The 110,328-nt window shown below is 73.4% G+C and carries 106 protein-coding genes and 2 CRISPR repeat arrays (1 of these 108 only partly in view); of the genes, 52 read left to right on the top strand and 54 right to left on the bottom strand.

From position 1 onward, the window contains the following. The 4 genes from ACZ7L7_RS07025 to ACZ7L7_RS07010 form a co-directional block, all read right to left on the bottom strand. Window positions 1–189 carry the beginning of a sensor histidine kinase gene (locus ACZ7L7_RS07025; protein ID WP_285512122.1) on the bottom strand. 1,221 nt of this gene lie to the left of the window's left edge, so the window shows 189 of its 1,410 coding nt (coding positions 1–189); it begins with the start codon at window positions 187–189; its stop codon lies beyond the left edge, outside the window. A gap of 10 nt (window positions 190–199) precedes the next feature. After that, window positions 200–2,185 carry an APC family permease gene (locus ACZ7L7_RS07020; protein WP_471592237.1) on the bottom strand — a complete coding sequence of 662 codons (1,986 nt, stop codon included), beginning with the start codon at window positions 2,183–2,185 and terminating at the stop codon, window positions 200–202. A 198-nt stretch (window positions 2,186–2,383) separates the two neighbouring features. Beyond that, window positions 2,384–3,139 carry a ferredoxin reductase gene (locus ACZ7L7_RS07015; protein WP_453599588.1) on the bottom strand — a complete coding sequence of 252 codons (756 nt, stop codon included), beginning with the start codon at window positions 3,137–3,139 and terminating at the stop codon, window positions 2,384–2,386. Then, window positions 3,132–3,737, bottom strand: a complete 606-nt coding sequence (locus tag ACZ7L7_RS07010; RefSeq protein ID WP_472075180.1) for a sulfite oxidase-like oxidoreductase — start codon at window positions 3,735–3,737, stop codon at window positions 3,132–3,134. The genes ACZ7L7_RS07015 and ACZ7L7_RS07010 overlap by 8 nt, the downstream gene beginning before the upstream one ends. Before the next feature lie 157 nt (window positions 3,738–3,894). Between ACZ7L7_RS07010 and ACZ7L7_RS07005 the strand changes: the two genes are divergently transcribed. Continuing rightward, the gene (locus ACZ7L7_RS07005; protein ID WP_472075178.1) at window positions 3,895–4,605 is read left to right on the top strand and encodes a GNAT family N-acetyltransferase; all 711 of its coding nucleotides are present in this window, start codon (window positions 3,895–3,897) and stop codon (window positions 4,603–4,605) included. Here the strand turns inward: ACZ7L7_RS07005 and ACZ7L7_RS07000 are convergent. Continuing rightward, window positions 4,602–5,042 (bottom strand): MarR family winged helix-turn-helix transcriptional regulator, encoded by a 441-nt coding sequence (locus tag ACZ7L7_RS07000; RefSeq protein ID WP_285512118.1) that lies wholly within the window; start codon window positions 5,040–5,042, stop codon window positions 4,602–4,604. The genes ACZ7L7_RS07005 and ACZ7L7_RS07000 overlap by 4 nt on opposite strands. 199 nt (window positions 5,043–5,241) lie before the next feature. Between ACZ7L7_RS07000 and ACZ7L7_RS06995 the strand changes: the two genes are divergently transcribed. Further along, window positions 5,242–6,036 carry a putative protein N(5)-glutamine methyltransferase gene (locus tag ACZ7L7_RS06995; RefSeq protein ID WP_471592239.1) on the top strand — a complete coding sequence of 265 codons (795 nt, stop codon included), beginning with the start codon at window positions 5,242–5,244 and terminating at the stop codon, window positions 6,034–6,036. Window positions 6,037–6,060: 24 nt separating this feature from the next. Here the strand turns inward: ACZ7L7_RS06995 and ACZ7L7_RS06990 are convergent, their stop codons facing one another. Then, a complete protein-coding gene (locus ACZ7L7_RS06990) occupies window positions 6,061–6,729 on the bottom strand; it encodes a hypothetical protein (RefSeq protein ID WP_453599596.1) in 669 nt (222 codons plus the stop codon). A 92-nt stretch (window positions 6,730–6,821) separates the two neighbouring features. After that, entirely contained in the window at window positions 6,822–8,963 is a 2,142-nt protein-coding gene (locus ACZ7L7_RS06985) for a SpoIIE family protein phosphatase (RefSeq protein ID WP_471592240.1), read from the bottom strand. Window positions 8,964–9,232: 269 nt separating this feature from the next. On the opposite strand from ACZ7L7_RS06985, the gene ACZ7L7_RS06980 reads away from it, so the two are divergent. From ACZ7L7_RS06980 to ACZ7L7_RS06965, 4 genes are all read left to right on the top strand, one after another. Next, window positions 9,233–10,105, top strand: a complete 873-nt coding sequence (locus ACZ7L7_RS06980) for a hypothetical protein (protein WP_471592241.1) — start codon at window positions 9,233–9,235, stop codon at window positions 10,103–10,105. 165 nt (window positions 10,106–10,270) lie between these two features. Further along, the gene (locus ACZ7L7_RS06975) at window positions 10,271–10,642 is read left to right on the top strand and encodes a hypothetical protein (protein WP_285512113.1); all 372 of its coding nucleotides are present in this window, start codon (window positions 10,271–10,273) and stop codon (window positions 10,640–10,642) included. An 87-nt stretch (window positions 10,643–10,729) separates the two neighbouring features. After that, complete coding sequence (locus ACZ7L7_RS06970; RefSeq protein ID WP_471592242.1) at window positions 10,730–12,745, top strand: 2,4-dienoyl-CoA reductase FMN-binding domain-containing protein; 2,016 nt, start codon at window positions 10,730–10,732, stop codon at window positions 12,743–12,745. 32 nt (window positions 12,746–12,777) lie between these two features. Then, window positions 12,778–13,320 (top strand): PadR family transcriptional regulator, encoded by a 543-nt coding sequence (locus ACZ7L7_RS06965; RefSeq protein ID WP_285512111.1) that lies wholly within the window; start codon window positions 12,778–12,780, stop codon window positions 13,318–13,320. On the opposite strand, the gene ACZ7L7_RS06960 is transcribed toward ACZ7L7_RS06965, so the two are convergent. The 3 genes from ACZ7L7_RS06960 to ACZ7L7_RS06950 form a co-directional block, all read right to left on the bottom strand. Further along, on the bottom strand, window positions 13,298–13,900 hold the full coding sequence (locus ACZ7L7_RS06960; RefSeq protein ID WP_285512110.1) for a DJ-1/PfpI family protein: 603 nt from the start codon (window positions 13,898–13,900) through the stop codon (window positions 13,298–13,300). The genes ACZ7L7_RS06965 and ACZ7L7_RS06960 overlap by 23 nt on opposite strands. Window positions 13,901–14,023: 123 nt before the next feature. Beyond that, a complete protein-coding gene (locus ACZ7L7_RS06955) occupies window positions 14,024–14,566 on the bottom strand; it encodes a hypothetical protein (RefSeq protein ID WP_453599605.1) in 543 nt (180 codons plus the stop codon). A gap of 199 nt (window positions 14,567–14,765) precedes the next feature. After that, window positions 14,766–15,752 (bottom strand): fibronectin type III domain-containing protein, encoded by a 987-nt coding sequence (locus tag ACZ7L7_RS06950; protein WP_472075173.1) that lies wholly within the window; start codon window positions 15,750–15,752, stop codon window positions 14,766–14,768. 408 nt (window positions 15,753–16,160) lie between these two features. Between ACZ7L7_RS06950 and ACZ7L7_RS06945 the strand changes: the two genes are divergently transcribed. After that, complete coding sequence (locus ACZ7L7_RS06945; RefSeq protein WP_285512107.1) at window positions 16,161–16,856, top strand: glycoside hydrolase family 75 protein; 696 nt, start codon at window positions 16,161–16,163, stop codon at window positions 16,854–16,856. Window positions 16,857–16,886: 30 nt separating this feature from the next. Here the strand turns inward: ACZ7L7_RS06945 and ACZ7L7_RS06940 are convergent, their stop codons facing one another. The 11 genes from ACZ7L7_RS06940 to cas3 all read right to left on the bottom strand — a co-directional run bounded on the left by ACZ7L7_RS06940 (window position 16,887) and on the right by cas3 (window position 30,288). Beyond that, entirely contained in the window at window positions 16,887–17,297 is a 411-nt protein-coding gene (locus ACZ7L7_RS06940; RefSeq protein WP_471592243.1) for a PTS-dependent dihydroxyacetone kinase phosphotransferase subunit DhaM, read from the bottom strand. Beyond that, the gene (dhaL, locus tag ACZ7L7_RS06935) at window positions 17,290–17,889 is read right to left on the bottom strand and encodes a dihydroxyacetone kinase subunit DhaL (protein ID WP_285512105.1); all 600 of its coding nucleotides are present in this window, start codon (window positions 17,887–17,889) and stop codon (window positions 17,290–17,292) included. Before dhaL ends, ACZ7L7_RS06940 begins: the two co-directional genes overlap by 8 nt. A 48-nt stretch (window positions 17,890–17,937) precedes the next feature. Next, window positions 17,938–18,930, bottom strand: coding sequence for a dihydroxyacetone kinase subunit DhaK (gene dhaK, locus ACZ7L7_RS06930; protein WP_285512104.1), 993 nt, complete (start codon window positions 18,928–18,930; stop codon window positions 17,938–17,940). A 267-nt stretch (window positions 18,931–19,197) separates the two neighbouring features. Continuing rightward, window positions 19,198–20,507: a CRISPR direct-repeat array (repeat unit 29 nt; unit sequence CGGTTCACCTCCGCCTGCGCGGAGCGCAC). 18 nt (window positions 20,508–20,525) lie between these two features. Continuing rightward, window positions 20,526–20,843 carry a type I-E CRISPR-associated endoribonuclease Cas2e gene (cas2e, locus tag ACZ7L7_RS06925; protein WP_472075170.1) on the bottom strand — a complete coding sequence of 106 codons (318 nt, stop codon included), beginning with the start codon at window positions 20,841–20,843 and terminating at the stop codon, window positions 20,526–20,528. A 23-nt stretch (window positions 20,844–20,866) separates the two neighbouring features. Next, on the bottom strand, window positions 20,867–21,871 hold the full coding sequence (cas1e, locus tag ACZ7L7_RS06920) for a type I-E CRISPR-associated endonuclease Cas1e (RefSeq protein WP_453599615.1): 1,005 nt from the start codon (window positions 21,869–21,871) through the stop codon (window positions 20,867–20,869). Then, complete coding sequence (cas6e, locus tag ACZ7L7_RS06915; protein ID WP_453599618.1) at window positions 21,868–22,560, bottom strand: type I-E CRISPR-associated protein Cas6/Cse3/CasE; 693 nt, start codon at window positions 22,558–22,560, stop codon at window positions 21,868–21,870. Before cas6e ends, cas1e begins: the two co-directional genes overlap by 4 nt. Continuing rightward, window positions 22,557–23,435, bottom strand: coding sequence for a type I-E CRISPR-associated protein Cas5/CasD (gene cas5e, locus ACZ7L7_RS06910; RefSeq protein WP_471592245.1), 879 nt, complete (start codon window positions 23,433–23,435; stop codon window positions 22,557–22,559). Before cas5e ends, cas6e begins: the two co-directional genes overlap by 4 nt. After that, entirely contained in the window at window positions 23,432–24,628 is a 1,197-nt protein-coding gene (cas7e, locus tag ACZ7L7_RS06905) for a type I-E CRISPR-associated protein Cas7/Cse4/CasC (protein ID WP_472075167.1), read from the bottom strand. Before cas7e ends, cas5e begins: the two co-directional genes overlap by 4 nt. 68 nt (window positions 24,629–24,696) lie before the next feature. After that, the gene (gene casB / locus ACZ7L7_RS06900) at window positions 24,697–25,443 is read right to left on the bottom strand and encodes a type I-E CRISPR-associated protein Cse2/CasB (protein ID WP_472075165.1); all 747 of its coding nucleotides are present in this window, start codon (window positions 25,441–25,443) and stop codon (window positions 24,697–24,699) included. Window positions 25,444–25,526: 83 nt separating this feature from the next. After that, window positions 25,527–27,116 carry a type I-E CRISPR-associated protein Cse1/CasA gene (casA, locus tag ACZ7L7_RS06895; RefSeq protein ID WP_472075163.1) on the bottom strand — a complete coding sequence of 530 codons (1,590 nt, stop codon included), beginning with the start codon at window positions 27,114–27,116 and terminating at the stop codon, window positions 25,527–25,529. Window positions 27,117–27,351: 235 nt separating this feature from the next. Beyond that, window positions 27,352–30,288: a CRISPR-associated helicase Cas3' gene (gene cas3 / locus ACZ7L7_RS06890; protein ID WP_472075161.1), complete on the bottom strand. Its 2,937-nt coding sequence runs from the start codon at window positions 30,286–30,288 to the stop codon at window positions 27,352–27,354. A gap of 204 nt (window positions 30,289–30,492) precedes the next feature. Further along, window positions 30,493–32,902: direct repeats of the CRISPR family, unit length 29 nt; unit sequence GTCCGCTCCGCGCAGGCGGAGGTGAACCG. A gap of 160 nt (window positions 32,903–33,062) precedes the next feature. Between cas3 and ACZ7L7_RS06885 the strand changes: the two genes are divergently transcribed. Together ACZ7L7_RS06885 and ACZ7L7_RS06880 are read left to right on the top strand one after the other, a co-directional pair. Next, a complete protein-coding gene (locus ACZ7L7_RS06885; protein WP_472075159.1) occupies window positions 33,063–35,429 on the top strand; it encodes an ATP-binding SpoIIE family protein phosphatase in 2,367 nt (788 codons plus the stop codon). A 73-nt stretch (window positions 35,430–35,502) separates the two neighbouring features. Beyond that, on the top strand, window positions 35,503–35,970 hold the full coding sequence (locus ACZ7L7_RS06880) for a MarR family winged helix-turn-helix transcriptional regulator (protein ID WP_285515431.1): 468 nt from the start codon (window positions 35,503–35,505) through the stop codon (window positions 35,968–35,970). Window positions 35,971–35,982: 12 nt separating this feature from the next. Here ACZ7L7_RS06880 and ACZ7L7_RS06875 read toward each other — a convergent pair whose 3' ends face one another. After that, window positions 35,983–36,960, bottom strand: coding sequence for a quinone oxidoreductase family protein (locus ACZ7L7_RS06875; protein WP_472075157.1), 978 nt, complete (start codon window positions 36,958–36,960; stop codon window positions 35,983–35,985). A gap of 128 nt (window positions 36,961–37,088) precedes the next feature. Here ACZ7L7_RS06875 and ACZ7L7_RS06870 point away from each other — a divergent pair, with 128 nt between their 5' ends. The 3 genes from ACZ7L7_RS06870 (at window position 37,089) to ACZ7L7_RS06860 (ending at window position 38,726) form a co-directional block, all read left to right on the top strand. Next, a complete protein-coding gene (locus ACZ7L7_RS06870) occupies window positions 37,089–37,433 on the top strand; it encodes an ArsR/SmtB family transcription factor (protein ID WP_285515429.1) in 345 nt (114 codons plus the stop codon). 54 nt (window positions 37,434–37,487) lie between these two features. Continuing rightward, on the top strand, window positions 37,488–38,366 hold the full coding sequence (locus ACZ7L7_RS06865; protein WP_471430502.1) for an NAD(P)-dependent oxidoreductase: 879 nt from the start codon (window positions 37,488–37,490) through the stop codon (window positions 38,364–38,366). A 69-nt stretch (window positions 38,367–38,435) separates the two neighbouring features. After that, complete coding sequence (locus tag ACZ7L7_RS06860; protein ID WP_453599647.1) at window positions 38,436–38,726, top strand: DUF1876 domain-containing protein; 291 nt, start codon at window positions 38,436–38,438, stop codon at window positions 38,724–38,726. A gap of 16 nt (window positions 38,727–38,742) precedes the next feature. Here ACZ7L7_RS06860 and ACZ7L7_RS06855 read toward each other — a convergent pair whose 3' ends face one another. Further along, window positions 38,743–38,967: a DUF2180 family protein gene (locus ACZ7L7_RS06855; protein WP_285515426.1), complete on the bottom strand. Its 225-nt coding sequence runs from the start codon at window positions 38,965–38,967 to the stop codon at window positions 38,743–38,745. A 72-nt stretch (window positions 38,968–39,039) separates the two neighbouring features. Next, window positions 39,040–39,951 (bottom strand): EamA family transporter, encoded by a 912-nt coding sequence (locus ACZ7L7_RS06850; protein ID WP_285515425.1) that lies wholly within the window; start codon window positions 39,949–39,951, stop codon window positions 39,040–39,042. Between the two features lie 68 nt (window positions 39,952–40,019). On the opposite strand from ACZ7L7_RS06850, the gene ACZ7L7_RS06845 reads away from it, so the two are divergent. After that, window positions 40,020–40,874 carry a LysR family transcriptional regulator gene (locus ACZ7L7_RS06845; RefSeq protein ID WP_285515424.1) on the top strand — a complete coding sequence of 285 codons (855 nt, stop codon included), beginning with the start codon at window positions 40,020–40,022 and terminating at the stop codon, window positions 40,872–40,874. 130 nt (window positions 40,875–41,004) lie between these two features. Here the strand turns inward: ACZ7L7_RS06845 and ACZ7L7_RS06840 are convergent, their stop codons facing one another. Further along, the gene (locus ACZ7L7_RS06840) at window positions 41,005–41,586 is read right to left on the bottom strand and encodes an Rv1733c family protein (protein ID WP_471430499.1); all 582 of its coding nucleotides are present in this window, start codon (window positions 41,584–41,586) and stop codon (window positions 41,005–41,007) included. A gap of 437 nt (window positions 41,587–42,023) precedes the next feature. Here ACZ7L7_RS06840 and ACZ7L7_RS06835 point away from each other — a divergent pair, with 437 nt between their 5' ends. Continuing rightward, window positions 42,024–42,995, top strand: a complete 972-nt coding sequence (locus ACZ7L7_RS06835) for an Acg family FMN-binding oxidoreductase (RefSeq protein ID WP_471430497.1) — start codon at window positions 42,024–42,026, stop codon at window positions 42,993–42,995. Window positions 42,996–43,199: 204 nt separating this feature from the next. Here the strand turns inward: ACZ7L7_RS06835 and ACZ7L7_RS06830 are convergent, their stop codons facing one another. Continuing rightward, window positions 43,200–43,583: an STAS domain-containing protein gene (locus ACZ7L7_RS06830; RefSeq protein WP_285515421.1), complete on the bottom strand. Its 384-nt coding sequence runs from the start codon at window positions 43,581–43,583 to the stop codon at window positions 43,200–43,202. Between the two features lie 219 nt (window positions 43,584–43,802). Here ACZ7L7_RS06830 and ACZ7L7_RS06825 point away from each other — a divergent pair, with 219 nt between their 5' ends. The 3 genes from ACZ7L7_RS06825 to ACZ7L7_RS06815 all read left to right on the top strand — a co-directional run bounded on the left by ACZ7L7_RS06825 (window position 43,803) and on the right by ACZ7L7_RS06815 (window position 45,963). Continuing rightward, window positions 43,803–44,477, top strand: coding sequence for a helix-turn-helix domain-containing protein (locus tag ACZ7L7_RS06825; protein ID WP_471430495.1), 675 nt, complete (start codon window positions 43,803–43,805; stop codon window positions 44,475–44,477). Between the two features lie 117 nt (window positions 44,478–44,594). Next, entirely contained in the window at window positions 44,595–45,035 is a 441-nt protein-coding gene (locus tag ACZ7L7_RS06820) for a pyridoxamine 5'-phosphate oxidase family protein (protein WP_453599664.1), read from the top strand. Between the two features lie 115 nt (window positions 45,036–45,150). Further along, on the top strand, window positions 45,151–45,963 hold the full coding sequence (locus tag ACZ7L7_RS06815; RefSeq protein ID WP_285515418.1) for a universal stress protein: 813 nt from the start codon (window positions 45,151–45,153) through the stop codon (window positions 45,961–45,963). Window positions 45,964–45,979: 16 nt separating this feature from the next. Here ACZ7L7_RS06815 and ACZ7L7_RS06810 read toward each other — a convergent pair whose 3' ends face one another. After that, window positions 45,980–46,426 (bottom strand): pyridoxamine 5'-phosphate oxidase family protein, encoded by a 447-nt coding sequence (locus ACZ7L7_RS06810; protein ID WP_285515417.1) that lies wholly within the window; start codon window positions 46,424–46,426, stop codon window positions 45,980–45,982. A 312-nt stretch (window positions 46,427–46,738) separates the two neighbouring features. Between ACZ7L7_RS06810 and ACZ7L7_RS06805 the strand changes: the two genes are divergently transcribed. The 3 genes from ACZ7L7_RS06805 to ACZ7L7_RS06795 all read left to right on the top strand — a co-directional run bounded on the left by ACZ7L7_RS06805 (window position 46,739) and on the right by ACZ7L7_RS06795 (window position 50,417). Further along, window positions 46,739–47,434: a response regulator gene (locus ACZ7L7_RS06805; protein WP_285515416.1), complete on the top strand. Its 696-nt coding sequence runs from the start codon at window positions 46,739–46,741 to the stop codon at window positions 47,432–47,434. 104 nt (window positions 47,435–47,538) lie between these two features. Next, a complete protein-coding gene (gap, locus tag ACZ7L7_RS06800) occupies window positions 47,539–48,567 on the top strand; it encodes a type I glyceraldehyde-3-phosphate dehydrogenase (RefSeq protein WP_472075150.1) in 1,029 nt (342 codons plus the stop codon). Between the two features lie 122 nt (window positions 48,568–48,689). Further along, window positions 48,690–50,417: a sensor histidine kinase gene (locus tag ACZ7L7_RS06795; protein WP_453599670.1), complete on the top strand. Its 1,728-nt coding sequence runs from the start codon at window positions 48,690–48,692 to the stop codon at window positions 50,415–50,417. A 7-nt stretch (window positions 50,418–50,424) separates the two neighbouring features. On the opposite strand, the gene ACZ7L7_RS06790 is transcribed toward ACZ7L7_RS06795, so the two are convergent. The 5 genes from ACZ7L7_RS06790 to ACZ7L7_RS06770 form a co-directional block, all read right to left on the bottom strand. Beyond that, complete coding sequence (locus ACZ7L7_RS06790) at window positions 50,425–51,195, bottom strand: SCO2400 family protein (RefSeq protein WP_453599673.1); 771 nt, start codon at window positions 51,193–51,195, stop codon at window positions 50,425–50,427. A gap of 173 nt (window positions 51,196–51,368) precedes the next feature. Beyond that, window positions 51,369–52,262 carry a universal stress protein gene (locus tag ACZ7L7_RS06785; RefSeq protein WP_472075147.1) on the bottom strand — a complete coding sequence of 298 codons (894 nt, stop codon included), beginning with the start codon at window positions 52,260–52,262 and terminating at the stop codon, window positions 51,369–51,371. A 134-nt stretch (window positions 52,263–52,396) separates the two neighbouring features. Continuing rightward, the gene (locus tag ACZ7L7_RS06780) at window positions 52,397–53,647 is read right to left on the bottom strand and encodes an MFS transporter (protein WP_472075145.1); all 1,251 of its coding nucleotides are present in this window, start codon (window positions 53,645–53,647) and stop codon (window positions 52,397–52,399) included. 80 nt (window positions 53,648–53,727) lie between these two features. Beyond that, entirely contained in the window at window positions 53,728–55,311 is a 1,584-nt protein-coding gene (locus tag ACZ7L7_RS06775; RefSeq protein ID WP_472075143.1) for an ABC transporter permease, read from the bottom strand. Then, on the bottom strand, window positions 55,308–56,258 hold the full coding sequence (locus ACZ7L7_RS06770) for an ABC transporter ATP-binding protein (protein WP_471592255.1): 951 nt from the start codon (window positions 56,256–56,258) through the stop codon (window positions 55,308–55,310). The genes ACZ7L7_RS06775 and ACZ7L7_RS06770 overlap by 4 nt, the downstream gene beginning before the upstream one ends. A gap of 222 nt (window positions 56,259–56,480) precedes the next feature. Here ACZ7L7_RS06770 and ACZ7L7_RS06765 point away from each other — a divergent pair, with 222 nt between their 5' ends. The 4 genes from ACZ7L7_RS06765 (at window position 56,481) to ACZ7L7_RS06750 (ending at window position 58,815) form a co-directional block, all read left to right on the top strand. Next, window positions 56,481–56,945, top strand: coding sequence for a cyclic nucleotide-binding domain-containing protein (locus ACZ7L7_RS06765; protein WP_285515408.1), 465 nt, complete (start codon window positions 56,481–56,483; stop codon window positions 56,943–56,945). A gap of 14 nt (window positions 56,946–56,959) precedes the next feature. Continuing rightward, the gene (locus tag ACZ7L7_RS06760) at window positions 56,960–57,658 is read left to right on the top strand and encodes a CBS domain-containing protein (protein ID WP_453599688.1); all 699 of its coding nucleotides are present in this window, start codon (window positions 56,960–56,962) and stop codon (window positions 57,656–57,658) included. 26 nt (window positions 57,659–57,684) lie between these two features. After that, window positions 57,685–58,272: an Rv1733c family protein gene (locus ACZ7L7_RS06755; RefSeq protein ID WP_285515406.1), complete on the top strand. Its 588-nt coding sequence runs from the start codon at window positions 57,685–57,687 to the stop codon at window positions 58,270–58,272. 120 nt (window positions 58,273–58,392) lie between these two features. Next, window positions 58,393–58,815, top strand: coding sequence for an Hsp20/alpha crystallin family protein (locus ACZ7L7_RS06750; protein WP_285515405.1), 423 nt, complete (start codon window positions 58,393–58,395; stop codon window positions 58,813–58,815). Window positions 58,816–59,038: 223 nt separating this feature from the next. On the opposite strand, the gene ACZ7L7_RS06745 is transcribed toward ACZ7L7_RS06750, so the two are convergent. Then, a complete protein-coding gene (locus ACZ7L7_RS06745; protein WP_261717526.1) occupies window positions 59,039–59,710 on the bottom strand; it encodes a CBS domain-containing protein in 672 nt (223 codons plus the stop codon). Window positions 59,711–59,900: 190 nt separating this feature from the next. Here ACZ7L7_RS06745 and ACZ7L7_RS06740 point away from each other — a divergent pair, with 190 nt between their 5' ends. The 11 genes from ACZ7L7_RS06740 (at window position 59,901) to ACZ7L7_RS06690 (ending at window position 69,895) form a co-directional block, all read left to right on the top strand. After that, the gene (locus tag ACZ7L7_RS06740) at window positions 59,901–60,395 is read left to right on the top strand and encodes a hypothetical protein (protein WP_472075139.1); all 495 of its coding nucleotides are present in this window, start codon (window positions 59,901–59,903) and stop codon (window positions 60,393–60,395) included. Then, window positions 60,368–61,294: a hypothetical protein gene (locus ACZ7L7_RS06735; protein WP_285429613.1), complete on the top strand. Its 927-nt coding sequence runs from the start codon at window positions 60,368–60,370 to the stop codon at window positions 61,292–61,294. Before ACZ7L7_RS06740 ends, ACZ7L7_RS06735 begins: the two co-directional genes overlap by 28 nt. Next, window positions 61,278–62,738: a V-type ATPase 116kDa subunit family protein gene (locus tag ACZ7L7_RS06730; RefSeq protein WP_285515403.1), complete on the top strand. Its 1,461-nt coding sequence runs from the start codon at window positions 61,278–61,280 to the stop codon at window positions 62,736–62,738. Before ACZ7L7_RS06735 ends, ACZ7L7_RS06730 begins: the two co-directional genes overlap by 17 nt. Then, window positions 62,735–63,154 (top strand): ATP synthase subunit C, encoded by a 420-nt coding sequence (locus ACZ7L7_RS06725; RefSeq protein ID WP_093722888.1) that lies wholly within the window; start codon window positions 62,735–62,737, stop codon window positions 63,152–63,154. Before ACZ7L7_RS06730 ends, ACZ7L7_RS06725 begins: the two co-directional genes overlap by 4 nt. Window positions 63,155–63,156: 2 nt before the next feature. Continuing rightward, window positions 63,157–63,378, top strand: a complete 222-nt coding sequence (locus ACZ7L7_RS06720; RefSeq protein WP_093722887.1) for a V-type proton ATPase subunit F family protein — start codon at window positions 63,157–63,159, stop codon at window positions 63,376–63,378. 118 nt (window positions 63,379–63,496) lie between these two features. Continuing rightward, window positions 63,497–64,000: a hypothetical protein gene (locus ACZ7L7_RS06715; RefSeq protein WP_472075135.1), complete on the top strand. Its 504-nt coding sequence runs from the start codon at window positions 63,497–63,499 to the stop codon at window positions 63,998–64,000. Between the two features lie 65 nt (window positions 64,001–64,065). Next, on the top strand, window positions 64,066–65,814 hold the full coding sequence (locus ACZ7L7_RS06710) for a V-type ATP synthase subunit A (protein WP_471592259.1): 1,749 nt from the start codon (window positions 64,066–64,068) through the stop codon (window positions 65,812–65,814). Continuing rightward, complete coding sequence (locus tag ACZ7L7_RS06705) at window positions 65,811–67,190, top strand: V-type ATP synthase subunit B (RefSeq protein ID WP_453604529.1); 1,380 nt, start codon at window positions 65,811–65,813, stop codon at window positions 67,188–67,190. The genes ACZ7L7_RS06710 and ACZ7L7_RS06705 overlap by 4 nt, the downstream gene beginning before the upstream one ends. A 4-nt stretch (window positions 67,191–67,194) precedes the next feature. Further along, on the top strand, window positions 67,195–67,803 hold the full coding sequence (locus ACZ7L7_RS06700) for a V-type ATP synthase subunit D (RefSeq protein WP_472075133.1): 609 nt from the start codon (window positions 67,195–67,197) through the stop codon (window positions 67,801–67,803). 299 nt (window positions 67,804–68,102) lie between these two features. Continuing rightward, on the top strand, window positions 68,103–69,539 hold the full coding sequence (locus ACZ7L7_RS06695; protein WP_471592261.1) for an MBL fold metallo-hydrolase RNA specificity domain-containing protein: 1,437 nt from the start codon (window positions 68,103–68,105) through the stop codon (window positions 69,537–69,539). Between the two features lie 149 nt (window positions 69,540–69,688). Then, window positions 69,689–69,895, top strand: coding sequence for a hypothetical protein (locus ACZ7L7_RS06690; RefSeq protein ID WP_285515398.1), 207 nt, complete (start codon window positions 69,689–69,691; stop codon window positions 69,893–69,895). 81 nt (window positions 69,896–69,976) lie between these two features. Here the strand turns inward: ACZ7L7_RS06690 and ACZ7L7_RS06685 are convergent, their stop codons facing one another. From ACZ7L7_RS06685 to ACZ7L7_RS06675, 3 genes are read right to left on the bottom strand one after another with little or no spacing between them, the layout of a single operon-like run. Next, complete coding sequence (locus tag ACZ7L7_RS06685) at window positions 69,977–70,483, bottom strand: flavodoxin domain-containing protein (RefSeq protein ID WP_285515397.1); 507 nt, start codon at window positions 70,481–70,483, stop codon at window positions 69,977–69,979. A 22-nt stretch (window positions 70,484–70,505) separates the two neighbouring features. Continuing rightward, window positions 70,506–70,883 (bottom strand): hypothetical protein, encoded by a 378-nt coding sequence (locus ACZ7L7_RS06680; RefSeq protein ID WP_285515396.1) that lies wholly within the window; start codon window positions 70,881–70,883, stop codon window positions 70,506–70,508. Next, a complete protein-coding gene (locus tag ACZ7L7_RS06675; RefSeq protein WP_285515395.1) occupies window positions 70,880–71,542 on the bottom strand; it encodes a DUF4389 domain-containing protein in 663 nt (220 codons plus the stop codon). The genes ACZ7L7_RS06680 and ACZ7L7_RS06675 overlap by 4 nt, the downstream gene beginning before the upstream one ends. A 177-nt stretch (window positions 71,543–71,719) precedes the next feature. Between ACZ7L7_RS06675 and ACZ7L7_RS06670 the strand changes: the two genes are divergently transcribed. The 5 genes from ACZ7L7_RS06670 (at window position 71,720) to ACZ7L7_RS06650 (ending at window position 79,349) form a co-directional block, all read left to right on the top strand. Continuing rightward, the gene (locus tag ACZ7L7_RS06670; protein ID WP_285515394.1) at window positions 71,720–72,556 is read left to right on the top strand and encodes a universal stress protein; all 837 of its coding nucleotides are present in this window, start codon (window positions 71,720–71,722) and stop codon (window positions 72,554–72,556) included. A 2-nt stretch (window positions 72,557–72,558) separates the two neighbouring features. Beyond that, window positions 72,559–73,308, top strand: coding sequence for an HAD family hydrolase (locus tag ACZ7L7_RS06665; protein WP_285515393.1), 750 nt, complete (start codon window positions 72,559–72,561; stop codon window positions 73,306–73,308). Further along, window positions 73,305–75,674 (top strand): glycoside hydrolase family 65 protein, encoded by a 2,370-nt coding sequence (locus ACZ7L7_RS06660; RefSeq protein WP_472075129.1) that lies wholly within the window; start codon window positions 73,305–73,307, stop codon window positions 75,672–75,674. The genes ACZ7L7_RS06665 and ACZ7L7_RS06660 overlap by 4 nt, the downstream gene beginning before the upstream one ends. Window positions 75,675–75,807: 133 nt before the next feature. Beyond that, window positions 75,808–76,683: a universal stress protein gene (locus ACZ7L7_RS06655; RefSeq protein WP_471430470.1), complete on the top strand. Its 876-nt coding sequence runs from the start codon at window positions 75,808–75,810 to the stop codon at window positions 76,681–76,683. A 2-nt stretch (window positions 76,684–76,685) separates the two neighbouring features. Then, window positions 76,686–79,349, top strand: coding sequence for a cation-translocating P-type ATPase (locus ACZ7L7_RS06650; RefSeq protein WP_471430468.1), 2,664 nt, complete (start codon window positions 76,686–76,688; stop codon window positions 79,347–79,349). A 137-nt stretch (window positions 79,350–79,486) separates the two neighbouring features. Here ACZ7L7_RS06650 and ACZ7L7_RS06645 read toward each other — a convergent pair whose 3' ends face one another. From ACZ7L7_RS06645 to ACZ7L7_RS06635, 3 genes are all read right to left on the bottom strand, one after another. Beyond that, window positions 79,487–80,188 (bottom strand): response regulator, encoded by a 702-nt coding sequence (locus tag ACZ7L7_RS06645; protein ID WP_453609003.1) that lies wholly within the window; start codon window positions 80,186–80,188, stop codon window positions 79,487–79,489. A 247-nt stretch (window positions 80,189–80,435) separates the two neighbouring features. Further along, a complete protein-coding gene (locus ACZ7L7_RS06640; RefSeq protein ID WP_453603033.1) occupies window positions 80,436–81,092 on the bottom strand; it encodes a CBS domain-containing protein in 657 nt (218 codons plus the stop codon). Window positions 81,093–81,131: 39 nt separating this feature from the next. Continuing rightward, window positions 81,132–81,596, bottom strand: coding sequence for a cyclic nucleotide-binding domain-containing protein (locus ACZ7L7_RS06635; protein ID WP_285515388.1), 465 nt, complete (start codon window positions 81,594–81,596; stop codon window positions 81,132–81,134). Window positions 81,597–81,866: 270 nt separating this feature from the next. Here ACZ7L7_RS06635 and ACZ7L7_RS06630 point away from each other — a divergent pair, with 270 nt between their 5' ends. The 4 genes from ACZ7L7_RS06630 to ACZ7L7_RS06615 all read left to right on the top strand — a co-directional run bounded on the left by ACZ7L7_RS06630 (window position 81,867) and on the right by ACZ7L7_RS06615 (window position 85,454). Beyond that, entirely contained in the window at window positions 81,867–82,475 is a 609-nt protein-coding gene (locus tag ACZ7L7_RS06630; RefSeq protein WP_471430462.1) for a hypothetical protein, read from the top strand. Window positions 82,476–82,614: 139 nt separating this feature from the next. Further along, the gene (locus tag ACZ7L7_RS06625; protein ID WP_285515386.1) at window positions 82,615–83,520 is read left to right on the top strand and encodes a universal stress protein; all 906 of its coding nucleotides are present in this window, start codon (window positions 82,615–82,617) and stop codon (window positions 83,518–83,520) included. Window positions 83,521–83,553: 33 nt separating this feature from the next. Further along, window positions 83,554–84,576, top strand: coding sequence for an alcohol dehydrogenase AdhP (gene adhP, locus ACZ7L7_RS06620; protein ID WP_285515385.1), 1,023 nt, complete (start codon window positions 83,554–83,556; stop codon window positions 84,574–84,576). After that, window positions 84,573–85,454: a universal stress protein gene (locus tag ACZ7L7_RS06615; RefSeq protein WP_285515384.1), complete on the top strand. Its 882-nt coding sequence runs from the start codon at window positions 84,573–84,575 to the stop codon at window positions 85,452–85,454. Before adhP ends, ACZ7L7_RS06615 begins: the two co-directional genes overlap by 4 nt. 5 nt (window positions 85,455–85,459) lie before the next feature. Here the strand turns inward: ACZ7L7_RS06615 and ppk2 are convergent, their stop codons facing one another. Continuing rightward, entirely contained in the window at window positions 85,460–86,266 is an 807-nt protein-coding gene (ppk2, locus tag ACZ7L7_RS06610; RefSeq protein ID WP_453603024.1) for a polyphosphate kinase 2, read from the bottom strand. 49 nt (window positions 86,267–86,315) lie between these two features. Between ppk2 and ACZ7L7_RS06605 the strand changes: the two genes are divergently transcribed. From ACZ7L7_RS06605 to ACZ7L7_RS06585, 5 genes are all read left to right on the top strand, one after another. Continuing rightward, window positions 86,316–88,697 (top strand): phosphoketolase family protein, encoded by a 2,382-nt coding sequence (locus ACZ7L7_RS06605; RefSeq protein ID WP_285515382.1) that lies wholly within the window; start codon window positions 86,316–86,318, stop codon window positions 88,695–88,697. Between the two features lie 125 nt (window positions 88,698–88,822). Next, window positions 88,823–91,516 carry a bifunctional acetate--CoA ligase family protein/GNAT family N-acetyltransferase gene (locus ACZ7L7_RS06600; protein ID WP_471592267.1) on the top strand — a complete coding sequence of 898 codons (2,694 nt, stop codon included), beginning with the start codon at window positions 88,823–88,825 and terminating at the stop codon, window positions 91,514–91,516. 12 nt (window positions 91,517–91,528) lie between these two features. Then, window positions 91,529–92,260, top strand: a complete 732-nt coding sequence (locus tag ACZ7L7_RS06595; protein WP_285515380.1) for a CBS domain-containing protein — start codon at window positions 91,529–91,531, stop codon at window positions 92,258–92,260. Window positions 92,261–92,282: 22 nt separating this feature from the next. Then, the gene (locus ACZ7L7_RS06590) at window positions 92,283–92,780 is read left to right on the top strand and encodes a flavodoxin domain-containing protein (protein ID WP_285515379.1); all 498 of its coding nucleotides are present in this window, start codon (window positions 92,283–92,285) and stop codon (window positions 92,778–92,780) included. Then, window positions 92,773–93,852: an Acg family FMN-binding oxidoreductase gene (locus ACZ7L7_RS06585; protein ID WP_472075123.1), complete on the top strand. Its 1,080-nt coding sequence runs from the start codon at window positions 92,773–92,775 to the stop codon at window positions 93,850–93,852. Before ACZ7L7_RS06590 ends, ACZ7L7_RS06585 begins: the two co-directional genes overlap by 8 nt. Here ACZ7L7_RS06585 and hypE read toward each other — a convergent pair. From hypE to ACZ7L7_RS06525, 12 genes are all read right to left on the bottom strand, one after another. Then, entirely contained in the window at window positions 93,790–94,824 is a 1,035-nt protein-coding gene (gene hypE, locus ACZ7L7_RS06580; RefSeq protein ID WP_453603015.1) for a hydrogenase expression/formation protein HypE, read from the bottom strand. The genes ACZ7L7_RS06585 and hypE overlap by 63 nt on opposite strands. Then, complete coding sequence (gene hypD, locus ACZ7L7_RS06575) at window positions 94,821–95,924, bottom strand: hydrogenase formation protein HypD (protein ID WP_285515376.1); 1,104 nt, start codon at window positions 95,922–95,924, stop codon at window positions 94,821–94,823. Before hypD ends, hypE begins: the two co-directional genes overlap by 4 nt. Further along, window positions 95,921–96,541: a CBS domain-containing protein gene (locus ACZ7L7_RS06570; protein ID WP_285515375.1), complete on the bottom strand. Its 621-nt coding sequence runs from the start codon at window positions 96,539–96,541 to the stop codon at window positions 95,921–95,923. Before ACZ7L7_RS06570 ends, hypD begins: the two co-directional genes overlap by 4 nt. Next, window positions 96,534–97,895, bottom strand: coding sequence for a Ni/Fe hydrogenase subunit alpha (locus ACZ7L7_RS06565; RefSeq protein WP_472075121.1), 1,362 nt, complete (start codon window positions 97,893–97,895; stop codon window positions 96,534–96,536). Before ACZ7L7_RS06565 ends, ACZ7L7_RS06570 begins: the two co-directional genes overlap by 8 nt. Continuing rightward, window positions 97,892–98,644: an NADH-quinone oxidoreductase subunit B family protein gene (locus ACZ7L7_RS06560; RefSeq protein ID WP_285515373.1), complete on the bottom strand. Its 753-nt coding sequence runs from the start codon at window positions 98,642–98,644 to the stop codon at window positions 97,892–97,894. Before ACZ7L7_RS06560 ends, ACZ7L7_RS06565 begins: the two co-directional genes overlap by 4 nt. Then, window positions 98,644–99,450, bottom strand: a complete 807-nt coding sequence (locus ACZ7L7_RS06555; RefSeq protein ID WP_472075119.1) for an FAD/NAD(P)-binding protein — start codon at window positions 99,448–99,450, stop codon at window positions 98,644–98,646. Before ACZ7L7_RS06555 ends, ACZ7L7_RS06560 begins: the two co-directional genes overlap by 1 nt. Further along, complete coding sequence (locus ACZ7L7_RS06550; protein ID WP_093722856.1) at window positions 99,447–99,911, bottom strand: Crp/Fnr family transcriptional regulator; 465 nt, start codon at window positions 99,909–99,911, stop codon at window positions 99,447–99,449. The genes ACZ7L7_RS06555 and ACZ7L7_RS06550 overlap by 4 nt, the downstream gene beginning before the upstream one ends. A gap of 1 nt (window position 99,912) precedes the next feature. Continuing rightward, complete coding sequence (locus tag ACZ7L7_RS06545) at window positions 99,913–101,064, bottom strand: 4Fe-4S dicluster domain-containing protein (RefSeq protein ID WP_472075117.1); 1,152 nt, start codon at window positions 101,062–101,064, stop codon at window positions 99,913–99,915. Window positions 101,065–101,166: 102 nt separating this feature from the next. Continuing rightward, on the bottom strand, window positions 101,167–101,424 hold the full coding sequence (locus tag ACZ7L7_RS06540; RefSeq protein WP_285515369.1) for a HypC/HybG/HupF family hydrogenase formation chaperone: 258 nt from the start codon (window positions 101,422–101,424) through the stop codon (window positions 101,167–101,169). Window positions 101,425–101,430: 6 nt separating this feature from the next. Further along, window positions 101,431–103,722 (bottom strand): carbamoyltransferase HypF, encoded by a 2,292-nt coding sequence (gene hypF / locus ACZ7L7_RS06535; RefSeq protein ID WP_472075115.1) that lies wholly within the window; start codon window positions 103,720–103,722, stop codon window positions 101,431–101,433. After that, window positions 103,719–104,216 (bottom strand): hydrogenase maturation protease, encoded by a 498-nt coding sequence (locus ACZ7L7_RS06530; RefSeq protein ID WP_285515367.1) that lies wholly within the window; start codon window positions 104,214–104,216, stop codon window positions 103,719–103,721. The genes hypF and ACZ7L7_RS06530 overlap by 4 nt, the downstream gene beginning before the upstream one ends. A 73-nt stretch (window positions 104,217–104,289) precedes the next feature. Beyond that, entirely contained in the window at window positions 104,290–105,057 is a 768-nt protein-coding gene (locus tag ACZ7L7_RS06525; protein WP_472075113.1) for a universal stress protein, read from the bottom strand. A gap of 180 nt (window positions 105,058–105,237) precedes the next feature. On the opposite strand from ACZ7L7_RS06525, the gene ACZ7L7_RS06520 reads away from it, so the two are divergent. Both ACZ7L7_RS06520 and ppdK read left to right on the top strand, forming a co-directional pair. After that, complete coding sequence (locus tag ACZ7L7_RS06520) at window positions 105,238–106,146, top strand: universal stress protein (protein ID WP_453603002.1); 909 nt, start codon at window positions 105,238–105,240, stop codon at window positions 106,144–106,146. Between the two features lie 14 nt (window positions 106,147–106,160). Beyond that, window positions 106,161–108,848, top strand: coding sequence for a pyruvate, phosphate dikinase (ppdK, locus tag ACZ7L7_RS06515; RefSeq protein WP_285515364.1), 2,688 nt, complete (start codon window positions 106,161–106,163; stop codon window positions 108,846–108,848). Window positions 108,849–108,854: 6 nt separating this feature from the next. On the opposite strand, the gene ACZ7L7_RS06510 is transcribed toward ppdK, so the two are convergent. After that, window positions 108,855–109,211, bottom strand: coding sequence for a DUF8129 domain-containing protein (locus ACZ7L7_RS06510; RefSeq protein WP_285515363.1), 357 nt, complete (start codon window positions 109,209–109,211; stop codon window positions 108,855–108,857). A 150-nt stretch (window positions 109,212–109,361) separates the two neighbouring features. Continuing rightward, complete coding sequence (locus tag ACZ7L7_RS06505) at window positions 109,362–109,718, bottom strand: DUF6479 family protein (RefSeq protein WP_285515362.1); 357 nt, start codon at window positions 109,716–109,718, stop codon at window positions 109,362–109,364. Between the two features lie 150 nt (window positions 109,719–109,868). On the opposite strand from ACZ7L7_RS06505, the gene ACZ7L7_RS06500 reads away from it, so the two are divergent. After that, window positions 109,869–110,240 carry a four-helix bundle copper-binding protein gene (locus ACZ7L7_RS06500; protein WP_285515361.1) on the top strand — a complete coding sequence of 124 codons (372 nt, stop codon included), beginning with the start codon at window positions 109,869–109,871 and terminating at the stop codon, window positions 110,238–110,240. The last annotated feature ends 88 nt before the right edge of the window (window positions 110,241–110,328 follow it).

Here is a 110,328-nt window from a genome sequence, read left to right as displayed (position 1 = left end):
GGTGGCGGCCACGACGACCACCGCGGTGAGGTAGAGCAGCACCACGCTCGCCAGCGACAGCGAGCCCTTCACGGGCACCAAGACGGCGGTGAGCACCGTCAGCCCCACCGCGGCCCCGCCGGCCGCCGCCAGCCGGCGGGTGACGCCCCCGCGCCGCCCGCCGTCACGCGACGGTTCCAAGCCCTGCATGATCGAAACGCTAGCCGAGCCCGGCCCCGCCGCGCGGCGGGCCCTGCCGCAGCCGCTGCGCGGCCACCCGGTGGCTGGAGTCCAGCTGCCACGGCACGCTGGTCACCATCACCCCGCGCTGGAACAGCAGCCGGGCCTTCAGCCGCAGCGCGGACTGGTTGTGCAGCAGGTGCTCCCACCAGTGGCCGACCACGTACTCGGGGATGTACACGGCGATCAGGTCCTCGGGATGGGTTCGGTGCAGACGGGCGATGTACTCCAGCACCGACCCGGTGATGTCCCGGTACGGCGACGACATCACCGTCAGCGGGACCGGGATCCCCCGTTCCTCCCACTCCGCGCGCAGCCCCTCGATCTCCTCCTCGCTGATCCTCACCGTGAGCGCGGTGAGGGTGTCCGGACGGGTCGCCTTGGCGTAGCCCAGCGCACGCAGGGTCGGCTGGTGCAACTGCGAGACCAGGACCACCGCGTGGGTGCGGCCGGGCAGGACGATGCCGCCCGGCTGCGGACGCAGTTGCCGGGCCACCTGGTCGTAGTGGCGGCGGATGCCGCGCATCATCACGAACAGCACCGGCACCGCGATCACCACCAGGTACGCGCCGTGCGTGAACTTGGTGAACAGGACGACGACCAGCACCAGCGCGGTCAGACAGGCGCCCAGGGCGTTGATGAGCCGGGAGCGGTGGACGCCCCGGCGCAGCACCGGGTCGGTCATCCCGGCAAGTTCCTGGTTCCAGTGCCGGACCATGCCCGCCTGGGAGAGCGTGAAGGAGGTGAACACGCCCAGGATGTAGAGCTGGATCAGCCGGGTCACCGAACCGTCGAAGGCGTAGATCAGGGCGCCCGCGACCAGCGACAGGATGACGATGCCGTTGGAGAACGCCAGCCGGTCGCCGCGCGTGTGCAGCTGGCGGGGCAGATAGCGGTGCTCGGCCAGGATCGCCGCCAGCAGCGGGAAGCCGTTGAAGGCGGTGTTCGCGGCCAGGATCAGGATCAGCGCGGTCGCGGCCTGGATGTAGAAGAACATCACGCTGTCGGGGCCGCCGAACACCGCGGCGGCGAGCTGCGCGATCACCGTGCGCTGGGTCCCGGTCCCGCAGTCCCCGGGGAAGCCCGCCAGCTGACAGGCGTCCTCCACGTAGCGCACGTCCGCGATCAGCGCGAGCGCCGTGATGCCCGCGAACATGGTGATCGACAGCCCGCCCATCAGCGCCATGGTGGAAGCGGCGTTCCGCTCCTTGGGCGGCCGGAACGCCGGCACCCCGTTGGAGATGGCCTCCACCCCGGTCAGCGCGGTACAGCCGGAGGAGAACGCCCGCAGCGCCAGCAGCACCAGCGCCATGCCGGTCAGCCCCGCATGACCGGGCTCCGCGTGCACCTCCCACCCGGCGCTCTCGGCGACCGGCGCGTGCCCGAACGCGGTCTGCAACAGGCCGATGACCACCATCGCCAGCACACCCGCGATGAACAGATAGGTCGGCACCGCGAACAGCCGCCCCGACTCCCGGACCCCGCGCAGGTTCATCGCGGTCAGCAGCGCCACGAAGCCCAGGTTCACCGCCACCCGGTACGGCGCCAGGTCCGGCACCGCGGAGATGATGTTGTCCACGCCCGCCGCGACCGACACGGCCACCGTCATCACGTAGTCGACCATCAGCGCCGACGCCACGACCAGCCCCGCGGAGGGGCCCAGGTTGCGCGAGGCCACCTCGTACGAGCCGCCGCCGGAGGGGTAGGCCCGCACCACCTGCCGGTACGACAGCACCACCACCGCCAGCAGGACCACCACACCGGCCGCCACCCACGGCGCCAGATACAGATAGGCCAGTCCGCCCAGCGTCAGTACCAGCAGGATCTCCTGCGTGGCGTACGCCACCGACGACAGCGGGTCACTGGCGAACACCGGCAGGGCGATGCGCTTGGGCAGCATCTGGTCACCCAGGCGCTCACTGCTCAGCGGGCGGCCCACGATCAGCCGCTTCAAGGAATGCGTCACGACCAGCAGCCAACGCGCCCGGCCGGGAGCGCCCCGATTCTTGGCGCGTTCTTAACGCCGCCGCCGACGATCTTTACGCCGTCTTGCGCCGCACCGGATCGCGCGGTGCCCTCGGCCGAACGCGCCGAACGCGCCGAACGCTCCGAACGCGCCGAACGCGCCGAACGCGCCGCGCGGGACCGCGAGGGCCCCGTGCCCTCAGCCGAACCGTTCGATCCGGATCCGGTCCACCGGCTGCCCCGCAGCGACCAGCAGCCGCGAGGCGTGCTCGGCGAAGCCGTTGGAGCCGCAGACGTACGCCTCCCAGCCGCCGGACGGCCGCTCGGCCAGCAGGGGCGCGACATGGGCTGCCGACAGTCGCCCCACCGGCATGCCCGCCGGGGCGCTGCGGGTGAACACGGGGGTCGTCTCCGCGCCGTACTCCCGCGCGTAGATCAGCTCCTCGGGGCTGCGTGCGGAGACCAGGAGGCGCAGCGGCACGTCCAGGCCGCGGGCCCGGTGGTGGCGGACCATCGACATCAGCGGGACCACGCCCGACCCCGCGCCGATCAGCAGCGCGGGCCGGTCGCCGGGCCAGGCGAAGAAGCCGCTCAGCGGGCCGCGCACCTCCACCCGGTCGCCGGGCCGGGCCACCGTGTGGAACCAGCCGGAGACCTCGCCGCCCTCCACGTGGTCGAGGGTCAGCTCGATGTGCCCGGAGTCGTCGGGCGCGGACGCGATCGAGTAGTGCCGCTGGGCCGCGTAGCCGTCCTCGGCGGTCAGCCGCAGCATCAGGTGCTGGCCGGGCACATGTCCAGCCCAGGCGGGCACCGCCAGCCGGACGGTGGCCGCGCGCGGGGTCTCCGGGCGGATCCCGGCGACGGTGGCGGTCTGCCACGCCGTCGCGGCCTGTGCGCTGACCTCGATGCGGCCGGGTACGGCGAAGCGGGTCGGGGGGGTGAAGGTCTCAGTCACCGGAGTACCGCTGCTCCTCCCAGGGGTTGCCCCGGTCGTGATAGCCGTTGCGCTCCCAGAACCCCGGCTCGTCGTGGTCGAGGACGCGCAGGCCGGCGATCCACTTCGCGCTCTTCCAGAAGTACAGGTGCGGCACCAGCAGCCGCGCGGGGCCGCCGTGCTCCGGCGTGAGCGGCCGGCCGTCGTACTCCCAGGCGATCCACGCCCGCCCGCCGGTCAGGTCCGCGAGCGGCAGGTTCGTGGTGTAGCCGGTGTGCGCGTACGCCACGACATGGGTGGCCGACTCCAGCGGCCGGACCGCGTCCCAGAAGGCGTCCAGCGAGACACCGCCGAACCGCACCCCGAACTTCGACCAGCTGGTCACGCAGTGGATGTCGCCCTCGTACGCCGAGGCGGGCAGCGCGTGCGCCTCGTCCCAGGTCCAGGAGCGGGGCTCGGCGACCAGGCCGTCGACGCGGAACGTCCACTCCTCCGGCGCCAGGTCGGGTGTGACCTCGGCGGACAGGACGGGCCAGTCCTCGCCCGCGTCGTACTGGCCCGGTGGCAGGCCGGGGTTGTGGACGCGCGGGCGCCCGGTGAAGCCTCGGGTGACATGCATGCCGGTGGTGCCTCCAGACCGCCGTGCGCGACGGCCGTGCTCAGTACGTTGCCGCTTCAACCGTACTGGTCCGGTCGCCGGGGAATAGCCGCGGGCCGATCCCGCTTGATCTTCTACGGCAGCACGGCTTCTGCGACGGCTACGAGAGAGGGAGCACATGTCCGAGGCGGACGACCGGGTCCTCGACAACCCGGCCCTGGCGGCGCTCACCGGCCCGCACGCCCATTTCGCCGAGCGGCGCGGCCGGGTGCTGCGCTACCCGGTGGAGGTGTCGCCCTGGGTGGCTCTGCCCGACGAGCCGGACGCGTCGGACTGGGCGGATGTCGCCGCGCTGGCCGGTCCCGGCAACGAGGCGCTGATGATGGGGTTCCGGGGCCGGACACCCGAGGGCTGGGGAACCGTCTTCCGCGTCGACGGCGTGCAGCTCGTCGGCCCGGACGTGGCCGGTGCCCCGGACGAGGAGGCCGTGCTGCTCGGCCCGGCCGACGTGCCCGAGATGCTCGATCTGGTCGCCCGGACCCGCCCCGGACCGTTCCTGCCCCGCACCCTGGAAATGGGCACCTACCTGGGCATCCGCCGGGGCGGCGACCTCGTCGCCATGGCGGGGGAGCGGGTGCGCCCGCCGGGCTGGACCGAGATCAGCGCGGTCTGCACCGACCCCTCCGTACGCGGCCAGGGCCTCGCCCGACGCCTCGTGCTGGCCGTCGCCCACGGCATCCAGGAACGCGGCGAGCGGCCCTTCCTGCACACCGGCGCCGACAACACGGGCGCGATCAAGCTCTACGAGTCCCTCGGCTTCCGGCACCGGCGCGAGATCCTCTTCCTCGGCACACGAGTGCCGGACGACCTGATGGAGCCCGTGGGCTAAAGGGAGGGCCGGCGGGCGTTGTAGCGGACCAGGTATCCGGCGAAACGCTCCAGGTCCTCCTCCGGCCAGTCCGCGAGCCGTTGCCCTACGACCTCCCGGCGCCGCTCGGTGACCCGGGCGAGCAGCCGCCGCCCAGCGTCCGTGAGCCGCAGGACCTGCACCCGGTGATCGTGCGGGTCCGGCTCCCGTCCGATCAGCCCGTCGCGCTCCAGCGCCGCCACCTGACGGCTGACCGTGGACTTGTCCAGGGCGTAGTGCTCGGCGAGGTCGGTGGCCCGGCACCCGCCGCTCTCCTCCAGATGCCCGAGGAGGGTGTACGACACCAGCGACAGCTCCGGGTGCATCCGGCCCGCCGAGGCGCGGGCGCGGCGGGCGAAGGCGGTCATCTCGCGCTGGATGGTCTCCACAGCGGTGTCCGAAACGTCCCTCGCGCTCATGGTTGCAGAGTACAACTCGGCGCGCGGCGTGATCGCTGGGGTACTCTGGCGGCCCGTCCGCGGAGCGTCCCGGACGTGGTGAGCCGAGGGGGTGAGACCCATCACCGCAGTGTCGGGTCGGGTGCTCTCCCCGCGTATCGGTGCGGTCGCCGGTTGCCGGTGACCGCGGGAGTGCCCTTCGGATCGCGAAAGGCTCCCTTTGTCCTCCCCTTCTGTTCCTGAGAGTCCAGCTCCCGCGGGCGTCGTCGCCGCGCTGCGCGCCGCGGGCTGCGTCTTCGCCGAGGAGGAAGCCCGGCTGCTCACGGCCACGGCTTCAGGACCGGCGGAACTGGCCGCCATGGTGGACCGGCGCACGGCCGGCCAACCCCTCGAACTCGTCCTCGGCTGGGCCGAGTTCAGCGGCCTGCGCATCACCGTCGAACCCGGCGTCTTCGTACCCCGCCGCCGCACCGAGTTCCTCGTCGAACAGGCCCTCGCCCAGGTCCCCGACGCCCGCGTCGTGGTCGATCTGTGCTGCGGCTCGGGCGCGGTGGGCGCCGCCCTCGCCGCCGCGCTGGGCCGTGTCGAACTGCACGCCGCCGACATGGACCCGGCCGCCGTGCGCTGCGCCCGCCGCAACGTCGCGCCGTACGGCGGCCGGGTGTACACCGGTGACCTCTTCCGGGCCCTGCCCGCCGAACTGCGGGGCCGCGTCGACATCCTCGCCGCCAACGTCCCCTACGTCCCCAGCGGCGAGGTCCCCTTGCTCCCCGCCGAGGCCCGCGACCACGAACCCCTCACCGCTCTGGACGGCGGCCCCGACGGACTCGCCCTCCTGCGCCGTGTCACGGCGGAGGCCGTCCACTGGCTGGCCCCGGGCGGCTGCCTGGTGGTGGAGACGAGCGAGCAGCAGACCCCGGCGGCGGTCGAGGCGTTCCGCCGGGGCGGCCTGACACCGCGCCCGGTGGTCTGCGAGGAACGGTATGCGCAGGTGGTGGTGGGGACGGTGGTGTAGCGGACGGGACCGGGCGGGGGAGGCTCAGGCCGCTCCCCGCCATGGCATCATCCGGCCCGGTCCGTCGTCGTCACCGTCACCGTCGTCGTGCCACGGCATCTCGTGCCGCCGCTCCCCGGCGTCCCGTTCCTCCCAGTCCCCGGCGAAGACCCGGTCCGCCGTCCGGTCGCCGCCGTCGGAGCGGGTGCCGGACAGGTACACGTCGTCGCCGTCCTTCAGGGCCCCGGAGTCGCCCCGCTTGCGGACGGCCGTGTCGGAGTCGACCCTCCAGGCCCACTCGGTGCCGTCCTCGCTGCGGACGGTGACCTGGTCGCCGTCCACCTCCTCGACCGTGCCGCGCTGCCAGACGCGGACGATCCACTCGTCGCCGTTCTCCGGGTCCTTGACGGTGGCTTCGCCGTGCACCCCGCCGCCGTGCAGGCCGAACCACGGGCCGTGGCGGTGCCGTTCGCCGGGGCGGTCGGAGGGGTCCGAGGACGCGGAGGGGGTGACGGAGCCCTCTGAGCCGTCCGAGGTGGCGGCGTAGGCGACGGTGCCACCGAGCGCGAGGACCGCGACGGCGGTCGCCGCGGTGACGGTACGCGCGCGGGCGGAGCGCTGGCGCCACAGGCCGCGCGGCCGGTCGTCGGACGGCCCGTGCGCGAGGACCTCGCCGGGCGCGGTGGTGGGTTCCTGGTCCGGATCGTGTGTCATGGCTCGCTCCCTCGGCCACAGCGGCCCGGCCGTCGTCCGGTACCGCGCCTGGCTGTGATTGTGCGAGGGGAGCGATAAGAGGCCCGTAATCGTCAGCTGTGAATCGGCCCGCCCGGTGGTACGGCCCGCGCGATGAGCAGCGCGACGTCGTCGGAGTTGTCGGGCTGGTGCAGGGTGCGCAGCAGCAGGTCGCAGACCTCCTCCAGCGGCCGGTCGGGGCCTTCGAGCAGGTTCAGGAGCGCGTCCAGGCGTTCATCCAGAGGGTGTTGGCGGGTCTCGACCAGGCCGTCGGTGTAGAACACCAGCCTGTCGCCGGGCTCCAGCGTCACGGTGGTGGTGGAGAAGGCGACCCCGCCCACACCGAGCGGTGCCCCGGTGGGCAGGTCCAGCAGCTCCGGCGGGTGCCCCTCGCGGACCCGGACCGGTGGCAGGTGCCCGGCGTTGGCGATCCGGCACGCGTGCTCGTGCGGGTCGTGGACGGCGAACACACAGGTGGCGATGGGGTGGTCCAGGCCTTCGGTCGTACGGTCCAGGTGCTCCAGCAGCCGCGCCGGTTCGAGGTCGAGGGAGGCCAGGGTGTTGCTGGCGGTCCGCAGCCGGCCCATGGTCGCGGCGGCGTTCACCCCGCTGCCCATCACATCACCGACGACCAGCGCGGTCTTCCCGCCCTCCAGCGGGATCACGTCGAACCAGTCGCCGCCGACCTCCGCCGTGGCCCCCGCGGGCTGGTAGCGGGAGGCGACCTCCAGGCCGCCCGTCACCGACGGATGACTGGGCAGCAGACTGCGCTGCAGGGTCAGCGCGGTGTCGCGGGCGTTCTGGTACCAGCGGGCGTTGTCGATCTGCACCGCGGCCCGCGCCGCCAGCTCCCGGGCGAGCAGCAGGTCGTCGGGGCCGAAGGGCAGCGGGTTGGTGGTCCGTTTCAGATCGAGGGCGCCCAGCACCTCGCCACGCGCGATGAGCGGCACCGCGAGATACGAGTGCACCCCGGCCCTGCCCAGCTGCTCCGCCGCCTCCGGGGAGCGGGCGATGAGGGGCAGGTCCGGTGCCTGTACCTCCGCCAGCATGACCGGGCTGCCGGTGCGCACGCACCGCGTGACCAGCCGGTCGGGCGCGTACCGGGCGATCTGGCCGGGCGGGTCGGCGGCGTCCAGCGCCTCCGAGGGCCCGTCGGCCTGCACCGCCAGCGCGCGGATCACGGCATGCTCGGCGGGGCCGAGGCTGGTGCGCCGGCCCTCCACCACCGCGTCCAGCAGGTCGACGGCCGCGATGTCGGCAAGTTCGGGCACCGCCACGTCGGCGAGTTCGTGCGCGGTGCGGCCCAGTTCCAGGGTGGTGCCGATACGCGCGGAGGCGTCCGCGATCACGGCCAGGCGCCGGCGCGCGGCCTCCGCCTCGATATGGGCCCGGTGCTGCTCGGTGATGTCCACGACCGAGACGGCCACGCCGAGCACGGTCCCGATGGCGTCCTCCAGCCGGTACATCGACACCGACCAGGCGTGGTCCGCGTCCGGGTCGGCCGGGGTGCGTCCGACGGTCGACTTGTCGATGAAGGGCTCCCCGGTCTGCAGCACCCGCCGCATCGCGGACTCCAGAGCGGCGCTGTCCAGGCCCGGCAGGACCTCGGCGACGGTGCGGTCCAGGTGTTCCTTGGCAGGGACGCCGTTGATCCGCTCCATCGTCGGGTTGACGGAGACATAGCGCAGCTCGGTGTCGAGGACCGCGAGTCCGATGGGCGACTGCGCGACCACCCGCGTGGCCAGTGCCACGTCCCGTTCCAGGCGCCGCACGGTCGACTGGTCGGCGGCCAGGCCGAGCGCGTAGACGTTCCCCTCGGCGTCCAGCAGCCGCTGGTTGCGGAACTCCACCAGCCGGGTGCTGCCGTCCTTGTGGCGGATCGGGAAGGCCCCGGCCCAGCTCTCGCCGGTCTCCATGACATCGGCGAACAGCTGCACCACCAGATCGAGGTGCTCCTCGTGGATCATCAGCCGGACGGCGGAGCGGCCCAGCGCCTCCTTGGCGGTGTAGCCGAAGAGCTCCTCCGCCTGCGGGCTCCACAGCATGATCTTGCCCTCGGTGTCCAGCACCACCGAGGCCACGCCCAGCACGTCCAGCAGTCCGCTGGGGCTCACGGGACCGCGTACCGGCTCCGGGCCCGGCGCGTTCGCGCGCACCGGCCCGTCTCCCGGCAGCGGTCCTTCGCCCCGGGCCACGGGAGATCCGGTTGAAGCCATCCCACGCACCGCCTTCGCCCTTTTCCTCGCGCGGCACGCCGTCCCCCGTGCCGACTCCCCTTGTTCTACCGCGTTCAACCGTCTCCGTGACCTCTCGCGGCGCTCACCTCCACCATCCCTCAACACGGGGCCGGGCGTCCGGGGAAGCGCCGGGAAGCCGCCCGGGGTGTTTCCCTACAGGTCAGGGATTGGTCTGTACATGACCACGTGATCGCGTCACACTGTCCGCCGAATACGCGCACCCACCCCCCAATCAGAGGAGTCGGTTCATGCCCCTGCGCGCCCGGCGGCGCCGTCGTGCCGTCCTGTCCGGCCTCGTCGCCCTCGCCAGTGCCGCCGTCCTGTCCGCCGCCCCGCCCGCCTCCGCCGCGGACCCCTGGAACGAGGTCGGCTCCGACCGTGCCGACCCGCTCACCGAGAGCCAGGGCCTGGCCTCCGTCGAGGTCCCGGCGAACAGCCCCAACCGCTACACCGGTATCGGCACCATCCCCTTCGGTCTGCTTACCCGAGGCTGGAACCACGTCGGCGACCCGGACGCCTCGTACAACGGCTACTACATCGAGCCCTACCAGGCCGACTCCGGCACCGCGAAGATGTTCCGGGTGCAGGCACCGGGCGGCGCCTGGTCGGAGTACGTGCACACGCTGAGCAGCGGTGAGGCGCTGAACAACTCCTGGGTCGCCATTACTGCGAACGGTCAGTGGATGCTGGCGGGGGAGTGGGGCACCATGAACCGCCTGCTGGTCTTCCCCACCCCGGGCGTCAACTCCAGCACGTCCCCCTCGGCGAACCTGCCGCAGGCGTCCACCGTCCACCTCGACCGCCCGGTGCGGGACGTGCAGGGCTGCGACTTCTCCGGCCCGACCACCCTGCTGTGCTCCTCCGACGACCCCGCCGGAACCCTGTTCGGCATGACCAAGCCGCTGCTGCAGATCGACCTGTCGGCCGAACCCGGCTCCTCGGACGTCAACGGGCGGGTCACCGCGCTGCGCCAGCTCCCCCTGCGCAGCGGCTGCTCCGGCAATTTCGAGGCGGAGGGCGTCGACTACGACCGCCGTACCGGGACCCTGCGGGTGATCGTGGTCTCGCCGGGCTTCTGCGTGCTGACTGACAGCAAGACCTACCGCTTCGTCCGGGGCTGAGCCCGCGCTCCCTCCGGGGCCGAGCCGGCGAACAGCTCGGGCCTGACCCGGCGCCCCTCTCGGGGCTGTACATCCCGGAATGTAGTGGTTTTCTGGGAGTGCGACACGGTGTCGCGGGGGAACCCGTCGCGATGCCGCGGCGCGGCCCCGAGAGGAGCGATCACGATGGACAAGGAACATCTGCACCCGGAATCCGTCTCCGTGGAGATCAGCGGATGCAGCAAGGAGGACGCCCGGATCGTGTTCGACGCCCTGTGCGCGTCCTTCACCTCCGACCGGTGCTCCGACGACGTCCCCGAGGACTGGCACGAGACCCGGCCGACGGTGTGGCTGGGCACCTTCGACGTCTCCCACCCGCACCAGGGCAGCCAACCCGCCGGACGGCTGTCGGCCTCCGTCGAGGCCGATGTGCAGGGCGGGTACTGGGCCATCGACCGCTTCCGCACGACGCTGCACGACCTGTTCCGGGTGCACGACCTGGCCACCACCTCCGGTGACCAGGAGCGTGAACTGCACGTACGGCTGGAAAGCCGGTGACCTGGGTCTCTCCGTTGTGCAACTAGTTGCATAAACCGTGCGCGGTCCTCTACAACAAGGAGGACGACACCGCGCACGGAGGGGCCCATGAGCCGTTACCCGAACCTGCTGAACCCGCTCGACCTGGGCTTCACCACCCTGCCCAACCGCGTCCTGATGGGTTCCATGCACGTGGGCCTGGAGGAGGCCGAGCGCGGCTTCGAGCGCATGGCCGCCTTCTACGCCGAACGCGCGCGCGGCGGCGTCGGCCTCATCGTCACCGGCGGCATCGCCCCCAACGACGAGGGACGCCCCTACGAGGGCGGCGCCAAGCTCACCACCGAGGAGGAGGCCGAGCAGCACCGCGTCATCACCGACGCCGTGCACGCCGAGGGCGGCCGGATCGCCCTGCAGATCCTGCACTTCGGCCGGTACGCCTACCACCAGGACCTGGTCGCGCCGAGCCCGATCCAGGCCCCGATCAGCCCCTTCCCGCCCCGCGAACTCAGCGACGCCGACGTCGAGCGGACCGTCGAGGACTACGCCCGCGCCGCCCGCCTCGCCCGGCAGGCCGGCTACGACGGCGTGGAGATCATGGGCTCCGAGGGCTACCTCATCAACGAGTTCATCGCCGCCCGCACCAACCAGCGCACCGACCGCTGGGGCGGCTCGTACGAGAACCGGATGCGCTTCCCGGTGGAGATCGTGCGCCGGGTGCGCGAGGCCGTCGGCGAGGACTTCATCATCGTCTACCGGCTGTCCATGCTGGACCTGGTGCCGGGCGGCTCCACCCTGGACGAGGTGATCACCCTCGCCAAGGCGATCGAGGCCGCCGGGGCGACCATCATCAACACCGGCATCGGCTGGCACGAGGCGCGGATCCCCACCATCGCCACCTCCGTGCCGCGCGGCGCCTACACCTGGGTCACCAAGCGGCTCATGGGCGAGGTGTCCGTGCCGCTGGTGACCACCAACCGCATCAACACCCCCGAAGTCGCCGAGGAACTCCTCGCCGGCGGCTACGCGGACATGGTCTCCATGGCCCGCCCGATGCTCGCCGACCCCGACTTCGTCAACAAGGCCGCCGAGGGCCGCCCCGAGGCCATCAACACCTGCATCGGCTGCAACCAGGCCTGCCTCGACCACACCTTCAGCGGCAAGATCACCTCCTGCCTGGTCAACCCGCGCGCCTGCCACGAGACCGAACTGGTGCTCTCCCCGACCCGGCTGCGCAAGCGCGTCGCCGTCGTCGGCGCGGGCCCGGCGGGACTCGCCTGCGCGGTCACCGCCGCCGAACGCGGCCACGCCGTCACCCTCTTCGACGCCGCCGCCGAGATCGGCGGCCAGCTCAACGTCGCCCGCCAGGTCCCCGGCAAGCAGGAGTTCGACGAGACCCTGCGCTACTTCCGCCACAAGCTCGACGAGCAGGGCGTGGACGTACGGCTCAACACCCCCGTCGAGGCCGCCGACCTGGCCGACTACGACGAGGTCGTCGTCGCCACCGGCGTCGCCCCGCGCACCCCGGACATCCCCGGCGTCGACCACCCCAGCGTCGTCGGCTACCTCGACGTCCTGCGCGACAAGGTGGAGGTGGGGAAGCGGGTCGCGATTCTCGGCGCCGGAGGCATCGGCTTCGACGTCGCCGAGTACCTCACCGACGCCGGCGACAAGGCCAACGAGGACCCCGAGACGTACTTCCGCCACTGGGGCGTGGACACCTCCTACGAGGGCCCCGGCGGACTCGGCACCCCCGAGCGGCCCGAGCCGCCGCGCACCGTCCACCTGCTCCAGCGCAAGACCACCAAGGTCGGCGCGGGCCTGGGCAAGACCACCGGCTGGATCCACCGCACCGAGCTCAAGCACCGCGGCGTCACCATGGTCCCCGGCGTGCGCTACGACCGCATCGACGACGCCGGACTGCACCTCACCGTCGGTGAGGAGAGCACGGTCCTGCCCGTCGACACGATCGTGCTGTGCACCGGCCAGGAGCCGCGCCGCGACCTGTACGAGGAACTGGTGGCCGCGGGCCGCGGCGCGCACCTGATCGGCGGCGCCGACGTGGCCGCCGAACTGGACGCCAAGCGCGCCATCAAGCAGGGCACGGAGGTCGCGGCGGCGCTCTGAGCGGCGGCGGTGGGGGTCCCTAGGATGACGTCATGTCACTCCCGCACGCGATCCTCACCGCCCTGCTCGAAAAGCCGTCCTCGGGCCTGGAGCTGACCCGCCGCTTCGACAGGTCGATCGGGTACTTCTGGTCCGCGACGCACCAGCAGATCTATCGCGAGCTGGGAAAGCTGGAGGCCGACGGACTGATCCGCACCCTCCCGTCCGAGCAGCCGGCCCGCGGGCAGAAGAAGAGCTACGAGGTCCTGCCCGCGGGCCGCGCCGAACTGGCCCGCTGGACGGCCGCCTCCCAGGACCCCAAACCGCACCGCGACAGCCTGCTGCTGCGGCTGCGCGCGGCGGCCGTGGTCGGCACCGAGGGCATCGAGGACGACCTGCGCCGCCATCTCGACCTGCACCAGAAGCAGTTGGCGGAGTACCGGCGGATCGAGGAGCGCGACTTCCCGCCCGGAAAGGACGACCCCGAGGACCGGCTGCGGCACCTGGTGCTGCGGGCGGGCATCGACCTGGAGACCTTCTGGACGCAGTGGCTCAGCCACGCACTGGAGGAGTTCAGCGCACTGCCGCGGGCATGACCGCGCGCAGGGCACGCTCCACGGTCTCCTCGTTCTCCCCGACCGGCGCCACGTAGTCGAGCACCCCGCGCGCCGCCTGGGTACCGAGGAACCGGGTGATCACCCACGTGCCGAGGTACTGCGAGGCCAGACAGCCGCCCGCCGTGGCGATGTTGCCCTCGGCGTGGAACGGGGCGTCGAGCACGGTGACGCCCTCGGCCTCGACGTACGGCCTGGACTTGCCGTCCGTGCAGGCGGGCATGGACTCCAGCAGCCCGAGCCGGGCCAGCACCAGCGCCCCGGAGCACTGCGCGCCGATCAGCTGCCGCTCCGGGTCGAGCGGCAGCCGGGCGAGCAGCCGGTCGTCGGCGACCACGTCCCGGGTCCGCACCCCGCTGCCGATCAGCACCGCGTCGGCCTCGGGCACGAACTCCATCGGGCGCTGCCCGGTCACCTCTACGCCGTTCATCGACGTGACCACCGGCGTCGGCGTGGTGATGAACGCCTCCAGGCCGTCCTTGCGGCACCGGTTGACCAGCGCGGCGGCGATGAAGCTGTCGAGCTCGTTGAACCCGTCGAAGGTGACCACGGCTACCTGCATCACGACTCCTCGCGCGGACGGCACGGACCGGGTCAGTCTTCCCGGCCCGCCGTCGGGCGGTCGAGGGCCAATCGGCGACCGGTGGCACGCCGGGCGGCCGGAGGCCGTGCATGGGGCCCGGGGTCAGAGGCGGTACGGCTTCGAACGGCGGCGCAGGAACCACACCGTCGCCCCGGCCCCGGCGAGCACCAGAGCGCCGCCTCCGACCAGGGTGACCGTGCCGTAGTCCCGGGCGGCGCCGCCGAGACCGCCCATGACGCCGCGTGAGGGCGAGGCCGTGGCGGAGATGCTGGGCGAGGCCGGCGCGGAGACGACGACCGCCTGCGTGCCCGCGGTCTGGTTGTTGAACGCGCACTGCACGATGACGTTGTACGTGCCCGGGCTGACCCCGGTCCAGGCGGCGGACTGCTGGCTGGTCGTGCCGGACAGCGCGACTTGGCGGCCCTGGGCGAAGTTCGCCTGGCTGCTGGTGAGCAGCGAGGCGGTGCCCCAACTGCCGTTGGAGCTGGTCTGGCTGCACGCGGTGGTGACGACCGAGACCGTCGAGCCGCTGGTGCTCACCGAGATCCCGGACTGCGCGGCGGCGGTCGGGGCGGCCAGGGCGAGCGGCAGCGCGGCGGCGGCCACGGTCAGCCCCGAGCGGAGGAGTGGCGAAGAGTTGCGCATGTGGACTGCCCTCCGGCGGCACGGTTGGCGGAACATCCCTAGCGCCGCCGGGGGTGGGGAAACGCCCGTGCTGCCTCAGGGGCAGCCAACGTGCCCCCGGCTCCGCCCGCACGCGGACCGCCCCCGGGCAGGTGACGTATTCCATCGTCCGGCCCAGGAGGCGCGGCCAGGGCTGGCGCCGCTCACCGGCCTGTGCCGCTCAGCCTCCGGTCGTCACTGTCCGCTGCTCGGAGAACCCGCCCCAGGTTCCGTCCGGCAGCAGCGCCCGCACCCGCACCCGGTGCCTCGCCCCCGCCTCGGTGCCCGCGTAGAAGCTGTACTCGGCCCGCTCGCGCGGCGCGTCCCCGCCGAACACCACCGAGGTGGCCGCCCGTCCGTCGAGGTGGACCTCGTACTCCGTGACCACGCCGTCCGTGCGCGGCGGGACCCAGCTCAGGTCGATGTAGTACGCCCCGTCCGAGGCGTCGCGGTGGGTCGTGGCCCGGAACCCGGTCGGCGCGGTGCCGCGCCCGTCGTCCCGGCCCGGCGTGGTGAGCCGGAGCGCCGGGCTCGCCGGGGAGACGTTGTCGGCGGCGTCCCGGGCGCGCACGGTGAAGGAGTACCGCGTCCCCGGCCGCAGCCCGGTGACCACGGTCGCCGTCTGGTTCCCGCCCACACTGTGGATCTTCGAGCCGCCCTGATGGATGTCGTACGACACCACACCCCGGTCGTCCTTCGCCGCCGACCAGGACAGTTGCACCGCCCGGCTGCCCACCGCGCGCCCCCGCAGGCCGCCCGGCGCGGCCGGCGCGGCGCGGTCCGCAGGGCCCGCGGCGGGGGTGGTGGCACGGACCGGCCGGCTGGGCGGCCCGAGGCGGCCGTCCGTGTCACGGGCCCGGACGGTGAAGACGTAGGCCGTGGCGGGCCTGAGCCGGACGACGTCGACCATGTGCTCGGCGGCCGGGACCTCCTGGACCTTCCTGGAGCCGCGGTAGACCTCATAGCCCTCGATGTCCTCGCCCGGTACCGCGTTCCACATCACGTGCACGCTGGTCGCGCTGCCCGCCTCGGCCGTGACACCGCGCGGCGCGCCCGGCAGCGGGCCGTCGTCGGCCCCGCTCTGCCAGCCGCAGGAGGCGAGGAGGAGGAGCGCGCCGCAGAGCGCGGCGAGCCGGTAGGGACGGGCGGGGACGGGAACGGGTCGCACGACTCGGCCTCCCGGGGGACGGCGCCGCGTAGGCCGGGACACCGGCACGGCAATGGTCCGGACCAATATGACGCGACTGACGCGATCACATCAAGAGGGTGGTGTTGGTGACCTTTCGGGAGGGTTACGTATGCTGGCCGTCTCATGGCTGAACTTCCCTTGAGGGTGTGGGAGTTCATGCAGTTGGCGCGGACCGCTGTCGTCGCTGTTCCCGCGCCGGCCGTGCGCGGCCGGGAGGCCGGGCCGACACCGGATCGGCCTCCCGGCCGTCGCCGTTCCCCCCTGCTCCGTGCCGCCGCACGGGCGGCCTTTGTGCACCGTCTGGCCCCCGAATTGTGGCCGCGTGATCCACCAGCCACCAGATTGGGCTGAGTGTCCGTCAGCGCCCCACCGGAGAGGCCTCCTATCGTGCGTGTCAAGTCGATCGCGCTGGTCGCGGCCAGCGCCGCCCTGCTCGCCCCGACCGCCCTGCCTTCCCCGGAGCCCGGCACCGGGGCATGGCCCGCGGTCCGGCCGCAGGGCGAGGTCCGCGCCGCCGACCTGCTGGACAAGGTGCGCGACTGCACCCGGATCTCACGCGGGCTGTACCGCACGGACACCGGAAGACCCCCGACCGTCCCGATCTGCGGCACGCGGGACGCCGTGTTCTGGCAGGCCGACCTCGACATCGACTGCGACGGGCAGCCCGGACGCCGCTGCAACAGCGAGACCGACCCGTACTTCCACGACGCCACCGCCTTCCAGCAGTCCGACGGCCGCTATCTGAACGCCGAACACCTTCCGTACGTCGTCGTCCCCGCCCCCAGCCGCGTGTGGGACTACCGGGACCACGGCATCCGCGGCGGTTCGGTGGTCGCCCTCGTTCACCAGGACCGGGTGCGGTACGCCGTCGTCGGCGACGTCGGGCCGCAGGACATCATCGGCGAGGCCTCCTACGCGGCCGCCGAAGCGCTCGGCATCCACCCCGACCCGCACGGCGGCGGCACGCAGTCCGGCGTCACCTACATCGTCTTCAAGGACACCCGGGTGGAGCCGATCGAGGACCAGGAGGGCGCCGGGCTGGTGGGGGAGCGGCTGGCGCGCAAGTTCCTCAGCACGGACTGAGGGCCGCACCTCGCGGCAACCGGCTGACGGCTACACCTTGCGGTAGGTGTACGCCTCCTCCGCCGCCGCCCGTACGGCGGCGAGGTCCGCGCCCGTGGAGGCCGTGACGACCGCCGCCACCGCGCCCTCCACGAACGGGGCGTCCACCAGCTCGGTGTGCCCGGGGAGTTCGTCGCCCTCGGCCAGCAGCGCCTTCACGGTGAGGACCGCGCTGCCGAGGTCCGTGAGCACGGCCACGCCCGCGCCCCGGTCCACGGACGCGGCCGCCGCGGCGATCAGCTCGGAACTGGTGCCCAGACCGCCGCCCTCGGTACCGCCCGCCGGAGCGACCGGCACCGAAGTCGCGCCTCCTGCCAGCCCCTTCGCCAACTCGGCGACCGAGGAGGCCACTTCCGCGCTGTGCGACACCAGCACGACCCCGACGAGCCTGTCCTCACTCACCGTTCGCCTCCGCCAGCGCCGCGATCAGCAGGGCCGACGAGGTCGCCCCCGGGTCCTGATGCCCGATGCTGCGCTCACCGAGATAACTCGCCCGCCCCTTGCGGGCCTGCAGCGGAACCGTGGCCAGCGCCCCCTCCTCGGCGGCGGCCCGCGCCGCCCCGAACCCGGCGTCCAGCGCGTCCACGGCGGGCGACAACGCGTCGATCATGGTCTTGTCCCCGGGGGCCGCGCCCCCGAGCGTCATCACCGCCTCGACGCCCGTGCGCAACGCCGCCGTCAACTGCGCCTCGTCCACCTCGGTGGCATCCCCGAGCGCCTTGCCGGTCCGCCGCAGCAGCGTCCCGTACAACGGCCCCGAGGCCCCGCCGACGGTGGAGATCAACTGCCGCCCGGCGAGGACGAGAACAGCCCCCGGAGTGGCCGGCTCCTCCTTCTCCAGGGCCGCGCCCACGGCACGGAAGCCGCGCAGCAGATTGCTGCCGTGGTCGGCGTCGCCGATCGGTGAGTCCAGGGCGGTGAGCCGTTCCGCCTCACGTTCCACGGACGCGGCCGTCGCGGCCATCCAGCGGCGGAAGAAATCGGCGTCGAACACGGAATCTCCTTGCGTGGTAGGTACGTTGACTCCAGGGGCGCCGCCCCCTCACACGCCCCAGCGCAGCCCCGCCGTCCGCACCGGCGCGTTCCACAGCCGCAGCAGCTCCTCGTCGACCTGGCACAGCGTGACGGAGGCGCCGGCCATGTCCAGGGAGGTCACATAGTTCCCGACGAGCGTATGGGCGACGGCCACACCCCGCTCGCCGAGCACGCGCTGCACCTCGGCGTTGAAGCCGTACAGCTCCAGCAGCGGGGTCGCGCCCATGCCGTTGACTAGGACCAGCACGGGGTTGCGCGGCGTCATGTCCTCCAGGATCGCGTTCACCGCGAAGTCCGCGATCTCACCCGAGGTCATCATCGGCCGCCGCTCCCGCCCCGGCTCCCCGTGAATCCCGATGCCCAACTCCAGCTCACCGGAGGGCAGATCGAAGGTGGGACTGCCCTTGGCGTACGTGGTGCACGCGCTCAGCGCCACCCCGAAGCTCCGCGCACTCTCGTTCACCTGACGGGCGACGGCCTCCACTCGCTCCAGCGGCTGCCCCTCCTCGGCGGCGGCCCCAGCGATCTTCTCCACGAACAGCGTCGCGCCCGTGCCGCGCCGCCCGGCGGTGTACAGACTGTCGGTGACCGCGACATCGTCATTGACGAGCACCTTCGCCACCTGGATGCCCTCGTCCTCGGCGAGTTCCGCGGCCATGTCGAAGTTCAGCACGTCCCCGGTGTAGTTCTTCACGATGAACAGCACACCCGCGCCACTGTCCACGGCCGCCGCGGCCCGCACCATCTGATCCGGCACCGGCGAGGTGAACACCTCCCCCGGACAGGCGGCCGACAGCATCCCGGGCCCCACGAACCCGCCGTGCAGCGGCTCATGCCCCGACCCACCACCGGACACCAGCGCGACCTTCCCGTCGACCGGCGCGTCCCGCCGCACGATCACTCGGTTCTCCACGTCCACGACCAACTCGGGATGAGCGGCCGCGAGGCCCCGCAGCGCGTCCGCGACTACGGTCTCCGGGACGTTGATCAGCATCTTCATAGGTGTCTCCTAGGGAGCCCAGCAGGCGGCTTGCCTGCATATTCGCTGGTCAGAGTAGATGTCGACAGATATCGATCTTGGGTGGTCCGTAGCGCTCGTATGCGGTCTCGCGGTGCTAAGGCTGGCTCAATGCTGGCGTTGATGACGGTCTATCAGCTCCTTGTGCATGCTTGGCCGGGCTACCGCAGGAACTCCATAAGGGCAGTATCGGCCTTGCGATCGGGAAGGTCACGTGGGCCGCCGCGTCGAAGGGCTGGGGAGTATCTGCGGTTCACCTCCGCCTGCGCGGAGCGCACCGCGCCGTGCATCTCTGGCCATGGGTTCTCCGCGGTTCACCTCCGCCTGCGCGGAGCGCACGACCGCAGCCAGCGAGACAGCTCCAGGACGGCCGGTTCACCTCCGCCTGCGCGGAGCGCACACGGTGAACGCCCCGCCGCGGCCGGCTAGCGACGGTTCACCTCCGCCTGCGCGGAGCGCACGCGCTGGTGCATGGCGTCGAGCAGGTCGGTGGCGGTTCACCTCCGCCTGCGCGGAGCGCACTCCAGCCGCCACTCGCGGGCAAGCTCGTTCTCCGGTTCACCTCCGCCTGCGCGGAGCGCACGTGACCGTGACCTATGGGCCGGGCCGCTACGCCGGTTCACCTCCGCCTGCGCGGAGCGCACCCCCGGGGCCGGTTTTGGGCTGCCGGTTCCGCCGGTTCACCTCCGCCTGCGCGGAGCGCACTGGTACAAGAAGAAGCGGACCTGGGTCGGGGCCGGTTCACCTCCGCCTGCGCGGAGCGCACCCGTACCAGCCGAACCGGTCGCCCCACCGGTTCGGTTCACCTCCGCCTGCGCGGAGCGCACTTGAGGAGCGGAAGCCGGTCCAGCAGGGACGGCGGTTCACCTCCGCCTGCGCGGAGCGCACGCTGGTGGTCGGCTCGGATCACAGGTCGTCGCCGGTTCACCTCCGCCTGCGCGGAGCGCACAAGCGCGTGTACAGCCTCTCCGACGACCACGGCGGTTCACCTCCGCCTGCGCGGAGCGCACGGCACCCAGATGGACCGGCCCTTCGACGACATCGGTTCACCTCCGCCTGCGCGGAGCGCACGACCGAACGCAACCGCGGCCGCCGCAAGGTTGCGGTTCACCTCCGCCTGCGCGGAGCGCACAACCGCCCGGTGCGGATGCGGTACGCGGACTGCGGTTCACCTCCGCCTGCGCGGAGCGCACGGCACCCATGCGCCGTGCTCGCTGCGGGATGCCGGTTCACCTCCGCCTGCGCGGAGCGCACATGAACTCAGAGCCTGCGAACATCTCGTACGGCGGTTCACCTCCGCCTGCGCGGAGCGCACTCCGGGGAGAACGGGTCCGGGTCCGGCGCCGGCGGTTCACCTCCGCCTGCGCGGAGCGCACTCCAGGGCCCGCGTCTTGCCGCTGCTGATGTCCGGTTCACCTCCGCCTGCGCGGAGCGCACCAGCGTAAACAGGTCCCCGCCTGCAACTCCAGCGGTTCACCTCCGCCTGCGCGGAGCGCACAGGTGCCCGAGCCGGGAGCCGTTCCACCCGGCCGGTTCACCTCCGCCTGCGCGGAGCGCACCCTTTCCGACCTGCAGTTCTATTGGGGCTTTGCCTCTTCTTGACCTGTGGGTAGGCGTTGGAAGGCGATGAGGGTGAGGCCGTCGAAGTCGAGGGGGTTGCGGCGTTGGGGGCCGGCTGTGTGGAGGGTGAAGCCTTGTTCGTTGGCTGCGGGGTAGGCCAGGACGGCGCTGCCTTCGGTGAGGCAGGCGGTGAGGTTGTTCCAGAGTTCTGTGCGGACGCGGGCGGAGATGGTGCCGATGTAGAGGGTGGGCGTGACTTCGAGGAGCCAGCGGGTGAGGGCGCCGCGGAGGTGGTCGGGGACGGCGGTGGCGGAGAGGACGGTCATGGTCGGCATGAGGCGCGGCACTCCTCGCGCAGTCAGGGGGTGGGATCGGGGGCGTGGTTGGTGCCGCCCGGGATGGGGCCGGTGACGGGGTCCCAGAGGTCGATGAGTTGTTCGCCGAGGGTTTCGTCGGGGTCGGGTGGTGCGGTGTCGGGGGCGAGGAGGGTCTGGACGTCGCGGACGATGCGGGGCATGAGGCGGAAGAGGCGGAGGCCGTCGCGGAAGGAGCGGCGGGCTTCTGACTCGGGCTGGGTGGAGGCGTTCAGGGAGAAGGCCAGGGGGATGGTGAGTTCGGCCTTGTAGAGGTCGGCGATGTCGTAGACGAAGGCCTGCTGGTTGCCGCTGTGGACGAACCCGAGGGCGGGGGAGCAGCCGAGGGCGACGACGGCGGCGTGGACGATGCCGTACAGGCAGGTGTTGGCCGCGGACAGGGCGAGGTTGACGGGGTCCTGGGTGTCCCAGGAGTCGGGGTCGTAGGAGCGGCGGAAGCGTCCGATGCGGTGTTGTTGGGCGAGGAGTTTGTAGAGGGCCTTGACGCGTTGGCCTTCGAGTCCGCGGAGCTGTTGGAGGGTTGCTCCGGGTGGGGACTGGCCGGGGCCGAAGCGGTGTTCGTACATGGCGGTGGCGACGGCGAGGCGGCGGGTGTCGTCGGCCCAGGCGCGGGCTTGGTGTTCGAGCCAGGTGGTGGTGAGGGAGCCGGGGACGGTGGCGGCGTAGCAGCGCACGCCGCCCATTCCGGTGACGAGGACGGTGGTGCCGTGGCGGGCGAAGGTGGCCAGTGCGGGGGCGGTGATGGAGGTGCCGGGGCCCAGCAGGACGCAGGCGAGGGAGGCGGTGGGGAGGTACACGGTTTCGCTGCCGCGTTGCTGAGTGGTGACCTCCGCGCAGACGCCGGTGTCGTCCTGGTGGACACGGACGATGTCGAGGTAGAGGAAGGACAGGCTGTCGACGACGCGGGGCAGCATGGCGACCGTGGGGGCGGCGAGACGACGACGGCCCCCGCTGTTGCGGTCGGGTGCCGTGGTGGTGGGGCCGGTCATGCGGGGGCCGGGGCTGGGGCGATGCTGAGGAGACCGCAGCCGTATGCCTTGCCGCGCCCGATGCCGTTGCGGATGGCGGTGCGCAGCAGGTCGGGATCGATGACGGCGGCGGTTCCGTCGAAGCGGACGCGGTGGTGGTGGATGCGGTTGCTGTTCCTGGCGCGGTCGGCCGGGGCGGTGCCGGCGGGGTACTGCCGGTCGCGTGCGGCGTCGACGGGCCGGGAGTGCAGGGTGAGGACCTTGAGCCCCGCGTTGTCGGCCTGGCGCTGCCACCAGTCGTCCGCGGCGGCACCGTTGAGGGGGACGACGGCGGGGAGGTTGTAGTGGGCGCGAGTGGTGTGACCGGGCTTGCGCACCGGGGAGGCGGTGCAGCGGAAGTGCAGGGTGAGTCCGGGTTCCAGGGCGTCGAGGAGGTCGGCGAGGGGGCGGGTGGTGAGGGTGCCGTACTGGGCGGGGAGGCGGCGGGGGTCGGGGGGCTGGTTGGACTGCATGAGCAGATGGCTGCCGCGGGGGGTGTCCTCGACACGGAACAGGATGCCGAAGTGGGCGCGGGCCTGCTCGGCGACGCCGTCGGGAAAGAGGGACATCACACGGCGGTGCAGGGAGCCGTGGTGGGTTCCGGCGCCCAGCTCCTGCTGGGCCTGGCGGGAAGCCGGGTGAGGAGTGAGACGGGTGAGGTAGAGGGTCACTGGACGCTTCCTTCCGGAGCGGGGCCGACGGCAGGGGCGTAGGTGGGTGAGGTGTAGGCGGCCAGACCGGTGAGCTGGCCGGCGCCGTATCCCGCGCAGTGCGAGACAGGCAGGGCCAAGGTGCGGCGGTAGAGGGGGCGGGCGCGATAGCGGCGGTGTCGCGAGGTGAAGTCGACGGGGTCGTCCAGCACGGTGGAGTGCTCCTGGCCGGCGTCGTCGTTGCCGAGCGGACTGGCGGGTGCGGGTAGTTCGGACAGCGGCCTGTCCGACAGGAACAGCACCGGGACCGTGGGTTCGTCGCTGTCGCCGTCGCCGTCGTCGCTGGTGCGGGGGGCCGGGAGGGCGAGGGGGAGGTGGACGAGGTCGTGGAAGGCGTCGGCACTGCGGCCGAGGAAGAGAGGACCAGCTGGGGGACAGGCACGGCGGCCCAGGTAGAGCGGCCAGCGGGGGGACTGCAGAGCGTCGGCCCAGGCGGTGGGGGGCTCGCTGTCGTCGGGCAGGGTGAGGGCGACGGTGAAGGCCGCGTCCTCCAGATACCAGCGGGTGCTGGTGAGGGTGGAGGTGTCGCTGCTGCGCCGCTTTCCCTCGGCGGTGACGACCGTGCGGTCTGCGGACAGGCCGCCGCCGATGGTGTGGAAGTCCCGCAGCCGACTGCCCGGGCGGTCGACGCGGACGGTGACGGACAGGGCGAGGTCGTCCAGGTCGTGGTGGCGCGGTCGGCCCAGGGCTGCGGCCAGGAGGCCGGTCAGGGCGGACCGGGTGGGGAAGGCCAGAGTGTCGCGGTCGTTGAAATGGCTGTGCTCGCCCCAGGACTGGAGCGGTCCTGCCAACCGCAGCAGCAGGCCTGGCACGTGGGTCCGGTACGACGTGGTCACGCGGCGCTGTCCTCGTGGTCGGCGGTCACCGTGTAGCTGACGGCGTCGGAAATGAGCGCGTCGAGGCTGTCGAACCGGGTGCCCAGGCTGTCGGGCAGGTCCTTGACCTCCGGGCTGGTCCAGCCGCGGGAGATGAGGTGGCGCGTGCCGAGGAACGAACCGGTTGCGGCGGCGTACTCGGCGAGGGCGTCGACGGCGGGGGCGGCGTTGCCGCCGTGGGAGCCGGGTCGTACGGGCTGTTCGAAGGCGGCGGCGAAGGAGACGGGACGGTCACCGCGCACGGCGAAATGCACCAGGTGAGGCAGAGTGTGCGGGGCGGTGGAGTTCTTCTTGGCCGCCGGAACGGCCAGGGTGAACGCGGTCAGGAAGCCGGTGAGGACTTCCTCGACGTCGGAGGGGGAGCCGTGGGCGGCGAGGTTGCGGGTCAGCTCGTCGAGGTCGACGGTGGCGTAGCGGTAGAACGTGCCCGCGCTGAACTCCGCGTGGCCCATGTGCGCGCTGCCGGTCGCATCCTGCCATGCGGTGGTGAGGTCGTCCACGGCGGTGAAGTAGTCGAGATCCGCGTCGGCCTCGTGGGTGGTCATGGCATGGGCGACCTGGACGGCGCCGTCGACTCCGGCGCGGTCGATCTCGGCGAGCATCCGTCCGAACAGGTTGATTACGTCGTTGCGGCTGCGGAGGATCGCGTCCACGGCGTCCTTGGGCAGGACGGAGGCCTTGGCGTCGCCGTTCTTCGTGATGTCCTTCGCGGTCTCCAGCGTCTCGCGGTGTTCCTCGGCGAGGTCGGCGAGTTCGGTCACGGCGGCGCGCGGGACGTAGATCATCGCGTTCGTGATCACATGGTTGGGCACGGCTGTCTTGCGCTGTCCCTCCTCGCGCTGCTCCAACTCGAACTTGCCCACGGAGGCGGCGATGTGCGCGCCCGCCCGCTCGGCCTGTCCCAACGCCCAGCCACGCTCGACGAGTTCACGTGTGACGGCCTCACAGATGCGGCGTGTGCGCAGCGTGCTGTTTCCGGTGATCCGCTCGAACTCGACGCGGGCGGCCCGCTTCCAGCACTGGCTGCTGACGCGGGTGCGCAGCTTCGCCCCGTACAGGACGGTCTTGACGGAGTTCGTGTCGTCGCGGTTGAGGTTCGCGAAGGGAACGGACTGGACGATGTGGATGTCGAGGAAGCGCGGGCGTACAGGCATGATGGGTCCCCTCGGGGTGTGGGCGGGTCCAATTGGCCCTGTTGGCTTGGTGGTTGCGCGGAAAGAGGTCAGTCGCTGGCGTCTGTCCCGTCGCTGTTCTCGTCGCTGTTCTCTTCGTCGCGTCGGCGGGCGGCGGCTTCGGAGGCGGCGTGCCGGATGCGGTAGTAGTCCTGGAGCCAGCGCCGGGAGATGGTCTTGGAGTACCGCGGCCAGGCCATGAGATCGGCGAGCAGACCGGCGAAGTCGACATCGGCGTCGTTGTCGCGCAGCAGGCGTACAGCGGCGGGCAGATGACGGTGGAGGCCGTCCAGGCCCTGCCGGGTCAGGAGGTTCAGGCGTGCCTCAGCCGTGTCCTCCCGCAGCCCGCCTGCCTGCCCGCCGCGGACGGTGGTGGCATGGGCGAACGATGCGCCGAGGCTGACACGGGAGCGCAGGGCCGAGCCTGGCTGGTTGTGCGCCGAGTCCGATTCGACGAGTTCTGGCGGCACGGGTGCGTTCCCTGGCGCGGGAGTCGCGTTGTGGTTGTCGGGGGCAGGGTATTCCTCGTTGTCCGCCCGACTGTTGAAGGTGTGCCGGGGACTGTCGGCGATCATGGCGGCCACCGCGTAGTAGGCGCGTTCCTCGGCCTCGCCACGCCGGTCGGGGAGCCAGGGCGCGACGATCCGGTGCATTGGCTGCACACCGTCCAGGCCGCGCCGCAGCCCTCGGCGCAGGGCCACGCGTACGCCGGGATCCTCACCGCACCTCTTGGTGATCGCTTGCACGTACTTCCGGTAGAGCTCGTATCCGGTGGTGGACGGGGCGGTGGTGGTCATCACGAATCCTTCTGGGACGGCCGCCGTCGGTGTGCGGGGCCAAGGTCTGTCGAGGCAGGAGCGCGTGAACGAGGAGGAGCGCGTCAAGCGCGGGCGCGGCGATTGCCGCCGTACAACTCGACGCGCGCGTCGGCCACGGCACGCGCACCGCGCTGGGAGTGGCAGACCGGGTCGGTGACCGTCGTGTAGGCCTGTTCCGCGATCCGCAGAAACTTCCGCCGGACGACGGCACGGTCGAGTCCGGCGTCGACGAGGAGGGTTCCGGTGCGGTCCAGCGCCCCGAATTGCGACCAGAACTCGTCCTCGGCCCGCGGCCAGTACAGGGCGGCTGCCCGCTCCGCCCAGCTTTCCGCTTCCCTGGACTTGGGATCGTTGGCGTAGAGCTGGCAGGCACGGCGCACGGCGTACTCGACGCGCCGCCCGAACATCTCGCCCGTGCGCCGCAGCCAGCCGACCGCCGAAGTCGTAGCCGGGTTCGACTCCTCCGCGAAACCCAGGACCGGCGGGGTCAGGCCGGAGACGAACTGCCGGTCCTTGGCCTGTCCGTCCTGCTCGAAGCCGAGGGCACGCACCGCCAGCGGTGTGTCCAGCACGTCGGAGATTTCCTGGGCGTGGGAGAAGACCTCGGGGCGGTGAGCCTGAGCGGTCCCGACAGGGTCGTGCAGGAGGAGCGCGTCGATGTCCCGCCACAGGGCACGTCCGGAATCCGCTGGCCGCGGGTAGGCGTTGCCCTGCTGGCTGGTCTGCCAGATCAGGAACGGGTCGTTACGCGGCAGACGGCCGTCACGATAGGCCCAGGTGATGAAGGCATCCGACACGACGTGCTCGTTGTTCGGGTCGGGTACGAGGAGCAGGGCGTGCTGGGAGACCGCGGTCAACCGCGAGCAGGGCCCCAGCACAGGGGGAGGCGGCGCATCCGGGTCGGGCAACTCGTCCCACTCCCACATGCAGCGGTCCTGTGTACGCCGCACATGAGGGTCCGGCCGCAGTAGGCCGGCCAGGAGGGTTTCGAACAGGGTGGAACCCACGGGGTGGTAGGACAGTGCGCCGCGCAGCGGGCCCGCCTTCATGTTCGCGCTGGCCTTTCCGCCGACGGTGCGGGCCGAACCGCGGCCGGAGGGGCCGTAGTAGTGCCAGGTGAGCAGGCTCAGGGCGGCCTCGCCCGCAGGGACGGGGTCGGGGGCGCCGTCCTGCACGTGCGTGAACCAGGAATGATTGTTGCCGGACGGCCGGGTCGGCACCAGCTTGTTGACCCCGGCCGAACGCGCCGGATCGCACTGCTCGGAGAGCCGCGGATCCTGCATCCAGGGCCGCTCGCCGAACAGGTCCAACCGGTGGGCCCAGGCGTCGAGGTATGCGGCAATGCCGTCGGCCGGTAACCGGCCCGAGTCCAGGATCTCCAGTCTGCGTTCGGACCAGTCCATGCCGGATCCGTCGTCGTCCTCGTCGAGGCCGCACACCCTGGCGGTGAACGCGTACAAGACGCGTAGCACGGCGGAGTGGGCGGGGGGTTCGGCGATGGCGAGCCCGCTGATCTCGTGGCTGCGCTCCAACAGGGTGCGCAGACCGACCAGGGGCGGCCGGTCCTCGCCGGTCGACTGAGCGGACGGTGTCCACAGGACCGGCAGCCATGGAGCTGCGTGAAGAGGAAAGGCGGGCACCGCGAGGATCACGCTCCTGAGGAGAACGGGGTTGGCACAATGGGGGTGAGCGCTCCGCGCGAGCGGGGGTGCACCGAGTGTGTTGTGCAGCGCCTTGTCGGCGCCTCGCTCATTGCCCGCCCGGGCGGGCTTGTCGGGCCTTCCCCTCCGGTTCTGGATCGGTGGGGGAGGCTCGTTTTCATCCTGGAAGAGTGTGTTGTGTAGTTCAAGCGGATTAGCCGACATAGTCGTAAATGCGCAAGATGGGTCATGTTCGTTCAAGTCCGGTGACTCGGGTGAACTGAACCTGTCGGCCGTCGAGTTGTCCGTGCCACACCGTCCCTTCACTGTCATCTCTGACGCGGACCAGAGGAACGAGGGCGAGGTCTCGCAGGTGAAGGTTCTTGCGCCAGGCCGAGGGCAGTTCGGGGCGATCACTGACCGGGGGCAGCCAATCGCCGGGAACAGGCACGGTGCGTGCGACGATCCGCCGTACCGTCGCGCGGTCCGGGCTGCCCCCGCCGGGGAGCGGAAGCTTCCCGTCCTCGTCGAGCGAGACGTCCGCACCGTCCCGGGTGAACAGCAGGAGCACGCGTCCGGTGTCCGCGCCGAGCCGTGTGGTGAGGAGATCACCGGTGACCTCGGCGGTGCCTGTGCTCAGGCGGGACAGATCGCCGCGCACGGCATACGGGGCGCTGATCCCGGTCATGGCCGCGAGAGTCTCTTCCGCGATGCGAGTGCCTGTCCGCCGCTGGTCGAGCGTGTGCAGACGCGCAACGGTGGCTTCGGCCTCCCCCTGGCCGGCCTCCTTCAAGCGGTTGGTGAAGTCCTCCGCGTACACGGCGTCCACCAGATCCTGCACGTCGTCCGGGACGGCGACGCCCTGCCCCGCCCTTTGCCGCAGGAGGGCGGCGGAGCGGAGGAGCAGCGAGTGGTCGTAGACGTCGCCCCAGGACCGCGGGGGCTCCGTTGTGCCGTCCGGGCCGACGGGCTCCAGGACGACGAGAGGGGGCCGTTCCTCCGAGAGCGCCCACCGGGGCCGCCCGCCTGGCCCGCGGGCGTGACGTCGTCCGCGGCCTGCGCGCTGCAGGAGCAGGGCCAGGGGAGCGAGGTCACTCACCACGAGGTCGAAGTCGAAGTCCAGGGACTGCTCCACGATCTGCGTCGCCACCAGAATCGACGCGGGCCGCACGCCGGGCGGCCCGTCCCGGCGGGGCTTTCCGTAGGAGCGTTCACAGGCCGCGGTGATGCCCTGCCGCAGAAGGCCGGGAAAACGGGAGTGCAGCAGCCGAATGCCGCCCTCCCTGCTTGCCAAGGCGGGAAAGGCTGTGCGCAGATCGCGGAACGTGCGCTGTGCCTCGGCGACCGTCGTGCAGCACACCAACGCCGTACCGCCGAACTCGGCCACCGGTGCGAGGACTTCGCGGAGCGCGCTGCGTCGCCCGCCGGGACGCGGCTGGGCCTCGGTCTCCGCGCAGTCCCACGCCACCTGTCGCAGAGAGACGTCCAAGGTCTTGGGACGCAAGGTCGCTACTGCACGCGGTATTGATACCTCACCTGTTGCCGCATCCGTGAACAGCCAGCCGGGGTAGGCAGGCTGAACAGGGCGTGGCTCGGTGAATCCGGCACCTCTGCGGTAGGCCTCGACGAGAGAACTGGCGGTACGTCCCGTCAGGGTCGCGGACAGGAGCACCACCGGAGCCCGGAACGCCCCCAGCCACTCCAGCAGACGGACCATGAGCGTTTGCATCCACGAGCCGTAGGCGTGCGCCTCGTCCACGATCAGAACCTTGTCGGAAAGACCCCATAAACGCAGCGCGTTGAAGGAGACCGGCAGTACGGCAGTCAGGGCCTGGTCGATCGTGCCGGCGCCCAACGGCGCGGCGTAGACGCGCTTGCCGCCTCCTCGAAGCCACGCCTGCGCCTCCACGGCAGTGGCAGGGGCCGTACTGAACTCCTCGCCTTCCGCGTCCTTGGCCGGCTTGCCCGGATCGACAGGCCGGTCGAGCGTCCAGGCATCGGATGAGCGGCCGTCCTGGGCGCCGTCCATCGCTGGGCTCAGCCAGGCCGCGTTGTGCATGAGCAGCAGGGCTCGCTCCCCGGTCATCACCCTCTCGGCGAACGAGGCGACCCGCGGAAACATCTGGTCCGCGGTCGCCATCGTCGGCAACGCGAAGTACAGCCCACGCGCCCCTGAAGCCCGCCCCAGCACCGCAGCCGCGAAGAGGGCGGCTTCCGTCTTCCCGTCCCCCGTCGGCGCCGTGACCAGCACCAGCCCCGACCCCTGCTTCCCCACCGTCTGAGGCAGAACCTCGGCGATGTCTCGCTGCAGGGCATTCGGCGGGAACGGGAACAAATCGTCGAACTGCAGATCCTGCCCGACGGGAAACACCGCCCGGCCCAGTCGCGCGGCGCGCACCACCCCCGGGGCGTCCTGCACGGCCTGTCGGAAATGCGCGGCCAACTGCTCCGGTAGCCCTGGCCACGTCCTGTCGGGCAGACCGGGCAGGATCCACTCGACACTGCTGGCAAGCCAGTCCGCCAGCACGATCAGCCCGTACACCCGTACGGCGGTTACGGTCGACAACTCCCCGGTCGGCACTGCCTCAGCACCCACCACCTGCCGCACCGCCTCAAGGTGGCAGCGCCGCTGCTCGTCCCACCCGCGCTGCCCCAATCCCACCTGATACTGCGCGGCCGACGCGGCCTGCCGGGCCGGCACCACATCCGCGAAACACCCGTGATGTCCGCCCAGCAGTTGGGCCACCTGGTGCGGCAGGCTTCGTGCCTGGATCCGGGACACCGGGTACCCGGCCTCCGCCAGCAACGACACCAACGCCCAGTGGGTCCCCTGCTCGTGCCGAAAGCGCGTCAGCTTCTCGGCCCCCGGGGCCGCTACGTACCTCTCGTCGCCCGCCAACTTCCCGAACGCTTCCGGCACCTGAGCCTGGAACGGTGGCGTGATCTTCCCCAGATCATGCAAACCGGCCCAGCAGGCCAGTACGGCACGGGCCTCATGTAATCCCAGGCCGAGTTCCGCTGCGATGCGCTCCTGCAGTTGTGGGTGCAGCAGGGCGTCCCAGAGAGCCTCGAACACCGCTGCGACGTCCAGCAGATGACAGATCAGCGGATACGGATGCGGCAGGCCGCGCTCCTTGCCCCACAACCGCACATCGACTCGGCCTCGGCCTACTGCATCGTTCATGCCGAGAACGTCTAGCAGCTGCCTCTGACAGCACTGTGCCACCTGCGGTTATCGTCCACATGGCTGTCTGGCGGAGGGTAGCCTGACCGCCAAGGCGCTTTGCCGCACCGGGACTGACCGCGACCAGGGCGGGAGGCTTCGTTGCTTCGCAGGACCTTCGGTAAAGGAATGGCCAACCTCTACTAACGTCGCAGGTCGGGAAGCGTCCGCTCCGCGCAGGCGGAGGTGAACCGCAGACCGAACGCCTCGCCCGCTACCGGGACACGTCCGCTCCGCGCAGGCGGAGGTGAACCGGTGGACTGGCGGCGGTCGGCGTTGTCGAGGAGGTCCGCTCCGCGCAGGCGGAGGTGAACCGGCGCGACCGCCACGCGTCAGTAAAGGAACCCGGTCCGCTCCGCGCAGGCGGAGGTGAACCGTCGGCCGCCAGGTCCGCGCGAAGGTCGAACGCGTCCGCTCCGCGCAGGCGGAGGTGAACCGACGGAGGTGGCCTCCTCCGACATCAGGTAGGCGTCCGCTCCGCGCAGGCGGAGGTGAACCGCCATCAGCGACGTCCTCGACTCCGCCGTGTGCGTCCGCTCCGCGCAGGCGGAGGTGAACCGATCCTCGCCCTCACCCCCGACACGATCAGCAAGTCCGCTCCGCGCAGGCGGAGGTGAACCGGTTCGAGTGGAGGTGTAGCGGTGGCAGTAAGCGTCCGCTCCGCGCAGGCGGAGGTGAACCGGCGGGCAGTTGGCCGATGACGCGTTCTGCGTCGTCCGCTCCGCGCAGGCGGAGGTGAACCGGACTCCTCACAGATCGAGCAGGACGCCTCCGTGTCCGCTCCGCGCAGGCGGAGGTGAACCGCCGCGCAAACCCACCGCATGACGAAGGCCCCGGTCCGCTCCGCGCAGGCGGAGGTGAACCGATCCGGGTGTCGGCGGTCACGGACTCGTTCGCGTCCGCTCCGCGCAGGCGGAGGTGAACCGCGGTCCTTCACGCTGCGCGCCTGGCCCTCGTCGTCCGCTCCGCGCAGGCGGAGGTGAACCGATATTCAGGCTCGAACAGGCGTTCCCATCGGAGTCCGCTCCGCGCAGGCGGAGGTGAACCGCGGGATCTTGACCCAGCGGCACTTCCCGGAGCGTCCGCTCCGCGCAGGCGGAGGTGAACCGACGCTCGCCCCGTTCGGCAAGGGGGTCACCGCGTCCGCTCCGCGCAGGCGGAGGTGAACCGGACCCCGCGTCGTCGGCCGACACCCCTGCCGCGTCCGCTCCGCGCAGGCGGAGGTGAACCGCCCTTCGGGCACCGCCGCGTCATGTGTGTCACGTCCGCTCCGCGCAGGCGGAGGTGAACCGACGGCGTCCCACAGCTCCTCGCGGTCGGCGACGTCCGCTCCGCGCAGGCGGAGGTGAACCGTCCGAGGGTCACCAGGTCAAGCCCCACGCCTCGTCCGCTCCGCGCAGGCGGAGGTGAACCGGGGTGTGGCGATGGCCTCGATGCGGGGCGTGAGTCCGCTCCGCGCAGGCGGAGGTGAACCGGTGTTCGCGTCCATCGGCGGTCACCTGATCTCGTCCGCTCCGCGCAGGCGGAGGTGAACCGCTGCGGGAGAAGGAGCTGAAGGAGGCGCAGGAGTCCGCTCCGCGCAGGCGGAGGTGAACCGGAGAACCGGGAGACGGTGTGCAGCATGGACTGGTCCGCTCCGCGCAGGCGGAGGTGAACCGATGTTCGGGACGTTGATGGTGGTGTTGTTGTCGTCCGCTCCGCGCAGGCGGAGGTGAACCCCAGCACCCGCGCCCGCCGGCCCGCAGACCGCGGTCCGCTCCGCGCAGGCGGAGGTGAACCAGGGCCGCTCGATGGAGTGCGGCGTCTGGTCGGCGTCCGCTCCGCGCAGGCGGAGGTGAACCGTCGTCGCCTTCGACCTCCCCGGCCTCCCACGCGTCCGCTCCGCGCAGGCGGAGGTGAACCGGCTGCGCTCTCCATCGTCAGGGCGGTCGTCCAGTCCGCTCCGCGCAGGCGGAGGTGAACCGCCGGCGCCGGACCCGGACCCGTTCTCCCCGGCGTCCGCTCCGCGCAGGCGGAGGTGAACCGTGGCGCCGCACGGGCGTGATGAGCAGGGGGTGGTCCGCTCCGCGCAGGCGGAGGTGAACCGCCCTCATGCTCACCGCCCTTCCCTGGGGACTGGTCCGCTCCGCGCAGGCGGAGGTGAACCGCCGTTGCGGTACTTGTCCATGACGGCGTCGCAGTCCGCTCCGCGCAGGCGGAGGTGAACCGGCGGCGGCTGCGGTTGAGCCGGAGGGCGAGTGGTCCGCTCCGCGCAGGCGGAGGTGAACCGATCGAGGACGGCCTGCCGCTGGTCGAGTTCGGGTCCGCTCCGCGCAGGCGGAGGTGAACCGACGGTCGTCGGTGACCGCGTGGCAACCATGCTGTCCGCTCCGCGCAGGCGGAGGTGAACCGCACCGCCCCACTTGGCGTTCGAGTGCGTGCAGGTCCGCTCCGCGCAGGCGGAGGTGAACCGGGCTGGTAGCGGGTGCGTGACGGGTCGTCACGGTCCGCTCCGCGCAGGCGGAGGTGAACCGGCAGGTCTCCGCGCGGGGATCGGCGCCGGATTCGTCCGCTCCGCGCAGGCGGAGGTGCACCGGTGTGATGGCCGGGGCGGGTGCTGTCGGCAGTATCTGCCCTGAGGCGGGTCAGGTCACGCGCCTGGCGCAGCCGACAGCACACCGGGGCCGGTGGGCGCCGATAATGGAACTGTCTCCGGGCGGGGCACAGTGCGGGTGTCGAGCCGAGCGAGGAGTGCCATGAGTGGTTCCCACGACCACGTAGGCCCCGGCGCGGGTGTGCTCGACGGGCTGGTCACCGCCGTGCTCGACGCGGACGGCACCGTGCTGCGGTGGTCGCGGGCCGCGGCGGAGCTGGTGGGGTTCGAGGCCCGGGAGGTGTGCGGGCACCCGGTGCGGGAGTTCGTCGCCGAAGGGGGAGACCCCGGGGCGCTCTTCGGGCGGGTGCGGTTGAAGCGGCGCGGCGGGGGCGGCATCGAGGTCGACTACCGGATCTTTCCGCTGGCGGACTGTGACGAGGGACTGGTCGTGGCCGCACCCGTCCGGGGGTTCGACGACCGGGCCCTGGGGGCCTCCATGGTGCGTGCCCTGTTCGCGCAGGACGCGATCGGCGCCTCCGTCCACGGTCTCGATCTGTCCCTGCTGCGGGCGAACGGGTTCCCGGCGATGCTCGGCGCGCCCGCGGTACGGCCCGGGAGCAGGCTGCGGGACATTCTGGTGGCCGAGGACGCCGAGGACATCGAGGAGTCGCTGCGGCAGGTGCTGGAGTCCGGGGAACCGCTGGTGGGGAACGAGCTGCGGATCCGGTCGCGGTGGGCGCCGGACCGGGAGCGGTTCTTCCGGATGTCCGCCGTACGGCTGGAGGACGAGCAGGGGCGCCCGGCGGGGGCCGCCGCCGTGTTCACGTACCCCACCCGGCAGCGGCGGGCCCGGTCCCACCTGGACCTGCTGCGCGAGGCGGCGATCAAGGTCGGGAGCTCGCTGGACGTCCAGCGCACCGCGCAGGACCTGGCCGAGTCGGTCTGCCCCGGGCTCGGGGACCTGGGGGCCGTCGATCTCGCGGAAGCCGTGCTCACCGGCGACGAGCCGCCGCAGTGGTCCGGCGGCGGCGATCTGCACATGCGCACCGTCGCCTCGGCCACCGGGGAGTTCCCGGGCCGTATCCGGCCCGGGGAGGCCCTGCCGCCGTTCCCCGACCACGCCGACCTGCGCAACCTCCAGCGCGGCGAGACCCTCGCCATGACCCGCGAGGAGTTCGAGACGGCGCTGGACGACCCGGAGCTGGTCGAGATGCTGGCGCCGAAGGAGTGGCACTCGGTCGTCATCGCACCCCTGTTCGCGCGCGGGTTCGTGCTCGGCAATCTCCAGGTCTGGCGGGTCACCGACCCGGACCCGTTCACCCGCGAGGACATCGACCTGGTCACCCAGATCGCCTCCCAGGGCGCCCTCGCCATCGACAACGCCCGCCGCTACACCCGCGAGCACCGCGCGGCCGTCGCCCTCCAGCAGCGGCTGCTGCCCCGCGCCACCACCGACACCCCGGCGGCCGAGACCGCCGGGCTCTACCGGCCGGCCGGCGGCGGAGCCGAGATCGGCGGCGACTGGTTCGACGCCATCCCGCTGCCCTCGCTGAGGCTGGCCCTCGTCGTCGGCGACGTGGCGGGCCACGGACTGCACGCCACGGCCACGATGGGACGCCTGCGCGCCGCCATCCACACCCTCGCCGACCTCGAACCCGACCCCGGCGAACTGCTCACCCGCGTCGACGCGCTCGTCCAGCGCCTGGCGCACGAGGCACCCGCCGAACTCCGCGACACCGTCAGCGCCACCTGCCTCTACGCCGTCTACGACCCGGTGACCTGCCAGTGCGCCTTCGCCAGCGCCGGTCAGCTCATCCCGGTCGTGCTGCGCCCCGACGGCACCCGGCAGGACATCCGGATCGCGCCCGGCCCGCCGCTCGGGGTGGGCGGCATGCCGTTCGAGGTCAGCACGGTCGACGTCGAGCCAGGCAGCCTCGTCGCGCTCTACACCAAGGGCATGGTCGCCGGTGACGGCCGCGATCTCGACGAGGGGCTCAGCCTGCTCACCGACAGCCTCTCGGCCCACGTACGCCGCCACACCCCGCTGCACTCGATGGGCGCCGCCGTCCTCGGCGACCTGGGGCTGAAGCCGGGGCGCGAGGACGTCACGCTGCTGCTGGCCCGGACCCGCGCGGTGCCCGGCGACCACATCGCCCACTGGGAGTTCCCGGCCGATCTGACCATGGTGGGCAAGGCCCGCGAGAAGATCACCCGGCAGCTGGCCGAGTGGGGCCTGGACGAACTCGCCTTCACCACCGAACTCGTGGTCAGCGAACTGGTCACCAACGCCGTCCGCTACGCCGGCGGCCCGGTGAGCCTGCGCCTGATCCGGGAGGACGTCCTGGTCTGCGAGGTCACCGACCCCAGCAACACCCAGCCCAGGCTGCGCCGGGCCCGTACCACCGACGAGGGCGGGCGCGGCCTGTTCCTGGTGGCCCAGCTGACCACGCGCTGGGGCTGCAGGTACGGGCAGACCGGCAAGACCATCTGGACCGAACAGCCGCTCGACGCCAAGGACGTGGACTAGGGTCTGCAGACCCTGGCCCCGACAGCCCCGCTCATACCTGGATGATGTATCAACTTCCTCCTACACTTCCCGTATGACACAGACGGTGCGGTGGCTCACGGACGAGGAGCAGCACGCCTGGCGGAACTTCGTCCGCATGCAGGAGAAGCTCGGTGCCCGGCTGGGCCGGTCGCTGCAGTCCGAGTCCCAGCTGTCGGCGGCCGACTTCGCCGTCCTGGTCCATCTCACGGACGTGCCGGAAGGGCGCCTGCGCTACCAGGACCTGAGCCGGGCGCTCGAATGGGAGAAGAGCCGGATGTCCCACCACATCGCCCGGATGGTCTCCCGGGGCATGGTGGCGCGGGAGGAGTGCCCGGAGGACGGCCGCGGGGCCTTCGTGGTGATCACGGCCGCGGGCCGCGCCGCCATCGAGGCGGCCGCACCCCGGCACGTGGAGACGGTGCGCGCCCTGTTCCTCGACCACGTCACCCCGGAGGAACTGCGGACCCTGGCCCGCATCTCCGAGCGGGTCGTCGCCCGCCTGGAGGAGGGACAGCCCTGACGGCGCGAGCCGTCAGTCCGCGATCCGCAGGACCAGCTTCCCCGTCGAGGTACGACCGCCCAGCAGCCGGTGCGCCCCGGCCGCGTCCGCGAGCGGGAACTCGGCGGTGATCGGCAGGGTGACCGTCCCGTCGGTCACCGTGCGGAACGCCCGCTCGGCGAGCGCCCGCAGGGCCTGGGGCGCCGACTGGGCGAGGGCCAGCACGGAGAAGCCCCCGACCGAGTGCCCCCGGCCGTACAGCTCGGGCTGTCCGACGTGCCACGGCTCGGCCCCGCTCGCGTTGCCGAAGGACACCAGGCGTCCGAAGACGGCCAGCGCGTCCAGACCCCGGCGCAGGGTCTCGCCGCCCACCGGGTCCAGCACCAGGTCCACGCCCCGGCCGCCGGTGGCCCGGCGGACCTCCTCGGGGAAGGTGTCGGTCAGGAACACCTCGTCGTAGCCGTGCTTCAGGGCGTACGCGGCCTTGTCCGCCGACGACACCACGCCGTACACCGCCCCGGCGCCCGCCGCCTGCGCCAGCCGGCCGGCCACCGTGCCGACCCCGCCCGCGGCGCCGTGCACCAGCACGGACTCCCCGGCAGCGAGCCGGCCCACCTCGTGCAGGAGGGCGTGGGCGGTCGGGACGACCGTGGGAAGCGTGGCCGCCGTGCGCGGGTCGAGGCCCTCGGGGAGCGGGAAGACCGTCGTGGCGTCGGCACGGACCACCTCCGCGTACGCGCCGCCGCCGACGAGTGCGGCCACCTCCTGCCCCGGCCGCAGGCCGGTGACGCCCTCGCCCACGGCCCGTATCCGCCCCGAGAGCTCCAGACCGGGCCGGTAGGGCAGCGCGTCGACGCGGTAGCCCTCGGTGCGGGCCTTGACGTCGGCGAAGTTCACCCCCGCGTAGGCGGCGTCGATGGTGACCTGGCCCGGTCCCGGTTCGGGGACCTCGGCGGTGACGACCTTGAGGACCTCGGGGAGGCCGTACTCCTGGAATTCGACTGCGCGCATGCGGGATCGCGTCCTTCGGCTCGAAAGGTGTGCGGGTGGGTGACGGTCCGATGGGTGTTCAATGGAAATCGAACACTCGGACTGTAAGATACGGATCGAACACTCGGCAAGCGGCCAGGGAGCCCGGCATGGCGAAGCAGGCGGTGGGCGGCAGTCATCGTGCCGCGCCCGTGCACACCGATCCCGCGGACGTCCCGGTGCTGTCCGCGCTGTCCGCCGTCGCCGACCCGGTGCGGATGCGGCTGATCCGGGAACTGGCCGGTTCCCCGGACTGGTCGCGCAGTTGCGGCAGCTTCGACGTGCCGGTCGGCAAGGCCGCGCTCAGCCACCACTTCTCCGTGCTGCGCGGCGCCGGTCTGGTCGAGCAGCGGGACGAGGGCCCCAAACGGGTGAACCGGCTGCGGCGCGAGGAGTTCGACGCGCGTTTCCCCGGTCTGCTGGACCTGGTCCTGCGCGACGACCCGGTGGACTGAGCAGCCCGGTTCCTGTGCCGTACGGCGCCGACGACGAAACGGAAGGCGAACGTGATGACCGACAGGCTCACCGTCGCGGTGCTCGGCACCGGGATCATGGGGGCCGCCATGGCCCGCAACCTGGCCCGTGCCGGGCACCGGGTACGCGCCTGGAACCGCAGCCGGGCCAAGGCCGAACCACTCACCGCCGACGGCGCGCTCGTCGCGGACGGCCCCGCCGAGGCCGTACAGGACGCCGATGTCGTGCTGACGATCCTGCACGACGGACCCGCCGCCCTGGACGTCATGCGGCAGGCCGCGCGCGGGCTGCGGCCCGGTACGGCCTGGGTGCAGTCGACCACCGCGGGCCTCGACGCCCTCCCCGGCCTCGCCGACTTCGCCCGCGAGCACTCACTCGACTTCTACGACGCCCCCGTGCTCGGCACCCGGCAGCCCGCCGAGGCCGGGCAGCTCACGGTGCTGGCCGCCGGGCCGGCCGAGGGCCGGGAGAAGGTCACCCCCGTCTTCGACGCCGTGGGCGCCCGTACGGTGTGGACCGGCGACGACGGGACGGCGGGCACCGCCACCCGGCTGAAACTGGTCGCCAACTCCTGGGTCATCGCCGCCACGGCCGCCACGGGGGAGACGCTGGCGCTCTCCCGCGCCCTCGGCGTCGACCCGCAGCAGTTCTTCGACCTCATCGCGGGCGGGCCACTCGACATGGGATATCTGCGTGCCAAGGCCGGACTGATCCTTCAGGAGCGGCTCTCGCCGCCCCAGTTCGCGGTGTCCACCGCCGCGAAGGACGCCCGGCTGATCGTCGAGGCGGGTGAGCGGGGCGGGGTCCGTCTCGACGTCGCCGCCGCGGGCGCCGCCCGGCTGGAACGGGCCGCCGCCCAGGGGCACGGTGAGGAGGACATGGCCGCCGCGTATTTCGCGAGCTTCGAGGAGTGACGGTGCTGCGGCGGCCGTTCCGGCGTACCACGATGGAAGGGGTACCGTCCGCTCGACGAGGAGGCCGCGATGTCCCACACAGCGGAATGGCAGGTGCACCTCTACCTCGCCGAGGAGGCGGGGACGACCAGTGCGCGGGTGGTGCTGGACACCGGGGACACCGCGCTCACCGGCCGCGGCACCGCGCACTGCAACCCTGAGGACCGGGACGTGCCGGAGATCGGGGCCGAACTGGCCGCGGGCCGTGCCCTCCAGGACCTCGCAGGGCAACTGGTGACCGCCGCCGCGCACGACATCGAGGCCATGGGCGCCGCCGAGCCCGCGGCGGCGTCCCGCCCGGCGACCGGATGGTCGATCTGACGGCACCGGAGGTGTGTCAGCCCGCGTGCCTCACCTGTCCGGAGGCCTCGGCGTCGTGGCAGGTGAGGCAGGTGATGCGCCGAGCCGCGCGCGGTCCGTAGGTCTGGCCCAGGCCGGCCTCGTGGTGCACAAGCTGTTCGGCGACCTTGGCGTGCTTCAGACACACCCCGCATCCGCAGCGCACACACGCCGCGACCGCCGGGGTGGCCGAGTCCTGAAGTGCGCATTCGTAGCAGTGCACGACGCACCTCCTTCGTCCCGTCCTCCTTCCATCGTCGGCCCTGCGGCGCCCACGCGCACCGGGCCGATGGGGCTAGCCCGCCTTCCCCCGCAGGGCCAGGACGTTCGCCGCGACGATCGCCCCGATCCCGGCCCACTCCGCGCCGCCCAGCTCCTGCCCGAGCCCGACCAGGCCGACCAGGGCGGCGAGAACGGGGTTGACGCTCATGAACAGGCCGAAGGCGCGGGCCGGAACGTGCCGCAGCGTGAACACGTCGGCGAGATAGGGCACCGCCGAGGAGAGGACGCCCGCCGTGACCGCGCAGGCCACGGCCCCCGGCGTCGGCGGCTGCCGCAGCGCGATCACGATGCCGACCGGCAGGAACAGCAGGGCGGACAGCGCCGCCGCGGCCCCCGACCCCTGCGCGCCGGGGACGCGGCGGCCGACGGTCCGGTTCAGCAGGATGTACGCCGCCCAGCAGACGGCGGCCAGCAGACCCAGCGCCATGCCGGCGTAGTCGGCGGAGGGCTGGGGACGCATGAGGACCACCACGCCCGCGGCGGCGAGCAGCGAGTACAGGGCGTCCACCCGGCGCCGGGAGCCCGCCAGGGCGATGGCGAGCGGGCCGAGGAACTCCAGGGTGACCGCCAGCCCCAGGCCGATCCGGTCGATCGCCGTGTACAGCGAGAGATTCATGGTGCCGAAGACCAGCGCCAGCAGCACGATGGGCCACCACTGCCGCCAGGTGAAGGCGCGCAGCCGGGGCCTGCCGACGGCGAGCAGGACGACGGCGGCCACGTACTGGCGCACCGCGACCACACCGACCGGGCCGAGCACCGGGAAGGCGAGCGATCCGACGGCGGCGCCGGTCTGGTTGGCGAGGCCGCTGCCGAGCATCGTGGCCACACCCGTGAGACGGACCCGGCCGGACCCGGGCTGTGCGGCGAGGACGTCGAGGGCATCGGGGACATCGGGGGCGGACGCGGATGCGGTTCTGGCGCGCATGCAGGCATGGTGAACCCCCGTCACCCATACGCAAAATGCACCGGTCGACCGATCTATACGCTTGAGTTATGGATGTGGAGCTCCGTCAGCTGCGCTGCCTGGTCGCGATCGTCGACGAGGGCGGCTTCACCGACGCGGCCATCGCCCTGGGTGTCTCCCAGGCCGCGGTGTCCCGCACCCTCGCCTCCCTCGAACGCGCCTTGGGTGTACGGCTGTTGCGGCGCACTTCCCGGGAGGTGACGCCGACCGGGACCGGGCAGCGGGTGCTGGCGCACGCACGTCGGGTGCTCGGCGAGGTGGACGACCTGGTCCGGGAGGCCACCTCCGGCCATGAGCGCCTGCGCGTCGGGTACGCCTGGGCCGCGCTCGGCAAGCACACCAAGGACTTCCAGCGCCGCTGGGCCGAGGCCCACGCCGGGACCGACCTCCAACTGGTGCGCGTCAACTCGCCCACGGCGGGGCTCGCGGAGGGCGCCTGCGACCTGTCCGTCGTACGGCGGCCCCTGGACGACCGGCGGTTCGACACGGCGCTCGTCGGGCTGGAGCGTCGGCTGTGCGCGGTGGCCGACGACGACCCGCTGGCCCGGCGCCGCTCGGTACGGCTCGCCGATCTCGCCGGGCGCACCCTGCTCGTCGACCGTCGCACCGGCACCACCACACCCGAGCTGTGGCCGCCGGACACCCGGCCGGCCACCGAGGAGACACACGACGTCGACGACTGGCTCACCGTGATCGCCACGGGCCGCTGCGTCGGCATGACCGCGGAGGCGACGGCCCACCAGTACCCGCGGCCCGGGGTGGTCTACCGGCCGGTCCGGGACGCGGAACCCATCGCCGTACGGCTCGCTTGGTGGCGCGACGACCCGCATCCGGCCACCCAGGCGGCGGTGGAACTGCTGACGGCGTTGTACCGGGGGGACTAGGGTCTGTCGTCGTTTGGATCATCCCGGCGTCGCGGAGTCTGGCACGGCTCCCCAGAGGGGGACCCCAGCCGCGTCGGCGTCGGTTGCACAGCACCGTGGGGCTCGGCCGGGCTGGTCCAGACGAAAGGCCTTAGCCGGTCTTGCGGCGCCATTCGGGCTCGACCAGCTCCCACTCCTGACCCCAGCGCGCCACGCGGCGGCGTTCCAGGCGCCAGCGGATCACCTTTCCGGTGCCGTACACCGCGCCCGCGAGGGTCAGACCGGCGCCGGTTCCGAGGACGGCGGCCTCCACCGCGGCCTCGGTACGGTCCGGCGGTTCGGTGGCGAGTTCGCCCGTGCCGTCCACCCAGACCACCACCTCGGTGCCGGCCTTCGAGCCCCGGTCCACCAGGGTCTCGTCGGTGTGCGTGGTGCCGTCGTCGGTGGTCCAACGGACCGTGCCCATGGCCAGGTCGCTGGCCGCACCGACCGACTTCGCCGATTCGGGGACGTCGGCCTGCAGCACGGCGTGGGTCGGGCGGCGGTCCGCGCGCTGCTCGTCGAAGGCGTCGACCGAGTTGCGGGCCGTCGCCAGGCCGAGGACGGTGCCGCCGACGAGCATGAGCAGCCAGACGGCCAGGACGACCCAGCCCTCCACGATGTCCTCGCGGCGGCGCAGCGGGTTGTACCGCCAGCGCCACAACCGCACCTTCGCGCACCGCGTGCCATCCATCGCTCCGTCCCTCCCGTCGTGCCTCCCTGCCGACGGTGCCACTCGCCGGGCCGCGGCGCGATGGGCCGAGCGGGCGGGACGGGTGGGCCGGTCGGTCCAACCCGAGGCCGGGTCCGCGAAGCCGCGTCGTCCGCCCGGAGGGCGGGTCGAGCGGCGGCGTGGGCGAGCACGCTCTCGGCGTGCCGGACGCCCGCCCGCGTACTGGTTGAACGCGGGTGGCCGGCCGGTGCGGCGAGAGGGCGTGCCGGGCGTCGGGCGGCAGAGGGGACTTCGCGGACTCGACCTCCGCCCGACGGGCGCTGGTCACCGGGCGAGGGCGTCACGCCGGGAACGCGCGGACCGTCGGGCCCGGGTTCGGGACCATCGGCCTCTCACGGCGCCGGGGCGCCGGTCCGCACGCTCGAAGAAAAACACCGCCCCGGCGGGAGGAGCGCATCATGCACAGCACGATCCTGGACGCCACGGCCCTGGAGACCTGTGTCGCGGCGGCCGTAGTCGCCCCCTCGCTCTACAACTCCCAGCCCTGGCGCTTCCGCCTGGACCCCGAGACCGTGACCTTCCACATCCGCGCCGCCCCCGCGCCGGCACTGCGCTTCACCGATCCGGACGGCCGGGCGGTCCATGTCTCCGTCGGGGCGTGCGTACTCAATCTCCGGGTCGCGATGGCGCACTTCGGCTGGACGCCCGAGACCCGGCTGCTGCCGTCGCCCGCGGACCCGGCGCTGCTGGCCACGGTCCGCCCCACGGAAACGGACGCCGTGCATCCGTCGCAGGCCGAGCTGTACGAGGCCCTGTGGCGCCGGCACAGCAGCCGGCTGCCGTTCTCGGGCGGACCGCTGCCCCCGGTGCTGTGCGCTGAACTCGCGACCGCGGCGGCGCTGGAGGGCGCGCACCTGCGCTTCCCCGACGCGGCGGAGACGGCCCGCCTGCTGGCGCTCACCGCGGAGGGCGAACGACGCAACCGCGCCGACCCGGACCGGGCCGCGGAGAGCCGCCGCTGGGTGCGCGAGGACCCGTACGCGTACCCCCGCACCGGGCTGCCCCTGGCGACCCTCGGCCCGCAGGACGCCCGCGAGCACCTGCCCCTGCGGGACTTCACCGCCGAACGCCACACCGAGCGCCTGCCCGCCCGCCCCTTCGAACGGGCCCCGTTCATCGCCCTGCTGACCACCGCCCACGACCGCCGCACCGACTGGCTGCGCGTCGGACAGGCCCTGGAACGCGTCCTGCTCACCGCGACCGCCCGCGGCCTGCGCACCTCCCTCCTCCACCAGTCCCTGGAATGGCCGGACCTCCGGCACGAGGCGAGCCCCCACCTGGGCCACGCCCAGATGCTGATCCGCCTCGGCCACGGCCCGCAGGGTCCGGCCACACCCCGGCGGGCGGTCGAGGAGGTGATCGGGGCGTGACGGTGGCCGTCTTTCAGCCCGTCCGGCGCTTGAGGACGAGGCCCGTTCGGGGCCTATGGGGGTCGAGGGGGCGGAGCCCCCTGGGCGGGATGGAAAGGGCGGGGTGGAAGGGGCGGCAGCCCCTGGGGACGGGACGGGTAGGGGCGGCGGGGGCGAGAAAAGAAACCGCCGAGCCAAGCCCCGGCGCCGAGAACGGGCGCCCCGTCAGCCCGTCGTCGGCGAAACCGCCCGGCCCGGGGCGAGCGCGTCCGACAGCCGGGGGTACAGCTCGAAGACGCCGAACAGGCCCGTGGCGCGCAGCAGGCGCAGCAGGCGGGGACTGTCCGAGACCAGGCGGAGCCGGCCGTGGCGGCCGAGCGCGCGGGTCCTGGCACGGCACAGGACGCCGAGGCCGGTGCAGTCGATGAAGGTCACGTCCGTCAGGTCCAGGACCAGGTCGGGCACCGGGCGGGCGGTGAGGGCGTCGAGTCCGGCCGTCAGCGCGGGCGCGGCCAGGAGGTCCAGTTCGCCCCGCAGGGCCACGACGGTCGCCTGCGGCTCGGCGTGATCCGGGAGCTGCGGCATCGACCGGATGAGGTTCTCGGACATGGTTCCAAAGGCAAGCGGAAGCGGACGGCGCGGCGGAAGGGCCGTACGGCCCCGGCCCCGCCCGGGCGGTGGGGCCGTACGGACTTCGTGGTTGCGATCGATGCCGACCGGCGCCCCCACCGGGGCCGACCGGCCCAAGCGCCGCCCCGGGGCGCGCCCGGACGCTGGAGGAATCAGAGGAGTATCCGCTCGGGGGCCGACAGGAGGAGGTGGCGGGCCATGGCCGACCAGACCTTGTCGATGGCGACCGAGCCCGTGCCCGTGGGCGACCTCGGGCGGCGTATCGCGCTCCGGCGCAAGCAGCTCGGTTTCTCCCGCGTGGAGACCGCCGCACGGGCCGGAATGGCCACCAGCTATCTGCGGTACCTGGAGGAGCAGCCCGTCGTGGCCCCCGGCATCGGGGCGCTGATGCGGCTGGCCGGCGCCCTGCAGACCACGGTCGCGGAGCTGACCGGCGGTGACATCGAACGGCCGCCCGGACCGGGACGGGCCGCGCGGCACGCCGAGTTCGCCGAGCTGACGCCCGAGGAGTGCCACGCCCTGCTCTCCACCCACGGAGTGGGACGGCTGGCCGTGCCCACCGCGACCGGGCCCGTCGTCGTGCCCGTCAACTACACCGTGGCGGACGGCGGCGTCGCCTTCCGGACCGCCCCGGGTTCGATCACCGCGCTCGCGGCGGGCCGCCGGGTGGCCCTGGAGGTCGACCGGATCGACGACGCGTTCAGCAGCGGCTGGAGCGTCCTTGTCCGGGGAACCGCCGACACCGTCACCGACCCGGACCGAGCGCACGACCTCGACGAGCACGCGTACACCGAGCCGTGGGCGGGCGGAACGCGCTCGCTGTGGATACGGATCGAGCCACGCGCCGTCACCGGGCGGCGGATCACGGTGTGACAGGACCGTTGGCGTACGGCACCGGGACCGATGGCCCTTCGCGGGGCACCGGGCCGTGACCAAGCATGGAGGAACACGCGGCGACCGACAGCGACCAGGGGAAAGACAGGGCAGGCCATGTACCGCAGCGACGGATTCCGTGAACTGGACCGGCAGGAGTGCCTGCGGTTGCTGGCCAAGGTGCCGGTCGGCCGTATCGTGCACACCCGGCACGCGCTGCCCGCCGTCCTGCCCGTGAACTTCTCCCTGGCCGACGAGGGCGCCGTGCTGCTGCGCACCGCCGTCGGCTCGGAGCTGGTCCGGGCCGTGGACGGCACCGTGGTCGCCTTCGAGGCCGACCAGGTCGACGCGGCCACCCAGTCCGGCTGGAGCGTCATCGTCACCGGCCCCGCGGCGGTGATCACCGACCCGGCCGAGATCGCCCGCCTGGAACACACCGGACCCCGCTCCTGGGTGCCCTCGCCCTCGGAGGTCTTCGTCCGCATCGAGCCGGAACTGGTCACCGGCCGCGAACTGGTCGGCGGGCGCACGCTGTACGGCGTACGCCTGTCCTCCTGAGCCGTACGGACCCTCCCGGCCGGGCCGTACGGCGCGCGGCCGGGTTCACCCGGCCCCTGCCCCGGACGCCCACGCGGGAGAAGCATCGGGGGCATCGGACAGGAAGGGAGGAGCCATGACTCCCCAGTACGTGGTCGTCGGAGTGGACGGGTCCCTGACCGCTGTACGGGCCCTGGACTGGGCCTCGGACGAGGCGGCGCGGCGCGATGCCGCCCTGCGGATCGTGTACGCCGTGCCCGACCGGGACGAGGCCGCGCCCGTGCTCGGTGCCGCGGTCGCCCGTGTCCACGCACGCCACCCCCGGCTGCGCGTGGCGTCGAAACCGGTGACCGGCGGCCCCGTGGCCGCGCTGGCCCGGGAGAGCGAGAGCGCCGCCCTCACCGTCGTCGGCACCCGGGGCCTGGGCGCGGTCTCCGGACTGCTCGCCCGCTCGGTGAGCCTGGGCCTGGCGGTGCACGCGGCCGGGCCGCTGCTGGTCGTACGCGGCGACCATCCCTGCGACGGCGAGCGCCGGGTGCTGCTCGGCCTGGAGAGCGACGAGGACGCCGACGCCGCCGCCTACGCCTTCGCGGAGGCCCGGCGGCGCGGTGTCGGACTGGACGTGGTGCACTGCTGGACCCGCCGGCACATCACCCCCGAGCTGCCCTCCCTGATCCCCGCGACCAGCCCGGGGCAGCGGGAACTGGCCGTCACCGGCCGCTCCGAGGGCGCCGTGGCGCGCTTCAGCCTCGCCGGACTCAAGGAGCGGTACCCCGCGATCGACGTGGAGACCCGCACGGTGCGCACCGGACCGGCCCGCGCCCTGCTGGACGCCACGGCGGACGCGGCCGTGGTGGTGATCGGAACCCGTCGCCGCCGTCCCGGCCCCGTCGCGCACACCCTGCTGCACCGCTCGCACTGCCCCGTCGTCCTGGTGCCGACGCGCTGAGGACGGCGTACCGGGGTCAGGGCGCCGCGAGCCTGATCCCGGTGACCAGGTCGGGGCGGATGCGGACCGCGTAGTCCATGGTCTGCTGCGACCAGGGGTGCAGCATCGACGCGTAGCGGGCCAGTTCGTCGGGGTCCGAGACCAGATGGGCGTAGCCCGTGACGACGACGCTCCAGCCGACGTGGGTGACCGGGTCGATGGAGTCGGCCTCGTAGGCCACCACCACGCCCGGTGATCCGGCCTGGCGGGTGCGGGAGGTGAGGGCCGCTCCGTCGTGCGTGCGGATGATGATGTCACCGCCGTCCAGGAGGTGGTTCACCGGGCGGATCGTCGGCAGGGCGTGCTGCGTGAAGACGATCCGGCCGAAGGAGACACTGCCCAGCAGCCGCAGCGCCTCGGCACTGTCGAGCTCGATGCTCCGGCGTGGTCCTGTGGCGGTGGGGCTGCCGTTCGTGTGGGGCATGGCGGGCTTCCGTCAGGTTGTGAACGAGTGAACCCTCGTTGTGTCCGAGTTCGATCAGATCATTCGAACCTGGGTGACACCCGGCGGGCAAGGGCCGTTCGGCCCCTGCCCGGGTGTCCGGGCGGCCCCTCACCCTCGGGACCGGGGCGTTTCCTCACGCCTGCCGGGTACCCGTAGGTCACATGTCGGAATCAGGGCCGACCGGCCCTGTCCTCCGGTCCCCTTCCGGGACGAGGATCCCAGCAGGGGGAGTGACCGACGGCCCGTGGACCGGAGACGGGGCACCACGGCGAACACGACGAGGAGCAACCGATGGCGGACGGCGCGCGGCCGGGCCCCGACGACCCGATCCGGGTCTTCCTGCTGGACGACCACGAGGTCGTACGGCGCGGAGTGCACGACCTCCTCAACGACGAACCCGACATCTCCGTCGTCGGCGAGGCCGCCACCGCCGAGCAGGCCCTGGCCCGGGTACCCGCACTGCGCCCGCAGGTCGCCGTCCTCGACGTCCGCCTGCCCGACGGCGACGGCGTGAGCGTCTGCCGCGAACTCCGCTCCCGCCTGCCCGAACTGGCCTGTCTGATGCTCACCTCGTTCGACGACGAGGAGGCCCTGCTGGACTCGATCATGGCCGGCGCCTCCGGCTACGTCCTCAAGCAGATCCAGGGCTCCGACCTGGTCTCCGCCGTGCGCACCGTCGCCTCCGGCCAGTCCCTGCTCGACCCCAGCGCCACCACCAGGCTGATGGCCCGGCTGCGCCACGACCAGGAGCACGACGAGGAACCCGACCCGCTGCCCGGACTCACCGGACGCGAACGGGAGATCCTCGACCTCATCGGCGAGGGGCTGACCAACCGGCAGATCGGCCAGCGCCTCTACCTCGCCGAGAAGACCGTCAAGAACCACATCTCCCGCCTGCTGGCCAAGCTCGGCGTGGAACGCCGCATCCAGGCCGCCGTCATCGCCACCCAGGTCCAGGACCGGGCGCGGAGGCAGGAGGGGCATTAGGCCCACCCCTCGGCCCCGACCGGCCCCTGCCGTGCACGCCGCCCCGGAAGCAGGCTGGAAGCGCACCGGACCACACCGGACCGACCCTGGGGAGGACCACCGACATGAGTGTGCGCGTGGCAATCAACGGCTTCGGCCGCATCGGACGCAACTACCTGCGCTGTGTGCTGGAACGCGCCGAGACCTCCGCCGGCACCCCGGTCGAGATCGTCGCGGTCAACGACATCACCTCACCGGCCGCGCTGGCCCATCTGCTGGCCTACGACTCGACCTACGGGCGGATCGGCCGCGACGTCGGGCACGACGACACCTCCCTCACCGTCGACGGGCACCGCATCGACGTCACCGCCGAGCGCGACCCCGCCGCCCTGGGCTGGGGCGACCTCGGCATCGACATCGTCATCGAGTCCACCGGCCGCTTCCGCACCCGCGCACAGGCCGGGGCCCACCTGGAGGCGGGCGCCCGCAAGGTGCTCCTGTCGGTGCCCGGCAAGGATGTCGACGCCACGGTCGTGATGGGCGTCAACGAGGGCAGCTACGACGCGGAGCGCGACCACATCGTCTCCAACGCCTCCTGCACCACCAACTGCGTGGCCCCCATGGTCAAGGTCCTCGACGAGCGCTTCGGCCTGGTCAAGGGGCTGATGACCACGATCCACGGCTACACCAACGACCAGGTCGTGCTCGACGGCCCCCACAAGGACCTGCGCCGCGGCCGCAGCGCCGCCGTGAACATCATCCCCACCTCCACCGGCGCCGCCCGCGCGGTCGGACTGGTCCTGCCCCAGCTGTCCGGCACCCTCGACGGCATCGCCGTGCGGGTGCCCGTGGAGGACGGCTCCCTGACCGACCTCAGCGCGGTACTGGAGCGCCCGGTCACCGCCGAGGAGGTGGGCGCCGCCTTCCGGGAGGCCGCCGACGGGCCGCTCAAGGGCATCCTGCGGGTCTCCGACGCCCCGATCGTCTCCCGGGACATCGTCGGCGACCCGGCCTCCTGCGTCCTGGACGCCCCGCTCACCCAGGCCCACGGCGACCTGGTCAAGGTCTTCGGCTGGTACGACAACGAATGGGGGTACACCAACCGCCTCCTGGACCTCACCGAGTACGTGGCGGCCCGCCTCCCGCGCGGCTGACCCGCGACGGCCCCCTCCACCGGGCGACCTGCCCCGATGCCGTGTCGCCGCACGCCCCGGACCGTTACGGTGGCACTGGACCGCCATGGGCGGCGACGGACCGAGGGGCGTGGAGGACACCGGTGGAGAGCCAGGGGCAGGCCGATCAGGCCCGCGTACGGCTGCCGCAGCTGAAGCTGGACGAGCTGCTGGAGGAACTGCAGGCCCGTCTCGACGCTGCTCGCGGCACGCGTGACCGAGTGCACAGCCTGCTGGAGGCGGTGCTCTCGGTCGGCCGGGAGCTCGACCTGGAACAGGCCCTGAACAGCATTGTCGAGGCGGCGGCCGCGCTGGTGGACGCCCAGTACGCCGCGCTCGGCGTGATCGGCCCGGACGGCAAGCGCCTGTCGGCCTTCCACACGGTCGGCGTGACCGAGGAGCAGATCGCCGAGATCGGCCCCTACCCGGAGGGCCACGGCATCCTCGGCGAGCTGATCCGCCACCCGCAGCCGCTGCGCCTGGACAAGCTCTCCGAGCACCCGGCGTCGTACGGGTTCCCTCCGCACCACCCTCCGATGAACACCTTCCTCGGCGTCCCGATCCGGGTCCGCGACCAGGTTTTCGGCAATCTGTACCTGACCGAGAAGGCGGGCGGGGTGCAGTTCGACGAGGAGGACGAGTCGGTGGTGTCCACCCTCGCCGTCGCGGCCGGTGTCGCCATCGACAACGCCCGCCTGTACGAGGAGTCGCGGCTGCGTGAGCGCTGGCTGCGGGCCAACGCCGAGATCACCCACAGCCTGATGTCCGGCGCCGAGCGCGGTGAGGCGCTCGGGCTGATCGCCCGGCGGGCCAAGGACATCTCCGGCGCGATACTCGCCGTCGTCGCCATGCCGGTGGAGGACACCGACGTACTGCGGGTGGAACTCGCCGCCGGCAAGGGCGCCGAGGCCCACCGGGGTCTGGTGCTGCCGGTGGACGACAGTCTCATCGGCCGGGCCTTCTCCACCGGCACCTCCGTCACCAGCACGGACATCTCTCGCGACGAGCGCGTCGCCGACTCCGGCGACCGGTTCGCCGGACTCGGACCCGCCGTGGCCGTGCCCATCGGCACCGGTGACGGCGTCCGGGGTGTGGTGCTGCTGGCGCGCGCGCAGGGACGGTCGGTGTACTCCGCCAAGGAGACCGAGCCGCTGCAGGGCTTCGCCGCGCAGGCCGCGATAGCGATGGAGCTGGCCGAACGCCGCCGCGACGCCGAGGAGATCGCGGTTCTCAAGGACCGCGACCGGATCGCCCGCGACCTGCACGACCTCGCCATCCAGCGGCTGTTCGCGACCGGTATGACCCTGCAGAGCGCCGGACGCTTCATCGAGCACGCCGAGGCCGGGGACCGCGTGGCGCGGGCCGTGGACGACCTGGACGAGACCATCAAGATCATCCGGTCGACGATCTTCGGCCTGCGGGCCCGTGAGAACGGCGCCGGGACCGGGCTGCGCGCCCGCGTGGTCCGGGCGGCCGGGGAGGCGGCCCCGGTGCTGGGCTTCGCCCCCAGCGTGCGTATGGAGGGCCTGGTCGACACGGACGTGCCCCGCGAGGTCGCCGACCATGTCGTCGCCGTCCTCTCCGAGTCCCTCACCAACATCGCCCGGCACGCCCGCGCCGAGCGCGCCGACGTGGCGCTGGAGACCGACGGCAACGAAGTCCGCCTCACGGTGACGGACAACGGCGTCGGCATCCCGGCCGAGGGCCGGCGCAGCGGACTGCGCAACATGGCCGAGCGCGCCGAACAGCTCGGCGGCGAGCTGGAGTTGAGCACCCCGGAGGGCGGGGGGACCCGGCTGGTGTGGCGGGTTCCGGTGCCCGGCAAAGGGTAGGCGGCTCTCAGCCCAGGCACAGCACGAGCACGCACACCTGCCCCGACGGCTCGGTCGCCGAGGGCGACGGCGTGGTCGCGGCCGGCGGTGTGGGCGTGGCGGCCGGCTCCGGGGCCGTGTCCGCGACGTCGCTGTTGCTGTTGCCGTTGCCGGGGGAGACCTGCTGCGACTGGGCGCCGGCGGTCGCCGAGGGCGCGGGCGCCTTCGGGGCGCGTGGCTCGGCTGTGGTCGGCGTGGCCCGGGGCGCCACGGATATGGACTGTTCGCGCGGGGCGCTGGTGGGGGAGGACGGCCGGGCCTCGGGCGTGGTGGCCCGCGTCTCCGGTGTCCTGGACGGAGTCGAGGCGGTCGGCTCGGTGGGATCGGCGGCCTCGGTGGGCTCTTCCTCCCTGCTGCCCATCGCCCTGTTGTCCGGCGCCGTCGTCGCCTGGGCGCGGTCCCCGGACCGTCCGTCCAGGGAGGCGACGGTCAGCCCGCCGCCGACCAGCGCGACCGCGGTGGCCACCAGTGCCTTGCGCTGGTTCTTCTTCCAGCGGGCCCGCTGCCGCCGCCGCGCGGCCCGGCCCGTGGAGGCGGCGGCCACGGCCTCGGCGGGCACGTCGTCGAGGGGTTCCCGCACGGGCGGTCGCGTGTCCTGCCAGGTGTCATGGTCCGGGACCGCGTCCGCCCCGGGCGCCGCCATCGCCATCGGGGGCGCGATGTCCGGGGCGTAGGCGCCGCATCCGGGGCACACCAGGGCACCGTTGAGGTGCCGACGGCACGAGGAGCAGTAGTCCATCCGGGGGTCTTCCTGACTCGGCGTTCGCTCGGGGGACCGATGCGGTTGATCGATCGGCCAGAACCGTAGCGAGCCTTTCGACAGGCTGTGTGGAGTCTGTGTGCCGCTCCTGCACGGAACTCGTGCGGCCCTGCGCTCGTGCGGAACTACGGCTCACTCGTGCGGCCCGCGGCTTACTCGTGCGGCACCACGGCGACCGGGCAGCGCACATGACGCAGCGCGGCGTGCGCGACCGGCCCGGTGTGCGGGCCGATCCCGGCCGGGCGGATCCTGCGGCCGACGACCAGCAGCCCGCAGTCCCGCGAGGCGTCGAGGAGCCGGTGCGCGGGACGTCCCTCCTCGGCCGCCGGCACGACCTCCACCGTGGGGTACTTCTCCCGCCACGGCGCGAGCACGGCCTCCAGCACCCGCTCGGACTTCTGCCGGAGGTCCCGGCGGGCCTTCGCCTCCAGCGAGGACGGCACGTACGGCAGCCGCCACGCGTACACCACGCGCAGCGGCGCCGACCGCAGCCGCGCGCTCTCGAAGGCGAACGCGAGCAGGTCGTCGCACCGCTGCGCCGGGTCCACGCCGAGGGCCAGCGGCCGGTACGGCGTGTGGGCGGACGGCCCGCCCGCCCCGTCCGGCCCGTGTTCGTCCTCCAGCGTGTGCTCGGCCCGTACCAGCACCACCGGCCGCGCGACCCGCGCCACCGCGGACTGGGCCACGGAACCGGCCAGCAGGCCGCCCAGACCGGTGAACGCCCGGCTGCCCAGCACCAGCAGCTCCGCCTCCTCGCCCTGCGCGGCCATCGCCTCGGGGGCGGGCCGGGGAATCTGCTCGGCGCTCAAACCCACCTGCGGGTAGCGCTCGTTGACCCGGTCCATGCCCTCGCGCAGCAGCCGCAGCGCCCGCTCACGCGGGGCCTCCAGCTCGGGCAGGTCCGACTCCGTGGGTGCGCCAAGGCCCTCTCCGGCGTGCACCAGCCGCAATGGCAGACCGCGCCGGAGTGCCTCACGGGCCGCCCAGTCGGCGGCGGCCAGGCTCTCCGGGGAACCGTCCAGTCCTACGACAACGGGGCGAAGCATGACGGGCACCTCCCGGAGCGGCGCCCACGCGTAAGTGCGCGGGCCCCCGCGTCACCAGGATCGGCCCCGGGCACGGCCGCGCACATGGGTCGGCACGGCCGCACCGCAGGGCCGAACGGCCCCTGTCCCGCAGATCAGCCCGCCCCGCCGGCCGCGGTCCTGCGCCGCACCGCGCCGCGCACCTTGGTCTCCGTGAAGAGCAGCGCGGCCAGCGCCACCGCCGCGAGGAGGAGCAGGCCCACGGCGTAGCTGTCGTAGGCGCCGTAGAGGCTGCCCATCACCAGCGGGGGTACGAAGCCGCCGAGGCCGCCCGCCGCGCCGACCACGCCGGTCACCGAGCCGGTCTTGCCGGGTGGTGCGAGCAGGGCCACGAAGGCGAAGGTCGCTCCGCTGCCGGCGCCCAGGGCCGCCGCCATCGCCAGGAAGGCGATCGTGCCCAAGGGGGCCAGGGACGGGGTCGCGGACTGCACGAGCGCGCCGGCGACGACCACTGCCAGGCTCCCGGAGAGCACCCGCACCGGCCCGATCCGGTCCGACAGCCAGCCGCCGACCGGCCGCATGGCCACCGCCAGCAGCACGAAACCCGCCATCCGGTTGGCCGCGTCCGCCTGGGTGAGGTCGTAGGCGGTCTTCAAGTACGTCGGCAGGTACACGGAGAAGGCCACGTACCCGCCGAAGGCCACCGCGTACAGCGCGGACGCCTGCCAGGTCAGCGGGAGCCGCAGGGTGTCCAGCAGGCGCCGGGCCAGCGGCTCGGACGGTGCCGTGCGGCCCGGGGCGTCCCGCAGGACCACGGCGGCCACGACCGCGTACACCACCAGCACGACGGCGCAGTCCAGGAACGGGTTGGCGGTGCCGTAGGCGTCCGCCAGCTTCACCGTGGTCAGCGCGCTGATAGCGGTACCGCCCATGCCCATGCCGAAGACGCCGATGGCCATGCCCCGCCGTTCGGGCGGGAACCAGGCGCTGACGAAGGGCACCCCGATCGCGAACGCCGTCCCGCCGATGCCGAGGAAGAACCCGCCGACCAGCAGTGCGGTCAGCGAGTCGTGCCCGAACAGCCCCAGGTACAGGACCGGGACCACGGTGACGGCGGAGACCAGCGGGAACATCACCCGTCCGCCGTAGCGGTCGGTCAGCGCACCCACCGGGATCCGTCCCAGCGACCCCACCACGACCGGCACCGCCACCAGCAGCGACTGCTCGAACGACGTCAGGTCCAGGTCGTCGTGGAAGCGCGGGCCGAGCGGGCTGAGCAGGGCCCACGCCCAGAAGTTCACGGCGAACCCCACGGTGGCCAGGACCAGCATCAGCCAGGCGCGCGAGGACACCGGCGCGGCGGTCGCGGCCGATCCCGGTGACGCGGAGGACGGGGACTGGACCATCAGCGGATCCCTTCGGTGCGCGGAGCCTTGTGTTCAGACTCGCCGAACGGCGCGCGCGCCGCCCGGGGACCGCCGGGCGGTCAGCCGACGTCCCGTCGCCGGAACCCGGCCACACCGGCCGCCGTCAGCAGGGCCGCGACCAGGGCGAGCAGCAGGGGAGCGGCCACCGTCGGGTCGCCCGCCGGGAGGTGCGGGACGTGCTCGAAGGGGGAGAGGTCGCGCACCCAGGAGGGCAGGCCCAGTACCTCGCCGAGGAGTCCGATCACGGCGCAGGCGGCGAGCACCGCCCACGCGGCGGCCGTGGCCCGCGGCAGCAGGCCGAACAGCGCCGTCGCCAGCCCCGCCAGCAGCCACAGCGCGGGCGCGTAGGCGAGCGCCGCGCCCGTCAGGCGGGGGATCTGCGACCAGCCGCCGCCGGTGGACCCGTAGGCGATCCCGGCGCCCAGACCGGCGAGGGCGAGCACGACGACACTGCCCGCGAGCGCCACCGCCAGATGGCTCGCCATCCAGCGGGCCCGGGACACGGGGGTGGCCAGCAGCGGCTCCGCGCGCAGCGCGCCCTCCTCGCCCAGCGGGCGCAGCGCGGACTGGACGGCGAAGCCGGTGCCGATGAGGGCGACCAGGAGCAGCGACTGGGCGAGGTAGGAGTCGGTGAGGTCGGTGGCGCCGTAGCGGGCCATGATGTCCGCCATGGTGTCGTTGTCGCCGATGAAGTCCTCCACGTCGGCGGCGACCCAGCCGTAGGCGAGCCCGGTGAGGAACACCGCGCTGCCCCAGCCGATCAGACTGCCGCGCTGCAACCGCAGGGCCAGCCCCAGGGGACGGCCCAGGCCCGGGGCCGCGCGCGGCGGGCCGGGACGGGGCGGGACCAGGCCCGCGCCGACGTCGCGCCGGTCGCTGAGGGCGTGCGCCACGGCCACGGCGGCGACCGCGCCGACGACCGCGAGGAGCAGCGGCCACCAGCGTTCGCCGGCGAACGGCCGGGACTTCTGCACCAGCCCGATCGGGGAGAACCACGACAGGGTGCCGTCCCCGATGTCACCGACGGCGCGCAGCACGAAGGCCGCGCCCAGCACGGCGCCGGTGCCGCCGTGCACGACCCGGGTGTTCTCCGAGATCTGTGCCGCGACCAGGGTGAACGCGGCGAAGAGAAGGCCGAGCAGACAGAAGGCCGTACCGAAGACCAGCGAGCCTTTCGCGGGCAGGTCCATGGCGATCAGGCCGAGGGCGACGGCGGCGCCGACGGCCACGTTCATGGCGGTGACGACCAGGAGCGTGGCCGTGGCGTTGGCGTGCCGCCCGACCGGCAGGGCGCGCAGCGCGTCGCCGCGGCCCGCCTCCTCCTCGCCGCGCGTGTTGCGCCCGGTCATGAAGACGCTCATCAGGGCGACCACGACCAGACCCAGGGTCCCGACCTGGAAGGCGACCTCGCCGCCCATGGTGTCCAGCGCCAGCGGCGGCCCGTTGAAGGCGATCGCGGCCGCGTTGTCCCTGCTCGCCTCGGCCGCCACGTCCAGATCGTGCTGGGTGGGGTACAGGCCCTTGATGCTGGCCGCCGTGACCAGCACCAGCACGGGCACGGCGAGCAGCCACAGCAGGATCCGCACCCGGTCGCGGCGCAGGACCAGCCGGGTCAGGGTGACTGCGCCGGTCAGCTCGGTCATGACCCCTCCCGGACGGCCGTCTCGTCGCCGTAGTGCCGCAGGAACAGCTCCTCCAGCGTCGGCGGGCGGCTGGTCAGGGAACGGATGCCGAAGTCGGCCAGCAGCCGTACGACGTGGTCGAGCCGTTCGGCGTCGACGTCGAAGCGGGCCCGGTGGTCGTCCACCCGCAGATCATGCACGCCCGGCACGGCGGCGAGCCCGTCGGGCACACGCACCGTCTCGACGTCGATCGACGTGCGCGTCAGATGCCGCAGTTCGGTCAGGGTGCCGCTCTCCACGGTGCGGCCCGCGCGGATGATGCTCACCCGGTCGCACAGCGCCTCCACCTCAGCCAGGATGTGGCTGGACAGCAGCACGGTGCGGCCCTCCGCCTTCACCTCGCGGATGCACTCCTGGAAGACGCTCTCCATCAACGGGTCGAGCCCCGAGGTCGGTTCGTCCAGGAGCAGCAGCTCCGCACGCGAGGTCAGCGCCGCGACCAGGCCGACCTTCTGCCGGTTGCCCTTGGAGTAGGTGCGCGCCTTCTTCGTCGGGTCCAGCTCGAACCGTTCCAGCAACGCGTCGCGCCGCGCCGGGTCGAGGTCGCCGCGCAGCCGCGCGTAGACGTCGATGATCTCGCCGCCCGTCAGCTTGGGCCACAGACTGACGTCGCCCGGTACGTAGGCCAGTCGGCGGTGCAGCGCCACGGCGTCCCGCCACGGGTCGCCGCCCAGCAGCCGTACCTCACCGGAGTCCGCGCGCAGCAGGCCCAGCAGCACCCGGATCGTCGTGGTCTTCCCCGCGCCGTTGGGACCGAGGAAGCCGTGCACCTCGCCCTCGGCCACGGTCAGGTCCAGCCCGTCCAGGGCGCGGGTCCGGCCGAAGGTCTTCGTCAGGCCCGAGACGGACGCGGCGGCATCGCCCCGTGACGTCGGGCTGTTGCGGCGTGGAGCGGAGACAGTGGACATGCATCCTCCTGTGGGTCCTCACCCGACTCTTCCGCAACGGCGGGAGACACGGCAGAGGCCGAAGGTCCCAGGGACGGCGCGCCGGCACAACCACGCGTGCCCTTTGGGACCCCCGACTAGGGCCGCTCGGCTCATGTCGTCACCGCGCCGATGACCGAGCCTGAAGACAGCAGACGTATGTCCGGCTCACCGTCGGCCCGGCGGAGCACCAGGAGGCCCACCATGACTACCGCGACGACACCCCGGCCGACCAAGACGCTTGCCGCGGAGTACCGGGGCCGGCTCCTGGACGTGGCCCGAGAGGTGCGCTTCCCCGCGGACATCCGGCTCTTCGACGAGGGCGGCCGGGCCGACCGCTTCTGGATCCTCCAGTCCGGCATCGTGAGCCTCGACATGCGCGTACCGGGCCACCGGCCCGTCGAGACGGACACCCTCGGCGCCGGCGACCTGCTCGGCTGGTCCTGGCTGTTCCCGCCGTACCGCTGGCGGTTCGGCGCGCAGACCGCCGGGCCGGTGCGCGCCCTGGAGTTCGACGCCGAGGAGGTGCGCCGGATGTGCGCCGAGGACCCGGCGATGGGACACGCGATGGCGCTGTGGGCCGGATCGGTCGCCACCCGGCGGCTGCAGGCCGCCCGCACCCGCCTCCTCGACCTCTACGCGCCCTACGGCAGCGGAAGCCGGGGCTGAACCCGGAGGCCACCATGGACGGCAGCCCGAGCATCGTCAGCGACGTGATGACCCGCAAGGTCGTGGCCGTGCGACGCGGGGCCGCGTTCAAGGACATCGTGAAAGCCATGCGCCGGTGGCGCGTCAGCGGCGTGCCCGTGGTCGACGACCGGCAGCGGGTCCTGGGCGTCGTCTCCGAGCGGGACCTGCTGCTGAAGGAGGAGTTCCACGGCGGCGACCCGCTCCGGTCCCGCCCCGCCGACCTGGCCAAGGCCGAGGCCCGCACGGCCGGTGAGCTGATGACGGCACCCGCCGTCACCGCGGACCCCTGCGACACCCTGGCCCGGACCGCCCGGACCATGGCCCGCCACGGCGTGCACCGGCTCCCCGTGGTCGACGAGGACGGCGTGCTCCAGGGCATCGTCAGCCGCTCCGACCTGCTGAAGGTGTTCCTGCGGGACGACGAGTCCATCGCCCGCGAGGTGCGCACCGACGTGGTGGCGCTCCTCTTCCCCGAGGCACCGGAGGCGGTGCGGGTGGATGTCGACGCGGGCGTCGTACGGCTGACCGGCCGGGTGCGCCGCACCGAACTCGTACCCGTCGCGGTACGCATGGCGCGCGCCGTCGAGGGAGTCGTCGCCGTGGACTGCCGGCTGCTGGGCCCGCGCCATCGCCCGGCCCAGGAACCCGACCTCACCGACGACCGGACCGCGCGGGACCGGCACACCCCGTGAGTCCGCCCGGCAAGGGGGTGTTGACGATGCGGAGAACTCACCGCCCGCGGAAGGCGTGGTGGTGGCGCTGGCGGCGCAACCCCCTGCGGCGCCCCGTCGACCGCCTTGAGGCGTGGATCATCGTCACCGGCTGGGTCCTCGCCCTCGTGAGTGCCCTGTGGGCCGCCCGCGTCACCGCGGACGCCGTGGCCGACGGCCTCGCCGAACGGCGCGCGCGGGCCGAACCGGTCGCCGCCGTGCTCGTCGAGGACGCGCCCGAGCGGCCGGGCACCGAAGGACTCAGCGACGGGTCGGTGTGGGCGAAGGTCCGCTGGACCGAGTCCGGCGGCGACACCCGCACGGGGCTGGCGAAGGTCGAGCCGGGCCGCCGCGCCGGTGCCTCCGTCACCGTCTGGACCGGGGAGAAGGGCGAGATGGTCGCCGCGCCGCCCACCCCCTCCCAGGCCCGGTTCGAGTCGGCACTGCTGGGCGCCTCGGCCGGACTCCTCGCCGCGGGCACGGCCGTGGGCGGCGCCCGGCTGGTGCGGATACGGCTGGACCGGCGGCGGCTGCGGGAATGGGAATGCGAGTGGGCCGCGGTCGGGCCGCAGTGGAGCCGCAGGACCGGCGGATGAAGGGGCCGGGGGATGAGCAGGGACCAGGGGCCGTCCGGTCCCGCGCCTGCCCGTTCGGCCCAGGCGCCGTCGGATACCCCGGCGGGACGCTGGAGTTGAGAAGAGCGAAAGGAGGGTGACATGAGCGGCATGATCGAGCGGTTGCCCGGCTGGCCCGCGTTCCCCGACCTGTTCGGCTGGGTCGAGGGCGGATTCCCGCTGACCCACCCCGTCGCCGGGGCGCACGGCATCCGCATCGAGGAGCGCCTGACGGACGGCACGTACGTGCTGCGGGCCGAGCTTCCCGGCATCGACCCGGCGAAGGACGTCGAGATCACCGTCACGGAAGGCGTGCTCACGCTGCGCGCCGAGCGCACCGAGGAGAGCGAGGACAAGCACCGCACCGAGTTCCGCTACGGCACCTTCGCCCGGTCCGTCCGGCTGCCCGCCGGTGCCAAGGGCGACGAGGCCACCGCGGACTACAAGGACGGTGTCCTGACGATCACGGTTCCGGTGCCGGAGGAGAAGGCCGGCAGCCGGACCATCCCGGTGCGGCACGCCTGAGCGCCGTCGTGCGCCGCGCCGCACCCGTGTGCGCGACCGGACCGACCCGGTCGCGCACACGTCTGTACGCACGCACACATCCGTACACGTGCGGTCCGTACACGTGCGGTCCGTACACGTGCGGTCCGTACACGTGCGGTCCGTACACGTGCGGTCCGTACACGTGCGGTCCGTACACGTGCGGAGGGCGGCCCGCGAACGGGCCGCCCTCCGCACGGACTTGCTAGTCCTCGTCCCGCACGAGTGCCTCCAGCAGCTCACTGCGGCTGACCACGCCCAGCAGCCGGTTGTGGTGGTCCGTCACGAAGATCTGCCGGACCCTGGACCGGGAGGCCGTACGCGCCGCGTCGATCACCGAGGTCCACGGCTGGACGGTGATCGCCGGCTCCGTCATCAGCGCGCCCGCCGTGGTGCCCTCCCGCTCGATGCGCCGACGGCGGCCGTGCAGCAGCCCGAACCCGCCGGGCGCGCCGTCCGGGTCGGCCAGCGCGGCGGCACGGGCGAGCAGGTCGGACTCGGCGACCACACCCACGACGTGCTGTTCCTCGTCCACCACGGGGGCCGCCCCGGTCTCCTGGCGGGCCAGCTCACGCGCGATGTCCTCGAACGGGGTCTCGGGGGAGATCCCCTCCGCGGACCGCTTCATGACGTCCCGCACCCGCAGCACCGTGTCCTTGGCGGGCCGCACGACCGTGCCCGGGGCGGCGGACTGCCGGTCCGCGTCCTCGGCGGCGTCGGCCGCCGCCTCCTGCGCCTCGTGGGAGGCCATGGCCTGGAGGTAACGGATCATCGCGTCCTGGCGGAACCCCTCGGTCGGCACCGGGGAGTGCCTCGGCACCGCGCGGCGGGCCTCGGTCCCCGACGACAACGCTTCCCGAGTCCCACGGTCGTTCATGACAGCCTCCCTGGAATGCGCGGACTTCGTTCCACCCTCACGATCGCGCCGACGCGCCCACGCGCACAGGGCCGCCCGGCCCCTTCCGCGGGACGCAACGGCCCTGTGGGGGACGGTGGACCGGCGCCTAGCGTGGAGTCAGACCACAGGACATCGACGCCGGTCAACGCGGTCGGTCCAGGAGGTCCGTATGCCTGGGTTCCGCCATTTCCTGGCGCGCTTCCGGCCCGCCGGTTCCCCCGGCCCGGCCGTCGGCGGGGCCGTACCCGCCGACCGCACCGCCGCACTCGCGGCCGAACTGGAGCCCCCGCTCACCGCCCTGGACGACACGGCGGCCGAGGCGGAACGGATCCGCCGCGAGGCCGTACAGGAGGCCGACCGGCGCCGCCGCGCCGCCGCCCGGCGGGCCGAGGAGACCGTACGAACGGCCCGGGAGCGGGCCCCGCGCCTCAGGCGCGAGACCGCCGCACGGCTCGGCGCCGAGGCCGAGGCCGAAGCCGCCCGCGCCGGCGTCCGCGCCGAGGCCGCCGTGGCGGAGCTGCGCGCCCGGGCACGCGCCCGCACCCCCGGTCTGGCGGCCCGCCTGGTGGCACAGGCGACACGGGAACTCGACACGCTCGCAGACAGCGAACAGACCGGTCCGAACAGGGAGACGCCATGGGCGCGCGATGGGTCGCCGGAGTGACTCGGGCCAGGGCCATGGCCGCCGCCCGCCTCGGACCCGGCGCGGCGCGGAGCCTGGCCGGGACCCCGACCCCGGCCGAGGCCGTACGGGCCCTCGCGGGCACCCCCTACCGGCGCGGACTCGACCCGCAGTCCGGGACCGAGGAGGCCCAACGGGCCGTCCTGGACGCCCTCGTGTGGCAGCTGAGGGTGCTCGCCGGATGGCAGCCGCGGGCCGGGGCCGTCGCCGTACGGCTGCTCGCGTCCGGGTTCGAGATCGCCAACACCCGCGAGCTGCTGGACGCGTTGGACAGCGGCCGCCCGACCGCGCCGTACCGGCTGGGCGCGCTCGCCACCGTCTGGCCGCGCCTGTCCCGGGCCCGCACCGCGGACGGGATACGGACCGTGCTGGCCACCTCCGTGTGGGGCGACCCCGGCGCCGACACCCGCGGCGCGATCCTCACCGGCATGCGCCTGTCCGCCGCCGCGCGTACGGCCGCCCAGGTACCGCCCGCGGCCCGCTGGGCGGCCGGGAGCGCCGCGCTGCTGGTGGCCCGCGAAGCCCATCTGACCGGCCGGCCGCTGCCCGCCCCGGCCGCACGGGACGCGTCCCGGCTGCTCGGCACCCCCGCCGTGCGGGCGGCCACCTACACCGACTACCGCGCCCGGCTCGCCCCGGCGGCCCGCTGGGCGCTGGCGGACATCGAGCGGCCCGAGGACCTGTGGCGGGCCGAGGCCCGCTGGTGGGCCGCGGTCGACCGGGACGGACAGGCCCTGCTGACCGGGTCGCGGTTCGCGCTGCCCGCCGTCGTCGGCGCCGTCGCGGTGCTCGGCGCCGACGCCTGGCGGGTCCGCGCCGCTCTGGGCCGCGCCGCACACGGCGAACGGGCACGGGAGGTCTTCGATGAACTCGTGGGCTGACACCCTGGCACCGGCGCGCATGCAGCGGATCGCCGTCGTCGCCCCGCGCGACGCGCTCAGGGACGCCCTGGTCCAGGTCGCCGACGCGGGCTGCGCCGAACTGGACCGCCCCGACGGCGCCGGCCGCGCCGTGCCCGGCCCCGCCGCCCGGCGCCTTCAGTCCCTGCGGCCCGCGCACCCCCTGCTGTCGCCCACGGCACCGGACCTCGACACGCTGACCCGGGAGGGCCGGGCCGATCTGCTGGCGGGCGAGGCCCAACTGGAGACCTACCAGCGGGCCGCCGTCACGCGCGGCGACGCCGCCGCCCTGGTCGGCTGGTGCCCCGTGACCGAGGTCGCCGCCCTGCGCGACCGGCTGGCGGGCGTCGGCGCCGCGCTCGTACCCCTGCGCGCGCCGAAGGGCGTCGACCCGCCGACCCGCCTGTACGACAACGGCACGGTACGGCGCTCCCTGGTGCCCCTCGTGCACACCTACGGAACCGTGCCCTACGCCGATATCGACCCCACGGTGCCCGCCGGAATCGCCTACGTCGTCATGTTCGGGATGATGTTCGGCGACGCGGGCCACGGCGCCCTGCTCCTGCTCGCGGCCCTGCTGCTGCGCCTCGGCCGCCCCCGGCGCCTGGCGGCCCTGCGCCCGCTGTGGCCCTTCCTCGCCGGTGCCGGCCTGGCCAGCACCCTCGCGGGGGTCGCGTACGGGGAGTTCTTCGGACCCACCGGTGTGCTGCCCGTCCTGTGGCTGAACCCCCTGGACGAACCCATGACCCTGCTCGGCACCGCGGTCGGCCTCGGCGCGGTACTGCTGGCCGCGGCCTACGCGGCGGGCATCGTCAACCGCTGGCGCGAGGGCGGACCGGGCCGCGCCCTGTACGCCGTCTCCGGGATCGCGGGCGCGGCCGTCTTCCTGGGCCTCGCGGCCCTCGCGGCGGCCCTCGCCCTGAACACGCCCGTGCTGGCCTGGAGCGGCTCGCTGCTCGCCCTGGCCGGTCTCGGCCTCGCCGGGACCGGGATCTTCACGGCCGCCGGAGGCGGCGCCTCGGGCGCCCTCCAGACCGGCGTCCAGCTCTTCGACGTCGTCGTCCGCATCGGCTCCAACACCGTCTCCTTCACCCGCCTGGCCGCCTTCGGACTCACCCACGCCGCCCTCGGCGCCATCGTCTGGCAGGGCACCACCGCCCTGGCCGGGTCCGGCCCCGCGGCGCTGCTCGGCGCCGCCTCGGTCTTCGTCCTCGGCAACGCGCTGGCCTTCGCCCTGGAGGCGCTGGTGGCCGGGGTGCAGGCCCTGCGGCTGGAGTTCTACGAGCTGTTCTCCCGGGTCTTCGACGCGGAGGGACGGCCCTTCCGGCCGTGGCACGTGCCGACGTGGCGGGCGCCGGACGGCGCGCCCCCACGCAATCCGCCGGAGGACGTGCTGACTTCCTCGGGCACGGAGGTGACATCATGATCGCTTGGCTGATCGCACTACCGCTGCTGGTCGGGGGCTTCGCCGCCACCCGCCGACTGCTGCGCCGCCGGGGCAAAGCCGCACTGCGGTCGGTGCTCGCGGCCGACGCGGCGCTGTTCGCGGGGGCGCTGGCGCTCCTGATCGTCGCTCTGAGCGGCAGCCCCGCGTCCGCCGACGCCGCCGCCGCGGCCGAGAGCTCCGGGTCGGGTTCGGCGGCCCTGATCGGCGCCGCCATCGCGGTGGCCGGGGCCTCCATCGGGGCGGCGATCGCCGTCGCCTACACCGGCGCCGCGGCGCTGGCCGCGCTGAGCGAACGGCCCGAGCTGTTCGGCCGGGCCATGGTCATCGTCGGCCTCGCCGAGGGCATCGCCATCTACGGCCTGGTCGTCGCCATCATCCTGATCGGGAAGGCCTAGCCATGGCACGCGTCGCAGCCATCGGAGAACGACCGCGGGTCGCAGGCCTGGCGACGGCCGGAGTCCTCGTGCTCCCCGTCACCGGCCCGCAGGACGTACGCGCCGCCTGGGCCCGCCTGCCCGAGGACGTGGGCTTGGTCCTGCTCACCCCCGAGGCGGCCGGAGCACTCCCTCCGGAGACCCTCGACGGACCGGAACCGCTACTGGTGGTGATGCCACCGTGAACTCCTCGATGCCCGCACGGACCACGAGCGCGGCGGAGGCCGAGACCGCGCTCCGCAGACCCCCGACGGACCGGCTGCTGGTGGTGACACCGCCGTGAAGACTTCCCTCCCCGCCCCGATGACAGCCGCACTCGAACCGGTGCGCGCCCGGCTCCTGCGCGCCGCCGAGACCGACGCCGCGGCGATGCTGGCCGCCGCCGACAAGGACGCCGCCACCATCCTGCGGCAGGCCGAGGCCCAGGCCGCCGACCTCCTCGCCGAGGCACGGGAACGCGGCGCCGCCGACGCCGAGGCGGTCCGGCGCGCCGCCCACGTCCGGGCACGCCGGACCGCCCGCGCCCGGGAGCTGGCGGCCCGCCGGGAGTGCTGGGAGGAACTGCGCCGCCAAGTCATCCGCGGCGTGGAGGCCCTACGCACGACCGAGGGCTACCCGCGCATCGAGGCCGGGCTGACCGCCCGCGCCCACCGGCTGCTCGGCCCCCGGGCCCGTATCAGCCCCGCCCCCGGGGGCGGCGTACTGGCCGAGGACGAGACCCGCCGGGTGGATCTCAGCCTGACGCAATGCGCCCGCCGAGCCCTCGACGGAGCCGGGCCGGAGGTGGAGGAGCTGTGGACACCATGACGCGCGCCGGGCCGGGGGTTCGCTCGGGGAGGCGCCCGTCGGCGCGTTCGGGAGGTGGAGGAGCCGTGGGTGGCACGACGGACACCGCGCCCGGCACCGGGCGGATTCTGCGGGTGGCCGGGCCGTTGGTCGAGGCCGGGGAGGTGGGCGGGACGGCCATGCACGACCTGGTCGCGCTGGGCCCGGACGGGCTGCCCGGGGAGATCGTCGGGATCCGCGACAGCATCGTCACCGTCCAGGCGTACGAGTACACCGGCGGCCTCGCGCCCGGCATGCCGGTACGCCCGCTGGGCAGGCCGCTGTCGGCGCCGCTCGGGCCCGGGCTGCTGGGCGGGATCCATGACGGGCTGCTGCGCCCGCTGTCGGCCGCGGGTGACTGGCTGGTGCCGGGGGCGCTGGACGGGCACGCCGACGGAGAGCGGGTCGCCCGGGAGTTCGTGCCCCTGGTCGAGGAGGGCGAGACCGTGGAGCCGGGGGCCGTGCTCGGGGAGATCCGCGGCGTGGGGCCGCTGACGCTGCGGGTGCTCGTGCCCCCCGGCTGCGCCGGACCGGTACGCGGGCTCGTCCCGCCCGGCCGTCACGACGAGGACGCCGTCCTCGCGACGGTCGCGGACACACCGGTCCGGATGACCGGTCAGTGGCCCGTCCGCACACCCCGCCCCGTCCGCGCGCGCCTGGACACCGTACGGCCCCTGCACACCGGCCAGCGCGTCATCGACCTGCTCTTCCCGGTGGCTCTGGGCAGCACCGTCGCGGTGCCCGGGGGCTTCGGCACCGGCAAGACCGTACTGCTCCAGCAGATCGCCAAGTGGTGCGACGCCGACGTCATCGTCTACGTCGGCTGCGGCGAGCGCGGCAACGAGATGGCCGACCTCATCGAGGAGTTCGGCGCGCTCACCGACCCGCGCACCGGTGGCCGCCTGGTCGAGCGGACCGTGATCGTCGCCAACACCTCCAACATGCCGATGATGGCCAGGGAGGCGAGCATCCACACCGGGATCACCGTCGCCGAGTACTTCCGTGACATGGGCCTGGACGTCGTCGTCATCGCCGACTCCACCTCCCGCTGGGCCGAGGCGCTGCGCGAGTTCGCCTCCCGCACCGGCGCCCTGCCCGCCGAGGAGGGCTACCCGGCGGGTCTCGCCTCCGCCGTCGCCGCGTTCTACGAGCGCGCGGGCGCCGTCACCACGCTCGGCGGGCTGAGCGGCTCGGTCACGGTCATCGGCGCGGTCTCCCCGCCCGGCGGCGACATGGCCGAACCCGTCACCGCCCACACCCAGCGCTTCGTCCGCTGCCTGTGGACCCTCGACCGCGACCTCGCCTACGCCCGCCACTACCCGGCCGTCTCCTGGGCCGGCTCCTTCTCCCGCGACGCCGAGACGCTCACCGCCCGGCACGCGGCCGGTGACGACCCGGACCTGCCCGCCCGCCGCGCCCGGGTGGCCGGACTCCTCGCCGAGGCCGACCGGCTCGCCGACCTCGTCGACCTGCTCGGCATCACGGCACTGCCCGACCAGGAACGCGTCAGCTTCCTCGGTGGACGGCTCGTACGCGAAGGCCTGCTCCAGCAGAGCGCCCTGTCCGAGCAGGACGCCTACAGCGCCCCGGAGAAGACCGCCGCGCTGGCCGAGGCCGTGCTCGCGGTCGTGGACCGGTGCCGGGAACTGGTCGCGTCCGGAGTACCCGCGGCCCGCGTCGAGGAGATCGACTTCTCGCCCGTCCTGCGGGCCCGCGAGGAAGCGGGCCCGCACGACGCGGAAGCCGTCGAGCGCCTGCGCGCCACCATGCTCGACCGGCTCCGGGAGGTGCCATGAACGCCGTCGTCGAATACACCTCGATACGGGAACTGCGCGGCCCGCTGGCCGTGGTCGACCGGGTCGAGGGCGTCGGCTGGGACGAGTTCGTCCGCTTCACCCCCGAGTCGGGCGGGGAGCGGCACGGCCTGGTCCTGGAGGTCGACCGGGGCACGGCCGTGGTGCAAGTCCTGGAGGACACCGCGGGCCTCGACCCGGCCCGGCTGCGGGCGGCGTTCACCGGGACGCCCCTGCGCGTCCCCGTCGGGCCGGGCTGGCTGGGGCGGATCTGCAACGGCCGCGGCGAACCCCTCGACGGCGGGCCCCCCGTCTTCGGTACGACCACCTCCGCGGTCAGCGGCGCCCCCGTCAACCCGGTACGCCGTGAACCGCCCGCCGAGCCGGTGCTGACCGGGATCAGCGCCATCGACGCCCTCACCACGGTCGTCCGCGGGCAGAAGCTGCCGGTGTTCTCCGCGGCGGGCCTGCCGCACCTGGAACTCGCCGCGCAGATCGCCGCCCAGTCGACCGCCGGCGGACAGCCCTTCTGCGTGGTCTTCGCCGCGATGGGCGTCACCCACGCCGACGCCGCCTTCGTACGTGACGCGCTGGAGGAGCGGTCCGCCTCCGGGGAGCTGGTGCTGCTGCTCAACACCGCCGACGATCCGGTGATCGAGCGCGTCCTCACCCCGCGCATCGCCCTCACCGTCGCGGAACGGCTCGCCTTCTTCGAGGGCCGGCACGTGCTGGTGGTGATGGCGGACATGACGAGCTACGCGGAGGCACTGAGGGAGGTCTCCGCGGCCCGCGGCGAGATCCCCGCCCGGCGGGCCTACCCCGGCTACCTCTACAGCGACCTGGCGTCCCTGTACGAGCGGTGCGGGCGCGTACGCGGACTGCCGGGGTCGGTGACCGTGCTGCCGGTGCTGACCATGCCCGCGGGCGACATCACACACCCCGTGCCGGACCTCACCGGGTACATCACGGAAGGCCAGGTCGTGCTCTCCCGCACGCTGCACGCGCGGGGCGTGTACCCGCCGGTCGACGCGCTGTCGTCGCTGTCCCGGCTGATGCGCAAGGGAGCGGGACCCGGGCGCACCCGGGAGGACCACCTCGACGTCGCCGCCCAACTCCTCGCCGCGCTGGCCCGGGCCAGGCAGGTCAGGGAACTCGCCGACCTGGTCGGCCAGTCGGCGCTCACCGCCACCGACCGCGCGTACCTGGACTTCGACGACGCCTTCGGCCGCGAACTGGTGGACCAGCGGCGCGACGAGGCCCGCACGCTGGAGGAGACCCTGGAACGGGCCTGGCGGGTGCTGCTCACCCTGCCGCGCGGCCAACTGTCCATGCTGCCCGCCCGGTTCCTCGACGCGCGCCTGCCGCAGGACGGCCGGTGATCCCATGACCGACCTGCGTGTTCCGCCCGGCCGAGCGGGGCGGCTGCGACTGCGGCACAGCCTCGACGTCGCCCTGCGCGGCGCCGACCTGCTCGACCGCAAACTGCACGTCCTGCGCATCCGCCACGAGGAACTCCTGCGCGCCGAGGCCGCCGCCCGCGAGGAGTGGCACGCGCGGCTGCGCGAGGCGGAGACCTGGCTGCGGCGCGGGCTGCTGCTCGGCGGCGAGGACGCGCTGGAGCCCGGCCCCGCGGCGCGGGTCGAATTCACGTGGACCACCACCATGGGCGTACGGCACCCGGCGGGAGCCGTGTGCGCGGTCCCCGGCCGTGACCCCGACGACCCGGCCCCCGGGAACACCGCCCTCGTCCACACCGAGACGCACTACGCCCGAGCCGTCGAGGCGGCGGCGCAGTACGCCGTGGCCCGCGCGGCGGCCCGTGCCCTCGGCAAGGAGGTCCGGCGCACCCGCCAACGCGTACGCGCCCTGCGCCGCCACTGGGTCCCCCGCCTGGAGACAGCCCTGTCCCAGGCGGACGCGGCCCTGGAACAGGGCGAACATGAGGACGCGGTACGCCGCAGATGGGCGGCGCGCACACAGAGGGACACCTGACCGGGGGCGCTTCGGGCCTGCTCCACGCGAGAGGCGGCAGGGCCGTTCGGCGTCCGGCCGGACCCCCTTCGGCCCGTGCGGCGGGCAGGGCGGGGCCGCAGGCTGGAGGGGCGGGTGAGGCGGTGGCACACAAAGGCGGGAAGGACCTACCCGCTTCTCGCGGATCCGGATTGCGCGGTGCACGGCTCGAAGCCGCTTCTCCGCGTCTGGAGTCGGGGTCCTTCCCGCACCTCCAGCACACCACACCCACCGGGGATCCACCAGGGCCGATCGGCCCGACCACGAAGGAGGACGGCGTGATGAGCACCGTGGCAGGCGTACCAGGAGACGACGCGCCGACCCGACCCCGGCCGGCGCTGCTGACGTTCCTCGGCGGGGTGGGAACCGTCACCGGCAGCAAGTTCCTCGTCGAGAGCGATCACGCGCGGGTCCTCGTCGACTGCGGTCTCTTCCAGGGCCTGGCCGATCTGCGCAGGCGCAACTGGCGCGGGCTGCCGTGCGACGCCGCCGACATCGGGACGGTCGTCGTCACCCACGCCCACCTCGACCACTGCGGCTATCTGCCCCGGCTGGTGCGGCACGGGTTCCGCGGCTCGATCGTCACGACCGAGTACTCCGCCCGGCTGATGGAGATCGTGCTGCGGGACAGCGCCAAGCTCCAGACGGAGACCGCCCGGCACGCCAACGAGCACGGCTGGTCCAAGCACCGCCCGGCCGAACCCCTGTACGACGACACGGACGTCGACCGCACCCTGAAGCTCCTGCGCCCCGTGCGCTCCGGCACACCCGTGGACATCGCCACCGGGACCGAGCTGACCCTGCACTCCGCCGGGCACATCCTCGGCTCCGCCTGGGCCCGGCTCGCCCTGGAGAGCGGCCACACCCTCGCCGTCAGCGGCGATCTGGGCCGCCCCGGGCATCCGCTGCTCAACCCGCCCGAGCCGTTCTCCGGCGCCGACGTGCTGCTGGTGGAGTCGACGTACGGCAACCGGCGGCACGAGGAGGACGCGGCCCGGTCCCACTTCGCCGACGTGGTCACCCAGACCCTCGCCCGCGGCGGCACCGTCGTGATCCCCGCGTTCGCCATCGACCGCACCGAGGTCGTCCTGCACGAGCTGGCCGCGCTGCGCGCCTCCGGCCGCCTCCCCGCCAAGGTGCCGGTGTACGTGGACAGCCCGATGGCACTGGCCGCGCTGGACGTCTACCACGACGCCCTGCGCAGCCGCGCCCCCGAACTGCGGCCGGAGATCGCGGAGGCGGGCACCGCCGTGCTGAGCCCCGAACCGTTCCGGCCCGTGCGGTCGGTCCAGGAGTCCGTGGACCTCGGCCGCGCGGGCGGGCCCGCGGTCATCGTCTCCGCGTCCGGCATGGCCACCGGCGGACGCGTCCTGCACCACCTCCGGCGCCTGCTGCCCGACCCGCGCAACGCCGTGGTCGTCGTCGGCTTCGCCGCCAAGGGCACCCGGGCCCGCGACCTGGTGGACGGGGCGACGGTACTGAAGATGTTCGGGGAGTACGTCCCCGTACGGGCCCAGGTCGCCGACGCGCCGCACTTCTCGGCGCACGCCGACGCCGGGCAGATCGTCGACTGGCTCCGCGGGGCGCCCGCCCCGCACACCACCTACCTGGTGCACGGCGAGCCCGACGCGGCCGAGGCCCTGCGCGAGCGCATCGACCGCACCCTGGGCTGGACGGCGGTCGTACCGCGCTCCGGGGAACGCGTGCTGGTCCGCTGACGGACGCCCGGGGCACACCCCGGCGGGCCCGGTCAAGGGCCGCTCCAGCCCGCTCTTCGGGCCGCACGGCTCAAGTGCCCGAAGCGGCAACGGAGTTGACTGTGGGTGAGGAGGAAACGCCTCACCGTCGACCAGAGGGGGAGAGGACCGTGGGCACGAGTCTCACCGCGGAGTTCTGGGAGCGGTTCGCGCTCCTGCTGTTCGCGGCGACGGGCGTGACATTCGCCCTCACCGCCCTGTTCGACACCCTGGCGCTGCGCCGCGCTCTGCGCCGGGCGCGGAGGGCCACGGCGACCCCCGGCACGCCACCGCACCGGTCCCGCCGGACGGGTCACCGCCCCTCCGTCCACTGCTGAGGCACCGCACCCGCCCGGAGCGGCCACTGCTTCGGACGGCCTCCTCAACGGCTCCCCGCCGCCCGCACGGCGGGGAGCTCCTCATGCCCGCAGCTCGTCGGCGATCCCGGCGGCCCATGCCTTGATCGCGTCCCAGTCACGGTGGTCGCCGTAGCGGCACCCCATCAGCCGGAACCGGATCCGCCCGCCGCGCGGCAGCTGGGACGGGAGGATCACGCCGGACAGCAGCCGGTGCGCACGGTACGACAGCCCGCCGGGCAGGCCGCGCAGGATCGCCGGTCCCTCCAGCGGCGCCAGCCGCTTCCACGGGCCGCGCAGCGCCCCGGGCATCCCGACACTGAACAGCCACACGGGGCGGGCGGCGAGCAGCTCCAGGTGCCCGCTCAGGAAGTCCCGCGCCGGGGCGAGCCAGCGCTGCCCGTGCACGGCGCTGCCGAGCACGAACGCGTCGTAGTCGTCCGCGTCGTCGACGGCCTCCAGTGGCCGGGCGTCGGCTCGCAGACCCGCCCGGTCCAGCACCCGGGCGATGCGCTCGGCGATCTCCCGGGTGGAGCCGTGCGCGGTCGCGTAACCCACGAGCACCCGCATGACGGATCACCTCGCCGGACGGTCAGAACAGTGCGCCGGGCCAGCTCGCCAGGACCGCCGCTATGACGCCCACGTCCAGGAGTACGCCGAGCGTCAGCCACGGGTCGAACCAGAGGGCCTTCAGCAGCAGGCCGCTCGCCGCCGCCAGCAGGGCCGCGGTCGTCCAGCCGCTGCTCTGCGCGGCGGCGGACGCGCCGGCGATGACGTAGAGCAGCGCGGTGACCGAGGCCAGGCCGATGGCCGCGCGGTCGACGGACTGGGGACGGGGTACCCCGGCCGAGGCGAGCACCCAGGAGCGGCGCGGGTCGAAGGGCTGCTCGGTGGCGCCGTGCGGCAGCCACACCGCCAGATGGAGCAGACCGTGCACGAACAGGAGCGCGGAGACCAGCGCGGTGGTCATGGCAGCGCCTCCGGTTCGGAACCGCCCTGGTCCAGCCGGAAGGGCGGGTAGACATCGGTGAGCAGGGTCGCGTACGCCGCCACCCGCAGCACCCACCGGTTCAGGCCGACGACCAGGTCGAAGATGCCGCGCGGGTAGCGGCCGGTCGCGGCCAGCGCCACCCCGGCGAACAGGGTGAGCAGCCCGATCAGGCCGGTGGAGAACCAGGCCAGACGCGAACCGCCCTCCAGGATCGCCACGACCAAGTAGTGCGGGACGGCCAGCAGCCACCACTTCACCAGCACCAGACCGCGGGACAGTTTCTCGGGGTACGCGACGTCGAAGTGCGTCGGATAGTCCGGCACCTCGGCGAGGGTGAACGGCGGGTAGCGGTCGGTGCCCAGCGCGCCGTACGCGTAGTAGCCGACGCGCCAGCTCCAGCGCAGGACCCCCACGGTGTAGTCGAACAGGGGGCGCGGGTACCGGCCGGTGAACAGGATCGCGAAGAAGGCCACCACGCTCACCAGCACCAGGCCGATCCACAGGAAGGCGAGAACGACCAGGTGGGGCAGGGCGAGCAGCCACTTCACCAGCCACAGCCAGCGTGAGAGCGGGGTGTCGAGCACCGCGGTCAGCCGCACGGGCCCCTCGTCGACCGGGGACCGTTGTTCCGTAGCCATGGCTCTCTCCCTCCGGAACCGCCGTCACTTCCAGCGTCACCCCGAACGGGCACCCGTGCATGGGCCGAACGTCCCCGGGCCCCGGCCGACCCACCCCCTGCGAAGGCCCGGTAGCCCGTGCGACCGTGGAGGGAGCACCGGGCCGCGCTCAGCGGCCGGGACGGAAGGCGGTGGGCCGTGGAGCTGCCGTTGGTCGTGGGCGTCGACGGATCGCCCGGGAGCCTGCAGGCGGTCGACTGGGCCGTGGCCGAGGCGGCCCGGCACGGTCTGGCGCTGCGCCTGGTGTACGCCTCCCTGTGGGAGCGCTACGAGGGCGCCGTGCCCCAGGAGGACGCTTCGGAGCAGTTGGCCGCCGAGGAGATCGTCGAGGGCGCCGCCGCGCGCGTACGGAGCAAGGACCCGCACGCCGAGGTCAGCGTCGACGTCATCGCCCAGGAGGCGACCGACGCCCTGCTGGACGAGGCGCACCGCGCCTTCGCCGTGGTCACCGGGGCGCGCGGGCGCGGCGGGCTCGCCGGATTGCTCCTCGGCTCCGTGTCACTGACCGTCGCGGCCCGCGCCACCGCGCCGGTGATCGTGGTCCGCGGCGACCCGCCGGGCCTCGCCGGCACCCACGAACGGATCCTGCTCGGCGTCGCCGACCGGGCGATCGCGGGCGCCGCGACCCGGTTCGCCTTCCGCGAGGCCGCCGCCCGCGACTGCGTCCTGGACGCGGTACGGGCCTGGCGCCGCCCCGCGCACCCGGCGGCCGAGCACCACGAGGAGGGCGCCGCCGCCCTGCTGGAGGCCGTCCTGCGCGCCCCGACGGCCGACCACCCGGACGTCAGGGTGCGGCCTGCCACGGTGGAGGGCGTGGCCCGCAGGGTGCTGCTGGACCGGTCGGCCGCCGCCGACCTCGTGATCATCGGGGCCCGGCACCGGACGGGCCGCTTCGGTCTCCAGCTCGGCCGCGTCGGGCACACCCTCCTCCACCACGCGTACTGCCCCGTAGCCGTCGTCCCCCAGCCGGAGTGAGCATGGAGCAGCCCGAGAGCCACGACACCCCCTTGGACCACGTGCGCGCCGTCGTGTTCGACACCGACGGCGTGATCACCGACTCGGCCCGGGTCCACGCGGCGGCCTGGAAGGAGGCCTTCGACGCCTACCTGCGCGCGCATCCGCCCGCCGACCCCGCACAGCGGAGGCCCTTCGACGTCCAGGACGACTACCTGCGCCACGTCGACGGCAAGTCCCGCCTCGACGGCGCCGCCGCCTTCCTCGCCTCGCGCGGCGCCGACACCTCCGAGGCGACCGTCCGGGAAGTCGCCGCCGACAAGGAGGAACGCTTCACCCGGCGGCTGCGCGAACAAGGCGTCGAGGCCTACCCCGGCACGGTCCGCCTGGTACGCGCCCTGCGCCGGGCGGGCACCCCCCTGGCGGCGGCCTCCGCCTCCCGGCACGCGGGTGAGCTGCTCACCCGGGCCGGGGTACGCGACCTGTTCGACGTCCTCGTCGACGGCGGCGAGGCGGCCCGCCTGGGCCTGAAGGGCAAACCGGCCCCCGACCTGTTCCTCACCGCCGCCGACCGGCTCGGCGTCCCCGCCGACCGCGCCGCCGTCGTGGAGGACGCCCTGGCGGGCGTGGAGGCGGGCCGGCGGGGTGGATTCGCCCTGGTGGTGGGCGTGGACCGGGCCGCCACGGGGGACTCGGCGGACAGACTACGCCGGCACGGCGCCGACATCGTCGTACGGGATCTGGCGGAACTGCTGGGTGAGGAGCCGAAGTGACGGGATGGACCTGGGAGTACGAGGGCTACGAGCCCGCCGACCAAGGGCTGCGCGAGTCCCTGTGCACCTTGGGCAACGGCTACTTCGCCACCCGGGGAGCCCTGCCCGAGTGCTCGGCCGACGACATCCACTACCCCGGCACGTATGTCGCGGGCTGCTACAACCGGCTCACCTCCACCGTGTCCGGACGCCGGGTCGAGAACGAGGACATGGTCAACCTGCCCAACTGGCTGCCCCTGCGCTTCCGCCTGCGCGACGGGCAGTGGCTGACCCCCGAGACCGCGCCGCTGCTGGAACACCGGATGACCCTGCTGCTGGACTGCGGCGTGCTGGAGCGCCGCACCCGCTTCGACCTCGGCGAGGGACGCGTCCTGGCGGTGCGTCAGCGGCGCATCGTGCACATGGGGGAACCCCATCTGGCCGCCCTGCGCACCGAGTTCACCGCGGAGGGCTTCTCCGGCGAGCTGGAGGTGGAGGCGTCCCTCGACGGCGGCGTCACCAACTCCGGTGTGCCGCGCTACCGCGACCTGGACGGCCACCACCTGATCCACGTCCACGCGGGCACCGTCACCCCCGAGACCGTGTGGCTGCGCTGCCGTACCGGCACCTCCGACATCCGCGTCGGCATGGCCTCCCGGCTCACCTCCGACGCCCCGGTCACCGTCCGCAACAAGAACCCGCGCACCACCCAGCACACCGTGCTCGCCCTGACCGACGGACGGACCGCCACCGTCGACAAGACGATCGCCCTGCACACCTCCCGCGACCCCGCCATCAGCGACCCCCTGCACGCCGCCGTCGACCGGGTCGGCCGCGCGGGCACCTTCGAGGACCTGCTCGCCTCGCACCGCACCGCCTGGGCCCAGCTCTGGCGCCGCGCCGCCCTCGACGTCGCCGGGGAACCGGGCCGCATCCTGCGCCTGCACCTGTTCCACGTGCTCCAGACGCTCTCCCCGCACACCGCCGACCTCGACGTGGGCGTCCCCGCCCGAGGCCTGCACGGGGAGGCCTACCGCGGCCATGTCTTCTGGGACGAGCTGTTCGTGCTGCCCTTCCTCAACCTGCACTTCCCCGAGGTCTCCCGGGCCCTGCTGCGCTACCGGCACCGCCGCCTGGAACGCGCCCGCGTCGCCGCGCAGGCCGCGGGCCGCAAGGGCGCCATGTTCCCCTGGCAGTCCGGCAGCGACGGCCGCGAGGAGACCCAGACACTGCATCTCAACCCGCGCTCGGGGCGCTGGCTGCCCGACCACTCCCGGCTGCAGTTCCACGTCGGCTCGGCCATCGCGTACAACGTGTGGCAGTACTGCGAGGCCAGCGGCGACATGGAGTTCCTGCACACCAAGGGCGCCGAGACGCTGCTCCAGATCGCCCGGTTCTGGGCGGACGCGGCCGTCTGGGACGACACCCTGCGACGGCACCGCATCAAGGGCGTGGTCGGCCCGGACGAGTACCACGAGGCCTACCCCGACGCGAGCGAACCCGGCCTGGACGACAACGCCTACACCAACGTGACCGCCGCGTGGGTGCTCATGCGCGCCCGTGAACTCATCGACGCCCTGCCCGAGCCCAGGCGCCGCGAACTGAGCGAGCGCACCGGGCTCGACCGGAGCGAACTTGAGCGGTGGGAGGACGTCTCCCGCTCCCTGTACGTGCCCTTCCACCACGGGGTGATCAGCCAGTTCGACGGCTACGGAGACCTCGACGAACTCCCGTGGGCCAAGTACCGGGAGCGCTACGGGGACATCCGCCGCCTGGACCGGATCCTGGAGGCCGAGGGGGACACCGTCAACCGCTACCAGGCGTCCAAGCAGGCCGACGTCCTGATGCTCGGCTACCTCTACTCGCCCGCCGAACTGCGCGGCCTGTTCGACCGGTTGGGGGTACGGCTCGACGACGAGATCTGGCACCGGACCGTCGACTACTACCTGCACCGCACCAGCCACGGTTCCACCCTCAGCGGCCTGGTCCACGGCTGGGTGCTCGCCCGCGCCCGGCGCGCGGAGGCGTGGGAGTTCTGCCAGGAGGCCCTCCAGGGCGACATCGCCGACGTCCAGGGCGGCACCACCGCCGAGGGCATCCACCTCGGCGCCATGGCCGGCACCCTCGACCTCGTCCAGCGCGGTCTGACCGGCCTGGAGACCCGCGACGGGGCGCTGTGGCTGGACCCGGTACCGCTGCCGGAGCTGTCCTCCTACGGCTTCGCCCTGCGCTACCAGGGCAACTGGGGCGTACGCGTGCACCTGGAGCGCGGCGAGCTGGACATCGCCGTACCGTCCTCCGACCAGACCCCGATCGAGATACGGCTGCCGGGCCGCACGGTCGTCGTCCAGCCCGGCGAGACCCGGCGGCTGGTGCTGCCGGACTGATCCGCGCAGGGCCTACCGGGGCCCGGCGCGGGCCGGACGGCCCTGTGCGAGAAACGCCGGATGGGGAGAGCCTGGAAACCCGGCTCCTGTGTGACACACGGACCCCGACGGAGCCCGGAGAAGGGAGACCGTGATGAGCGGTCCTGTCGTCGTGGGAGTGGACGGATCGGAGTCGAGCCTGACCGCCGTGGACGTCGCCGCCCGCGAGGCCGCCCTGCGGGGCGTGGGACTCCGGCTGGTGCACGCCTTCGGCTGGCCGTCGGTGCACACACCGCTCAGGACACCGCCATGGAGCGCCGCCGGGGTGCGTGAGATGGTCGACGGCACCCTCGCCGACGCCGAACTGCGGGCGCGCGCGATCGCACCCGACGTCGAGATCGCCCGCGAGGTCGTCGTCGGCGAGCCGGTGATGGTGCTGGAGCTGGAGACGCGCACCGCGTCCCTGGCCGTCGTCGGCAGCCGGGGCCTGAACCGCTTCGGCAGGCTGCTGCTCGGCTCCACCGCCGGACACCTCGCCGCACACGGCCGCTGCCCCGTCCTCGTCATGCGCGGGCGCCCCGAACCCACCGGGCCCGTCCTGCTGGCCGTGGACGGCGCGCCCCGCTCCGCCGCGGCCGTCGAGTTCGCCTTCGCGTACGCCTCGCTGCACGGCACCGCACTGCGGGCGCTGCACGCCTGGAACACGCACACCGAACGTTCCTACGGCGCCCCCGGCGACCCGCCCTTCGTCACCTACGACGAGGACCGTCTGCGCGACGAGGAGGAGCGGCTGCTCGCCGAGGCGATCAGCGGGATGACCGAGAAGTACCCGGACGTCGAGGTGGAGCGCAGCCTGGTGCGCGGCCGGATCCGCCACTCGGTGATCGAGGCCACCGCCGGGGCGGGTGTCGTGGTCGTCGGGGCACGCGGCCGGGGCGGCTTCACCGGGCTCAGGCTCGGCTCGGTCAGCCAGGCCGTCCTGCACCACGCAGAGTGCCCCGTCGCCGTCGTACGGGCCGAAGAGGAGTAGCCATGCAGGGGCGAGCGACCGGACAGGTCGCGGGGGAGGACGTCCACGAACTGACCGCCGAGGCGGTGGCCGCCCGGCTCGGCGTCGACCCGGCGACCGGGCTGAGCGGTGGCGAGGCCGCCACCCGCGCGGCCGAGTACGGGCCGAACAGGCTGGCCGAACCGGCCCGCCGCCCGGAGTGGCTGAAGTTCCTCGACCAGTTCCGCAACTGGCTGATCGGCATCCTGCTGATCGCCGCCGTGGTGGCCGCCGTGATCGGCGAGGTCAAGGACGCGCTGATCATCACCGTGGTGCTCCAGATCAACGCCGTGCTCGGCTACCTCCAGGAGCGGCGCGCCGAACGCAGCCTGGAGGCGCTGCGCCGGATGCTCGTGCCCACCGCGCGGGTCCGCCGCGACGGCGCCGAGCGCGAGGTCGAGGCGCACACGCTGGTCCCGGGGGACGTGGTCCTGCTGGAGGCGGGCGACCGGGTGCCGGCCGACGGACGGCTGACCGTCGCGGAGACCGTGGAGGTCGCCGAGGCCGCCCTCACCGGCGAGTCCCAGCCCGTCGCCAAGAGCGTCGAGCCCACCGGCCCGGTGCCGCTCGCCGAGCGCACCGACATGCTGTTCATGAACACCGCGCTCACCCGCGGCCGCGCCGAGATGGTCGTCACGGCCACCGGCATGCGCACCGAACTCGGCGCCATCGCCGAGGCCCTGCGCACCGGCGCGGAACCGCCGAGCCCGCTGCAGATCCAGCTCGACAGCCTCGGGCGCCGCCTGGCCCTGCTCAGCGGGGTCGCCGTCGCCGCGTACGCGCTGGTCGCGCTGGTGCGCGGCGAGGGGCTCGCGGACCTGGGCCTGCGCGCGGTGGCGCTGGCCGTCGCCGCCATCCCCGAGGGCCTGCCGGCCGTCCTCGCCCTCACCCTCGCCCTCGGCGTGTACCGCATGGCCCGGCGCGGCGCCATCGTCAAACGGCTCGCCTCGGTGGAGTCACTGGGCTCGGCGACCGTGGTGTGCAGCGACAAGACTGGCACCCTGACCATGAACGAGATGACGGTCCGGTCCCTGTGGAGCGCCGGCCGCCGTTACGAGGTCACCGGCGAGGGCTACGACACCCAGGGCGCCGTCCGCGACAGCGCGGGCACCGACCGCGCCGAGGAACTGCGCGAGGCCGTGCTGCCGTTCGCGCTCTGCAACGACGCCCGGCTCACCGACGACGGGTTCGTCGGCGACCCCACCGAGGCCGCCCTGGTCGTCCTCGCCGCCAAGACCGGCATGGACGCCGACGGACTGCGCGCCGAGCGGCCCCGGAGCGCCGAGGTGCCCTTCGACGGCGCCACGAAGTACATGGCCACCTTCCACACCGAGCCCGACGGCCGTACCCGCGTCCACGCCAAGGGAGCGGTGGACGTCCTGCTGGACCGGTGCGAGGCGGTGCTCACCGACGAGGGCGTACGGCCCCTGGACGCCGTGCTCGGCGCCGAGGTACTGGCCGTGACGTCGGAGCTGGGCCGGGCGGGCCTGCGCGTGCTGGGCGCCGCCACCGCCGTGTTCGACGGACCGCCCGACCCCGCCGCGCTGCCCCCGCTCACCCTGGTCTCGGTCGCAGGGATCGCCGATCCGCCACGGCCGCAGGCCCGGGACGCGATCGCGCTGTGCCGGTCGGCCGGGGTCGAGGTGAAGATGATCACCGGCGACCACGCGGACACCGCGGCCGCCATCGCCCGGGAACTGGACATCCGCGGCGAGGTGGTGACCGGCGCCGAACTGGAACGCACGAGCGAGGAGGAACTCGCCGAACGCATCGACGGCATCGGGGTGTTCGCCCGCGTCGCCCCCGAGCACAAGGTCACCATCGTGCGGGCGCTCTCCGGGCGCGGGCACATCGTCGCCATGACGGGCGACGGCGTGAACGACGCGGCGGCGCTCAAGGCCGCGCACATCGGCGTGGCGATGGGCCGCACCGGCACGGACGTGGCCAAGGAGGCCGCGGCGGTGGTCCTCACCGACGACGACTTCTCCACGATCGTGCGGGCGGTGCGCGAGGGACGGGCGATCTACGACAACATCGTCAAGTTCGTACGCTTCCAGCTGTCCACCAACGTCGGCGCCATCCTGACCCTGCTCGGCGCCACCCTCGCCGGGCTGCCCGCCCCGCTGACGGCCGCCCAGCTCCTGTGGATCAACATCATCATGGACGGGCCGCCCGCGATGGCCCTGGCCGTCGACCCGGCCCGCGACGACGTGATGCGCAAGCCGCCGCGCGACCCCGCGGAGCGCATCCTGAACCGGCGCCGGCTGCTCGCCATCACCCGGGCGGGCACGGTCATGGCCCTGGGCACGGTCGGCCTGCTGGCCCTGGCCCGCGAACAGGTCTCCACGGACACAGCGCTGACCATGGCGTTCACCACGTTCGTCCTCTTCCAGCTGGTCAACTCGCTCAGCGCCCGCGTGGACGACGGCCCGCTGCTGGGCCGCCACCAGCTCCGCAACCGCACCCTGTGGCTGTGCCTGGGCGCGGTACTGACCGTGCAGATCCTCGCCGTCCACCTGCCGTGGGCCCGCAGCGTCTTCGGCACGGTGCCGCTGAACGCGGCCCAGTGGGCGGCGTGCGCGGGCACGGCGTCGACGGTGCTGCTGGTGGAGCTGCTGGTACGCGCCCTGCGACCCCGCGAGCGCTAGGCGGCGGGCCGAGCGGCGGCATGGGGGTGCCCCGCGCGAGCCGGGCGAAGCCGGGTTCGCGCGGGGCCGGCCGGTGCGGCGGGAGGGCGTGCCGGGCGTGGGACGGCAGACGGGACTTCGCGGACACGCCCTGGAGGCTAGAGAGCCGGCCGCTCGGCCTTCTCCGGCTGGTCGAGGTGGGTGGCCAGCACCGCGGCCTGCACGCGGCGCTGGACACCCAGCTTGGCCAGCAGCCGGGAGATGTGGTTCTTGACCGTCTTCTCGGACAGGTACAGCCGCTTGCCGATCTCGCGGTTGGTCAGCCCGTCCCCGATCAGCGCCAGGATCTCCCGCTCGCGCGGTGAGAGACCGGCCAGCTCGGGGGCCTCGGCCGGCTGTTCGACGGGCTCGGTGCGCAGGGACTTCATCAGCCGGGCCGTCGTCGCGGGGTCCAGCATGGACTGCCCGGAGGCGACGGTACGGACGGCGGCGACGAGATCGGAGCCGCGGATCTGCTTCAGCACGTACCCGGACGCGCCCGCCATGATCGCGTCCAGCAGGGCGTCCTCGTCGTCGAACGAGGTCAGCATCAGACAGGCCAGATCCGGCATCATGCTGCGCAGCTCACGGCAGACGGTGATCCCGTTCCCGTCCGGCAGCCGCACATCGAGCACGGCCACATGGGGACGCACGGCGGGGGCGCGCACGAGCGCGTGCTCCACGTTCTCGGCGTCGCCCACCACGGAGATGTCGGGTTCGGCGTCCAGCAGATCGGTCAGACCGCGCCGCACCACCTCATGATCGTCGAGCAGGAACACCCGAATCGGATCCTGCGCGGAAAAGGTACGCGGCTCGGTCATCTCGCCCCCTTGGGTCCCATAGGACGATCGTCACGCCTGGGGGGCCGGGACGCCAGGGCCGATGGGCCCTAGTGAGAGGGGGACCGTTTCTTCAGCCGGTCCGTCTGTTCAGCCCGTCCGGCGGCTTGCTTTCAGCCCGTCCGGCGTTTGAGGACGAGGCCCGTCCAGGGCCGACAGCGGGGGTCCGGGGGCGGCAGCCCCCGGGGACGGGAACGGGTAGGGGCGGCGGGGGCGAAAAGAGACCCGGCTAAACCGCCGCCGCCCCATGATCCAGCGAGAAGTCCACATCCACCACGCCCTCCACCGCCCGCGCCAGGCGAGCCGCGACCGGAACCAGGGAGGTGTCCCGCACCCGCCCGGACAGACGGACCGAACCGTCTTCAACGGTGACGCGCACCGACGACCCCGGCGCCGGGAACAGGTACGCGACAACCTCCCGCCGGATCTCCTCGGCGATGTCCTCGTCGTCCCGCAGGAACACCTTCAACAGATCCGCCCGACTGACCAGCCCCTCCAGCCGATCCGTGTCCCCGACCACCGGCAGCCGCTTGACCCGGGCCCGGGCCATGATCCGCGCGGCCTGCGCCAGCGTGGCATCCGCCCGAACAGTCAGCGCAGGGGACGTCATCAGCTCCCCGGCAGTCACCGATCCGGCCTTGGCCAGATCGGACAGCCGCCGCAACTGCGTGTACCGGTCGGGGTCACTGTCCCGGAACTCTTCCTTCGGCAGCAGGTCCGCCTCGGAGACAACCCCGAGGACCCGCCGCCCGCCGTCCACCACGGGCACGGCACTGACCTTCCGGTCGTGCAGCGTGCGCACGATGTCCTTGAAGACGGTGTCCCGGCGGACGACGGCGACATCACGCGTCATCACGTCACTGACCACGTGCGGGGCTGTGTGCACGGTGACTCCTCGTTCTCGTTCCGGAAGGAAGAGGCCGCCTCAGCGCCGCACACCGCTGCCGTACGGCCCGTACAGGTCCAGCAGCCGGGTGCGGGCCGAGTGCAGCCGGTGGGCGACGACCTCGCCCACCCAGCGGGCGACGGCGCGTCCGAACTCGGGGTCTTCCTCGCACGCCTCGCGGACCTCCTCGGCGTCGAACTCGTACGCGCGCAGCGGGCTCGCGGCCTCGGCGCCCAGGTGCCACACGTGCGGGGTGAGCAGCCAGGACCAGCCGACCAGTTCGTTGTGACCGAGGGACTCGATGACGGCGGGCCGCCGGCCGGGGACCCGCATGTCGAGGTCGACCGTGCCGGTACGGATGATCCAGAAGCGGTCCGCGCGGCCGCCCTCCTCGAACAGCCGCTCACCGGCCGGGAACGACACCTCGCGGGCGAGATCCATCAGCCGCTGGCGGTGCTCGGGGGGAAGCGCCCTCGGCAGGCTCGTGGTGACAGGAGCGTTCATGGCGGGCCTCCACTCAGGCGTACCGGAGTTACCAACTCCAGCCTCTGCCGAGGTCAGGCAGCGGGCCATGGGCCACCCGGCCCCTACCGGCGGACCTTCGGCACCCCTCGCGCGTGCCGGACCGCACCACCCGGCGGACCGCCCCAACCGGGCCCGAGGAAAGGGACGTTCAGCCCTGCGACGCCCGACCTTCGGCACGCGGCGCCCCCCTCGGCCGTACCGCGACAGTGTTCTCGTCAGCACCAAGGATCCGCTCGAAGGGACAAGACGATGGCCGTGCACGAGCACCCTCACCAAAGCCGCGGGTTCCACTTCCCCGCCCTCCGCAGGAACCGTGCGGCGTCCGCGACCGCCGACGTGGCGTCGCCCGCCGCCTACGCACTGGCGTCCCTCCGGCTGCTGACCGGGTTCGTCTTCCTGTGGGCGTTCCTCGACAAGACCTTCGGGTTCGGCTACGCCACCCAGTCCTCCAACGCCTGGATCGACGGCGGATCGCCCACCGAGGGCTTCCTCGGCCACGTGGCCGTCGGACCCATGCAGGACACCTTCCACTCCTGGGCCGGGGACGCCTGGGCGGACTGGCTGTTCATGCTCGGCCTGCTCGGCATCGGACTGGCCCTGGTCCTCGGCGTCGGGCTGCGCCTGGCCGCCGTCGCCGGCACCGTCATGATGGCGCTGATGTGGATCGCCGAGTGGCCGCCGGCCCAGCACCTGGCGGACGGCTCGCCCAGCATGTCGACGAATCCCTTCGTCGACTACCACCTGATCTACGCCGTCGTCCTCATCGCCCTCGCCGCCACCGGCGCCGGAGCGGTCTGGGGCCTCGGCAAGGTCTGGGCCAAGCTCCCCTTCGTCAGCCGCAACCCCTGGCTGAAGTGACCACCGCGAACCGCGACGGGCCCCGGTGAGGGGCCCGTCGTGTGGGCCGGTCGGCCCGGTCCGGGGACCTGCGGCCCCTGCCCGCGGAACCGCTTCCGGCCGACGCTGGAGACAGGGAAACAGATCAGGAGGCACGACCATGACTCGCACTGTCGTCGCAGGTCTCGACGGATCGCCCGAGAGCAGGGCCGCCGCGGAATGGGCGGCACGCGAGGCGAAGCTGCTCGGCCTGCCGCTGAAGATCGTCCAGGTCTGGGAGCCGGTTCCGGAACCGCTCGCCCAGGCCCCGTTGCTCGGTGCCGAGACGCACCAGCACTGGACCGAGCGCATCCCCCGTGAGGCCGCGGACGGACTGCGCGCGCGTCACCCCGGACTTGAGGTGACCACGGAACAGCTCCACGGCCCGCCGGCCGAGGCCCTCGCCAAGGCCGCCGAGGGCGAGCGGATGCTGGTCCTCGGATCCCGCGGACTGAGCGGACTCGCCGGGTTCATGGTCGGTTCCGTCGGCCTCTCGGTCGTCGCCCACACCACGACCCCAGTCGTCCTGGTCCGTGCCGGTGAGCAGGCCACCGACGAGCACGCGCCGGACCCGTCCGGCATCCCGTCGGCGTCCACGCCGTACCGGCCCGTCGTCCTCGGTCTCGATGTGGACCACCCGGACGCCGCGGTCATCGAGTTCGCCTTCGAGGCGGCCGCCCGGCGCGAGACCGCGCTGCGCGTCCTGCACGGCTGGAACCTCCCGCCGTACTACGTTTACGGCCTGACCGCCGACGCCCGGCTGCACGACGAGATCGTCGGACAGCAGTCCGCCGCGCTCCACGAGGCCCTGCGGCCGTGGCGGCAGAAGTACCCGGACGTCGAGGTCGTCGAGGAGAGCCCGGCCGGCAGCCCCGGCGTGCGCCTGGTGGACGCGGCGCACGAGGCGTCCCTGGTCGTCATCGGCCGCCGGATCCGGCGCAGGCCGTTCGGCGCCCACATCGGCCCGGTCGCCCACGCGGTCCTGCACCACTCCACCGCCCCCGTCGCAGTCGTCGCCCACGACTGACCGACCCATCCCACTGCACTAGGAGTGACCACCATGAAGGCAGCGGTCGTACGAGCCTTCGGCGAGCCCCTCGTGATCGAGGAGCGTCCCGACCCGGAGCCGGGCCCCGGACAGGTCCGGGTCCGGGTCGAGGCGTCCGGGCTGTGCCACACCGACATCCACGCCGCCCACGGCGACTGGCCGGTCAAGCCGAACCCGCCGTTCGTGCCCGGCCACGAGGGCGTGGGCCTCGTCGAGAAGCTCGGCGACGGCGTCACCCACCTGGCCGTGGGCCAACGGGTCGCCGTGCCGTGGCTCGGCAGGGCGTGCGGCCGCTGCGAGCACTGCCTGTCCGGCTGGGAGACGCTGTGCGAGCAGCAGATCAACACCGGCTACGGCTGCGACGGCGGGTACGCCGAGAAGATGCTCGCCTGGGCCGACTTCGCCCAGCCCGTCCCCGACGGCGTCGACCCCGTCGACGCCGCCCCGCTGACCTGCGCCGGCGTGACCACGTACAAGGCGCTGAAGGTCGCCGACGTGCGGCCCACGCAGCTCGTCGCGATCTCCGGCATCGGCGGGCTCGGCCACCTGGCCCTGCAGTACGCCAAGATCGCCGGGGCCACGGTCGCCGCGATCGACATCACCGACGAGAAGCTGGAACTGGCCGCCGAACTCGGCGCGGACCTCGTCATCGACGCCCGCAAGAACGACGTCGCCGAGACCCTCAAGCGGCACGGCGGCGCCCACGCGGCCATCGCCCTCGCCGTGAACGAGGAGTCCTTCGCCGCCGTCAACGCCGGTCTGCGGCGCGGCGGGAAGCTGGTCATGGTCGCCCTGCCCGCGCACGGCACGATCCAGGTCCCGATCTTCGACACCGTCCTCAACGGCACCTCGGTGATCGGCTCCATCGTCGGCACCCGGCAGGACCTCGCCGAGGTGTTCCAGCTGCACGCCGCCGGACGTACCCGGGTGATCCGCGAGACCCGTCCGCTCGACTCGGTCAACGAGTCCATCGAGGACGTGCTGCGCGGCCAGGTCCCCGCCCGGATCGTCTTCGACCTCGGGACCGCCAAGTGAACGCCGGGACGCGCCCCCTGGTCGTGGGCGTCGACGGCTCCGAACCCAGCCTGCGCGCCGTCGACTGGGCCGCCGACGAGGCGGTCGTGCGGGGGATCCCGCTGAAGGTGGTCTACGCCTGCCTGTGGGACCGCTACGAGGGCGCCGCCCTCGCCCACGACCTCGGCAGACCCGACGGCCGGCCCACCCCCCAGGATGTGATCGGCGCCGCCACCCGCCGCGCCCACGCCCGGCAGCCCGCCCTGGAGGTCACCTCCGCCGTCGTCTTCGACGCGCCCGAGTACGCCCTCGTGCACGCGGGCCGCGAGGCCGCCGCGGTGGTCGTGGGCACCCGGGGACGCAGCGGACTGGCCGAGATGCTGCTCGGCTCGGTCAGCCTGACCGTGGCCGCGCAGGCCGACTGCCCGGTGATCGTGCTGCGCGGCAGCCACGACAACCAGGTCACACCCCCGGTGCACGGCCGGGTCGTGGTGGGCGTGGGCGAGCATCCCGAGCACTCGGCGGCCGTGGCGTTCGCCGCCGCGGAGGCCCTGCGCCGCCAGGTGCCGCTGGAGGCCGTACGGGCCTGGCGGTGCCCGGCGATCGAGACCACCGACCACCCGCGGCTCGCGGACACCCCCGCCCAGGTGCACGAGGAGCAGGCCGAGAAGGCGCTGGACGAAGCCCTCAACGACCTCTCGCCCGCCGTGGCCCTGGTGCGCCGCACCGTCGAGGGCCCCGCCCGGCAGGTGCTGGTGGACGCCTCGCACCGCGCCGACCTGCTGGTCGTGGGCGCCCGGCGCACCGAGGGCCGCTTCGGGCTTCAGCTCGGCCGGGTCGCGCACGCGGCCCTGCATCACTCCGCCTGCCCGGTCGCGGTCGTGCCGCACCCGGAGTGAGCGGCTTACAACAGGCTCGCCGCGTGGTCCGGGACGTACGTCTGCAGATCGCGCGGCGGGCGCCGGTATCCGGTCGACGGCGGGCGCTCCGGCAGCTCCAGCACCGGCGGCAGCGTGTCCTGGTAGGGCACGCTGCTCAGCAGATGGGCGATCATGTTCAGCCGGGCGCGCCGCTTGTCGTCGCTCTCCACCACGTACCAGGGCGCCTCGGCGATGTCGGTGTGGACCAGCATCTCGTCCTTGGCCCGGGAGTAGTCCTCCCAACGGGTGATCGACTCCAGGTCCATCGGCGACAGCTTCCAGCGCCGCAGCGGATCCTCAAGGCGGCGCCGGAACCGCTCCTGCTGCTCGGCGTCACTGACCGAGAACCAGTACTTGCGCAGCAGAATCCCGTCCTCCACGAGCATCCGCTCGAAGATGGGGCATTGCCGCAGGAAGAGCTGGTACTCGGCCTTGGTGCAGAAGCCCATCACATGCTCGACCCCGGCCCGGTTGTACCAGCTGCGGTCGAACAGCACGATCTCCCCGGCGGCCGGAAGATGTTCCACGTACCGCTGGAAGTACCACTGCGTGCGCTCCCGCTCCGTCGGTTTGGGCAGGGCCACGATCCGCGCCACCCGGGGATTGAGATGCTCCGTGACTCGTTTGATGGTGCCGCCCTTGCCCGCGGCGTCCCGCCCCTCGAAGATGACCACGAGACGGGCCCCCTCGGAGCGCACCCACTCCTGAAGTTTCGCCAACTCGGTCTGAAGACGCAGCAGTTCCTTCTCGTACGTCCTGCGCGGCAGCTTCTCCGCCTTCTCGCCCGCCATGCCGTCTCCCGCCACCCGTCGACCCTGTCGATGCCCTAGGAGTCACTCCATGTCCAAGGTCGAACACCAGAACAGCACCGTACTGACCGACGACGAGCTGCGCACCCTGGACGCCCACTGGCGCGCGGCCAACTACCTGGCCGCCGGACAGATCTACCTGCTCGCCAACCCGCTGCTGCGCGAACCGCTGCGGGCCGAGCACATCAAGCCGAGGCTGCTCGGCCACTGGGGCACCTCGCCCGGCCTCAACCTGGTGTACACCCACCTCAACCGGGTGATCAAGGCCCGCTCCCTGGACGCCCTGTGCATCTGGGGCCCCGGCCACGGCGGACCGTCCGTGGTCGCCAACTCCTGGCTGGAGGGCAGCTACAGCGAGACCTACCCGGACATCGGCCGGGACGCGGACGGCATGCGGCGGCTGTTCCGGCAGTTCTCCTTCCCCGGCGGGGTGCCCAGCCATGTGGCGCCCGAGACGCCGGGCTCCATCCACGAGGGCGGCGAGCTGGGCTACGCCCTCTCGCACGCCTATGGCGCCGCCTTCGACAACCCCGATCTGGTCGTCGCCTGCGTCGTCGGCGACGGCGAGGCGGAGACGGGCCCGCTGGCCGCCTCCTGGCACTCCACCAAGTTCCTCGACCCGGTGCACGACGGCGCCGTCCTGCCGATCCTGCACCTCAACGGCTACAAGATCGCCAACCCCACGGTCCTCGCCCGGCTGCCCGAGGCCGAACTCGACGCCCTGCTGCGCGGCTACGGCCACGACCCGCTGTACGTCACCGGCGACGACCCGGCCGCCGTCCACCGCGCCATGGCCGAGGCGTTCGACACCGCCCTGGACCGCATCGCCGCCCTCCAGCGCGCCGCCCGCGAGGAGGGCGCGAGCGAACGACCGCGCTGGCCGGTCATCGTGCTGCGCACCCCGAAGGGCTGGACGGGACCCGCCGAGGTCGACGGCCTGCCCGTCGAGGGCACCTGGCGCGCCCACCAGGTCCCGCTCGCCGGGGTCCGCGAGAATCCCGAGCACCTGCGCCAGTTGGAGCGCTGGCTGCGCTCGTACCGGCCCGAAGAACTGTTCGATGAGGAAGGGCGACCGGTTCCGGACGTTCTCGCCTGTGTCCCCGAGGGTGCCCGGCGCCTCGGCTCCACCCCGCGCGCCAACGGCGGTCTGCTCACCCGCGAGCTGCCCATCGACGACCTCGACCGGTTCGCCGTACCCGTCGACAAGCCCGGCACCACCCTGCACGAGCCGACCCGCGTCCTCGGCGACCTGGTCGCCCAGGTCATGAAGGACACCGCCGAGCGCCGCGACTTCCGCGTCGTCGGCCCCGACGAGACCGCCTCCAACCGGCTCCAGGCCGTCTTCGACGGCAGCGGCAAGGCCTGGCAGGCCGAGGTGCTGCCGGTCGACGAGCACCTCGACCGGCACGGCCGGGTCCTGGAGATCCTCTCCGAACACACCTGCCAGGGCTGGCTGGAGGGCTACCTCCTCACCGGCCGGCACGGGCTGTTCTCCTGCTACGAGGCGTTCGTGCACATCGTCGACTCCATGGTCAACCAGCACATCAAATGGCTGAAGACCTCCCGCGAACTGCCCTGGCGGGCCCCCATCGCCTCCCTCAACTACCTGCTCACCTCGCACGTGTGGCGCCAGGACCACAACGGCTTCTCCCACCAGGACCCCGGCTTCGTCGACCACGTCCTCAACAAGAGCCCCGAGGTCGTGCGCGTCTACCTCCCGCCGGACGCCAACACCCTGCTCTCGGTCGCCGACCACGCGCTGCGCAGCCGCGACTACGTCAATGTCATCGTCGCCGGGAAACAGCCCTGCTTCGACTGGCTGTCCATGGACCAGGCCCGCGTGCACTGCGCCCGCGGCGCCGGGATCTGGGACTGGGCGGGCAGCGAAAACGGCGGCGAACCCGACGTGGTGCTCGGCTGCGCCGGTGACGTCCCCACCCAGGAGGTGCTGGCCGCCGCCCAGTTGCTGCGCCGGCACCTGCCCGACCTCGCCGTCCGGGTCGTCAACGTCGTCGACATCGCCCGCCTGATGCCGCGCGAGGAACACCCGCACGGCATGACGGACTTCGAGTACGACGGCCTGTTCACCGCCGACAAACCGGTCATCTTCGCCTACCACGGCTACCCGTGGCTGATCCACCGCCTCGCCTACCGCCGCACCGGCCACAAGAACCTGCACGTGCGCGGCTACAAGGAGTCCGGCACCACCACGACACCGTTCGACATGGTCGTCCGCAACGACCTCGACCGGTACCGGCTCGTCATGGACGTCATCGACCGGGTCCCGGGCCTCGCGGTCCGCGCCGCCGCCGTACGCCAGGAGATGGCCGACGCCCGCACCCGCCACCACGCCTGGATCCGCGAACACGGCACCGACATGCCGGAGATCGCGGAGTGGAGCTGGCACGCGTAACCTCACGCCGATGGGGGCGGAAACGGGGGCCGACCGGCCCTGAACCCACCCCCGGACAGCCCATGGGAGCGCCGACCGCCAGAGCGGATCCTCGAAGTGTCGAAGAAGACGCCAAGGAGACCGCGATGACGGACGACGCTCCCCCCAGGCCCCCGGTCCACGCCCTGCTCGCGGACGGCACCACCGTGTGCATCCGCCCGGCCCGGCGCTCCGACCACGACCAGGTCCAGGGCCTGTACGAGGAGATGTCCCCGGAGAACCTGCGGCTGCGCTTCTTCTCGCCCAGCCGCCACTCCGCGGGCCTGGCCGCCGAGCGGGCCTGCGGAGCCCCCCGCCCCGGCTATCGGGCCCTCCTCGCCGAGACCGCCGGACAGCTCATCGGGATCGCCGAGTACGACACCGGCGGAACCGGCGAGCAGGCCGAGATCTCCCTCGCGGTCGCCGACGGACTGCACCACCGGGGCGTCGGCACCCTCCTCGTCGAGCACCTGGTCTCGGCGGCCCGCGCCGAGGGCATCACGACCTTCGCCGCGGACGCCCTCAGCGACAACCACGAGGTGCTGCGCCTCTTCGCCGACCTCGGCCTGCGCACCGCCCGCCGCTTCGAGGGCCCCGAGGTGCGCTGCACCATCGCCCTCGACCCCAGCGACAGCTACCTCACGGCCGTGGAGGAACGCGGCCGTGCCGCCGACGTCGCCAGCCTCCGGCCTCTGCTGCGGCCCGAGTCGGTCGCCGTCGTCGGCGCCGGACGCAAACCCGGCTCCGTCGGCCGCGCGGTCCTGCACCAGATCCGCTCGGGCGGCTACACCGGACGGCTGTTCGCGGTGAACCCCGGCGCCCACGCCATCCTCGGCGTGCCCTGCTACTCCTCCGTCGGCGCCCTGCCCGTCACCCCCGACCTCGCGGTCGTCGCCGTACCCGCCCACGAAGTCCCGGACGTCGCCGAGGAGTGCGGCAAGGCCGGGGTACACGCCCTCCTCGTCGTCAGCGCCCACCTGACCGCCGACCACGCCGGCGCCCTGCTCACCGCCTGCCGCACCCACGGCATGCGCCTGGTCGGCCCCAACTGCCTCGGCCTGAGCAACACCGACCCCGAGCTGCGGCTGAGCGCCACCTTCGCCGCGGACGCCCCACGGCCCGGCACCGCGGGCGTCGCCGTCCAGTCCGGCGGCGTCGGCATCGCCCTGCTCGACGGACTGTCCCGGCTCGGCATCGGCGTCTCCACCTTCGCCTCCCTCGGCGACAAGTACGACGTCAGCGGCAACGACCTGCTCCAGTGGTGGGAGAGCGACGGCCGCACCGACCTCGCCCTGCTGCACCTGGAGTCCTTCGGCAACCCGCGGGCCTTCTCCCGTACCGCCCGCCGCGTCACCCGCCGCATGCCCGTCCTCACCGTCGACGCCGGACGCACCGACGCGGGCCGCCGCGCCGCCGCCTCGCACACCGCGGCCGCCGCCACCCGCACCATGACCCGCGCCGCCCTGTTCACCCAGGCCGGCATCACCGCCACCCGCTCCTGCGGCGAGCTCCTCGAAGCCGCCGCCCTCCTGCACTCCCAGCCGCTCCCGGCCGGACCGCGCGTCCTCATCGTCACCAACGCGGGCGGCGCCGGAGTCCTCGCCGCCGACGCCTGCGCCGAAGCCGGGCTCGCCCTGCCCGCGCCGACCCCCGAACTCGTCGACGACCTGCTCGCCGTCCTCCCCGACGGCGCCGCCGTCGGCAACCCCGTCGACGCCACCGCCGCCGTCTCCGAGGACCAACTCGCCGCCGCCGTCGACCGGATCACGCGGTACGGCGGAATCGACGCCGTCCTCGTGGCCCTGGTGCCCACCGCCGTCGCCGTCGCCACCGGCGACGACCTGGTCCGCGCCCTGACCCGCGCCGGAACCCCACGGACCAAGCCGGTCGTCGCGGTACGCCTCGAACAGGCCCTGCCCGTCGAGCTGCTGCCCACCGAGGGCGACGGCACCGTGCCGGCCTACGCCGAACCCCAGGCGGCGGCCCGCGCCCTCGCCCACGCCGCCCACCGCGCGGCCTGGCTCGCCCGGCCCGTCGGCACCGTCCCCGACCTGGACGGCGTCGACACCGCGCGCGCCCGCGCCCTGGTCGACTCCCACCTCGACGCACACGCGGACGGAGGCTGGCTCGAACCCCGCGTGTGCGCCGACCTCATGGACTGCTACGGCATCCGCCAACTCCCGTGGGCCTGGGCGGAGACCGAGGACGACGCCGTCCTCGCCGCCGACCGGCTGCGCGGCGCCGACGGCCGGGTCGTGATGAAGGGCCACTGGCCGGGCCTGCTGCACAAGAGCGCCCAGCACGCCGTCCACCTCGACCTGCGCGGCGAGCACCAGGTCCGTGCCGCATTCCGCGACCTGGAGACCCGCTTCTTTGGACTGCTCACCGGCGTCGTGATCCAGCCGCTCGCCCCGCGCGGCACCGAACTGTTCGCCGGGGTCGTCCAGGACGAGGTCTTCGGACCCCTGGTCCTGTTCGGACTCGGCGGCACCGCCACCGAAGTGCTCGCCGACCACGCGGCGCGGCTCGCCCCACTCACCGACCACGACGTGCACGACCTGATCACCGCCCCGCGCTGCGCCCCGCTGCTGTTCGGCGCGCAAGGAGGCGGCCCCGTCGACCTCGGCGGACTGGAACAGCTCCTGCTGCGGCTGTCCCGCATGGCGAGCGACCTCCCGCAGCTCGCCGAGGCCGACTTCAACCCCGTGCTCGCGACACCCGACGCGGTCACCGTGCTCGACGCACGGATCCGCCTGGTGCCGCGCAGGCCCCAGGACCCCTATCTGCGCAGGCTCCGCTGAGGAGGGACGGACATGAAGCACAACAAGGTCGGCTCCGTGATGAGTACGGACGTCGTCCGCGCCGAATACGGCACGCCGTTCAAGGAAGTGGCCCGGCTGCTCGGCGAGCACCGCATCAGCGGACTGCCGGTGGTGGACGAGGACGACCGGGTGATCGGCGTCATCTCCGAGACCGACCTGCTCGTGAGGCAGGCCGAGACCCCCGACCCGTACGAGCCGCGCAAGCGCTCCTGGTTCGCGCGCCTGACCCGGCAGGGCCGCACCCTGGCCGCCAAGGCCGAGGCCCGCACCGCCGGCCGGCTGATGACCGAACCCCCGATCACCGTGCACGCCGACGACACCATCGTCGAGGCGGCCCGCACCATGGCCCGCAACAAGGTGGAACGGCTGCCCGTCCTCGACGAGGAGGACCGGCTCGTCGGCATCGTCACCCGCCGCGACCTGCTGAAGGTCTTCCTGCGGCCGGACTCCGAGATCCGCGCCGAGGTCGTCGACGAGGTCCTGGTCCGGACCCTGTGGCTGCCCCCGCACGCGGTGAACGTCTCGGTGACCGAGGGCGTGGTCACCCTGACCGGGCAGATGGAACGCAAGAGCGAGACGGAGATCGCCGTCTCCATGACCCGTCAGATGGACGGCGTGGTCGCTGTCGTCGACCACCTCACCCACCGGCTGGACGACTCCCGGCTGCGGCCGGACGAGCCCGCCCTGCACGGCATCGCCGACGACTGGCTGCGCAAGCTGTGAGAACCGAGAAGAGGTGCCCGCCATGACCGCCAACGTGCTGGTCGCCTACGGGTCGACAAACGGATCCACCGCCGAGATCGCCGAAACCGTCGCCGCGGTGCTGCGCAAGGAGGGCTGCACCACCGAGGCCCTGCCCGCCTCAGCCGTCGTCCGGCTGACCGACTACGACGCCGTCGTCGTCGGCGGCGGACTCTACGCCGGACGCTGGCACAAGGACGCCCGCCGCTTCCTGCGCCGGCACCGCGCGGAACTCGACGACCGGCCGCTGTGGCTGTTCAGCAGCGGCCCGCTCGACCCCTCCGCCTCCGAACGCGACATCCCGCCCGTCCCCGGAGTGCGCCGCGCCATGACCCGCCTGGACGCCCGGCAGCACGTCACCTTCGGTGGCTGCCTGCGCGAAGGCGCCAAGGGCCGCGTTGCGAAGATGATCCTGCGCAGCGGAAAGGGCGGCGACTTCCGCGACTTCGACCACATCGAGGAGTGGGCGGCGGGGATCGCCGCCGAGCTGAACCATGGCTGAGCCCGTCACGAAGAAGGGGTACCTCATGGGCGCGCCCCACCCGAGTCCCGGCCACGCGGCGCGGTACCTGGCCCGCGCGGCCGGACTCGCGCCCTCACCGCACAACTCCCAGCCGTGGTTCTTCGCCGAGGAGGGCCACGACCACGGCTTCGAGATCCACCTCGACCGGGGCCGCCGCCTGGTCCTCACCGACCCCTTCGGCCGCGAGGCCGTCATGGCCTGCGGCGCCGCCCTGCTCAACGTCCGCCTCGCCGTACGGCACCTGGGCTTCCGCCCGGTGGTGACCCTCCTCCCCGACAGCCGCGACTCCGCCTTCCTGGCCCACGTGCGCTACGCCGCGTACGCCCCCGCCACCCCGGCGGAGACCCGCCTGATCCGCGCGATCCCGCACCGCCACACCCACCGCGGCCCCTTCGGCCCGGAACACGTGGAGATCCCGCAGCCCTTCCTCGACGAACTCTGCGAGCAGGCCAGGGCGGAGGGCGCCGACCTCCAGCTCATCGACGACTCCGCCCGACTGGACCTGCTGGCGCACCTGGTCCGCGCGGGCGAGGAACGCCACCGCACGGACTACGCCCACACCGCCGAGATCGCCCGCTGCGTGGGCGGGTACGGCGTCCCGTACGGTGCCTGCGCCAACCACCCGGACCGCACCTTCCTCCCAGGCCGCGACTACTTGGGGCTGGCCCGTCGCATCTCGCTCCCGTCCCGCCGCAAATGGCGCGACCGCACCAGCCCCGTCCTCGTCCTGACCACCCCGCGCGACGACCGCACGGCCTGGCTGCGTGCGGGCCAGGCCCTTCAACGCGTCCTGCTGCACACCACGGCCGCCGGCTTCACGGCCACGCTCCACACCCAGCCGCTGGAACTCCCGGACCTGCGCACGGAGTTGCGCGGCCACATCACCCCGGACCGCCACCCCCAGGCCATCCTCCGCCTGGGCCGCACCAACCGCCCCTGCCCGCCCACGCCCCGCCGCCCGACCTCCGACGTGCTGGTGCCCGCTCCGTCAGCAGATGCGCGGCAGTTGCTCTCCCAGCGGCAAGTCCACGATGCGGTGGGCGCCCACTAGGGTCCGCAGGGTGACCCGGCCGCTCGGGCCGTCGGACAGGACCTGGCCGATCCGGACGGCGGACTCGCCCTCGGGGCGGGAGCGCAGGGCCGCCAGGGCGGGTTCCGCCGCCTCGGGTGCCACGAAGGCGACCAGGCAGCCCTCGTTGGCGACGACGAGCGGGTCCAGGCCCAGGAGGTCGCAGGCGGAGGCCACGGGCTGCGGCACGGGGACCGCGCTCTCCTCGATCTCCACCGCGACCCGGGAGTCCCGGGCGATCTCGTTCAGGGCCGCCGCCAGGCCGCCCCGGGTCGGGTCGCGCAGTACGTGCACGGCTTCGCCCAGCGGGGCCAGGGACCGTACGAGGCGGTGCAGGGGGCGGGAGTCGGAGGCGATGTCCGTCGCGAAGCCCAGGTTCTCGCGGGTACTCAGCACCGTCGTGCCGTGCAGGCCGATCGGGCCGGAGAGCAGGACCGCGTCGCCGGGGCGGGCCAACGCCGCCGAGGGGCGCAGGAGTTCGTGGCGCTCCCCGATGCCTGTGGTGTTCACGAACAGGCGGTCCGCCGCTCCCCGGCCCACCACCTTCGTGTCGCCGGTGACCACCGGCACCCCCGCTTCCCGCGCGGCCTTCCCCAACGACTCCATCACCGCCCGCAGTTCGGCCAGCGCCAGCCCCTCCTCCACGATCAGCGACACCGACAGCGCGAGCGGCCACGCCCCGCGCATCGCGAGATCGTTGATCGTGCCGTGCACGGCCAGGGAACCTATGTCCCCGCCCGGGAAGAACAGCGGGCTCACCACGAAACCGTCCGTGCTGATCACCAGGTCCGGGCGCGCCGGCAGCAGTGCCGCGTCTTCCAGCGGACCGCTCCCGGCGTCGAGGGCGGGCAGGACCAGGCGGTCCAGCAGTTCCGCCGTCAGCCGGCCGCCCGCACCGTGGCCGAGCAGGACGACCTCGTCCTCGTGGTGCGGGGTGGGGCAGTCGAGCGTCATGGCGTGCTCCTCGTCGGGATGCGTCCGGCCGCGTGGAAGGCGGCACACGTGCCCTCGGACGACACCATCGGCGCGCCGAGGGGATGGCGGGGAGTGCAACGGGTGCCGTACGCCGGGCAGTCGGTGGGCAGCCGCGCCCCGGTGAGGATCGCCCCGGCGATGCACTCCGGGTCCTCCACGGGGCTCAGCGCGCCCACGTCGAAGCGGCGGGCGGCGTCGAAATCCGCGTACTTCTCGGTGAGTTCGAGCCCGCTGCCGGGCAGCGCCCCGATCCCGCGCCAGGCCCGGTCGGTCACCCGGAACACCTCACGGACCGCGTCCTGCGCCTCGGTGTTGCCCGAGCGGCGCACGGCGCGCACGTACTGGTTCTCGACCTCGTGGCGGCCGGACTCCAGCTGCCGGACCGCCATGAGGATGCCCTCCAGCAGGTCCAGTGGCTCGAACCCGGTCACCACGATCGGCACCCGGTAGCGGGCGGCGATCGGCTCGTACTCGCGCCAGCCCATCACCGCGCACACATGCCCGGCCGCCAGGAACGCCTGCACCTCGCAGTCCGGGTCCTCCAGCAGGGCCGTCATCGCGGGCGGTACGAGCACATGGCTGACCAGCAGGGAGAAGTTGGTCAGGCCGAGGCGGGCCGCGTGCAGGACCGCCGTCGCGTTCGCGGGCGCGGTCGTCTCGAAGCCGACGGCGAGGAACACCACCTCCCGGTCGGGGAGTTCGGCGGCGAGGCGTACGGCGTCCATCGGCGCGTACACCACCCGGACGTCGGCGCCGCGCGCCCGCAGGGACAGCAGGTCGGTGTCGGTGCCGGGCACGCGCAGCATGTCGCCGAAGCTGGTGAGGACGACGCCGGGGCGGGCCGCGATCGCCAGGGCGCGGTCCAGGGTCTCCAGCGGGGTCACGCACACCGGGCAGCCGGGGCCGTGGATCATCCGCATCCCGGCCGGCAGCAGTTCGTCGATGCCCTGCCGGACCAGGGTGTGGGTCTGCCCGCCGCACACCTCCATGATCCGCCAGGGCCGGGTGGCGGTCCGCCGCAGCTCGTCCAGCAGGCGCCGGGCGAGCGCGGGATCGCGGTACTCGTCGAGGTACTTCATCGGTGCGTCAGGTCGAGCCGGATGTCCACGACCCCCTCCACCGCGCGCACCGCCCGCGCCAGCACCGGCACGAGGGTGCGGTCGGGCAGGGAGCCGCCCAGGGTGACCACGCCCTCCTTCACGTTCACCGTCAGGGGGTTGGTGAACGGCAGGTGGCCCAGCACGGTGGAGCGGATCTCCTCGGCGATCTCCTGGTCGGTGCGCAGGAACACCTTCAGCAGATCGCTGCGGCTGACGACGCCCTGCAACAGGCCGACCCCGTCCACCACCGGCAGCCGCTTGACGTGCCGGCGGGCCATGATGCGGGCCGCCTCGGCGAGGGTCGCGTCCGCGTGCACGGTGACGGCGGGCGTGCTCATCAGGTCGCCCGCGGTCACCCTGCCCGCCTTGACCCGGTCCGCGAGATCGCCCTCCTCGGTGTCCCGGAACTCCTCCTTGAGCAGCAGGTCCGCCTCGGAGACCACCCCGACGACCCGCCCCTCACCGGCCAGCACCGGCAGGGCGCTGACCTTCCACTCGTCCAGCAGGGAGACGATCTCCTTGAAGGGGGCCTCGCTGCCGACGGCGACGACGGTGTGCGTCATCACATCGCTGACTCGGTAAGGCGATTCAGTCATGTCCGCCTCCTTGGGTGCGGCCCGAGGTCCTCACGACCGTCAGGTCGAGGAAATGGGTGGAGCACGAGATGCACGGATCGTGATTGCGGATGGCCCGCTCGCACAGGTCCGTCAACTCGGCGTCATCGGGGTCGTGTTCGCTGATCGCCTGCTGGGCGAGCCGTCGCAGGTCGTCCTCGATCGCGCCCTGGTTCTGCGCGGTGGGCGGCACCAGCAGCGCGCTGGTCACCGTTCCGTCCGCGGCGAGTTCGTAGCGGTGGTAGAGCACTCCGCGCGGGGCCTCCGTCGCGCCGTGTCCGACTCCGGCGACCGGCGGGACCTCGACGTACGGCCGCTCGGGCGGCTCGTAGGCGGCGATGATCCGCAGCGCCTCGGTCACCGCGTACAGCGTCTCCACGGCCCGCACCTGGATGGACCGGAACGGGTTGCGGCACACGGCGCCCGAGTACGGGTCGCCGAGTCCGGCCTCCACCGCGGCTTGGCGGGCGACCTCCGGCAGCCGCGCCCCGCCGATCGCGAACCGGGCGAGGGAGCCGGTCAGATGCAGCCTGCCGTCCAGCCGGGAGTGCAGGGCGGTGGAGTGCGGCACATGAGTCTCGCGGACCCGCTCGGTGAAGTCCCGCACCGGGAAGGAGTCCCGGCTCCCGTCGGCGCGCAGCACGGTCGGGGTGCCGGACTCGATGGCGTACGTGTCCGGCGCGGCCAGCGCCAGCAGGTCCGCCTCGACGTGCGCGTCGGGGAAGTCGAAGCCGGACACCCAGCGCACGGTGGCCCACGCGTCGTCCAGTGCGCGCCGCAAGTCCTCGGTGAGCACCCGCAGTTCGGTCCGGGAAGGGGCCCGGTGGAAGCCGCCGAGCCGGACGTTCACCGGATGCACGGCCCGCCCGCCCAACAGCTCCATCAGCGCGTTGCCCGCCTTCTTCAGCCGCAGTCCGCGCTCCACCTCCGCCCGGTGCGTGCGCGCCAGCTCGATCGCGCCCGCCCGGCCCAGGAAGTCGGGGGCGTGCAGCAGGTAGATGTGCAGGGACTGGCTCTCGATCCACTCCCCGCAGTACAGCAGCCTGCGCAGGTCCCGGATCACCGGGCCGACGTCCACCCCGCAGGCGTCCTCGATCGCCGCGCAGGCGCTCATCTGGTAGGCGACCGGGCAGATTCCGCAGACCCGGGCGGTGATGTCGGGCGGCTCGGTGTAGGAGCGGCCGCGCAGCAGCGCCTCGAAGAACCTGGGCGGTTCGTAGATCTTCAGCCGCGCCTCGGTGACGGTGCCGTCGCGCACCCCGAGGTGCAGCGCCCCTTCGCCCTCGACCCGGGACAGCGAGCCGACGTGCAGCACACGGGAGCCTCGATGGGTCATGACCTCAACTCCTCGTCGAAGGCGGGGGCGTTGAAGGTGTGCAGGAACCGCTCCACCGCTGCGTCGTCCATGCCGTCCCGGCGCAGCACCGGGATCAGCGCGGGCAGGTTCACCGACCCGGAGGGGCCGAAGCAGCCGAAGCAGCCGCGCCGGTACGCCGGGCACAGCGCCCCGCAGCCCGCGTGCGTGACCGGGCCCAGACAGGGGGTGCCGTGGGCGACGGTGACGCACACCGTGCCGCGCCGCTTGCACTCGAAGCAGACACTGTGGTTCGGCACGTCCGGCTTGCGGCCCGCCAGGGACGCGGTGATCACCTCGATGAGCTGCCGCCGGTCGATGGGGCAGCCGCGCAGCTCGAAGTCGACGTCCACATGGGCGGAGACGGGGGTGGAGGTGGCGAGCGTGGAGATGTACTCGGGGTGGGCGTAGACCACCCGCTGGTACTCGTCCACGTCGGCGTAGTTGCGCAGCGCCTGGATGCCGCCCGCCGTCGCGCAGGCGCCGATCGTCACCAGGTGGCGGGAGCCGGCCCGGATCGCGCGGACCCGCTCGGCGTCCTCGGCGGTGGTCACCGAGCCCTCGACCAGCGACAGGTCGTAGGGGCCGGGAGCGACCGCGCTGGACGCCTCCAGGAAGTGCGCGATCTCCACCTCGCCCGCGAGCGCGAGGAGTTCGTCCTCGCAGTCCAGCAGGGTGAGCTGGCAGCCGTCGCAGGAGGCCAGCTTGAACACGGCGAGCGTGGGTGCCATCACAACTCCCTCACCGACAGCAGCGGTTCGGCCCGCTGCCAGTCCACGACCGGGCCGTCCCGGCACAGCAGCAGCGGCCCGAGCTGGCAGTGCCCGCAGTGACCGGTGGCGCAGCGCATGTTCCGCTCCAGCGAGACCCTGATGCGGTCCGGGGGCATGCCGCGGGCGACGAGTTCGCGGGCGGTGGCCCGGATCATCGGTTCCGGACCGCACACGAACCCCCAGGCCTCGGACGGCGTGAGGTGCGCCCGCCCGAGCAGATCGGTGACCAGGCCGACCTCCCCGCGCCAGTCGTCGTCGGGCCGGTCCACGGTCACGCCGGTGTACGCGGTCCGCCAGCCGGCCACCTCCTCGCGGCCGATCAGATCGGCCGGGGTGCGCGCCCCGATCAGCACGTTGACCCTGCCGTACGCTTCCGGTTGGGCCAGCGCGCGCAGGATCAGCGGCCTGAGCGGCGCGAGCCCGATCCCGCCCGCGACCACCACCACGTCCCGGCCCCGGGCCCGCTCCAGCTCCCAGCCCGTCCCGAACGGCCCGCGAATGCCGACCACTTCGGCGGTCCGCGCCTCGCACAGCCCCGCCGACACGGCGCCCACCGCCCTTACGGTGTGCGCCAGACCGCCCGTGGACTGCACGGAGCTCACCGAGACCGGGATCTCGCCGCGTCCGAAGCAGTGCACCATCGCGAACTGCCCCGGCGCGAAGTCGCCGAGCGCGTCCGCGACCGGCTCCAGGCGCAGCGTCACCGTGTCGGCGGTCTCCGGTCTGCGGGCGACCACGCGGTAGGGGACGGGCAGGTCCGTCATGGCGCGCCTCCGCCCGAGGCGGGGCCGTACAGGTCCAGCAGCCGGGTCCGGGCCGCGCGCAGCCGGTGGGCGAGCACCCGGCCGACCCAGTGCTCGACGGCCCGCCCGAAGGCGGTGTCGTCCTGGCACATCAGCCGGACGGCGACCGCGTCGAACTCGTAGGCGTGCACCGGCGTCACGGTCTGGGCGCCGAACTGCCAGACGTACGGCTCGTACAGCCAGGACCAGCCGACCAGGTCACCGGCGCCGAGGGTCTCGACGACCGGCGCGGGGCGCCCCGGAACATGCAGGTCGAGGGCGAGGGTGCCGTCCCGCAGGATCCAGAAGCGGTCGGCGCGCCCGCCCTCGTCGAACAGCCGGGCGCCCGGCGCGAACCGCACCTCGCGCCCGATGCGCAGCAGCCGGTCGCGGTGCTCGCCGGGCAGGGCGTGGTTCAGGCGCAGGGCCATCGAGGGAGACATCTCATGACTCCGTTCGGGGGTCGGCGGACGCGGTCGGGCCGGTGCCGGCCTCGGCGGCCAGCGCGGTCACTTCCTCCGTGATGTCGATGCCGACGGGGCACCAGGAGATACAGCGCCCGCAGCCGACACAGCCGGAGCTGTCGTACTGGTCGTGCCAGGTGGAGAGCTTGTGGGTGAGCCACTGCCGGTAGCGGCTGCGCGCCGAGGCGCGGACCGGGCCGCCGTGCAGGTAGGAGAAGTCCAGGTCGAAACAGGAGTCCCAGCGCTGCCAGCGCTCGGTGTGGTCGCCGGTGAGGTCGGTGACTTCCTCGGTGGTGACGCAGAAGCAGGTCGGGCAGACCATCGTGCAGTTCCCGCAGGTCAGACAGCGCTCGGCGACATCGTCCCAGCGCTCGGCGTCCGCACTTCCGGCGAGCAGCGCCCGGACGTCGACCGGGGGCAGGGCGCGCCCCATGCGGTCGCGTGCCGCGTCCACGGCGGCGTGCGCCGCCCGCTCGGTCCCCTCGTCCGCCGCGCTGTGCGGCAGCCGCGCCAGCAGTTCCCCGCCCGCCTCGCTGCCGACCCGCACCAGGAACCGGCCGTCCACCTCGGTCAGCGCCAGGTCGTACCCGGGGTCGGCCGCCGGGCCGCCGCCCGTGGAGACACAGAAGCAGGTCGCGCCGGGCTCGGTGCACTCGGCGGCGATCAGGAAGGCACCGGTGCGCCTGCGCGCGTACCCGGTGTCCTCGTACCGCCCGCCGGTCAGCACCCGGTCCTGGATCGCGATGGCCCGCAGATCGCAGGGCCGCACGCCCAGGAAGGCGTACGAGGGGGCGGCGGGCTCGTCGGCGGTGAAGTCGACACCGCCGGAGGGCGTGCGATCCGCGCTCCACAGCCGTTGCCGCGCCGGGTGCAGGAAGTTCTTCCAGGACTGCGGGCCCGCGCTGTGCGCGAAGGCGGCCCCGTCCGTACGGCGCACCAGCCGGTAGCGCCCGGCGTCCAGTTCGACGCCCCAGCCGAAGGGCAGGTCGTCGGCCGACTCCAGCTCGGCGAGCACGACCGCCCCGTCCCGCACGGTCGGCCCGATCACCGTGCGCCCCTGCGCCACCAGCTCCGCCACCAGCGCGTTCAGGCCGTCGCGGTCCAGTACGGCAGGGCCTTGGGTGTCGGTCATGTCAGACCTCCTCGGGCGTGCGCCTCCACCGTCAGCTTCCGGCTCGCCAGTCTCGTACGGCAGGGGTCGACCGGCCCTGTTGACAGGCCGACCGGGGCACGGTCAGGGCAGAGGTTCCCCCAGTTCGCCCTCGACGGCGTCGGCCATGGCGCGGAGCACCTCCAGGGTCCGCCGGGCCTCGGTCTCGTCGATTTCGGTGATGGCGAAACCGACGTGCACGATGACGTACGACCCGGCCCGCGCGTCCGGCGTCAAGTCCAGGCACACCTCGCGCCGGACGCCGCCGAAGTCGACGGTGGCCATGCGCAGGCCCGCGTCGTCGTGGATCTCCAGGACCCGCCCCGGAATGCCCAGGCACATCCGCGTTCACCCCTCTCCGGAGAGCCGGGCGGCGGCGATCGCGGCCTGGCCGTAGCTGATGCCGCCGTCCCCGACCGGGACCTGGCCGCCCACCAGGACCCGCAGGCCCTTCGCGCGCAGCCGGCGCCGTACCTCGGTGAGCAGGCGGCGGTTGACGAAGCAGCCGCCGCCCAGGCAGACCGTGCGCGGGGCGCCGTCGGCCACGGCACGTTCCACCAGGTCCGCGGTGACGATCGCCAGCGTCAGATGGAAGGCCGCCGCCAGCCGCCCCACCGGCTCCCCGGCCAGCCGCCTTGCCAGTAGATCGGCCAGCGTGGGCGCCGAGTCGTACACCCACAGTCCCTGCGCCCGTACGACGCGGTGGGCGAGCGGTACGGCGTGCGTGTCGCCCGCCGCGGCCTCCAGCAGGACGGCGGCCTCGCTCTCGTAGCTGACCTCGTCGGCGAGGCCCAGCAGCGCGGCGACGGTGTCGAAGAGGCGTCCGGCGCTGGAGGCGCGCGGGCAGTTGACGTTCTGGGCGACCATCGCGCGGACGGCGGTGACCTCGTCCGGGGGGAGGCGGTCGGTGAACGGGTGGACCAGCCAGGGGTAGGGGCGCGGGGAGCCCAGCAACTCGCCGCCCAGCAGATGGCCGAGGGCGGTGCGGGAGGGATGGCGTACCGCCGCGTCCCCTCCGGGCAGGGGAGCGGTCGCGAACCTGCCGACGCGGCGGTAGCCCGTCAGATCGGCGACGAGGATCTCGCCGCCCCACAGCGTGCCGTCGTCGCCGAGCCCCAGCCCGTCGTAGGCCACGCCCACGAACGGGCCCCGCACCTGGTGCTCGGCCGCGCAGGCGGCCACGTGCGCGTGATGGTGCTGCACGGGTATCAGGCGTGCCGGCTGGGCCTTCGCCCATTGGCTGGACAGATAGCCGGGGTGCAGGTCGTGGGCGACGGCTTCCGGCTCGATGCCGCTGAGCCGGGTGAGGTGCGCGTACGAGGCCAGGAACGCGTCGTACGCGCGCTGGTCGGACAAGTCGCCGGTGTGCGGTCCGAGCAGGGCGCGGCCGTCGGCGGCCAGTGTGAAGGTGTGCTTGAGCTGAGCCCCGGCTCCGGCGACCGGCTGCCGGACGGTGAGCGGCAGCGCGGCGGGGGCCAGCCCGCGGGCCCGGCGGACCGTGATCCGGGTGCGCCCGGTGAACTGCACCACCGAGTCGTCGTAGCGGTTGCGGATGGGCCGGTCGTGGGCGAGGAAGCCGTCCGCGACACCGGCCAGTGAGCGGCGGGCCTCGGTGTCGTCGACGGCGATGGGCTCGTCGGTGAGGTTGCCGCTGGTCACCACCAGCGGGCGGGACAGTTCGTCGAGGAGGAGGTGGTGCAGTCCGGTGGTGGGCAGGAACAGGCCCACCCGGTGCAGCCCCGGATGCACCTGCGGCGCGAGCATGCCCTTGCCGCTGCGGCGGTTGCGGGCGAGCAGCACCACCGGGCGCTCGGGGGAGAGCAGTTCCGCCTGCTCGGTGGCGCTGACCGTCGCCAGCCGCAGTGCCGTCACCAGGTCGGGGACCATCACGGCGAACGGTTTCGCCGGCCGCCGCTTGCGGCGGCGCAGTTCCGTCACGGCGTGCGCGTCGCCCGCGTCGCACACCAACTGGTAGCCGCCCAGCCCCTTCAGCGCGACGATGCCGCCGTCGGCCACGCACTTCACCGCCGCCCGCAGCGCGTCCTCGCCGCGCAGGTCGTCCCAGGCGAGCCGGGGCCCGCAGACGGGGCAGGCGACGGGCTCGGCGTGGAAGCGCCGGTCGCCGGGGTCGGCGTACTCCGCCGCGCAACTGGGGCAGAGCGGGAAGCGGCGCATCGTGGTGCGGGTCCGGTCGTAGGGGAGGTCCTCGATGATCGTGGCGCGCGGGCCGCAGTCCGTGCAGTTGATGAACGGGTAGCGGAAGCGGCGGTCGCGCGGGTCGCGCAGCTCGCGCAGACAGTCCGGGCACAGGGCGGCGTCGGGCGGGATCTCGCGGGCGGCCGGTTCGGGGGTGCCGGGTGCGCTGGCGCGCACCTCGAAGCCCCTGCCGTACGCCCGTTGCGCCGCGCCCGGTGTCAGCCGCACCCGGCGCACCCGCGCCAGCGGCGGCGCCTCGTCGCGCAGCCGGGAGGCGAACTCCTCGATCCCGGCGGCCGGCCCGGCGATCTCGCCCTCCACGTGCCCGTTGACATTGGCCACCCACCCGTCCAGCCCGAGCGCGCACGCGGTCCGGTGCACGAACGGCCGGAACCCGACGCCCTGGACGACGCCGTCGACACGGAAGTGCAGGGCGGGGGTCACGACGGCCTCCGGCGGGCGGCCCCGCGCCCGGCGTCCGCGATCTCGCTCTCCACGGCCGCCACCAGCTCCGGTACGGCCGCCGCGACGGCGGGGGACAGGCCGGTGCCGAAGTCGCTGTCCGCGCCCTCCACGGCGTAGACGACCAGCCGTTGCGGCAGCAGGCCCAGCAGACGGGCGAGTTCGACCGCCTCGCCGAGGCCGAGGCCGTGCGAACTGGTCGCCGACGGGCCCGGCAGGCGGCCGGCGTCGAGGGCGAGGCGGTGCACCCTGCCCGGGGTCGAGGGGTGCGCGTGGGCCGCGTCCACGACCACGGCCAGCCCGGCGCCCTCCCACAGGCCGATCAGCCGCCCGGGGTCGCCGTCACAGGTGGCCAGCACGGTGTGCCGCGCGAGCGGCCGCTCCCGGAGCCGGGCGATCACCGCCCAGCCCACGCCGTCGTCGCGCCGGAAGTCGTTCCCGACGCCGATCACGGCGGTACGCGCACTCCTGCCCATGGCTCCACCTTGGTCCGGGCCCGCCCCGCCCCAAAGGGGCCGAAGGACCCACCTGCCGGGGCCGGTGCGCCCTCTACGAGGGCACCACGGCGACCGGGCAGCGCGCATGCCAGACCAGCGCGAGTGCCGTAGTCCCGGAGCGGCGGCCGACGACCGCGAGGCCCGTCTCCCCGGCGGCGTGGGCGAGCCCCTCCGCCGCGGGGAGCAGCACCACGTCCTCCAGGACCTCGACGTCCGGATACTTCTCGCGCCAGGGCCGCAACGCGTCGGACAGCAACTGGACCTCGTAGTCCTCCCAGGTCGCGCGGGTCGCCTCGGGCACGGGCCAGGGCAGACAGACCCGGTTCGAGGGCAGCCGCCAGGCGTGCAGCGCGTGCAGCACGGTGCGGTAGCGGCGCGCCGCGCGGAAGGCGAAGTCCAGCGCGTCGACCGCGGGGTCCCGGGCGTCGACGCCGACGACCACGCGGTCGGGGCGCCGCGCCGGGTCGGTGGTGCAGGGCACCAGGACCACCGGGCCGTCCGCCGTCGCCGCGAGCGCCGCCGCGGTCGCTCCCACGGCGACCGGAGAGCGTCCGCGCACCCCGACGACCAGCAGCTCGCCCTGGGCGCTGGCGGTCCGCAGGGCGGCCTCCGGGGGTCCGGTGAGAGTTTCGCCACGGACCGTCAGACCGGGGTGCCGGCCGAGGAGTTCGGCCACCACGTCGTCGGCCACCGCTTCGGCGCACGTCACATGCACCACCCGCACCGGCACCCCGCGCAGTACCGCCTCGCCCGCGGCCCACTCGGCCGCCGTACGACCGGTGGCCGACCCGTCGACCCCGGTGATGATCTCTCGCTCCATGGTCTGCCGCCTCCCGGCCGGGGGCACCCGACGCCCCGACGGGTCCAGCCTCATCGCCCCGCCCGCGTCGCGGCAGGGGCCGAACGGACCCCGCCCTGGCGCCCTGCGGCCCATGCGGGAGGGCGGCACCCGGGGTGAAGCTGGACAGGAGAAGCAGGCCGAGCACGGGAGGTGCGCGCCATGCTGTTGCCCGTCGTCGCCGGAGTCGACGGTTCCGCCGAGAGTCTCGCCGCCGCCGAATGGGCCGCCCGGGAGGCGGTACGACGAGGGCGGCCCCTGCGTCTCGTCCACGTCCGCGCCTGGCACCCCGGTCAGGAGGCCGGCAGCCACCTGGCCACCGCCGCCCAGCGGCACCTGGCCCGGCGCACCCTGCGCGAGGCCGAGGAGCGGATCAGCCGCACCAACCCCGCCGTGACCCTCAAGGAAGAGCAGGTCGACGGCCCCGCCACCACCGCCCTGCTGCGCGCCGCCGACCGGGCCGAACTGCTGGTCCTCGGCTCCCGCGGCCTGAGCGGCTTCGCCGGGTTCCTGGTCGGCTCGGTCGCCATGGGCGTGGTGGCCCGCGCCACCCGCCCCGTGGTCCTCGTCAGGGCCGGTGAGGAGGCCGCCGACGAGCACGTTCCGGCTCAGGACGGCAGCCCGTCCGTGCGCACCGGCTACCGGGACGTCGTCCTGGGCCTCGACCTGGGCGACCCCAGCGACGAGGTCATCGGCTTCGCCTTCGAGGCCGCCGCGCTGCGCGGCGCCCGCCTGAAGGTCGTGCACGCCTGGCAGCCCGCCTCCCCGCTCGGCGGCCTCGGACCCGGCGAGATCGGACTGGCCGACCGCCCGCGGCAGGCCGAGGAGTGGCGGGGCTTCCTGACCGCCGTGCTTCAGGTGTGGCGGGAGAAGTTCCCGGACGTCGAGGTCGTCGAGCGGGTCACCGCCGCACGCGCCCGCTCGGCGCTGGTGCGGGCCGCCTCCGGGGCGAGTCTGCTGGTCGTGGGACGGCGCACCAAGGAGCGTCCCGCGGGACCGCGCACGGGACCCGTGGCGCACGCCGCCATCCAGCACGTCGGCTGCCCCGTGGCCGTCGTACCCCACGAATGAGAGGCCGATCGACGATGACCGCGCCGACCAAGTACGTGTACGCATTCTCCGAGGGCAGCCGGGACATGGCCGACCTGCTCGGCGGCAAGGGCGCCGGGCTCGCCGAGATGACCCGGCTCGGCCTGCCGGTGCCGCCCGGCTTCACCGTCACCACCGAAGCCTGCAAGGTGTACCTCGCCACCGGTGAGGAACCCGACGAACTCGGCGTGGAGGTGGCCCAGGCCCTGGCCGGCCTGGAACGCGCCATGGGCCGGTCGCTCGGCGCCCCCGAGGACCCGCTGCTGGTCTCCGTGCGCTCCGGCGCCCGCTTCTCCATGCCCGGCATGATGGAGACCATCCTCGACATCGGGCTCAACGACGACTCCGTGACCGGCCTGGCCAAGGCGTCCGGGCAGGAACGGTTCGCCTGGGACTCCTACCGCAGGCTCGTGCAGATGTTCGGCCGGACCGTGATGGGCGTGGACGGCGACCTGTTCGAACAGGCCATCAGCGACCACATGGCCCAGCGCCACGTCGCCACCGACCACGAACTCGACACCACCGAACTCGTCAAGCTCACCGACGACTTCAAGGCGATCATCCGCGAGGCGACCGGCGAGGAGTTCCCGCAGGACCCCGCCGACCAGCTCGCCCGCGCCGTCCGCGCCGTCTTCGACTCCTGGAACGGCGAACGCGCCCACGTCTACCGCCGCCGCGAACACATCCCCGAGGACCTCGGCACCGCCGTCAACATCCAGGCGATGGTCTTCGGCAACCTCGGAGGCGACTCCGGCACCGGAGTCGCCTTCACCCGCGACCCCGCCACCGGGGAGAGCGGCGTCTACGGCGACTACCTGCCCGACGCCCAGGGCGAGGACGTCGTCTCCGGCGTCCGCGACGCCCTGCCACTGACCGAGCTGAAGCACCTCGACCCGCGCGCGTACGCGGAACTCGGCGGGCATCTGCGCACCCTGGAGAACCACTACCGCGACCTGTGCGACGTGGAGTTCACCGTCGAGCGCGGCAAGCTGTGGATCCTGCAGACCCGGGTCGGCAAGCGCACCGCCGAGGCCGCCTTCCGCATCGCCCACGACCTTGGCGAGGAAGGCACCATCAGCTCCGACGAGGCCCTGATGCGCGTCGACGGCGCCGAACTGACCCGCCTGATGTTCCCCCGCTTCGACACGGGCGGGGCCGCCGAACCGATCGCCCACGGCGTGCCCGCCTCGCCCGGCGCGGCCGTCGGCGTCGCCGTCTTCGACTCCGCCGAGGCCGTACGGCGGGCCGCGGCCGGGGAGAAGACGGTGCTGGTGCGCCGCGAGACCACCCCCGACGACCTGCCCGGCATGATCGCCGCCGAGGCCGTGCTGACCAGCCGGGGCGGCAAGACCAGCCACGCCGCCGTGGTCGCCCGCGGCATGGGCAAGGTCTGCGTGTGCGGCGCCGAGTCCCTCGCCGTCGACCCGGCCGCCCGCCGGTTCACCACCGGGGACGGCACGGTCGTCGCCGAGGGCGACACCCTCTCCGTCGACGGCACCGCCGGTACCGTCCACCTCGGGGAACTGCCGCTCACCGCCTCCGACGTGGGGCGCGCGCTGCAGTCGGGCACCTCCACCGGGGCGCTCACCGACGCGGTGCTGGGCGCGCTGCGGCACGCCGACTCCCTGCGCAGCCTTGAGGTACGGGCCAACGCCGACACCCCCGAGGACGCCGCCCGCGCCCGCGCGCTCGGCGCCCAGGGAATCGGCCTGTGCCGTACCGAGCACATGTTCCTCGGGGAGCGCCGGGCACTGGTGGAGGCCATGATCCTCGCCGACGACGACACCGCCCGCGAGGAGGCGCTGGCGGCGCTGCTGCCGCTCCAGCGCGAGGACTTCACCGGAATCCTGGAGGCGATGGACGGGCTGCCGGTGACGATCCGGCTGCTGGACCCGCCGCTGCACGAGTTCCTGCCCGACCGCACCGAACTGGCACTGCGCATCGCGGCCACCGAGGACCCGCACCCGCGCGACCGCGCCCTGCTCAAGGCCGTGGAGCGGATGGACGAGCAGAACCCCATGCTGGGCCTGCGCGGCGTCCGCCTGGGCCTGGCCGTGCCCGGCCTCACCGCGATGCAGGTGCGGGCCGTCGCCGAGGCCGTCACCGCCCGGCTGCGCGCCGGGGGAGATCCGCGCGCCGAGATCATGATCCCGCTCGTCGGCACGGTCGAGGAGCTGCGGCTGGCCCGCACCGAGGTGGAACGGGTCCTCGCCGAGGTCGCCGAGGAGACCGGCACCGCCTTCGACTGCCCGATCGGCACGATGATCGAGCTGCCGCGTGCCGCGCTCACCGCCGGCCGGATCGCCGAGGCCGCCGACTTCTTCTCCTTCGGCACCAACGACCTCACCCAGACCACCTGGGGCCTGTCCCGCGACGACGCCGAGGCGTCCTTCTTCCCGCTCTACCTGGACCAGGGCGTCTTCGAGGTCTCGCCGTTCGAGACGATCGACCAGGACGGCGTGGGCCGCCTGGTGGAGATCGCCACCGCGGCCGGCCGCGCCGCCAACCCCGACCTGGAGACCGGGGTCTGCGGCGAGCACGGCGGCGACCCTGCGTCCATCCACTTCTTCCACCGGGTCGGCCTGGACTACGTCTCCTGCTCCCCGTTCCGCATCCCGGCGGCCCGCCTGGAAGCGGGGCGCGCGGCCCTGATCGGCCGGGCGGAGGGCAGCGACAGCAGGTGAGGAGCCTCAGGGCTCCCTGCGGTCACCCTTCGGCCGCCCCCGCTGGTCCGGGGTCCCGTGCTGGGGCGGGCTGAAGGGGTGCGGCGAGGCCGCCGGGGACACCGGGGAGCCCCGCCGTCCCTCGCCCTGCTCGGGGCGCAGTGCGCCGGGGTCGCCGGAGGTCGGTTCGGCCCCGGCCCGGAGCTGGTCCAGACGGGTGGTCAGCACCTCGGTCACCGGCAGACGGTCGGTGTGGGTGCGCTCGTAGGCCGGCAGCTCCTCCACCTCGGGCGCGGACAGCGACCGTACGCGGCTGTGCGGACCGCCGATCGGCAGGTGGTCGTAGTCGGGCAGCGGCAGGGCGTCGCGGGCGGGGTCGGTCATGCTGCTCCCTTCCCAGGGGGCGGGTCACGAGGCGAGCACCAGGTGGCGTCGGGCCGCCGCTCCCTTCCCAGAGACCCCGTGACGAGGCGGGGCGTCGGGTGGCACCCGGGCCGCCGCTCCCTCGCCAGGGCCGATGTCACCTGGCGGGCGTCAGGTCGCCCCCGGCCCCCCGCTCCCGAACGAACCGCCGCGGCCGTCGTCCCAGCGCGGCCGCTCCTTCGACGGGCTCGGCCGGCTGCTGTGCGAGCCGAGTTCGTGCGGAGTCATACGGCGGTCGCTCTGGGGCATCTCGTTCGTCTCCCGCACCTCCCTCTCCTCGCGCACCGGCCCGCTCTCCGGCACCCGGGGCTGGTCAGCGCGCCGGGGCGGGCCCGGCTCGCGGCGGCGTACTCGGCTGCCCAGGACGAAGGCCCCGATCAGCACCGCCACCACGAGCACGCCCGCGACGATCAGTCCGACACCAGGTGCGCCGCTGTCCGCGGCGATGTTCAGCCAGGTCGTAGTCATGCGGCCGCGAGTACCCCGGCCGCGCCGGCCGAACCGGGTTCGGCACCCGGGAAGCAGCGGTTCCGTCCCCGTGCGTCGGGGTTTGGCCCCGAGCGGTCCCGTCCCCGTGCGTCGGGGTTTGGCCCCGAGCACCCCGGCTACCCGAACCCTGTGACCACGACATCGCAGCAGCAGCTCTTCCAGTACCTGGAAGACCGCTTCTCGTGCGCGCAGGCGTGCACGGTATGTGCGCGAGCCTGCGCGCTGCGCGCGAGCATGGCGGCAGCGGACGGGACGGCGGAGGAGGAACTCGTACGGCGCAAGGGCATCATGTGCGCGGAGGTGTGCGACGCCACGTGCCGGGTGCTGTCCGAGTACGGGCTCACGGACGAGGAGGGTATCCGCGTCCAACTGGAGTGGTGCCGCACCGTCTGCCTGGAATGCGCCCACGCCTTCGACGGGCAGCCCGGCGCGGAGGACGGCGCGAAGGCGTGCCGGGAGTGCGCACAGGCGTGCACGGACTTCCTGGCGACGCTGGACTGACAGTGAGGATGTTGGTGGCTTCTCCGGGTGGGTCTGACTCATGGACTGACCGACGCCGACTGGCTGTCCTCAAGGGGATCCGTCGGCC

This window comes from Streptomyces sp. NPDC110618, from assembly GCF_055657065.1.
The sequence above is the reverse complement of the archived record's forward strand: the minus strand, read 5'-3'. Positions and strand labels throughout refer to the sequence as shown.

Bases quoted from the DNA above. Each gene is read 5' to 3' on its own strand.
- ACZ7L7_RS06680 (WP_285515396.1), bottom strand. From the start codon at position 70,883: ATGACCACCGCGCTGGTCTCCGCGCTCCTGTTCGTGCACGGTCTGCTC.
- ACZ7L7_RS06960 (WP_285512110.1), bottom strand. From the start codon at position 13,900: ATGCAGGTAGCCGTGGTCACCTTCGACGGGTTCAACGAGCTCGACAGC.
- ACZ7L7_RS06565 (WP_472075121.1), bottom strand. From the start codon at position 97,895: ATGACCCATCGAGGCTCCCGTGTGCTGCACGTCGGCTCGCTGTCCCGG.
- ACZ7L7_RS06655 (WP_471430470.1), top strand. From the start codon at position 75,808: ATGAGCGGTCCTGTCGTCGTGGGAGTGGACGGATCGGAGTCGAGCCTG.
- ACZ7L7_RS07010 (WP_472075180.1), bottom strand. From the start codon at position 3,737: ATGCATGTCACCCGAGGCTTCACCGGGCGCCCGCGCGTCCACAACCCC.
- ACZ7L7_RS06805 (WP_285515416.1), top strand. From the start codon at position 46,739: ATGGCGGACGGCGCGCGGCCGGGCCCCGACGACCCGATCCGGGTCTTC.
- ACZ7L7_RS07005 (WP_472075178.1), top strand. From the start codon at position 3,895: ATGTCCGAGGCGGACGACCGGGTCCTCGACAACCCGGCCCTGGCGGCG.
- ACZ7L7_RS06550 (WP_093722856.1), bottom strand. From the start codon at position 99,911: ATGTCTCCCTCGATGGCCCTGCGCCTGAACCACGCCCTGCCCGGCGAG.
- ACZ7L7_RS06750 (WP_285515405.1), top strand. From the start codon at position 58,393: ATGAGCGGCATGATCGAGCGGTTGCCCGGCTGGCCCGCGTTCCCCGAC.
- ACZ7L7_RS06585 (WP_472075123.1), top strand. From the start codon at position 92,773: ATGGCTGAGCCCGTCACGAAGAAGGGGTACCTCATGGGCGCGCCCCAC.
- ACZ7L7_RS06730 (WP_285515403.1), top strand. From the start codon at position 61,278: ATGAACTCGTGGGCTGACACCCTGGCACCGGCGCGCATGCAGCGGATC.
- ACZ7L7_RS06970 (WP_471592242.1), top strand. From the start codon at position 10,730: ATGAGCCGTTACCCGAACCTGCTGAACCCGCTCGACCTGGGCTTCACC.
- ACZ7L7_RS06525 (WP_472075113.1), bottom strand. From the start codon at position 105,057: ATGGAGCGAGAGATCATCACCGGGGTCGACGGGTCGGCCACCGGTCGT.
- ACZ7L7_RS06835 (WP_471430497.1), top strand. From the start codon at position 42,024: ATGCACAGCACGATCCTGGACGCCACGGCCCTGGAGACCTGTGTCGCG.
- cas2e (WP_472075170.1), bottom strand. From the start codon at position 20,843: ATGCCGACCATGACCGTCCTCTCCGCCACCGCCGTCCCCGACCACCTC.
- ACZ7L7_RS06545 (WP_472075117.1), bottom strand. From the start codon at position 101,064: ATGACCGACACCCAAGGCCCTGCCGTACTGGACCGCGACGGCCTGAAC.
- ACZ7L7_RS07000 (WP_285512118.1), bottom strand. From the start codon at position 5,042: ATGAGCGCGAGGGACGTTTCGGACACCGCTGTGGAGACCATCCAGCGC.
- ppdK (WP_285515364.1), top strand. From the start codon at position 106,161: ATGACCGCGCCGACCAAGTACGTGTACGCATTCTCCGAGGGCAGCCGG.
- ACZ7L7_RS06630 (WP_471430462.1), top strand. From the start codon at position 81,867: ATGGCCGTGCACGAGCACCCTCACCAAAGCCGCGGGTTCCACTTCCCC.
- ACZ7L7_RS06675 (WP_285515395.1), bottom strand. From the start codon at position 71,542: ATGGCTACGGAACAACGGTCCCCGGTCGACGAGGGGCCCGTGCGGCTG.
- ACZ7L7_RS06625 (WP_285515386.1), top strand. From the start codon at position 82,615: ATGACTCGCACTGTCGTCGCAGGTCTCGACGGATCGCCCGAGAGCAGG.
- ACZ7L7_RS06725 (WP_093722888.1), top strand. From the start codon at position 62,735: ATGATCGCTTGGCTGATCGCACTACCGCTGCTGGTCGGGGGCTTCGCC.
- ACZ7L7_RS06635 (WP_285515388.1), bottom strand. From the start codon at position 81,596: ATGAACGCTCCTGTCACCACGAGCCTGCCGAGGGCGCTTCCCCCCGAG.
- ACZ7L7_RS06700 (WP_472075133.1), top strand. From the start codon at position 67,195: ATGACCGACCTGCGTGTTCCGCCCGGCCGAGCGGGGCGGCTGCGACTG.
- ACZ7L7_RS06980 (WP_471592241.1), top strand. From the start codon at position 9,233: ATGCCCCTGCGCGCCCGGCGGCGCCGTCGTGCCGTCCTGTCCGGCCTC.
- hypD (WP_285515376.1), bottom strand. From the start codon at position 95,924: ATGAAGTACCTCGACGAGTACCGCGATCCCGCGCTCGCCCGGCGCCTG.
- ACZ7L7_RS06590 (WP_285515379.1), top strand. From the start codon at position 92,283: ATGACCGCCAACGTGCTGGTCGCCTACGGGTCGACAAACGGATCCACC.
- ACZ7L7_RS06595 (WP_285515380.1), top strand. From the start codon at position 91,529: ATGAAGCACAACAAGGTCGGCTCCGTGATGAGTACGGACGTCGTCCGC.
- adhP (WP_285515385.1), top strand. From the start codon at position 83,554: ATGAAGGCAGCGGTCGTACGAGCCTTCGGCGAGCCCCTCGTGATCGAG.
- ACZ7L7_RS06600 (WP_471592267.1), top strand. From the start codon at position 88,823: ATGACGGACGACGCTCCCCCCAGGCCCCCGGTCCACGCCCTGCTCGCG.
- ACZ7L7_RS06755 (WP_285515406.1), top strand. From the start codon at position 57,685: ATGCGGAGAACTCACCGCCCGCGGAAGGCGTGGTGGTGGCGCTGGCGG.
- ppk2 (WP_453603024.1), bottom strand. From the start codon at position 86,266: ATGGCGGGCGAGAAGGCGGAGAAGCTGCCGCGCAGGACGTACGAGAAG.
- ACZ7L7_RS06775 (WP_472075143.1), bottom strand. From the start codon at position 55,311: ATGACCGAGCTGACCGGCGCAGTCACCCTGACCCGGCTGGTCCTGCGC.
- ACZ7L7_RS06540 (WP_285515369.1), bottom strand. From the start codon at position 101,424: ATGTGCCTGGGCATTCCGGGGCGGGTCCTGGAGATCCACGACGACGCG.
- ACZ7L7_RS06560 (WP_285515373.1), bottom strand. From the start codon at position 98,644: ATGGCACCCACGCTCGCCGTGTTCAAGCTGGCCTCCTGCGACGGCTGC.
- ACZ7L7_RS06875 (WP_472075157.1), bottom strand. From the start codon at position 36,960: ATGCGCGCAGTCGAATTCCAGGAGTACGGCCTCCCCGAGGTCCTCAAG.
- ACZ7L7_RS06845 (WP_285515424.1), top strand. From the start codon at position 40,020: ATGGATGTGGAGCTCCGTCAGCTGCGCTGCCTGGTCGCGATCGTCGAC.
- ACZ7L7_RS06785 (WP_472075147.1), bottom strand. From the start codon at position 52,262: ATGCTTCGCCCCGTTGTCGTAGGACTGGACGGTTCCCCGGAGAGCCTG.
- ACZ7L7_RS06695 (WP_471592261.1), top strand. From the start codon at position 68,103: ATGAGCACCGTGGCAGGCGTACCAGGAGACGACGCGCCGACCCGACCC.
- ACZ7L7_RS06555 (WP_472075119.1), bottom strand. From the start codon at position 99,450: ATGACGGACCTGCCCGTCCCCTACCGCGTGGTCGCCCGCAGACCGGAG.
- ACZ7L7_RS06990 (WP_453599596.1), bottom strand. From the start codon at position 6,729: ATGACACACGATCCGGACCAGGAACCCACCACCGCGCCCGGCGAGGTC.
- ACZ7L7_RS06765 (WP_285515408.1), top strand. From the start codon at position 56,481: ATGACTACCGCGACGACACCCCGGCCGACCAAGACGCTTGCCGCGGAG.
- gap (WP_472075150.1), top strand. From the start codon at position 47,539: ATGAGTGTGCGCGTGGCAATCAACGGCTTCGGCCGCATCGGACGCAAC.
- ACZ7L7_RS06605 (WP_285515382.1), top strand. From the start codon at position 86,316: ATGTCCAAGGTCGAACACCAGAACAGCACCGTACTGACCGACGACGAG.
- ACZ7L7_RS06840 (WP_471430499.1), bottom strand. From the start codon at position 41,586: ATGGATGGCACGCGGTGCGCGAAGGTGCGGTTGTGGCGCTGGCGGTAC.
- ACZ7L7_RS06570 (WP_285515375.1), bottom strand. From the start codon at position 96,541: ATGACTGAATCGCCTTACCGAGTCAGCGATGTGATGACGCACACCGTC.
- ACZ7L7_RS06850 (WP_285515425.1), bottom strand. From the start codon at position 39,951: ATGCGCGCCAGAACCGCATCCGCGTCCGCCCCCGATGTCCCCGATGCC.
- ACZ7L7_RS06975 (WP_285512113.1), top strand. From the start codon at position 10,271: ATGGACAAGGAACATCTGCACCCGGAATCCGTCTCCGTGGAGATCAGC.
- ACZ7L7_RS06650 (WP_471430468.1), top strand. From the start codon at position 76,686: ATGCAGGGGCGAGCGACCGGACAGGTCGCGGGGGAGGACGTCCACGAA.
- ACZ7L7_RS06870 (WP_285515429.1), top strand. From the start codon at position 37,089: ATGGCGAAGCAGGCGGTGGGCGGCAGTCATCGTGCCGCGCCCGTGCAC.
- ACZ7L7_RS06985 (WP_471592240.1), bottom strand. From the start codon at position 8,963: ATGGCTTCAACCGGATCTCCCGTGGCCCGGGGCGAAGGACCGCTGCCG.
- ACZ7L7_RS06645 (WP_453609003.1), bottom strand. From the start codon at position 80,188: ATGACCGAGCCGCGTACCTTTTCCGCGCAGGATCCGATTCGGGTGTTC.
- ACZ7L7_RS06520 (WP_453603002.1), top strand. From the start codon at position 105,238: ATGCTGTTGCCCGTCGTCGCCGGAGTCGACGGTTCCGCCGAGAGTCTC.
- cas7e (WP_472075167.1), bottom strand. From the start codon at position 24,628: ATGCCTGTACGCCCGCGCTTCCTCGACATCCACATCGTCCAGTCCGTT.
- ACZ7L7_RS06790 (WP_453599673.1), bottom strand. From the start codon at position 51,195: ATGGACTACTGCTCCTCGTGCCGTCGGCACCTCAACGGTGCCCTGGTG.
- ACZ7L7_RS06745 (WP_261717526.1), bottom strand. From the start codon at position 59,710: ATGAACGACCGTGGGACTCGGGAAGCGTTGTCGTCGGGGACCGAGGCC.
- ACZ7L7_RS06740 (WP_472075139.1), top strand. From the start codon at position 59,901: ATGCCTGGGTTCCGCCATTTCCTGGCGCGCTTCCGGCCCGCCGGTTCC.
- ACZ7L7_RS06880 (WP_285515431.1), top strand. From the start codon at position 35,503: ATGACACAGACGGTGCGGTGGCTCACGGACGAGGAGCAGCACGCCTGG.
- dhaK (WP_285512104.1), bottom strand. From the start codon at position 18,930: ATGAAGATGCTGATCAACGTCCCGGAGACCGTAGTCGCGGACGCGCTG.
- ACZ7L7_RS06770 (WP_471592255.1), bottom strand. From the start codon at position 56,258: ATGTCCACTGTCTCCGCTCCACGCCGCAACAGCCCGACGTCACGGGGC.
- ACZ7L7_RS06505 (WP_285515362.1), bottom strand. From the start codon at position 109,718: ATGACTACGACCTGGCTGAACATCGCCGCGGACAGCGGCGCACCTGGT.
- ACZ7L7_RS06955 (WP_453599605.1), bottom strand. From the start codon at position 14,566: ATGCGCAACTCTTCGCCACTCCTCCGCTCGGGGCTGACCGTGGCCGCC.
- ACZ7L7_RS06820 (WP_453599664.1), top strand. From the start codon at position 44,595: ATGTACCGCAGCGACGGATTCCGTGAACTGGACCGGCAGGAGTGCCTG.
- casB (WP_472075165.1), bottom strand. From the start codon at position 25,443: ATGACCACCACCGCCCCGTCCACCACCGGATACGAGCTCTACCGGAAG.
- ACZ7L7_RS06965 (WP_285512111.1), top strand. From the start codon at position 12,778: ATGTCACTCCCGCACGCGATCCTCACCGCCCTGCTCGAAAAGCCGTCC.
- ACZ7L7_RS06720 (WP_093722887.1), top strand. From the start codon at position 63,157: ATGGCACGCGTCGCAGCCATCGGAGAACGACCGCGGGTCGCAGGCCTG.
- ACZ7L7_RS06510 (WP_285515363.1), bottom strand. From the start codon at position 109,211: ATGACCGACCCCGCCCGCGACGCCCTGCCGCTGCCCGACTACGACCAC.
- ACZ7L7_RS06780 (WP_472075145.1), bottom strand. From the start codon at position 53,647: ATGGTCCAGTCCCCGTCCTCCGCGTCACCGGGATCGGCCGCGACCGCC.
- ACZ7L7_RS06860 (WP_453599647.1), top strand. From the start codon at position 38,436: ATGTCCCACACAGCGGAATGGCAGGTGCACCTCTACCTCGCCGAGGAG.
- ACZ7L7_RS06825 (WP_471430495.1), top strand. From the start codon at position 43,803: ATGGCCGACCAGACCTTGTCGATGGCGACCGAGCCCGTGCCCGTGGGC.
- ACZ7L7_RS06760 (WP_453599688.1), top strand. From the start codon at position 56,960: ATGGACGGCAGCCCGAGCATCGTCAGCGACGTGATGACCCGCAAGGTC.
- ACZ7L7_RS06530 (WP_285515367.1), bottom strand. From the start codon at position 104,216: ATGGGCAGGAGTGCGCGTACCGCCGTGATCGGCGTCGGGAACGACTTC.
- cas1e (WP_453599615.1), bottom strand. From the start codon at position 21,871: ATGACCGGCCCCACCACCACGGCACCCGACCGCAACAGCGGGGGCCGT.
- ACZ7L7_RS06665 (WP_285515393.1), top strand. From the start codon at position 72,559: ATGGAGCAGCCCGAGAGCCACGACACCCCCTTGGACCACGTGCGCGCC.
- ACZ7L7_RS06735 (WP_285429613.1), top strand. From the start codon at position 60,368: ATGGGCGCGCGATGGGTCGCCGGAGTGACTCGGGCCAGGGCCATGGCC.
- ACZ7L7_RS06705 (WP_453604529.1), top strand. From the start codon at position 65,811: ATGAACGCCGTCGTCGAATACACCTCGATACGGGAACTGCGCGGCCCG.
- cas3 (WP_472075161.1), bottom strand. From the start codon at position 30,288: ATGAACGATGCAGTAGGCCGAGGCCGAGTCGATGTGCGGTTGTGGGGC.
- ACZ7L7_RS06810 (WP_285515417.1), bottom strand. From the start codon at position 46,426: ATGCCCCACACGAACGGCAGCCCCACCGCCACAGGACCACGCCGGAGC.
- ACZ7L7_RS06815 (WP_285515418.1), top strand. From the start codon at position 45,151: ATGACTCCCCAGTACGTGGTCGTCGGAGTGGACGGGTCCCTGACCGCT.
- ACZ7L7_RS06885 (WP_472075159.1), top strand. From the start codon at position 33,063: ATGAGTGGTTCCCACGACCACGTAGGCCCCGGCGCGGGTGTGCTCGAC.
- ACZ7L7_RS06865 (WP_471430502.1), top strand. From the start codon at position 37,488: ATGACCGACAGGCTCACCGTCGCGGTGCTCGGCACCGGGATCATGGGG.
- ACZ7L7_RS06685 (WP_285515397.1), bottom strand. From the start codon at position 70,483: ATGCGGGTGCTCGTGGGTTACGCGACCGCGCACGGCTCCACCCGGGAG.
- hypE (WP_453603015.1), bottom strand. From the start codon at position 94,824: ATGACGCTCGACTGCCCCACCCCGCACCACGAGGACGAGGTCGTCCTG.
- ACZ7L7_RS06715 (WP_472075135.1), top strand. From the start codon at position 63,497: ATGACAGCCGCACTCGAACCGGTGCGCGCCCGGCTCCTGCGCGCCGCC.
- ACZ7L7_RS06830 (WP_285515421.1), bottom strand. From the start codon at position 43,583: ATGTCCGAGAACCTCATCCGGTCGATGCCGCAGCTCCCGGATCACGCC.